The sequence below is a fragment of the Kitasatospora sp. MMS16-BH015 genome, from assembly GCF_002943525.1.
Lineage (GTDB): Bacteria > Actinomycetota > Actinomycetes > Streptomycetales > Streptomycetaceae > Kitasatospora.
Window position 1 is genome coordinate 1,088,969 of sequence record NZ_CP025394.1, and the last position, 115,343, is coordinate 1,204,311.

General features: G+C 72.7%; 96 protein-coding genes, 1 pseudogene and 1 riboswitch (2 of these 98 running past the window's edge). Of the genes and pseudogenes, 34 read left to right on the plus strand and 63 right to left on the minus strand.

What is annotated here, in order from left to right:
* The 3 genes from CFP65_RS04740 to CFP65_RS40125 form a co-directional block, all read right to left on the minus strand.
* On the minus strand, positions 1 to 110 hold the start of the coding sequence (locus CFP65_RS04740) for an alpha/beta fold hydrolase (protein ID WP_104814890.1). It extends 697 nt beyond the left edge of the window; only the first 110 of its 807 coding nucleotides appear in the window; the start codon lies at positions 108 to 110; the stop codon falls past the left edge of the window.
* A gap of 231 nt (positions 111 to 341) precedes the next feature.
* On the minus strand, positions 342 to 1,637 hold the full coding sequence (locus CFP65_RS04745; protein ID WP_104814891.1) for a hypothetical protein: 1,296 nt from the start codon (positions 1,635 to 1,637) through the stop codon (positions 342 to 344).
* A 190-nt stretch (positions 1,638 to 1,827) separates the two neighbouring features.
* Positions 1,828 to 2,868, minus strand: coding sequence for a hypothetical protein (locus tag CFP65_RS40125; protein WP_158702039.1), 1,041 nt, complete (start codon positions 2,866 to 2,868; stop codon positions 1,828 to 1,830).
* Between the two features lie 290 nt (positions 2,869 to 3,158).
* On the opposite strand from CFP65_RS40125, the gene CFP65_RS04755 reads away from it, so the two are divergent.
* Positions 3,159 to 4,004 (plus strand): geranyl diphosphate 2-C-methyltransferase, encoded by an 846-nt coding sequence (locus CFP65_RS04755; protein WP_104814892.1) that lies wholly within the window; start codon positions 3,159 to 3,161, stop codon positions 4,002 to 4,004.
* A gap of 101 nt (positions 4,005 to 4,105) precedes the next feature.
* Here the strand turns inward: CFP65_RS04755 and CFP65_RS04760 are convergent, their stop codons facing one another.
* Positions 4,106 to 16,510, minus strand: coding sequence for a DUF11 domain-containing protein (locus CFP65_RS04760; protein ID WP_254552232.1), 12,405 nt, complete (start codon positions 16,508 to 16,510; stop codon positions 4,106 to 4,108).
* A 28-nt stretch (positions 16,511 to 16,538) separates the two neighbouring features.
* Here CFP65_RS04760 and CFP65_RS40535 point away from each other — a divergent pair, with 28 nt between their 5' ends.
* Entirely contained in the window at positions 16,539 to 16,799 is a 261-nt protein-coding gene (locus CFP65_RS40535; protein ID WP_254552233.1) for a hypothetical protein, read from the plus strand.
* Here the strand turns inward: CFP65_RS40535 and CFP65_RS42405 are convergent.
* A pseudogene (locus CFP65_RS42405) lies at positions 16,694 to 17,068 on the minus strand (DUF11 domain-containing protein); the annotation flags it as partial. The gene CFP65_RS40535 and the pseudogene CFP65_RS42405 overlap by 106 nt on opposite strands.
* Before the next feature lie 250 nt (positions 17,069 to 17,318).
* On the opposite strand from CFP65_RS42405, the gene CFP65_RS40540 reads away from it, so the two are divergent.
* The 4 genes from CFP65_RS40540 to CFP65_RS04770 all read left to right on the plus strand — a co-directional run bounded on the left by CFP65_RS40540 (position 17,319) and on the right by CFP65_RS04770 (position 19,647).
* Complete coding sequence (locus tag CFP65_RS40540; RefSeq protein ID WP_254552234.1) at positions 17,319 to 17,717, plus strand: hypothetical protein; 399 nt, start codon at positions 17,319 to 17,321, stop codon at positions 17,715 to 17,717.
* Between the two features lie 9 nt (positions 17,718 to 17,726).
* Positions 17,727 to 17,975, plus strand: coding sequence for a hypothetical protein (locus tag CFP65_RS40545; protein WP_254552235.1), 249 nt, complete (start codon positions 17,727 to 17,729; stop codon positions 17,973 to 17,975).
* A 399-nt stretch (positions 17,976 to 18,374) separates the two neighbouring features.
* Positions 18,375 to 18,542, plus strand: coding sequence for a hypothetical protein (locus CFP65_RS40550; RefSeq protein ID WP_254552236.1), 168 nt, complete (start codon positions 18,375 to 18,377; stop codon positions 18,540 to 18,542).
* Between the two features lie 448 nt (positions 18,543 to 18,990).
* On the plus strand, positions 18,991 to 19,647 hold the full coding sequence (locus tag CFP65_RS04770; RefSeq protein ID WP_104814895.1) for a DUF11 domain-containing protein: 657 nt from the start codon (positions 18,991 to 18,993) through the stop codon (positions 19,645 to 19,647).
* Positions 19,648 to 19,934: 287 nt separating this feature from the next.
* On the opposite strand, the gene CFP65_RS04775 is transcribed toward CFP65_RS04770, so the two are convergent.
* Positions 19,935 to 22,247 (minus strand): M4 family metallopeptidase, encoded by a 2,313-nt coding sequence (locus CFP65_RS04775; RefSeq protein ID WP_104814896.1) that lies wholly within the window; start codon positions 22,245 to 22,247, stop codon positions 19,935 to 19,937.
* A 644-nt stretch (positions 22,248 to 22,891) separates the two neighbouring features.
* Here CFP65_RS04775 and CFP65_RS04780 point away from each other — a divergent pair.
* A complete protein-coding gene (locus tag CFP65_RS04780) occupies positions 22,892 to 24,112 on the plus strand; it encodes a S53 family peptidase (protein WP_104814897.1) in 1,221 nt (406 codons plus the stop codon).
* Between the two features lie 196 nt (positions 24,113 to 24,308).
* Here the strand turns inward: CFP65_RS04780 and CFP65_RS04785 are convergent, their stop codons facing one another.
* Complete coding sequence (locus tag CFP65_RS04785) at positions 24,309 to 25,781, minus strand: MFS transporter (protein WP_254552237.1); 1,473 nt, start codon at positions 25,779 to 25,781, stop codon at positions 24,309 to 24,311.
* Positions 25,782 to 25,957: 176 nt separating this feature from the next.
* Here CFP65_RS04785 and CFP65_RS04790 point away from each other — a divergent pair, with 176 nt between their 5' ends.
* Entirely contained in the window at positions 25,958 to 26,227 is a 270-nt protein-coding gene (locus CFP65_RS04790; protein WP_104814898.1) for a hypothetical protein, read from the plus strand.
* Positions 26,228 to 26,233: 6 nt separating this feature from the next.
* On the opposite strand, the gene CFP65_RS04795 is transcribed toward CFP65_RS04790, so the two are convergent.
* The 6 genes from CFP65_RS04795 to CFP65_RS04820 all read right to left on the minus strand — a co-directional run bounded on the left by CFP65_RS04795 (position 26,234) and on the right by CFP65_RS04820 (position 31,673).
* Complete coding sequence (locus CFP65_RS04795; RefSeq protein ID WP_104820658.1) at positions 26,234 to 27,502, minus strand: sugar ABC transporter permease; 1,269 nt, start codon at positions 27,500 to 27,502, stop codon at positions 26,234 to 26,236.
* Between the two features lie 68 nt (positions 27,503 to 27,570).
* Positions 27,571 to 28,356 (minus strand): ATP-binding cassette domain-containing protein, encoded by a 786-nt coding sequence (locus tag CFP65_RS04800; RefSeq protein ID WP_104814899.1) that lies wholly within the window; start codon positions 28,354 to 28,356, stop codon positions 27,571 to 27,573.
* Between the two features lie 15 nt (positions 28,357 to 28,371).
* Complete coding sequence (locus CFP65_RS04805) at positions 28,372 to 29,472, minus strand: sugar ABC transporter substrate-binding protein (RefSeq protein ID WP_104814900.1); 1,101 nt, start codon at positions 29,470 to 29,472, stop codon at positions 28,372 to 28,374.
* A gap of 286 nt (positions 29,473 to 29,758) precedes the next feature.
* Positions 29,759 to 30,784: a MerR family transcriptional regulator gene (locus CFP65_RS04810; protein WP_104814901.1), complete on the minus strand. Its 1,026-nt coding sequence runs from the start codon at positions 30,782 to 30,784 to the stop codon at positions 29,759 to 29,761.
* Positions 30,778 to 30,996, minus strand: a complete 219-nt coding sequence (locus tag CFP65_RS04815) for a hypothetical protein (protein ID WP_104814902.1) — start codon at positions 30,994 to 30,996, stop codon at positions 30,778 to 30,780. Before CFP65_RS04815 ends, CFP65_RS04810 begins: the two co-directional genes overlap by 7 nt.
* 92 nt (positions 30,997 to 31,088) lie before the next feature.
* On the minus strand, positions 31,089 to 31,673 hold the full coding sequence (locus CFP65_RS04820) for a sigma-70 family RNA polymerase sigma factor (protein ID WP_254552238.1): 585 nt from the start codon (positions 31,671 to 31,673) through the stop codon (positions 31,089 to 31,091).
* Between the two features lie 227 nt (positions 31,674 to 31,900).
* On the opposite strand from CFP65_RS04820, the gene CFP65_RS04825 reads away from it, so the two are divergent.
* Positions 31,901 to 32,434, plus strand: coding sequence for a DUF4383 domain-containing protein (locus CFP65_RS04825; protein ID WP_104814904.1), 534 nt, complete (start codon positions 31,901 to 31,903; stop codon positions 32,432 to 32,434).
* Positions 32,431 to 33,945: a cryptochrome/photolyase family protein gene (locus CFP65_RS04830; RefSeq protein ID WP_104814905.1), complete on the plus strand. Its 1,515-nt coding sequence runs from the start codon at positions 32,431 to 32,433 to the stop codon at positions 33,943 to 33,945. The genes CFP65_RS04825 and CFP65_RS04830 overlap by 4 nt, the downstream gene beginning before the upstream one ends.
* A gap of 7 nt (positions 33,946 to 33,952) precedes the next feature.
* On the opposite strand, the gene CFP65_RS04835 is transcribed toward CFP65_RS04830, so the two are convergent.
* A complete protein-coding gene (locus tag CFP65_RS04835; RefSeq protein ID WP_104814906.1) occupies positions 33,953 to 35,185 on the minus strand; it encodes an NAD(P)/FAD-dependent oxidoreductase in 1,233 nt (410 codons plus the stop codon).
* Positions 35,186 to 35,284: 99 nt separating this feature from the next.
* Positions 35,285 to 35,872, minus strand: coding sequence for a MarR family winged helix-turn-helix transcriptional regulator (locus CFP65_RS04840; RefSeq protein ID WP_104814907.1), 588 nt, complete (start codon positions 35,870 to 35,872; stop codon positions 35,285 to 35,287).
* 61 nt (positions 35,873 to 35,933) lie between these two features.
* Here CFP65_RS04840 and CFP65_RS04845 point away from each other — a divergent pair, with 61 nt between their 5' ends.
* On the plus strand, positions 35,934 to 38,039 hold the full coding sequence (locus tag CFP65_RS04845) for an MMPL family transporter (RefSeq protein ID WP_104814908.1): 2,106 nt from the start codon (positions 35,934 to 35,936) through the stop codon (positions 38,037 to 38,039).
* 89 nt (positions 38,040 to 38,128) lie between these two features.
* Here CFP65_RS04845 and CFP65_RS04850 read toward each other — a convergent pair whose 3' ends face one another.
* The gene (locus CFP65_RS04850; RefSeq protein WP_104814909.1) at positions 38,129 to 39,847 is read right to left on the minus strand and encodes a putative Ig domain-containing protein; all 1,719 of its coding nucleotides are present in this window, start codon (positions 39,845 to 39,847) and stop codon (positions 38,129 to 38,131) included.
* Between the two features lie 307 nt (positions 39,848 to 40,154).
* Here CFP65_RS04850 and CFP65_RS04855 point away from each other — a divergent pair, with 307 nt between their 5' ends.
* From CFP65_RS04855 to CFP65_RS04880, 6 genes are all read left to right on the plus strand, one after another.
* On the plus strand, positions 40,155 to 41,114 hold the full coding sequence (locus CFP65_RS04855; protein WP_104814910.1) for an ABC transporter substrate-binding protein: 960 nt from the start codon (positions 40,155 to 40,157) through the stop codon (positions 41,112 to 41,114).
* Positions 41,115 to 41,118: 4 nt separating this feature from the next.
* Positions 41,119 to 42,105: an amino acid ABC transporter permease gene (locus CFP65_RS04860; RefSeq protein WP_104814911.1), complete on the plus strand. Its 987-nt coding sequence runs from the start codon at positions 41,119 to 41,121 to the stop codon at positions 42,103 to 42,105.
* The gene (locus CFP65_RS04865) at positions 42,102 to 42,872 is read left to right on the plus strand and encodes an amino acid ABC transporter ATP-binding protein (protein ID WP_104814912.1); all 771 of its coding nucleotides are present in this window, start codon (positions 42,102 to 42,104) and stop codon (positions 42,870 to 42,872) included. The genes CFP65_RS04860 and CFP65_RS04865 overlap by 4 nt, the downstream gene beginning before the upstream one ends.
* A complete protein-coding gene (locus CFP65_RS04870) occupies positions 42,869 to 44,158 on the plus strand; it encodes a M20 family metallopeptidase (protein ID WP_254552239.1) in 1,290 nt (429 codons plus the stop codon). The genes CFP65_RS04865 and CFP65_RS04870 overlap by 4 nt, the downstream gene beginning before the upstream one ends.
* Positions 44,155 to 45,438 (plus strand): cyanophycinase, encoded by a 1,284-nt coding sequence (locus tag CFP65_RS04875; protein ID WP_168219557.1) that lies wholly within the window; start codon positions 44,155 to 44,157, stop codon positions 45,436 to 45,438. The genes CFP65_RS04870 and CFP65_RS04875 overlap by 4 nt, the downstream gene beginning before the upstream one ends.
* 91 nt (positions 45,439 to 45,529) lie before the next feature.
* Complete coding sequence (locus CFP65_RS04880) at positions 45,530 to 46,402, plus strand: MurR/RpiR family transcriptional regulator (protein WP_104814914.1); 873 nt, start codon at positions 45,530 to 45,532, stop codon at positions 46,400 to 46,402.
* Here CFP65_RS04880 and CFP65_RS04885 read toward each other — a convergent pair.
* From CFP65_RS04885 to CFP65_RS04910, 6 genes are all read right to left on the minus strand, one after another.
* On the minus strand, positions 46,396 to 46,608 hold the full coding sequence (locus CFP65_RS04885) for a hypothetical protein (protein WP_104814915.1): 213 nt from the start codon (positions 46,606 to 46,608) through the stop codon (positions 46,396 to 46,398). The genes CFP65_RS04880 and CFP65_RS04885 overlap by 7 nt on opposite strands.
* Entirely contained in the window at positions 46,605 to 47,333 is a 729-nt protein-coding gene (locus CFP65_RS04890; protein ID WP_104814916.1) for an SDR family NAD(P)-dependent oxidoreductase, read from the minus strand. Before CFP65_RS04890 ends, CFP65_RS04885 begins: the two co-directional genes overlap by 4 nt.
* Positions 47,334 to 47,392: 59 nt before the next feature.
* Positions 47,393 to 47,824: an SRPBCC family protein gene (locus CFP65_RS04895; RefSeq protein ID WP_104814917.1), complete on the minus strand. Its 432-nt coding sequence runs from the start codon at positions 47,822 to 47,824 to the stop codon at positions 47,393 to 47,395.
* A gap of 38 nt (positions 47,825 to 47,862) precedes the next feature.
* On the minus strand, positions 47,863 to 48,654 hold the full coding sequence (locus CFP65_RS04900) for a YqjF family protein (RefSeq protein ID WP_104814918.1): 792 nt from the start codon (positions 48,652 to 48,654) through the stop codon (positions 47,863 to 47,865).
* Positions 48,655 to 48,751: 97 nt separating this feature from the next.
* Positions 48,752 to 49,054: a DUF3040 domain-containing protein gene (locus CFP65_RS04905; protein WP_158702041.1), complete on the minus strand. Its 303-nt coding sequence runs from the start codon at positions 49,052 to 49,054 to the stop codon at positions 48,752 to 48,754.
* A 110-nt stretch (positions 49,055 to 49,164) separates the two neighbouring features.
* Positions 49,165 to 50,514, minus strand: coding sequence for a glycosyltransferase (locus CFP65_RS04910; RefSeq protein ID WP_104814920.1), 1,350 nt, complete (start codon positions 50,512 to 50,514; stop codon positions 49,165 to 49,167).
* A 239-nt stretch (positions 50,515 to 50,753) separates the two neighbouring features.
* Between CFP65_RS04910 and CFP65_RS04915 the strand changes: the two genes are divergently transcribed.
* A complete protein-coding gene (locus CFP65_RS04915; RefSeq protein WP_104814921.1) occupies positions 50,754 to 52,844 on the plus strand; it encodes a glycosyltransferase family 4 protein in 2,091 nt (696 codons plus the stop codon).
* Positions 52,845 to 52,902: 58 nt separating this feature from the next.
* Here CFP65_RS04915 and CFP65_RS04920 read toward each other — a convergent pair whose 3' ends face one another.
* The 4 genes from CFP65_RS04920 to CFP65_RS04935 form a co-directional block, all read right to left on the minus strand.
* Positions 52,903 to 55,344, minus strand: coding sequence for a SpoIIE family protein phosphatase (locus CFP65_RS04920; protein ID WP_104814922.1), 2,442 nt, complete (start codon positions 55,342 to 55,344; stop codon positions 52,903 to 52,905).
* Positions 55,345 to 55,464: 120 nt separating this feature from the next.
* A complete protein-coding gene (locus CFP65_RS04925) occupies positions 55,465 to 59,760 on the minus strand; it encodes a HAMP domain-containing protein (RefSeq protein ID WP_104814923.1) in 4,296 nt (1,431 codons plus the stop codon).
* A gap of 139 nt (positions 59,761 to 59,899) precedes the next feature.
* Complete coding sequence (locus CFP65_RS04930) at positions 59,900 to 60,235, minus strand: helix-turn-helix domain-containing protein (RefSeq protein ID WP_104814924.1); 336 nt, start codon at positions 60,233 to 60,235, stop codon at positions 59,900 to 59,902.
* 51 nt (positions 60,236 to 60,286) lie between these two features.
* Positions 60,287 to 60,643, minus strand: coding sequence for a hypothetical protein (locus tag CFP65_RS04935; RefSeq protein WP_158702042.1), 357 nt, complete (start codon positions 60,641 to 60,643; stop codon positions 60,287 to 60,289).
* Between the two features lie 446 nt (positions 60,644 to 61,089).
* Here CFP65_RS04935 and CFP65_RS04940 point away from each other — a divergent pair, with 446 nt between their 5' ends.
* The 7 genes from CFP65_RS04940 to CFP65_RS04970 all read left to right on the plus strand — a co-directional run bounded on the left by CFP65_RS04940 (position 61,090) and on the right by CFP65_RS04970 (position 69,807).
* Positions 61,090 to 61,794, plus strand: a complete 705-nt coding sequence (locus CFP65_RS04940; RefSeq protein WP_104814926.1) for a DUF6426 family protein — start codon at positions 61,090 to 61,092, stop codon at positions 61,792 to 61,794.
* Positions 61,795 to 62,029: 235 nt separating this feature from the next.
* On the plus strand, positions 62,030 to 64,297 hold the full coding sequence (locus CFP65_RS04945; protein ID WP_104814927.1) for a catalase: 2,268 nt from the start codon (positions 62,030 to 62,032) through the stop codon (positions 64,295 to 64,297).
* 151 nt (positions 64,298 to 64,448) lie between these two features.
* Positions 64,449 to 65,354: a DUF1206 domain-containing protein gene (locus tag CFP65_RS04950; protein WP_174805501.1), complete on the plus strand. Its 906-nt coding sequence runs from the start codon at positions 64,449 to 64,451 to the stop codon at positions 65,352 to 65,354.
* 135 nt (positions 65,355 to 65,489) lie between these two features.
* Positions 65,490 to 65,879: an STAS domain-containing protein gene (locus CFP65_RS04955; RefSeq protein WP_254552240.1), complete on the plus strand. Its 390-nt coding sequence runs from the start codon at positions 65,490 to 65,492 to the stop codon at positions 65,877 to 65,879.
* Positions 65,880 to 66,000: 121 nt separating this feature from the next.
* A complete protein-coding gene (locus CFP65_RS04960) occupies positions 66,001 to 66,627 on the plus strand; it encodes an ATP-binding cassette domain-containing protein (protein WP_104814928.1) in 627 nt (208 codons plus the stop codon).
* Positions 66,624 to 68,567, plus strand: coding sequence for a YhgE/Pip family protein (locus CFP65_RS04965; protein WP_104814929.1), 1,944 nt, complete (start codon positions 66,624 to 66,626; stop codon positions 68,565 to 68,567). The genes CFP65_RS04960 and CFP65_RS04965 overlap by 4 nt, the downstream gene beginning before the upstream one ends.
* A gap of 229 nt (positions 68,568 to 68,796) precedes the next feature.
* The gene (locus CFP65_RS04970) at positions 68,797 to 69,807 is read left to right on the plus strand and encodes a YdcF family protein (protein WP_371682362.1); all 1,011 of its coding nucleotides are present in this window, start codon (positions 68,797 to 68,799) and stop codon (positions 69,805 to 69,807) included.
* Positions 69,808 to 69,887: 80 nt separating this feature from the next.
* Here CFP65_RS04970 and CFP65_RS38710 read toward each other — a convergent pair whose 3' ends face one another.
* From CFP65_RS38710 to CFP65_RS04980, 3 genes are all read right to left on the minus strand, one after another.
* A complete protein-coding gene (locus CFP65_RS38710) occupies positions 69,888 to 70,043 on the minus strand; it encodes a hypothetical protein (protein ID WP_158702043.1) in 156 nt (51 codons plus the stop codon).
* A gap of 48 nt (positions 70,044 to 70,091) precedes the next feature.
* A complete protein-coding gene (locus CFP65_RS04975) occupies positions 70,092 to 71,585 on the minus strand; it encodes a phosphatase PAP2 family protein (RefSeq protein ID WP_104814930.1) in 1,494 nt (497 codons plus the stop codon).
* 107 nt (positions 71,586 to 71,692) lie between these two features.
* Positions 71,693 to 71,863 carry a hydrophobic protein gene (locus CFP65_RS04980; RefSeq protein WP_104814931.1) on the minus strand — a complete coding sequence of 57 codons (171 nt, stop codon included), beginning with the start codon at positions 71,861 to 71,863 and terminating at the stop codon, positions 71,693 to 71,695.
* A gap of 186 nt (positions 71,864 to 72,049) precedes the next feature.
* On the opposite strand from CFP65_RS04980, the gene CFP65_RS04985 reads away from it, so the two are divergent.
* Complete coding sequence (locus tag CFP65_RS04985; protein ID WP_104814932.1) at positions 72,050 to 73,258, plus strand: PP2C family protein-serine/threonine phosphatase; 1,209 nt, start codon at positions 72,050 to 72,052, stop codon at positions 73,256 to 73,258.
* A 156-nt stretch (positions 73,259 to 73,414) separates the two neighbouring features.
* Here CFP65_RS04985 and CFP65_RS04990 read toward each other — a convergent pair whose 3' ends face one another.
* The gene (locus tag CFP65_RS04990; RefSeq protein ID WP_104814933.1) at positions 73,415 to 74,374 is read right to left on the minus strand and encodes a pirin family protein; all 960 of its coding nucleotides are present in this window, start codon (positions 74,372 to 74,374) and stop codon (positions 73,415 to 73,417) included.
* A gap of 151 nt (positions 74,375 to 74,525) precedes the next feature.
* Positions 74,526 to 75,209 carry a ribulose-phosphate 3-epimerase gene (gene rpe / locus CFP65_RS04995; protein WP_104814934.1) on the minus strand — a complete coding sequence of 228 codons (684 nt, stop codon included), beginning with the start codon at positions 75,207 to 75,209 and terminating at the stop codon, positions 74,526 to 74,528.
* Between the two features lie 183 nt (positions 75,210 to 75,392).
* Between rpe and CFP65_RS05000 the strand changes: the two genes are divergently transcribed.
* Complete coding sequence (locus CFP65_RS05000; protein ID WP_104814935.1) at positions 75,393 to 76,247, plus strand: hypothetical protein; 855 nt, start codon at positions 75,393 to 75,395, stop codon at positions 76,245 to 76,247.
* Between the two features lie 43 nt (positions 76,248 to 76,290).
* Here CFP65_RS05000 and CFP65_RS05005 read toward each other — a convergent pair whose 3' ends face one another.
* The 6 genes from CFP65_RS05005 to CFP65_RS05030 form a co-directional block, all read right to left on the minus strand.
* The gene (locus CFP65_RS05005; RefSeq protein ID WP_104814936.1) at positions 76,291 to 77,487 is read right to left on the minus strand and encodes a serine hydrolase; all 1,197 of its coding nucleotides are present in this window, start codon (positions 77,485 to 77,487) and stop codon (positions 76,291 to 76,293) included.
* Positions 77,488 to 77,567: 80 nt separating this feature from the next.
* Positions 77,568 to 79,151 (minus strand): ATP-dependent DNA ligase, encoded by a 1,584-nt coding sequence (locus CFP65_RS05010; protein ID WP_104814937.1) that lies wholly within the window; start codon positions 79,149 to 79,151, stop codon positions 77,568 to 77,570.
* A 92-nt stretch (positions 79,152 to 79,243) separates the two neighbouring features.
* The gene (locus CFP65_RS05015) at positions 79,244 to 79,879 is read right to left on the minus strand and encodes a nucleotidyltransferase domain-containing protein (protein ID WP_104814938.1); all 636 of its coding nucleotides are present in this window, start codon (positions 79,877 to 79,879) and stop codon (positions 79,244 to 79,246) included.
* 67 nt (positions 79,880 to 79,946) lie between these two features.
* Positions 79,947 to 80,759 (minus strand): aminoglycoside 3'-phosphotransferase, encoded by an 813-nt coding sequence (locus tag CFP65_RS05020; protein WP_104820663.1) that lies wholly within the window; start codon positions 80,757 to 80,759, stop codon positions 79,947 to 79,949.
* Positions 80,760 to 80,804: 45 nt separating this feature from the next.
* Complete coding sequence (locus tag CFP65_RS05025; protein ID WP_104814939.1) at positions 80,805 to 81,446, minus strand: C39 family peptidase; 642 nt, start codon at positions 81,444 to 81,446, stop codon at positions 80,805 to 80,807.
* Positions 81,447 to 81,539: 93 nt separating this feature from the next.
* On the minus strand, positions 81,540 to 82,511 hold the full coding sequence (locus CFP65_RS05030; protein WP_104814940.1) for an aldo/keto reductase: 972 nt from the start codon (positions 82,509 to 82,511) through the stop codon (positions 81,540 to 81,542).
* Positions 82,512 to 82,759: 248 nt separating this feature from the next.
* On the opposite strand from CFP65_RS05030, the gene CFP65_RS05035 reads away from it, so the two are divergent.
* Positions 82,760 to 83,434: a DUF4232 domain-containing protein gene (locus CFP65_RS05035; RefSeq protein ID WP_104814941.1), complete on the plus strand. Its 675-nt coding sequence runs from the start codon at positions 82,760 to 82,762 to the stop codon at positions 83,432 to 83,434.
* 59 nt (positions 83,435 to 83,493) lie between these two features.
* On the opposite strand, the gene CFP65_RS05040 is transcribed toward CFP65_RS05035, so the two are convergent.
* From CFP65_RS05040 to def, 3 genes are all read right to left on the minus strand, one after another.
* Entirely contained in the window at positions 83,494 to 84,936 is a 1,443-nt protein-coding gene (locus CFP65_RS05040; protein WP_104814942.1) for an RsmB/NOP family class I SAM-dependent RNA methyltransferase, read from the minus strand.
* 55 nt (positions 84,937 to 84,991) lie between these two features.
* Positions 84,992 to 85,924, minus strand: coding sequence for a methionyl-tRNA formyltransferase (gene fmt / locus CFP65_RS05045; RefSeq protein WP_104814943.1), 933 nt, complete (start codon positions 85,922 to 85,924; stop codon positions 84,992 to 84,994).
* Positions 85,925 to 85,985: 61 nt separating this feature from the next.
* Entirely contained in the window at positions 85,986 to 86,531 is a 546-nt protein-coding gene (gene def / locus CFP65_RS05050) for a peptide deformylase (RefSeq protein WP_104814944.1), read from the minus strand.
* Between the two features lie 246 nt (positions 86,532 to 86,777).
* Between def and CFP65_RS05055 the strand changes: the two genes are divergently transcribed.
* Positions 86,778 to 87,284 carry a hypothetical protein gene (locus CFP65_RS05055; RefSeq protein WP_104814945.1) on the plus strand — a complete coding sequence of 169 codons (507 nt, stop codon included), beginning with the start codon at positions 86,778 to 86,780 and terminating at the stop codon, positions 87,282 to 87,284.
* A 157-nt stretch (positions 87,285 to 87,441) separates the two neighbouring features.
* Here the strand turns inward: CFP65_RS05055 and CFP65_RS05060 are convergent, their stop codons facing one another.
* The 15 genes from CFP65_RS05060 to pyrR form a co-directional block, all read right to left on the minus strand.
* The gene (locus CFP65_RS05060) at positions 87,442 to 89,508 is read right to left on the minus strand and encodes a primosomal protein N' (protein WP_371682363.1); all 2,067 of its coding nucleotides are present in this window, start codon (positions 89,506 to 89,508) and stop codon (positions 87,442 to 87,444) included.
* 173 nt (positions 89,509 to 89,681) lie between these two features.
* Positions 89,682 to 90,890: a methionine adenosyltransferase gene (gene metK / locus CFP65_RS05065; RefSeq protein ID WP_104814947.1), complete on the minus strand. Its 1,209-nt coding sequence runs from the start codon at positions 90,888 to 90,890 to the stop codon at positions 89,682 to 89,684.
* A gap of 187 nt (positions 90,891 to 91,077) precedes the next feature.
* Positions 91,078 to 92,295, minus strand: coding sequence for a bifunctional phosphopantothenoylcysteine decarboxylase/phosphopantothenate--cysteine ligase CoaBC (gene coaBC, locus CFP65_RS05070; protein WP_104814948.1), 1,218 nt, complete (start codon positions 92,293 to 92,295; stop codon positions 91,078 to 91,080).
* A 156-nt stretch (positions 92,296 to 92,451) separates the two neighbouring features.
* Entirely contained in the window at positions 92,452 to 92,718 is a 267-nt protein-coding gene (rpoZ, locus tag CFP65_RS05075) for a DNA-directed RNA polymerase subunit omega (RefSeq protein ID WP_030240625.1), read from the minus strand.
* 84 nt (positions 92,719 to 92,802) lie between these two features.
* Positions 92,803 to 93,360 carry a guanylate kinase gene (gmk, locus tag CFP65_RS05080; RefSeq protein WP_104814949.1) on the minus strand — a complete coding sequence of 186 codons (558 nt, stop codon included), beginning with the start codon at positions 93,358 to 93,360 and terminating at the stop codon, positions 92,803 to 92,805.
* A gap of 61 nt (positions 93,361 to 93,421) precedes the next feature.
* Positions 93,422 to 93,748, minus strand: coding sequence for an integration host factor, actinobacterial type (gene mihF / locus CFP65_RS05085; protein WP_104820664.1), 327 nt, complete (start codon positions 93,746 to 93,748; stop codon positions 93,422 to 93,424).
* A gap of 266 nt (positions 93,749 to 94,014) precedes the next feature.
* On the minus strand, positions 94,015 to 94,869 hold the full coding sequence (pyrF, locus tag CFP65_RS05090) for an orotidine-5'-phosphate decarboxylase (RefSeq protein ID WP_104814950.1): 855 nt from the start codon (positions 94,867 to 94,869) through the stop codon (positions 94,015 to 94,017).
* A gap of 9 nt (positions 94,870 to 94,878) precedes the next feature.
* Entirely contained in the window at positions 94,879 to 95,838 is a 960-nt protein-coding gene (locus CFP65_RS05095) for a dihydroorotate dehydrogenase (RefSeq protein ID WP_104814951.1), read from the minus strand.
* Complete coding sequence (locus CFP65_RS05100; RefSeq protein WP_104814952.1) at positions 95,838 to 96,689, minus strand: dihydroorotate dehydrogenase electron transfer subunit; 852 nt, start codon at positions 96,687 to 96,689, stop codon at positions 95,838 to 95,840. Before CFP65_RS05100 ends, CFP65_RS05095 begins: the two co-directional genes overlap by 1 nt.
* Positions 96,690 to 96,880: 191 nt before the next feature.
* Positions 96,881 to 97,978 (minus strand): quinone-dependent dihydroorotate dehydrogenase, encoded by a 1,098-nt coding sequence (locus CFP65_RS05105; RefSeq protein WP_104814953.1) that lies wholly within the window; start codon positions 97,976 to 97,978, stop codon positions 96,881 to 96,883.
* Between the two features lie 85 nt (positions 97,979 to 98,063).
* Complete coding sequence (gene carB, locus CFP65_RS05110) at positions 98,064 to 101,372, minus strand: carbamoyl-phosphate synthase large subunit (RefSeq protein WP_104814954.1); 3,309 nt, start codon at positions 101,370 to 101,372, stop codon at positions 98,064 to 98,066.
* Between the two features lie 3 nt (positions 101,373 to 101,375).
* Entirely contained in the window at positions 101,376 to 102,539 is a 1,164-nt protein-coding gene (gene carA, locus CFP65_RS05115) for a glutamine-hydrolyzing carbamoyl-phosphate synthase small subunit (RefSeq protein WP_104814955.1), read from the minus strand.
* On the minus strand, positions 102,536 to 103,108 hold the full coding sequence (locus CFP65_RS05120; protein ID WP_104814956.1) for a hypothetical protein: 573 nt from the start codon (positions 103,106 to 103,108) through the stop codon (positions 102,536 to 102,538). Before CFP65_RS05120 ends, carA begins: the two co-directional genes overlap by 4 nt.
* Positions 103,105 to 104,409, minus strand: a complete 1,305-nt coding sequence (locus CFP65_RS05125) for a dihydroorotase (RefSeq protein ID WP_104814957.1) — start codon at positions 104,407 to 104,409, stop codon at positions 103,105 to 103,107. Before CFP65_RS05125 ends, CFP65_RS05120 begins: the two co-directional genes overlap by 4 nt.
* Positions 104,410 to 104,458: 49 nt before the next feature.
* Positions 104,459 to 105,094, minus strand: coding sequence for a bifunctional pyr operon transcriptional regulator/uracil phosphoribosyltransferase PyrR (gene pyrR / locus CFP65_RS05130; protein ID WP_104814958.1), 636 nt, complete (start codon positions 105,092 to 105,094; stop codon positions 104,459 to 104,461).
* 305 nt (positions 105,095 to 105,399) lie between these two features.
* Between pyrR and CFP65_RS05135 the strand changes: the two genes are divergently transcribed.
* Complete coding sequence (locus CFP65_RS05135) at positions 105,400 to 105,903, plus strand: transcriptional regulator (RefSeq protein WP_104814959.1); 504 nt, start codon at positions 105,400 to 105,402, stop codon at positions 105,901 to 105,903.
* 114 nt (positions 105,904 to 106,017) lie between these two features.
* On the opposite strand, the gene CFP65_RS05140 is transcribed toward CFP65_RS05135, so the two are convergent.
* The 6 genes from CFP65_RS05140 to CFP65_RS05165 form a co-directional block, all read right to left on the minus strand.
* A complete protein-coding gene (locus CFP65_RS05140; RefSeq protein ID WP_104814960.1) occupies positions 106,018 to 106,875 on the minus strand; it encodes a hypothetical protein in 858 nt (285 codons plus the stop codon).
* 136 nt (positions 106,876 to 107,011) lie between these two features.
* Positions 107,012 to 107,836: an acyl-CoA thioesterase II gene (locus CFP65_RS05145; RefSeq protein ID WP_104814961.1), complete on the minus strand. Its 825-nt coding sequence runs from the start codon at positions 107,834 to 107,836 to the stop codon at positions 107,012 to 107,014.
* A gap of 127 nt (positions 107,837 to 107,963) precedes the next feature.
* A complete protein-coding gene (gene nusB / locus CFP65_RS05150) occupies positions 107,964 to 108,404 on the minus strand; it encodes a transcription antitermination factor NusB (RefSeq protein WP_104814962.1) in 441 nt (146 codons plus the stop codon).
* A 2-nt stretch (positions 108,405 to 108,406) separates the two neighbouring features.
* The gene (efp, locus tag CFP65_RS05155; protein WP_104814963.1) at positions 108,407 to 108,970 is read right to left on the minus strand and encodes an elongation factor P; all 564 of its coding nucleotides are present in this window, start codon (positions 108,968 to 108,970) and stop codon (positions 108,407 to 108,409) included.
* Between the two features lie 67 nt (positions 108,971 to 109,037).
* Entirely contained in the window at positions 109,038 to 110,144 is a 1,107-nt protein-coding gene (locus CFP65_RS05160; RefSeq protein ID WP_104814964.1) for an aminopeptidase P family protein, read from the minus strand.
* Positions 110,145 to 110,195: 51 nt separating this feature from the next.
* Entirely contained in the window at positions 110,196 to 111,317 is a 1,122-nt protein-coding gene (locus CFP65_RS05165; RefSeq protein ID WP_104814965.1) for a HoxN/HupN/NixA family nickel/cobalt transporter, read from the minus strand.
* Between the two features lie 29 nt (positions 111,318 to 111,346).
* A riboswitch (cobalamin riboswitch) is annotated at positions 111,347 to 111,563 on the minus strand.
* 100 nt (positions 111,564 to 111,663) lie between these two features.
* On the opposite strand from CFP65_RS05165, the gene CFP65_RS05170 reads away from it, so the two are divergent.
* Together CFP65_RS05170 and CFP65_RS05175 are read left to right on the plus strand one after the other, a co-directional pair.
* A complete protein-coding gene (locus CFP65_RS05170) occupies positions 111,664 to 112,026 on the plus strand; it encodes a metalloregulator ArsR/SmtB family transcription factor (RefSeq protein WP_104814966.1) in 363 nt (120 codons plus the stop codon).
* Between the two features lie 202 nt (positions 112,027 to 112,228).
* Positions 112,229 to 112,780: a 2'-5' RNA ligase family protein gene (locus CFP65_RS05175; RefSeq protein ID WP_104814967.1), complete on the plus strand. Its 552-nt coding sequence runs from the start codon at positions 112,229 to 112,231 to the stop codon at positions 112,778 to 112,780.
* Here the strand turns inward: CFP65_RS05175 and CFP65_RS40130 are convergent.
* Positions 112,728 to 113,558 (minus strand): hypothetical protein, encoded by an 831-nt coding sequence (locus tag CFP65_RS40130; protein ID WP_104814968.1) that lies wholly within the window; start codon positions 113,556 to 113,558, stop codon positions 112,728 to 112,730. The genes CFP65_RS05175 and CFP65_RS40130 overlap by 53 nt on opposite strands.
* A 9-nt stretch (positions 113,559 to 113,567) precedes the next feature.
* A complete protein-coding gene (locus CFP65_RS05185) occupies positions 113,568 to 114,377 on the minus strand; it encodes an Fpg/Nei family DNA glycosylase (RefSeq protein WP_104814969.1) in 810 nt (269 codons plus the stop codon).
* Positions 114,378 to 114,669: 292 nt separating this feature from the next.
* Between CFP65_RS05185 and CFP65_RS05190 the strand changes: the two genes are divergently transcribed.
* On the plus strand, positions 114,670 to 115,209 hold the full coding sequence (locus CFP65_RS05190; protein ID WP_104814970.1) for a winged helix-turn-helix domain-containing protein: 540 nt from the start codon (positions 114,670 to 114,672) through the stop codon (positions 115,207 to 115,209).
* Positions 115,206 to 115,343: the start of a transposase gene (locus CFP65_RS05195; RefSeq protein ID WP_371682364.1), read on the plus strand. 240 nt of this gene lie beyond the right edge of the window; the window shows 138 of its 378 coding nt (coding positions 1-138); its start codon is at positions 115,206 to 115,208; its stop codon lies beyond the right edge, outside the window. Before CFP65_RS05190 ends, CFP65_RS05195 begins: the two co-directional genes overlap by 4 nt.

The window sequence follows — 115,343 nt, forward strand, 5'->3', positions numbered from 1 at the left end:
CCGTGTGCGAAGACCGTGGTGGGCGCGTCGCCGCTGCCGGTGACCCTGTACTCGACCGGCCTGCCGTCCACCAAGAGGACTTCGGTGGACTGCCGGGCTGACTCGCTCATGGGCTCCTCCTGAGGACCGGATCGCGGGCTTGGCAGCCAGGTCTAGCCGACGGCGACCGAGCGCAATCAGCCGGCCGGGGACCGGGCGGCCCGCTCACCCACCCCTCACATCGTGGCCCGACGGCCGCCGGACCGGTGCTGAGCTGCGATGACCCACCGCCGATCCACCGCTCTTGACGGGGGCCCAGTCTTGACAGCTCCCGTGCTCCATCAGAGCGACAGCGACACCCTTCAAAGCGGCTCGGGCGAGCGTGGCCAGTCCTCGGACCGGAGCGCCGACAAGAGGGCGGTGCGGTCGCTGCCCCGGTGGCGGGCAAGGGCGGTCCGCATCCCCGCGTACGCGTGGTCCAGCCGGCGGGAGGCCAGGCCGGCGCCGAGCTCGACGAACTGCTGCCAGGCCGCGCAGGCCCCGTCCACCGCGCCGGCCGCGAGCAGCAGCTCGCCGGTGCGGGCCAGCACCAGCGCCCGGGAGCGCCGTTCGGCGGCCGGGCGCAGCCGGTCGGAGAGCGCGAGTTCGGTCACCGCCCCTGGCAAGTCGCCCAGCTGGTACCGGAGCTCGCCCCGCTGGTGGGCCAGCGCGGCGGGGTGGTAGGCGCCGACCACGGTGGCGGCGGGGCCGGCTGCGGCGGGCCCCGTGGCCCAGTCGAGGTGCCGCTCGGCCTGGCCCATCACCCGGAAGACTTCCCGGCGCCGGCCGTCCGCCGCCAGGGTGAGTGCGCGCTGGCCGTACAGGAAGGCGAGCATCGACGGGTCCTGCCCGGTGCCGAGCACCACCGCCCGCTCGGCCAGCCGGGCCGCCTGCGCACGGTGGCCGAGCTGGTGGGCCTGCACGCTCAGCGCCCGGTACGCGGCGCTGAGCGTGCGCGGGTCCCCCGCCTCCTCGGCCAGCTCGACCGCCAGGCGGTACCACTGCTGCGCCGGTCCGTGCCGCCGCTGGTCCACGTGCAGGAACCCACCCAGGTACGCGAGCCGCGCCCCGGCCGCGGCCAGCCCCCGCTGCACCGCCGGGCTGGCCGGCGCGGCCAACCACCCTCGGACGGTCACCGCGAAGAACCCGGTGAGGGCCCCGACCGAGTGGCCCGAGCCGACCAGGTGATCCGTCCGGGAGAAGTGCGCGGTCATCCGGTCCAGACACCGCACATGCCGCGCCCCGACCCGCTCTGCCTCCCGGACCGCCGCCCCGCCGCGCCTTCGACCCGACCCGAGCAACTCCTCCACGGCCGCCAACCGATACGACTCCGACCCATCGGCCCTTGGACCGGCGGGCCCCGGCGGGGTGAGCCCGGCCTCCTCCACAGTGACCCGGCGACCCAGGCGACGGGAGAGTGCCTCGGCGATCAGCTCCGGTACGGGCCGCCGGGGCCGGGTGCCCGCCAGCCACTGGCCGACCGAGGCACGCTGGTAGTGCAGCTCGAGGCCGTTCTCCAGCCCCAGCCGGTTGACGGCGCGGGCCAACTCGCTCCCGCTCAGCCCGGCTTGGCCGAGCAGCAGACGGAGCCGGCTGTTGCCCCGGGACAGTGCGGACACGCGGCCGCCTTTCCTGGTCGGTTCGGCCACCCGACCGGGGTCGCCGCCCTGGGTCGGATCGGCGCCGGATCCACGCGAGCCGCAGGGTTCACGGCGCCACCCGGTTACTTCGGCACAGACCCGCCCCCCGATGAGACCCCGCCCCCGATCAGCCGTACTCCGCCCCCGGCCCCGGCCCGCCCCCCGATCCTCAGCGCCGAACGCCCGGGCCGCGCCCGGCACTCACGTCCGTCCGCACCTCGCTCAGGCTCCGCTGCTCCAGCAGGCTGATCGGCCCGAGCCCGGAGAGCACCTCCACCATCTCCCCCACCGTCGGGCCACCGCCGGGCCGGGGCGGCAGCAGGCCCACGGTGGCCGCCGGCGCGAGGAGTTCGGGCAGCAGATCGGCCAGCCCGGCCACCGGCCGGGCGGCCCGGCCCGCCACTCGGGTGAGCCGTGCCGCGTCCTGCTCGCCGAGCGCCAGCACCAGGTCGCTCAGCTCACTCACCGCCTCCAGCGCGTGCCGCCGGTCCGAGGCGGCGTAGCACCACTGGTCGGGGTGCTGCCCGCGCAGCCGCGGGAACCGCTCCCGCAGCGCGGCCAGCAGCACTGCCACCTCCTCCACCACCGCCCCCGGGTGCACCACGTACGACACCCGTTCCTCGCCCACCCCCGCCGCCAGCCCGGCCACCTCGCCCGTCTCCCGTACGGCGACCACCTCCCCCGCCCGGAGCAGATCCTCCGCCCACTCCCCCTCCGCCGCGCCGTCCGGGCTGCCCACCAGCAGCACCAGATCGCCCCGCTCCCGGTACGCCGTCACCAGTCGCGCCGCCACCTCCCCGTGCCGGCAGTCCCCCAGGCCCCGGCAGCCACCCCCGTCCCCCGTCCCGGCCCCGCCCGGCACCAGCACCCGCCGGGTCCGCAGGACTCGTGACCAGTCCTCGACCGTCTCGCGGCCCAGCCAGGCCAGCCCGGGCGGGGTGGCGACGGCGATGCCGATCGCCTGGCCGGCCGGCTCCAGGTAGCTGACCAGCGAGACCGTCAGCGGGTCGTGCCCGACCGGGGTGCCCGGACGGGCGTACTCGCCGAGCCGGGCCGACACCCCGCGCCGGTGCAGCCAGGCCCGGACCAGCGGGGCCGCCGGGCAGCGCACGATGCCCCGGGTCGGGTGGCCGAAATCCCGCAGCACCGTGACCCCGTCCGCCACCAGCCCGTGCCCCTCGAACATCTCGATCTGCCGTGACCTGTTCATGCGTCCCCTTTCCCTGCCCACCCCCGCCCGGGAGCGGATCCACGAGTCCGCCGACAGTTCGTCACCGGCTCGGCATCGGATCAGTCTTGTCACCCGAAGGAGTGAGCCGAGCACCTGTCGAGCGGGAGCCGGCTGTTGAAGGGGGGCCGGCTGTTGAAAGGGATGGGGAGAGCCGCGTTCAACACGCCGGCGGATTCATCACCTCCGGTCGTCACAGAGCTTCCCGCCCGCCCGGCGAGGGCCCTCTACTGGGCTTCGGCAGCCCGGCCATCCCGAAGGAGACCCCGACCATGTCGACCCAGGACACCCGCACCACCCGGTACCAGGACTCCATCGCCGCGTACTGGAACGCCGAGAAGAACCCCGTGAACCTGCTGCTCGGCGACGTGGACGGCCTCTACCACCACCACTACGGCATCGGCGACCCCGACTGGTCCGTCCTGGACACCCCGGCCGAAGGACGGGACGAGGCCGTGATCAAGGAGCTGCACCGCCTGGAGCAGGCCCAGGCCGACCTGCTGGCCCACCACCTGGGCCCACTGCTGCCCGGTGACAAGGTGTTCGACGCCGGCTGCGGGCGCGGCGGCGGCTCGATCGTCGCCAACCTCCACTACGGCTGCTCCGCCGACGGCGTCACCCTCTCCTCCGAGCAGGCCGCCTTCGCCAACGAGCAGGCCCGCAAGCGCGGGGTGGACGACAAGGTCCGCTACCACGTCAAGAACATGCTCGACACCGGCCTCGAGACCGGCGCCTACGCCGCCTCCTGGAACAACGAATCCACCATGTACGTCGAACTCGGCCTGCTCTTCGCCGAACACGCCCGCCTGCTGCGCCGGGGCGGACGGTACGTCACCATCACCGGCTGCTACAACGACGCCTACGGCCTGCCCTCCCGCGCCGTCTCACTGATCAACGCCCACTACATCTGCGACATCCACCCCCGCAGCACCTACTTCCGCGAGCTCGCGGCCAACCGCCTGGTGCCCAACACCGTCATCGACCTGACCGCCGCGACCATCCCGTACTGGGAGATGCGCGCCAAGTCCTCCCTGGTCACCGGCATCGAGGACGCCTTCCTCGACGCCTACAAGGGCGGCAGCTTCCAGTACCTGCTCATCGCCGCCGACCGCGTCTGACCCTGCGGTGCTCCGCGGCCGCCCCCGGCAGCACCGGTGGCGGTGACCAGGCCCTCGGGTCACCGCCACCGGCGTGCTGCTCCTCTCCCGTTCCTCCGCCGCTACGGCCGGCGGCGCCTGACCAGAGCGGTCGCCGCGAGGAGCAGGCTGCCGAGGCCGGTCAGGGCCGCCGCCCAGCCGAGCAGCCAGAGCGACCGGTCCGCGCCGGTGTGGGGCAGCGGCTCCGGCAGGACGACGTACTCGCCGGTGTGCAGGATCCCGCCGTCGGGGCCGGTGGTGCCGGGCTTGTTGCTGTTGTTCGCCTGGTCCGGGTCGGCGGTGTCGGCGGAGACGGTGGCGATGTTGTCCACGCTCCGGCCAGTCGACTTCGGGTCCAGCTTCACGGTGATCCGGTAGACCGCCTTGGCGCCGACCGCCAGCCGGGCGAGCGGCCCGCAGCTGACCGTCTGGCCGTTCGCGGTGCAGCCGTCCGGGGAGGAGACGAAGGCGAGCGCGGCGGGCAGCGGGTCGCCCACCTTCACGTTCACCGCCGTGGACGGCCCGTTGTTGACCGCTGTGAGGGTGTAGGTGAAGGTGTCGCCCGGGTCGACCTGGCTCTTGCCGGCCGGGTAGGCGGCCTGCTTGGTGAGCGCCAGATCGGCGGCGGGTGCCTTGGCCCGGATCGTGAACGGCGCGCTGTTGTTCCGGCTCACCTGGTCGTCGGGCTCGTCGACCGAGGCATCGCCGAGAACGACCGCGCCGTGGCCCGCGTCCGCCGAGAGCCGGAGCGTGAACTCGTAGGCCACACTGTCGGTTTGGGCCCCGGCCTCGGCATTCCCACCGGGGACGAGCTGGGCGGGCACGGTGCAGACCGCCCGGGCCGGGGACTCGAAGGCGCAGCCCGCAGGCGCCTGCCCGGTGAAGGTGACCCCCTCGGGGAGCGTGACCGTGTGCGTGCCACGCCCGCTGGTGGCCGACGGCCCGAGGTTGCGGATCACCGTCCTCAGTTGGACCGTCCCACCCGGGGTCACGCTGTCCGCGCCGACCGTGGCCGTCACCGCCAGGTCGCGCTTCGGCGGCGCGGGTCGGCCGTTGTCGGGCAGCGGCGCGGTGGAGGTGTTGTCGGCCGTGTCCGGGTCGAGGTTGTCGCCGCTGACCGTCGCCGTGTTCAGCACGTCCGAGCCGTCACCGGTGTACCCCGGGTCCAGCCGCAAGAGCAGGGTGTAGCTGAACTTCTCCCCCACCCGCAGGCGGTTCTTCACCGGGCAGCGCACAGTGCGCGACGCACTGTCGAGCACGCACCCGGCCGGCTGCGAGGAGACGTAGGACAGCGGAGCGGGCAGCTTGTCCGCGAGGACGACCTGGTACGCGTCGTTGCTCGGGCCCTTGTTGGTGACGGTGATGGTGTACGGCACCGTCTCGCCCGGCGCGGCCTGCGGCCCCGTACTCTTCTTCTCCACCGCGAGGTTGGCCACCCCACGAGCGGGCTTGCCACCGGGCAGGCCGGCCTGGGAGCTGTTGTTCGCGGAGACCGGGTCGGCGGTGTCCGCCGCCACCCTGGCGGTGTTGCGGATCTCGGAGCCGTCGCCGTCGTAGTCCGCGTCCAGGCGCACCGTGATGGTGTACGTCCGGGAAGCACCGACAGCGAGTTCCACCAGCCTCGGGCAGACCACGTTCTGCCCCGCCGCCGTGCAACCGTCCGCCGAGGAGACGAACGCCAGCGGAGCGGGCAGCGGATCCGTCACCACGACCCCGAGGGCCCGGGACGGCCCGTTGTTGGTGACCGTGAAGGCGTAGTCGAAGGTCGCTCCCGGAGAAACCCTGGTGTCGTTCGCCGTCTTCTTCACGATCGCCAGATCAGCCGAGGCCGGGGCAGGCGGGTTCGGACCAGGGCCCGGGCCGGGCAGACCGCCCGTCCCCGCATCCGAGGTGTTGTTGGACATGTCGGGATCGGCGGTGTCCGACTTCACCGACGCCTGGTTACGGATGTCCGAACCGTCACCGGAGTACCCGGCATCCAACTTGACCGTGATCTTGTACGTCCGGGTCTTGCCCACATCCAGCGTCGCCGGCCCGGTGCAGATGACCATCCGGCCGGTACCGGTGCAGCCGCTGTCGGCCGAGACGAACGCCAGCACACCCGGCAGGTTGTCGGTGACCGAGACGTTCTTCGCCTGCGACGGACCGTTGTTCGTCACCGTCAACTCGTACGAGAAGTCCGTCCCCGGCACCACCGGAGCCGTACCCACCGCCTTCTTCGTGATCGCCAGATCGGCCTTGGTCACAGCCGGCGGGTTCGGGCCCGGACCGGGGCCGGGCAGGCCGCCCGTCGCCGCATCCGACGTGTTGTTGGACGTGTCAGGGTCGGCGGTGTCGGACTTCACCGACGCCTGGTTACGGATGTCCGAACCATTGCCGACGTACGCCTGGTCCAGCCGGACCGTCACCTTGTAGGTCTGGGTCTTACCGACATCCAGCGTCGCCGGACCCGCGCAGGTCACCGTCTGGCCGGAGGCAACGCAACCGGCGTCGGCCGACACGAAGTGCAGCTCCGCTTGGAGCGCATCCGTCACCACCACATTCCTCGCCTGCGACAGACCCTTGTTCGTCACCGTCAGCTCGTAATCGAAACTCTCACCGGGCGCGACCAAGGTGGTACCGACGGGCTTCTTCGTGATCGCCAGATCAGCCGAAGTCGGCGCCGGCGGATTCGGACCCGGACCAGGACCAGGCAGACCACCCGTCCCCGCATCCGACGTGTTGTTGGACATATCGGGGTCAGCGGTGTCCGACTTCACCGACGCGGTGTTCCGAATGTCCGAACCATTGCCGCCGTACGCCTGGTCCAGCCGGACCGTCACCTTGTAGACCTGCGTACCCTTCGGGTCGAGCGTCGCCGGCCCGGTGCAGGTGACCGTCCGGCCGGCAGCCCCGCAACCAGCGTCGGCCGACACGAAGTGCAGCTCCGCCTGGAGTACGTCCGTGACGACGACGTTCTTCGCCTGCGACGGACCGTTGTTGGTGACCGTGATCTCGTACTCGAACGTCCCACCTGCCACGACGGGCGTCGTCCCGACCGGCTTCTTCACGATCGCCAGATCGGCCGAGGCCGGCGCCGGCGGGTTCGGGCCCGGACCGGGGCCGGGCAGACCACCCGTCGCCGCATCCGAGGTGTTGTTCGCCGGCACCGGGTCGGCCGTGTCCGACTTCACCGACGCAGTGTTGCGGATGTCCGAGCCGTCACCGGAGTAGGCGGGGTCAAGTTTGACCGTGATCTTGTAGGTCTGCGTCTTGCCGACATCCAGCGTCGCCGGACCCGTGCAGGTCACCGTCTGACCGGAAGCAGCGCAACCCGCGTCAGCCGAGACGAACGCCAGCACGCTCGGCAGCGCGTCCGTCACCACCACGTTCTTCGCCTGCGACGGACCGTTGTTCGTCACCGTCAACTCGTACGAGAAGTCCGTCCCCGGCACCACCGGAGCCGTACCCACCGCCTTCTTCGTGATCGCCAGATCGGCCTTGGTCACAGCCGGCGGGTTCGGGCCCGGACCGGGGCCGGGCAGACCACCCGTCCCCGCATCCGAGGTGTTGTTCGACGTGTCCGGGTCGGCGGTGTCGGACTTCACCGACGCGGTGTTCCGGATGTCCGAACCGTCACCCGCATACGCCTGGTCCAGACGGACCGTCACCTTGTAAACCTGGCTCTTGCCCACATCCAGCGTCGCCGGCCCCGTGCACGTCACCGTCTGACCAGCAGCGGTGCAGCCGGTGTCGGCGGACACGAAGCGGAGCTGAGACGGCAGCGCGTCCGTCACCACCACGTTCTTCGCCTGCGACAAGCCCTTGTTCGTCACCGTCAACTCGTAATCGAAGCTCTCGCCAGGCGCGACCAAGGTGGTACCGACGGGCTTCTTCGTGATCGCCAGATCAGCCGAAGCCGGCGCCGGCGGATTCGGCACCGGACCAGGACCAGGCAGACCACCCGTCCCCGCATCCGACGTGTTGTTGGACATATCGGGGTCAGCGGTGTCGGACTTCACCGACGCGGTGTTCCGAATGTCCGAACCGTCACCCGCGTACGCCTGGTCCAGCCGGACCGTCACCTTGTAGACCTGCGTTCCCTTCGGGTCGAGCGTCGCCGGCCCGGTGCAGGTGACCGTCTGACCGGAAACCCCGCAGCCAGCGTCGGCCGACACGAACTGCAGCTGCGACGGCAGCGCATCCGTCACCACCACATTCCTCGCCTGCGACAGGCCCTTGTTCGTCACCGTGATCTCGTACTCGAACGTCCCACCCGCCACAACCGGAGTCGTCCCGACCGGCTTCTTCACGATCGCCAGATCAGCCGAGGCCGGGGCAGGCGGGTTCGGACCGGGGCCCGGGCCGGGCAGACCACCCGTCCCCGCATCCGACGTGTTGTTGGACATGTCGGGATCGGCGGTGTCGGACTTCACCGACGCCTGGTTACGGATGTCCGAACCGTCACCGGAGTAGGCGGCGTCGAGTTGGACTGTGATCTTGTAGGTACGGGTGCCCTTCGGGTCCATGGTCGCCAGAGGACCACAAGTGACCGTCTGGCCGGACACCACGCAGCCGGTGTCAGCGGACACGAAGTGCAACTGCGTCGGCAGATTGTCGGTGACCGTGACGTTCTTGGCCTGCGACGGACCGTTGTTCGTCACCGTGATCTCGTACTCGAACGTCCCACCCGCCACGACAGGCGTCGTCCCCACCGGCTTCTTGGTGATCGCCAGGTCAGCCGAGGCCGGCGCCGGCGGGTTCGGACCAGGGCCCGGGCCAGGCAGACCACCCGTCCCCGCATCCGAGGTGTTGTTCGCCGGCACCGGATCCGCCGTGTCCGACTTCACCGAGGCCTGGTTACGGATGTCGGAACCGTCGCCGGAGTACGCGGCATCCAGCTTGACCGTGATCTTGTACGTCCGGGTCTTTCCGACGTCCAAGGTCGCCGGACCAGTACAGGTCACCGTCTGACCGGAAGCAGCACAGCCGGCGTCGGCCGAGACGAATGCCAGCACACCCGGCAGGTTGTCCGTGACCGAGACATTCCTCGCCTGCGACGGACCGTTGTTGGTCACCGTCAACTCGTAGGAGAAGTCCGTCCCCGGCACGACGGGAGCCGTACCCACCGCCTTCTTCGCGATCGCCAGGTCAGCCGAAGCCGGCGCCGGCGGGTTCGGGTTCGGGCCGGGCTGCGGGTTCGGGCCAGGAAGGCCACCCATCGCCGCATCCGAGGTGTTGTTCGAGGTGTCGGGATCGGCGGTGTCCGACTTCACCGACGCCTGGTTACGGATGTCCGCACCGTCACCCGCGTACGCCTGGTCCAGCCGGACCGTCACCTTGTAAACCTTGACGGCCTTCGGGTCCATCGTCGCGAGCGGACCGCAGGTCACATCCCGCCCGGACGCGGTGCAGCCGTCCGCTGAGGAGACGAACGCCAACTGCGACGGCAGCGCATCCGTCACCACCACGTTCCTCGCCTGCGACGGACCGTTGTTCGTGACCGTGATCTCGTACTCGAACGTCCCACCCGCCACAACCGGGGTCGTCCCCACCGGCTTCTTCGTGATCGCCAGATCAGCCGAGGCCGGCGCCGGCGGGTTCGGACCCGGCCCAGGACCAGGCAGACCACCCGTCGCGGCATCCGAGGTGTTGTTCGAGGTGTCGGGGTCGGCGGTGTCGGACTTCACCGACGCCAGGTTACGGATATCGGACCCGTTGCCCGCATAGGCGGCATCCAGCTTGACCGTGATCCGGTACGTACGGGTCCCCTTCGGGTCCATCGTCGCCAGCGGACCGCAGGTCACGTCACGACCGGACGCCGTGCAGCCGTCCGCCGAGGAGACGAACGCCAACTGCGACGGCAGCGCATCCGTCACCACCACGTTCCTCGCCTGCGACGGACCGTTGTTCGTGACCGTGATCTCGTACTCGAACGTCCCACCCGCCACAACCGGGGTCGTCCCCACCGGCTTCTTCGTGATCGCCAGATCAGCCGAGGCCGGCGCCGGCGGGTTCGGACCCGGCCCAGGACCAGGCAGACCACCCGTCGCGGCATCCGAGGTGTTGTTCGAGGTGTCGGGGTCGGCGGTGTCGGACTTCACCGACGCCAGGTTACGGATATCGGACCCGTTGCCCGCATAGGCGGCATCCAGCTTGACCGTGATCCGGTACGTACGGGTCCCCTTCGGGTCCATCGTCGCCAGCGGACCGCAGGTCACGTCACGACCGGACGCCGTGCAGCCGTCCGCCGAGGAGACGAACGCCAACTGCGACGGCAGCGCATCCGTCACCACCACATTGCTCGCCTGCGAGGGACCGTTGTTCGTCACCGTGATCTCGTACGAGAAGTCCGTCCCAGGCACCACCGGAGCAGTCCCGACGGGCTTCTTGGTGACAGCCAGGTCCGCCTTGGCAGGACTCGGCGGGTTCGGGCCCGGGCCCGGGCCAGGCAGACCACCCGTCACCGCATCCGAGGTGTTGTTCGCCGGCACCGGATCCGCCGTGTCCGACTTCACCGACGCCTGGTTACGGATGTCCGAACCGTCACCGGAGTACGCGGCATCCAACTTGACCGTGATCTTGTACGCCAGGGTCTTGCCCACATCCAACGTTGCCGGCCCGATGCACGTCACCGTCTGACCGGAAACAGCACAACCCGCGTCAGCCGAGACGAACGCCAGCACGCTCGGCAGTGCGTCCGTCACCACCACGTTCCTCGCCTGCGACGGACCGTTGTTCGTCACCGTCAACTCGTAGTCGAAACTCTCGCCGGGCGCGACCGAGGTGGTACCGACGGGCTTCTTCGTGATCGCCAGATCAGCCGAAGCCGGAGCCGGCGGATTCGGGCCCGGCCCAGGACCAGGCAGACCACCCGTCGCCGCATCCGAGGTGTTGTTCGCCGGCACCGGGTCGGCCGTGTCCGACTTCACCGACGCAGTGTTGCGGATGTCCGAACCGTCACCCGCATACGCCTGGTCCAAACGGACTGTCACCTTGTAAACCTGCGTGGCCTTCGGATCCATCGTCGCCAACGGACCGCAGGTCACCTCCTGCCCTGACGCCGTGCAAGCGGAATCAGCAGAGACGAAATGCAGCTGCGAGGGCAGCGCATCCGTCACCACCACGTTCTTCGCCTGCGAGGGACCGTTGTTCGTCACCGTGATCTCGTACTCGAACGTCCCACCCGCCACAACCGGAGTCGTCCCGACCGGCTTCTTCGTGATCGCCAGATCAGCCGAGGCCGGAGCCGGCGGGTTCGGCACCGGACCAGGACCAGGCAGACCACCTGTCCCCGCATCCGAGGTGTTGTTGGACATGTCGGGATCGGCGGTGTCCGACTTCACCGACGCCTGGTTACGGATGTCCGAACCGTCACCCGCATAGGCGGCATCGAGCTTGACCGTGATCTTGTAGGTCTGAGTGCCCTTCGGGTCGAGCGTCGCCGGACCAGTGCAGGTGACCGTCTGGCCCGCGGCCGCGCAACCCGCGTCGACGGAGACGAAGTGCAGCTCCGCCTGGAGCACGTCCGTGACGACGACGCTTTTCGCCTGCGAGGGGCCCTTGTTGGTGACCGTCAGCTCGTAGGAGAAGTCCGTCCCCGGCACGACCGGAGTCGTCCCGACGGGCTTCTTCGCGATCGCCAGATCAGCCGAGGCCGGCGCCGGCGGGTTCGGACCCGGACCAGGACCAGGCAGACCGCCCGTCCCCGCATCCGAGGTGTTGTTGGACATGTCGGGATCGGCGGTGTCCGACTTCACCGAGGCCTGGTTCCGGATATCGGAGCCGTCACCGGCGTACGCCCGGTCCAGGCGGACCGTCACCTTGTAAACCTTGACGGCCTTCGGGTCCATGGTCACCAACGGACCACAGGTCACATCCTGCCCGGACGCGGTGCAGCCGTCGGCGGAGGAGACGAACGCCAGCTGTGCCGGCAGCGCGTCCGCCACCACCACGTTTCTCGCCTGCGAGGGACCGTTGTTCGTGACCGTGATCTCGTAGTCATAGGTAGTCCCCGGGACGACGAGGGTCGTGCCCACGGGCCTCTTGGTGATCGCCAGATCGGCCGAGGCCGGAGCCGGCGGGTTCGGGCCCGGACCGGGGCCGGGCAGACCGCCCGTCGCCGCATCCGAGGTGTTGTTCGCCGACACCGGGTCGGCCGTGTCCGACTTCACCGAAGCCTGGTTACGGATGTCCGAACCGTCACCGGAGTAGGCGGGGTCAAGTTTGACCGTGATCTTGTAGGTCTGCGTCTTGCCGACATCCAGCGTCGCAGGACCCGTGCAGGTCACCGTCTGACCGGAAGCAGCGCAACCCGCGTCAGCCGAGACGAACGCCAGCACGCTCGGCAGCGCGTCCGTCACCACCACGTTCTTCGCCTGCGACGGACCGTTGTTCGTCACCGTCAACTCGTACGAGAAGTTCGTCCCCGGCACCACCGGAGCCGTACCCACCGCCTTCTTCGTGATCGCCAGATCAGCCTTGGTCACAGCCGGCGGGTTCGGGCCCGGACCAGGACCGGGCAGACCACCCGTCCCCGCATCCGAGGTGTTGTTCGACGTGTCCGGGTCGGCGGTGTCCGACTTCACCGACGCAGTGTTCCGGATGTCCGAACCGTCACCCGCATACGCCTGGTCCAGACGGACCGTCACCTTGTAAACCTGGCTCTTGCCCACATCCAGCGTCGCCGGCCCCGTGCACGTCACCGTCTGACCAGCAGCGGTGCAGCCGGTGTCGGCGGACACGAAGCGGAGCTGAGACGGCAGCGCGTCCGTCACCACCACGTTCTTCGCCTGCGACAAGCCCTTGTTCGTCACCGTCAACTCGTAATCGAAGCTCTCGCCAGGCGCGACCAAGGTGGTACCGACGGGCTTCTTCGTGATCGCCAGGTCAGCCGAGGCCGGCGCTGGCGGATTCGGGCCCGGACCAGGACCAGGCAGACCACCCGTCCCCGCATCAGAGGTGTTGTTCGACGTATCAGGGTCGGCGGTGTCGGACTTCACCGAAGCCTGGTTACGGATGTCCGAACCGTCACCGGCATACGCCTGATCCAGACGGACCGTCACCTTGTAAACCTGCGTCCCGCCGACAACCAACGTCGCCGGACCCGTGCAAGTCACCGTCTGACCGGACGCAGCGCAACCAGCATCCGCGGACACGAAGTGCAGCTCCGCCTGGAGCGCATCCGTCACGACCACGTTCTTCGCCTGCGACAGACCCTTGTTGGTCACGGTCAGCTCGTAGTCGAAGGTCCCACCCGCCACGACCGGGGTCGTCCCGACCGGCTTCTTCGTGATCGCCAGATCAGCCGAGGCCGGCGCCGGCGGATTCGGCGTCGGACCGGGCTGCGGATTCGGACCCGGCAGACCGCCCGTCGCCGCATCCGACGTGTTGTTCGACGTGTCGGGATCGGCCGTGTCCGACTTCACCGACGCCTGGTTACGGATGTCAGAGCCGTCACCCGCATACGCCTGGTCCAGACGGACCGTCACCTTGTAAACCTGCGTGGCCTTCGGGTCCAGCGTCGCCGGCCCCGTGCAGGTGACCGTCTGGCCCGAAGCGGCGCAGCCGGTGTCGGCGGACACGAAGTGGAGCTGGGTCGGCAGGGTGTCGGTGACGACCACGTTCTTCGCCTGCGACAGGCCGTTGTTCGTCACCGTGATCGTGTAGTCGAACGTCCCGCCGGGCACGACGGGCGTCGTCCCGACTGGAGCCTTGGTGATAGCCAGGTCCGCGCTCGGCTTCGCCGGCGGGTTCGGCGTCGGACCGGGCTGCGGATTCGGACCGGGCAGGCCGCCCGTCCCCGCATCCGAGGTGTTGTTCGCCGGCACCGGATCCGCCGTGTCCGACTTCACCGACGCCTGGTTGCGGATATCGGAGCCGTCACCGGAGTACGCGGCATCCAACTTGACCGTGATCTTGTACGCCTGGGACTTTCCGACATCCAGCGTCGCAGGACCCGTGCAGGTGACTGTCTGACCGGCGGCGGTGCACCCCGCGTCGGCCGAGACGAACGCCAGCACGCTCGGCAGCGCGTCCGTCACCACCACGTTCTTCGCCTGCGACGGACCGGCGTTGGTCACCGTGACGGTGTAGTCGAAGGTTCCGCCGGGCACGACGGGCGTCGTCCCGACCGGCTTCTTGGTGATCGCCAGGTCCGCACTCGGCTTCGCCGGCGGGTTCGGCACCGGGCCAGGGCCGGGCAGGCCACCCGTCGCCGCATCCGAGGTGTTGTTCGCCGCCACCGGATCCGCCGTGTCCGACTTCACCGACGCCTGGTTACGGATGTCGGAGCCGTCACCGCCGTACGCCTGGTCCAGACGCACCGTCACCTTGTAGCTCTGGCTCTTGCCCGGGTCCAGCGTCGCCGGACCGGTGCAGGTGACCGTCTGGCCCGAAGCGGCACAGCCGGTGTCGGCGGAGACGAAGGAGAGCTGCGACGGCAGTGCGTCCGTCACCACCACGTTCTTCGCCTGTGACGGACCGGCGTTCGTCACCGTGATCGTGTAGTCGAAGGTCCCACCGGGCACGACGGCGGTCGTCCCGACCGGCTTCTTGGTGATCGCCAGGTCCGCGCTCGGCTTCGCCGGCGGGTTCGGCACCGGGCCAGGGCCGGGCAGGCCACCCGTCGCCGCATCCGAGGTGTTGTTCGTCGACACCGGGTCCGCCGTATCCGACTTCACCGACGCCTGGTTTCGGATGTCAGAGCCGTCACCCGCATACGCCGGGTCCAACTGCACGGTCACCTTGAAGACCCGCGTTGCGCCGACCTCCAGCACGGCCACCGGATCGCAGGTCACGGTCTGCCCCGAGGCGGTGCAGCCCGCCGACGGCTGGAAGCGCAGCGGCGACGGCAGCGTGTCCGTCACCACCACGTTCTTCGCCTGCGACGGGCCGGCGTTCGACACGGTGAGGTCATAGACGAACGACTGACCGGGGGCCACCGCCGTCGTGCCCACCGCCTTCTTGGTGATCGACAGGTCCGCGCTGGGCTTCGCCGGCGGGTTCGGCGTCGGGCCGGGCTGCGGGTTCGGGCCGGGCAGGCCGCCCGTGCCCGCGTCGGAGGTGTTGTTGGTGGTGTCAGGGTCCGTGGCGTCCGACTTGACGGTGGCCTGGTTCTTGATGTCCGAGCCGTCGCCGGAGTACGCCGGGTCCAGCTTCACGGTGAGCTTGACGGTCTTCGTTGCGCCCGCGCCCAGCGTGGCGATCGGACCGCAGGTCACCGTCTGCCCCGAGGCCGTGCAGCCCGCGTCCGAGGAGACGAAGGTCAGGACGACCGGGAGGGCGTCGGTCACGGTGACGTTCGTGGCCTGGGAGGGGCCGGCGTTCGACACCACCAGGTCGTAGGTGAAGGTGCTGCCGGGCACGACGGCGGTGGTACCCGAGGCCTTCTTCGTGATCGAGAGGTCGGCGGTCGCCGTCGCCGTGGTCGTCAGCTGGAAGTTCACGGAGTTGTTCGTCGCCAGCGGATCGTCGCTGTTCACCACTGCTGCGTTGCCGCCCGACAGCACGGTGCCCAGCGGCGCGGCCGGGTCGACCAGCACCGAGATGGCGAACGCGGACGTGGCGGCGTTCTTCAGTCCGGCCGCGATGGTGCAGCTCACCGACTTCTTGTCCACCGCCACCGTGCAGCCTGCGGGCTGGGTCGCGGCGGCCGTGGTGTTGGCCGGCAGGGTGAAGGTCACCGTCGAGGCCGAGGTGGTGTCCGAAGGTCCGTTGTTCGTCACCGTGCCGGTGACGGTGGTCGTGGTGCCCGGAGTCACCGGGGTGCTCGGCGCGCTCACCGACATCACCAGGTCGTTCGAGGCCTTGGCCGTCGTGGAGAGCGGCACGGCCGCCGTGTTGTTCGCCGTGTTCGTGTCGTCCGTGGAGGCCACCGTCACCGTGCCGCCGGTGAGCGCGGTCGAGACCGGTGCGTCGGAGTCGACGACCAGCGGGATCGCGAAGTCGGCCTTGGCGCTCTTGGCCAGGCCGGCCGGTACGGTGCAGGTGACCGACTTCTTGTCGGCCGCCGCCGTGCAACCGGCCGGCAGGGTGGCGCCGGGGGTGGTGCGCTGCGGCAGGGTGAAGGTCACGGTGGCCGGGGCGGCCGTGGTGGAGGGGCCGTTGTTGGTCACCGTCAGGGTGGCCGTGGAGGTGGCGCCGGGCGCCACCGGGTTCGGGGCGGTGGCCGCGGTCATCACCAGGTCGCTGGCGTGCACCGAGAGCTTGGCGTTCGGGCAGGTCGAGGGGTCGGCGGCGTCCGTGCAGACCGGCTTGGTGTTGGTCGTGTCCGAGGTCAGCGCCGTCACGGCGTTGACGTAGTCGCCCTCCGTCGTCCCCTTGACCGTGATCTTCAGGGTCGCCGTCGCGCCCTTGGCGAGCGCACCGACCGTCCAGAGGCCGGTGGTCGAGTTGTACTTGCCGCCGGAGTCGTCCGAGACGTAGGTGAGGCCGGTCGGCAGCTTGTCCGTCACGACCACGTTGGCGGCCGCGTTCGGCCCGTCGTTGCGCGCGGTGAGGGTGAACACCGCCTGGCCCCCCGTCAGCACCGAGGGCTTGTCCACGGTCTTGGTCACCGCCAGGTCGGCGAGCGGCGCGATCAGCACGGGGGCCACCTTCGACAGCGGCGCGATGCCGTCGCCGGCGAAGTCGTTGGTGGCGGTGCCCAGCGCCGCGTCACCCTTCACCTTCGCCTGGAAGGTGAAGGTGAACGTCGCGTTGGGCGCCACGGTGAACAGCCCGCCCCAGCCCACCTTGGAGCCGGTGACCGTGGGCTCGTTGAGGTTGGTGCCGCCGCTGGTCGAACCGGGCACGTAGTCCAGCCGCGGGTCCAGGGTGTCGGTGAAGCCGAAGGTGGTGACCGGGTAGGTGTTCGGGTTGGTGAAGCTCACCGTGTAGGTGACCGTCTCGCCCGGCTGCACCTTGCCCGGCGACACCGTCTTCGTCGCCGTCATCGCCTTCACGCCGTCCGGGCGGAAGCCGGTGTAGAAGCTGAAGGTCTTGGACTCACCCGCGCCCAGCGAGTACGGCCACGAGATGCCCATCGCACTGTCGATGTTCTCCGTGCAGCGGCAGGTGTTGGTCATCGGCTTGCCGCCCGAGGCCTGGCCCCGGACATCGCTGGGCGACCCCTCGGAGTAGGAACTGCCGGCGGTGAGCGGCACGAACATCATCGCCTGCCCGGTGCCGTCGGAGTTCTTCACGCACGCGATGCCGTTGCCCATCCCCGGCGCGGCCGGCAGCACCGCTCCGTAACTCTGGTCGACCCCCGCCAGCAGGCAGTCACCACCCCGGTAGTACGTACCGGCCTGCGTCTTGGTGTCGTTGTTCGTCACCGTGACGTCGACCCGGAAGCCGTTCTCGCCGTTGACGTACGAGTCCACCTGGGTCAGGCTCAGCACGCTGTTGGCCGCGAACACCGTCGTCATCGTCCACGGATCGGCCGTGGTGCCCGAGCCGGTGGTCGGCGTCTGGGTGCGACCGGCCGGCGAGCCGGTGGTCTGGCCGAACCAGCCCGGCGCGACGAGGCTGGTCCCCACGCTGAGCGCCGAACTGCAGGCCGTGCTGGACCAGAACTGGGAGGTGCCGTTGTACTCGACCAGGCACCGGCCGTCCATCTGGGTGCCGATCTTGGTGACCGGCTTGCCCTTGTCGATGAGGCCGGTGGTGACCACGTTGACCGTGACGCTGTCCGTGAGGGGCTGGGCGTTGGTCAGGGTCTGGGTCGCGGTGTAGGTCACGTTGGTGCCGGTCGACTGGCTGGAGGCCAGGATCTTCCAGGTGCCGTCGGCGGCGACGGTGACCGCTGAGCCGACCGTCGAGGTGCCCCGCCGGAGTGTCACCGTCGCACCCGGCAGGCCGGTCCCGCTGAACTCGGTGTTCGTCCCGATGGTGTCGCCGGTCGCCACCGAGGTGATCTCCACCGGAGTGATCGCCCACTCCACGACCACCGCACCGGCGTTCTTGGCGGCGCCGTACTTGTCGCTGTCGTAGAACGCGTCGTCCGTCCCGCCGGCGTTCTGCCCCGAGCCGGCAGCGGTGGTGCCGTCCGGCACCTTCGTGGTGTTCACGAAGCCGCTGCCGCCGCCACCGCCCGCACCGGCCAGCGTCACGATGCCGCCGTCACCGCCCGCACCACCGGCATAGCCGGCACCGCCGCCGCCACCGGCGCTGCTGGTACTCGTGCTCCCGTCCGTGCCGCCCGCACCGCCGGCGCCGAGCGGCGCGGCTCCGCCCGCCTTGCCCGCGCGCGTACCGGCGCTGCCCGCCGCACCGCCGACGGCACCGGCCGCACCGGCGCCGCCCTTGGCGCCGCCCGCGCCGTCGCTCCCGGCCACGCCGTTCGCGCCGCCGCCGGCCCCACCGTCACCGCCCGCGAACCCGGTGATCCCCTTGCCACCGCCACCACCGCCACCGGCGACCAGCAGCACCGCCCCGGACGAGTCCTTCACCCAGGCCGCACCGCCGCCGACCCCTGCGCTGTTGGCCGTACCGGCCGCGGCGGGCACGTTCATCGAGTACGAGGCCGACAGCGGTGCCGAGACGGCGCCCAGGGTGTAGCCAGCGCCACCACCGGCCCCGGAGGTGGCACCGGTCCCGGTCGCACCGCCGGCGCCCCACAGGTGGAACCGCACCGCGGTGGCCCCGGCCGGCGGCGTGAACGTCTGGGTGGAGGAGCTGCTCCGGAAGACCTGGCACTGGTTGTAACCCGGCGTCTTCGCCACGCAGGCGCCCGCCGCGGCACGCGGCTGGGCCCCCGGCGCCATGGCCACGGACGAGGACGGCGGCAGGACGGAGACGAGCGCGCCAGCCAGCACCGTCGCGATCAGACGCTTCAACCTGTCGAGCATCGAGTTCCCGTCCTGCCTGGTTCCGGACACACGGCGATGATCCGAATGAAAAACCTTGTGCAAACGGTATAAAGGCACTGACAGGGAACTAATCGCTCAAAACCCGCGAAAATAGGAACTTCCGTGCGGGATCCCCCGTATGGAGCACAACGGCACTGATGACGAATCAGGACGACACCATGCCCCTGCGATCCGCAGCCTTCGCGCTCGCCCTCGCCCTCCCGGCCCTCGCCACGGCCGCAGCGCACGCCGAGCCGCCCGCCCCCGGCGGCGCCCCGGTCACCGTGGCCGTGCAGCGTGACGCGGCGTCAGTCCATGAGGGCGACACCGTGGTCTACCGGGTCGACATCATCAACCACACCGCCACCGACTACCCCGCTGCCGTGGTCACCCAGTTGCTGCCCGGCGGCATGCGGGCGGTCTCGGTCGACGAGGGCGGCACCGCCAACGGCACGGCAGTCGAGTGGACCGCCCACCTGGAGCCCGGCGCCACGCTCCACCGCGCCCTCACCGCCACGGTCGGCAAGCGCGAGCAGATCGAGAGCGGCCGGATCGTCCAGGTCGCCCAGCCGAACCACGACGCGGTCAAGGACGGCTCGCAGTTCTCCACCACGGCCTGCTTCCGCCCCGATGCCACGGCCCGGCCACTGGCCTGCGGCTCCGACTTCGCCGCCCTGCCGGTCGAGCACGACGCCGGCCTGTGGGGCAGCCGGCCGGTCCTCGGCGGCGCAGCGCTGGCCGCTGTGGCCACCGCACTCGGAGTCCTGCTGTTCCGGCGCAGGCGCGCGATCCGGCGTACCCGGCACAGCGCCTGAGGAGATCCCGCCGCGAGCCGGGTCAGCCGCGAACGGTACGCCCCCGGTGAAGGCCGCCGGGGATCCCGGCGAGACACCGGTCGAGGCCGAGGCCCGCCCGCTCCGCATACGGGTGCAGGTGGGCCTCGGTGCTGTTGCCGGACTTGCCGACCTGCCGAGGAGACCGCCCGCCTCGACCGGCCGACCACGGTGTCCTGACCACCGTCCTCCCCGGTCGAATCTCCGGCCGGACACGACTGCGGCCCGGAGGCGTGACGCCCCCGGGCCGCTCACTCACTGACGGTGCGTCAGGAGACGTTCAGCGCCGCGTCGTCGATGACGAAGCTGGTCTGGAGGGAGGAGTCCTCCACACCGTTGAACTTGATGGTGACGCTCTGGCCGGCGTAGGCCGAGAGGTCGAAGGTGCGCTGGGTGTAGCCGGTGGCCGCGTCCACGTTGGAGTAGGTCTTCAGCGTGGTGCCGTTCACCGAGACGGTGAGCTTGTCGTACGCGGTGGTGCCGGTCTCGGCGGTGTCGATGTGCAGCCAGAAGCTGAAGCTGGCCTTGCAGCCGGCCGGGATGGTGACGGTCTGCGAGACGGTGTCGGTGTGGGCCGAGCCGTAACCGTTCATCCAGGCCTTCCAGGAGCCGCTGTGGGCGGCCTGGGAGGAGGAGTTGTCGACCACGCCGGAGGTGGTGGTCCACGGGGCGGCGGTGCCGGTCTCGAAGCCGCCGTTGCCGAGCAGCTGGGCCGGGGTGCAGCTGCCGCCACCGCCGCCGGAGACGGTCCAGGTGAAGGAGGTCGAGCCGGTCTTGCCGGCGCTGTCCTTGGCGGTGGCCGTCACGTTGTAGGTGCCGGCCGTGGTGGCGGTGCCGGTGATCTTGCCCGAGGAGGAGATCGACAGGCCGGTGGGCAGGCCGCTGGCCGTCCAGGTCACGGTGCCGGTGCCGCCGGTGGAGCTGAGCTGGAGGCTGGCGGTGCCGTTCAGGGCGGTGGTCTGGTTGCCCGGGTTGGTCACCGTGACGCCGCCGGCCGGCACCGAGCCGACGTTGACGCCCGCCCAGGCGGTGGCGACCGCGGTCGCCTCCGCGCCACCGGCGCCGTACAGGTCGTTGGCCGCGTTGATGGTCGCGGTCCGCGCGGCGGCGTAGTCGGTGCTGGAGGTGAAGTACGTGGTCAGCGCGCGGTACCAGATCGCCGCGGCCTTGTCCCGGCCGATCCCGGTGACGGAGACGTTGTTGACCGTCGGGGAGTTGTAGTTGACCCCGTTGATGGTCTTGGCGCCGCTGCCCTCGGAGAGCAGGTAGAAGAAGTGGTTGGCCACGCCCGAGGAGTAGTGCACGTCGAGGTTGCCGACGCCGGAGGACCACGAGTCGGCCGAGCCGCCGTCCTTGGAGGGCTGGTCCATGTACCGCAGCGGCGTGCCGTTGCCGTTCAGGTCGATCTTCTCGCCGATCAGGTAGTCCGGCGTGTCGACGGACAGGTTGGCGTACCACTCGACCATGGTGCCCAGGATGTCCGAGGTGGCCTCGTTGAGGCCGCCGGACTCGCCCGAGTAGGTCAGGTTGGCGGTGGCGGCGGTGACGCCGTGGGTCATCTCGTGGCCCGCGACGTCGATCTCGGTGAGCGGGTGGGTGTTGCTGGCACCGTCACCGTAGGACATGCAGAAGCAGGAGTCGTCCCAGAAGGCGTTGGTGTAGTTGGTGTCGTAGTGCACCCGGTTGAAGGCGCCGACGCCGTCGTTGCGGATGCCGTTGCGGCCGAAGGTGTTCTTGTAGAAGTCCCAGGTGGCGGCGGTGCCGTACTGGGCGTCCACGGCGGCCGACTGGCGGTTGCTCACCTGGCCGTTGCCCCAGGTGGTGCCCGAGTTGGTGAAGATGGTGCCGTTGCCGGAGGTCCCGTTGTTCATGTCGACCGTGTACTGGTTGCCACGGGTCGGGTCCTTGAGCTGACCACCGGTGGTGGTCAGCGGCACGGTGCCGACGAAGACGCCGTTGCCGGTGTCGGTCTCGATGCCCTCGATCTTGCTGAGCACCGCGCCTGAGTGCGCGTCGGTGATGACGTGCAGGCGGCTCGGGGTGCCGTCGTGCTGCTTGCCGGTGACCACGGTCTCCCAGGCCAGCGTCGGGGTGTTCTTGCCCATCCAGACCACCAGGCGCGGCGCCACGGCCACATTGGAGCCGGACTCCTGGGCCAGCGCGGAGGCCTGGGCCTTCGGGGCGGCCTGCGCCGGGGTGGTGGAGACGCCGTTCAGCGAGGCGGTGCTGGCCCGGTCCACGCCCTTGACGCTGCCGTTCGCGGCCTGGTGCACGATCAGGTCGCCACCGAGCACCGGCAGGCCACCGTAGGTGCGCTCGTAGCGCAGGTGGGTGGTGCCGTTCGCGTCCTTGACCACGTCCTTGGCGACCAGCTTCTCCTGGCCGCCGAGGCCGAGCTGCTGGGCGAGGGCGGCGCTCTGCTGGCCCGCCTGGGAGAGCAGCTCGGCGTGGCTCACCGCGGCCGGCGCGAAGGTCTGCGAGGGCGTCTGGGCGTGGGCGGCCATCGGGACGGCGGTGACCAGCAGCGCCGTGGACGTGGCCAGCGCGGCCAGCACTCCCCGGGCGTGGGTGTAGCGGGACATGGGTCTCCTTCACCGGCCGTTCGCGGGTTGGCGAACGGCCGGAGCTGCCTGGCCGCGGTGGCGGCGCAGTGGGGGCTTCCCGGACCGCGGTTGCGCGGCCCGGGTGCGGTGCGATGCGGAGCTGGACCGGACTTCGGTGCCTGCCGCGCTGCCACCAGGTGAGGGGCCGGGGCTGCTGCGGCATCGGAATGGTTGCAGGCAATGTCCAAGCCATGACAGATCAAAACTGTGGATTGGCTGAGAAAGACTGGGAGCTCTCTGTGCCCGCCGCGTCGCTTCCCGCAACCCTCCCGCCCCGCAGCGCTGTTCAGGCGCCCCCTCGCACCACCCCCGCAGCCCGCTGCGCCCGCCCGACCACCGGCCGTCGACCGATCGATTTCAGCCAGTCCGCCTCCGGGTTGCACCATTCGGGCACGATCGTCCTATTCCGACTCCCGTACGCGGTTTTCCGTCCCCTTTTCTGTTTATGAAGAGCCCTCACATGCAACCCGCGTCGGGTAAAGGACTGGTCCGGGCTTTCGAAGATCCATTGAACGGCCCGGCCCACCCGGCTAGCCTCCTCGCAAGCTCACACCGGGCACCGCGTACCGACCCCCACGCCGCGGCGCCGGTCCCCCACAGGAGGCACCCCCTTGCGCGCCCTCATGCCCGCAACTCGCAAGGCAGCCCTGGCTGTTACCGGCGCAGCCACCCTGGCCCTGGCCACCCTGGCCACCGCCGCCCCGGCCGACGCCCAAGCCACCCCGCACGTCTACTCCAAGGGCGGCACGTCCTGGGTCCGCGCCTGCGACACCCTCGCCAAGGGCGACACCGTGGCCTGCAACGCGCTCAAGGTCGTCAGCAACAAGGGCGGCACCGTGCCCGCCGCCGCTCCTTCCGGCCTGGGCCCGGCCGACCTGCTGAGCGCCTACAACCTGCCCGCGAACGGCGGCGCCGGCCAGACCATCGCGATCGTGGACGCCTACGACGACCCGAACGCCGAGGCCGACATGAACGCCTACCGCGCGGCGTACGGCCTGCCCTCCTGCACCACCGCGAGCGGCTGCTTCAAGAAGCTGGACCAGAACGGCGGCACCAAGTACCCGCGTGCCAACAGCAGTTGGGCCGGTGAGATATCCCTGGACCTGGACATGGTCTCGGCGATCGCCCCCAACGCCCACGTCATCCTGGTCGAGGCCTCCAGCGCCTCCCAGACCGCGCTCGGCACCGGCCTGAACACCGCCGTCGCCAAGGGTGCCAAGTTCGTGTCCAACAGCTACGGCGGCGCCGAATCCGCCGGCGACACCAGCTACGACTCCAGCTATTTCAACCACCCCGGCGTGGTCATCACCGTCTCGGCCGGTGACTCCGCCTACGGCGCCCAGTACCCCGCTGCCTCGAAGTACGTCACCGCCGTCGGCGGCACCGCCCTCAAGCGCGACTCGAGCGCCCGTGGCTGGAACGAGTCGGTCTGGTACACCAACTCCACGGAGGGCACCGGCTCCGGCTGCTCGGCCTACGACGCCAAGCCCACCTGGCAGAAGGACAGCGGCTGCGCCAAGCGCACCATCTCGGACGTCTCGGCCGTGGCCGACCCGGCCACCGGCGTCGCGGTCTACCAGACCTACGGCGGCTCCGGCTGGGCCGTGTACGGCGGCACCTCCGCCTCCTCCCCGATCATCGCCTCGGTCTACGCGCTGGCGGGCACCCCGTCCGCGGGCAGCTACCCGGCCTCGTTCCCGTACGCCCACACGGCCTCGCTGTACGACGTGACCACGGGCTCCAACGGCTCCTGCTCGCCGACCTACCTCTGCACCGCGGGCGCCGGCTACGACGGCCCGACCGGCCTCGGCACCCCGAACGGCACCGCCGCCTTCACCGGCTGACCCCACCCCCACGCCCCCACCCCGGCCCGCCCCTCCCCACCCGGAGGGGCGGGCCGCCGGCTTTCACCCCCCGTTCTCACCTCCCCGTTCTCACCCCTCGCCCAGCCCCACGTGCCCAAGCTGTGCCCACCGGTTCACCAGGTGAATGAGAACCCCGCAAACCGCCCCCACACGTTCCACCCACGTCCGGCGGGTGCTACGCCTCGGCGGCGGCGCTGAGCGGAGCCGCGAGCTCCTCCAGGCTGCGGGCTTCGGCCTTCACGCCGATCGCGGCCTCGACCAGACCGGCCGCGACCATCAGGGTCGCGCCGATGCAGAAGGCGAGCGTGGTGTCGGCCGGACGGCCGCTGCCGACCAGGCCGTTGAAGAGCAGTGGGCCGGTGATCCCGCCGAGGGCCGTGCCGACGGCGTAGAAGAAGGCGATGCACAGCGCGCGGATCTCCAGCGGGAAGACCTCGCTGACCGTCAGGTACGCGGAGCTGGCCCCGGCCGAGGCGAAGAACAGCACCGCCGTCCAGCAGGCGGTCATCGAGACGGCGCTCAGCGCGCCCGCTTGGAAGAGCGCGGCGGTGCCGAAGAGCAGCAGCCCGGAGAGCACGTAGGTGCCGGCGATCATGGGCCGGCGGCCGACGGTGTCGAAGAACCGCCCGAGCAGGACCGGGCCGCAGAAGTTGCCGAGGGCGATCACCACGAAGTAGTAGCCGGTGCTTCCGTTGGGCACCTGGAAGAAGGTGGTCAGGATCACCGCGTACCCGAAGGTGACCGCGTTGTAGAGGAAGGCCTGCCCAACGAAGAGCGACAGGCCCAGCACCGTGCGCCGGGGGTAGGTGCGCAGCACCGTCCGGGCCACCGTCCCGAAGCCGATCTCCGCCCTGGGCCGGATCGTCACGCTGCCCTCCGGCGCGGGCAGCTCGCGGCCGGTCTCCTCGGTGACGGCCCGTTCGATCCCGGCGACCAGGTCCTCGGCCTCCTGCGCCCGGCCGTGGGTGAAGAGCCAGCGCGGGCTCTCGGGCACGTGGCGGCGCACCAGCAGGATGGCCAGCCCCAGCACCACCCCGATCGCGAAGGCCAGCCGCCAGCCGAGGTCGGTGGCGAAGAGGGCGGTGTTCAGCAGCAGGATCGAGGCCAGCGACCCGACGGCCGCGCCGATCCAGAACGTGCCGTTGATGATCAGGTCGATCCGCCCGCGCAGCCGGGCCGGGATCAGCTCGTCGATCGCCGAATTGATGGCCGCGTACTCGCCGCCGATGCCGAGGCCCGTCGCGAACCGGCAGAGGAAGAAGAACCAGGCCGTCCAGGAGAGCGCCGTGACGGCGGTGGCCGCCAGGTAGACGCCCAGCGTCACCATGAACAGCCGCTTGCGGCCGTACCGGTCGGCGAGCCGGCCGCAGACCAGCGCACCGCAGCAGGCCCCGGCCACGTACAGGGCCGCGGCCCAAGTGGTCACCTGGGTGGCGGAGATGTCGATCCCGCTGCCGTGCTCGGCCAGCCGGCCGGCGATGTTGCCGATGACGGTGACCTCCAGGCCGTCCAGGATCCAGACGGTGCCCAGGCCGATCACGATCCGCCAGTGCCAGCGCGACCAGGGCAGCCGGTCGAGCCTGGCCGGCACCTGGGTGCGGATCACCCCACCCGCTCCGCTTCCGTCCTCGACCGTGCTCGGCATCATGCGACCCCTCCGTCCCTCGGCAGCCGGTCCGGATCCCCCGCACCCGAAGCGGGGCGGCCGACGGTCCCCCGTCTGCCCCGCTCCCGGCCATCGACACCCGCCCCGGCCGGACTGCCTCGGCCGGCCCGCGCCCGGAGGGCCGGTTTGCCCGCCCTCGGCGCGGACACACGCCTTCCATGAGACGGACAACTTCGGTCATCCTCCTGCTGGCCAACGCGGCCGCCCTCGTCCTGGGCATCTGGATCGTGCTGGACCTGGTCGGCGCCCACCAGGACAAGGCGGTGGTCAGCTGGTTCCACAGCGCGGCCGACTGGCTGGCCGCCTGGTCCCGGGGCCTGTTCTCGGTCTCCAGCCACGTGGGGCAGGTGCTGCTGGACTACGGCCTGCCGGCCCTCGTCTACCTCCTGATCGGCAACCTCCTCACTCGCAGCCGGGTGCTCCGCTAGGGCCGTCTAGGCCCGGCCCGAGGCCTTCTGGGTGCGGCGGGCCAGCGAGTCGATCACCACGGCCGCGAGCAGCACCGCACCGGTGATCATGAACTGGATGGCGTTGCTCAGCCCCTGGATGTTCATGCCCGACTGGATCGAGCCGATCACCAGGGCGCCGAGCAGGGCCGACCAGGTCGAGCCCCGGCCGCCGAAGAGACTGGTGCCGCCGATGACGGCGGCGGCGATCGCGTTCATCAGCAGGTTGCCGCCGCCCGAGGTCTGGCTGGCCGACTGGATCTGCGCGGCGAGGAAGAGGCCGCCGACGGCCGCCATGGTGGAGCAGATCGCGAAGACCGACATCCGCACCCAGGGCACGTTGATGCCGGCCCGGCGGGCGCCCTCGATGTTGCCGCCCAGCGCGAAGACCTTGCGCCCGTAAGCCGTGCGGCGCAGCACGAAGTCGAGCACCACCACGAAGACCAGGAAGACCAGCAGGGCCAGCGGCAGCCCCTTGTACTGGTTCAGGGTGTAGGCGGCCAGGAAGGCCACCACGGCCAGCACCGCCGTGCGCAGCACGATGTCGCTGACCGTCCGGTACGGCACTCCGGCGGCCTTGCGCCGCCGGGTGTCCACCAGGGCCGCGCCGGCGAACAGCACCACGGCCGCCGCGGCCAGCCCGTAGGCGGCGATCTGCTGCCCGTAGATGGTGGAGTAGAGCCGCGAGACGATGTCCTTGCCGCTCAGGTTGACGGTGCCGTTCGCGCCGAGCACCTGGAGCATCAGGCCGTTCCAGCCCAGGTTGCCGGCCAGGGTGACCACGAAGGCCGGCACCCCGATCCGGGCGAAGAAGAAGCCGTGCACCAGGCCGACCACGGTGCCGCCGAGGATCGCGCAGATCAGCGCCACCCACTGGTTGACCCCGTGCGTCACGTCCATCACCGCGAAGATCGCCGCGCAGAGGCCGCTGACCGAGCCGACCGAGAGGTCGATCTCGCCGAGCAGCAGCACGAAGACCACGCCGATCGCGATCAGGCCGGTGCCGACGATCTGCTGGGAGAGGTTGGAGAGGTTCTGGGCCGAGAGGAAGCTGCTGTTGAGGCTGCCGAAGACGGCCCAGATCACGATCAGGGCCAGCACCACCGGCAGCGAGCCGAGCTCACCGCTGGTGACCCGGCGGCGGAACTCCACCAGGTAGCCCTTGAGGCCCTCCTGGCGGACGATCAGCCGGGGGTCCACCGCCTGGGCGGCCCCGGCCGCCACCGGCACCGGGGCGTTGACCCCGCCGGTGGGCATCGAGTCCTCCGGCAGGTGCTTGCGGCCGCCCTCGTACCGGCCCTCCCCCTGCGGGGTCTGGTCGTCGGTCACCGCTCACCCTCCGCGCCACGGGCCTTCCGGCGGGTCACGGCGTTGTCCGTGGCGCCGGTGATGGCCGAGATGATCTCTTCCTGGCTGGTCGCCCGGCGCTCGAAGACGCCGTTGTTGCGACCGAGCCGCAGCACCGCGACGCGGTCGGCGACCGCCATCACGTCGGCCATGTTGTGGCTGATCAGGATCACCCCGAGGCCCTGGTCGCGGAGCCGCTCGACCAGGTCGAGCACCTGGGCGGTCTGCTCGACGCCGAGGGCGGCGGTCGGCTCGTCGAGGATGACCACCCTCGGCGAGCCGATCAGCGAGCGGGCGATCGCCACCACCTGGCGCTGGCCGCCGGAGAGCGAGGCGATCGGGATGCGCACGCTGGGGATCCGGATCGACAGCGTGTCGAGCAGGGTCCGGGAGCGCTTCTCCATCGCGACCTCGTCCAGGATGCCGAATCGCTTGAGCTCCCGGCCGAGGAAGAGGTTGCCCACCACGTCCAGGTTGTCGCAGAGCGCGAGGTCCTGGTAGACCGTGGCCACCCCGAGCTGCTGGGCGTCCTGCGGGCGGTGGATGGTGACCGGGCGACCCTCCCACTCGATCTCCCCGGCGTCCGGCTGGTTGACCCCGGCGATGGTCTTCACCAGGGTCGACTTGCCGGCGCCGTTGTCGCCCACCAGGGCGACCACCTCGCCGGCGTGCACCTCCAGCTCGATGTCGGTCAGCGCCTGGACGGCGCCGAACCGTTTGGAGACCCCGCGCAGGGCCAGGACCGGGGCGGCTGCGGTCGACACCTCGTCAGCCCCGGGTCACTTCACGCCGGCGGCGGTGCAGGCCGCGGCGAAGTCCGGGGTGCAGATCTGGGCGACGGTGTAGAGGCCGTCCTTGACCACGGTGGTCATGATGTTGGTCTTGTCCAGCACGATCGGGGTGATCAGGTTGGACTTGACCGTGGTGCCGCTGCCGCTGGTCGCGGTGGTCGGCGCCACCGAGGAGTCCAGCGCGGTGCCGTTGCCGAGGTTGACCGCCATGGTGGCCGCCGTCTCCGCCTCCGGCTTGTACGGCTTGTAGATCGACATGGTCTGGGTGCCCGCCACGATCCGCTGCACGGCGTCCAGTTGGGCGTCCTGACCGGTCAGCGGCACGCTCAGGTTGGCGGCCTTCAGCGCGGTCGCGATGCCGGCGGCCATCCCGTCGTTCGCCGAGTAGACGCCGACCACGCTCGGCCCGCTGATCGCGGTGATCGCGGCGGCGGCCTCCTGGTTGGCGTTGTTCGGGTCCCAGTTCGGGGTGTCGTACTCCTTGCCGATGGTCAGCTTGCCGTCGATCGCACTGTGCGCGCCCGCCTTGAACTGGCCGGCGTTCGGGTCGGTGGGCGAGCCGTTGATCATGATGATCTTGCCGCTGCCGGCCTTGCTGCCGACCGCCGTCACCAGGGCCTGGCCCTGCAGCTGGCCGACCTTGTTGTTGTCGAAGGACACGTACGCGTCCACCGGCCCCTGGGCCAGGCGGTCGTAGGCCACCACCTTGACGCCCGCGTCGTGCGCCTTCTGCACCGAGGACTGGATCGCCTTGGCGTCCACCGCGTCCAGGATCAGCACCTTGTCGCCCTTGGTCAGCGCGGTGTCCACCTGGGTCTGCTGCTGCGTCGCGTCCTGGTTGGCGTTGTAGTAGTCGATGGTCACGTTCGGGTTGAGCGCCTTGAGCTTCGCCTCGATCAGCGGCCGGTCGAACTGCTCGTACCGGGTCGTCTTCGACTCCGGCAGCAGCAGCCCGATCTTCAGCGCGGCACCGCCGCCGCTCGCACCCCCCGAACCGCTCGACTGCTTGGCACTGCCACAGGCGGCGGCACCCAGGGCGAGGGCGACGACGGTGATCGCCATGGTGGTACGACGCGTTGCCAGGTTCATCGGTCTTCCTCCGGTTCCGGGGATGGGCCCCGATCTCCGAGTCTGCGAACTCCGACCGCCCCTCACCTGGCGGGCTGCGCCGAATGGGAGGCCGCTGCGCCGTCCGGGGCACGCCGGGGTGCCCGCGGGCTGGAGCTACCGGGTGCTCTCCCCCACCGTGGCGACGGTGCTCGAGGCCGCCGCCGAGCCGCGGCCGGCCGGGGCCGGGACCCGAGCCGTCACCACCGCCGTCGCCCGGGACGAGCAGTCGGCCCGGCCGACCCGGCCAGGGGCGCACCGGCGGCCCTCAGCGGGTGACGGCCTGCTCGAGGAGGTCGACGGCGGCGGCGAGGGTGCGGGGGCTCTCGGTACCAGCCGGTGTGGCGCCCCGGGCCCAGCCCGGGCCGACGGCGAGCACCACCGGGGCGCCACGGGAGCCGCGCTGGCCCCAGGCGCAGCCGCAGACCCGCGCCACCAGCTCGTGGTCCGCCCCGCGCCGGTCCTGCGACCAGAGCATCACGGCCCCCGGCCCGATCCGCCGGACGGCGTCCAGCAGGGCGCGCGGCGGCACGGCCGCGCCCAACATCCGGAACGGCAGGCCCCGTTCGGCCAGCGCCGCGGCCGTCGCCTCCAGCGGGAGGGTGTGCTGTTCACCGGGCACCGCCGCCAGCAGCACCGGCGGCACCGGCCGGTCGGGCGGCACCGGCGGCCCGGACCGGCTCCGGGCCGGCCCCACCGCCACACCCCGCAGCGCGGTGGAGACGTGCCAGGAGAGCAGGTGCTCCACCTCGACGTACTGCTCGCCGTCCGCCGCCCACTTGCGCCCCACGGCCCGCAGCGCCGGCATCATGACCTCGGTCCACGCCTCGACCGCCCCGAGCGCCTCGACGGCCTGGCCCAGGATCCGCACCACCTCCGGCGCGTCCAGCCGCACCGCCGCCCGGGCCAGCCCCCGGCACTCCGGCCGCACCGCCCCGACCCGCAGCGCCCGGCTGCCACCGGGCCTGCCCCCGGGCTCGGCCTTCGGCCGTTCGGGAGCCTGACCGACGCCGCGCTCGGCCAGCGCCGCCCGGGCCGCCTCGCCCGGCGGCACCCCACGGGCCGTCAGCCGGCACATGGCCTCCAGCACCGCGATGTCCTGCGGGCTCCACCGCCGGTGGTGCCCGGCCTCCCGGTGCGCGGGTCCGATGCCGTACCGCCGCTCCCAGGACCGCACCGTGGTCGGCGACACCCCGAGCCGCTGCGCCACACCACCGGTCGGCAGCCCGACCTCCTCCGGAGGACCGAGCTCCACGCGCTCGGCCTCCAGCGGATCAGCCCCGGAGGTCACCATCCCGCGATCCTCCCTACGGCGAAGCCGACGCAGCTCACCACCATAACGGCGATCACCAGCAGCGGGATCCAGCCGGGCCAGGCGGTGTGCAGCTCCACCGACTCCGGGGTCGAGATGCCGTGGCCGGTCGAGGACTCGCACTCGGGCGTCTCGATCGGGGGGTGGTCGGGCACGGGGAACTCGTGGGTGTGGATCCGCTGGTCGAGGGTCATGACGTCCTCCCGGGGCCGGAATGCTGATCGAACCGGAACTCCACCCTCCACCCGAGCGCCCCACCGGCCGAAGTCGCACCGCTTGTGCAGCGTCAGGCGCAGGAGCGCAACCCGTCCACCGCGGCCCGCTCGGTCTCGGGGCCGACCACGGCGCGCAGGCGGATCAGACCGTCTCGGATCCGGGTCTTGACGGTGCCGAGCGGCACCCCGACCCGACACGCGATCTCCCGCTGGGTGTACCCGCCGTAGTACGCGAGCACCACGGCCTCGCGCTGCGCGGCGCTCAGCTGCGCCAGCGCCTGCCGCACCCGCTGCCGGTCGAGCGATCGCACCGCCTGCTCCTCCGGCGGCTCGCTCGGCGCCGCCGCCTCCCGCACCCAGACCCGCCGGTCGCGTTCGACCGAGGCCTGGGTGGCCCGCACGCGGTCCACGGCCCGCCGGTGCGCGATGGTCAGCGCCCAGGTCAGCACCGACCCGCGCTCGGGCCGGTACGCGGCGGCGGTGCGCCAGAGTTCGAGCAGCACCTCCTGCGCCACCTCCTCGGCGTGCACCTGGCTGCGCAGCGTCCGCAGCGCCACCCCGTACACCGGCCCGGCGACCGCGTGGTACAGCGCCTCGAAGGCCGCCTCGTCACCCCGCCCGGCCCGTTGCAGCAGGCGGGGCAGGTCTTCGGCCACCGGGCCGGGCCGATCGGTACTCCTCGATGCACTCACCCGGCCACCGTGCAGCGTTTCGCTCCCACGGGCCCACTCGTACCGTTTGTGCATCGTTTCACCCCGGGCCGCGTCGCCGCCCCAAACGCTGCGGCAGCGCTGCGACTGTGCCCGGCCGCGCCCGTGTCCGAGGCTTCGGGAGAGGCCGACCACCGCACGGGCGGCCCGAGTCACCCGGAACGGAGCCCGCCATGAAACTGCACGAGGAACTGCCGGTCGACCACCGTCTCTCCCAGGTCTACCGCGTCGGCGCCGGACTCTGCGGGGTGGCCCTGCTGGTCTTCGGCGCGCTCGGCCTCGCGGACGGACTGCCCTTCTTCAGCACCAGCGGCGAACGGATCGCCGGCCTCTCCAGCAACGGCCTGCTCAGCCTGGTGTCGGTGGTGACGGCCGTGGTGCTGATCGCCGGCGCGGTGATCGGCGGCAACGTGGCCTCCACGGTCAACATCACCGTCGGCACGCTGTTCGTCCTCAGCGGGTTCGTCAACCTCGCGCTGCTGGACTCCTCCGCCAACGTCCTGGCCTTCCGCATCCCGAACGTGCTCTTCAGCTTCGTCATGGGGCTGGTGATCGCCACCTTCGGCATGTACGGCCGGGTGAGCGGCAAGCTGCCGCTGGACAACCCGTACTGGCAGCACCGGCACCCGCGCCAGGCCGAGCGCAGCACCGCCCCGGCCCCCGCCCACCGGGCCGGGCCGGCCGGCCTCCCGGGGCGCCCGGCATGACCGGGCCGCGCCCGCACTGGCTCTTCGGCGACCAGCTCGGGCCGCACTTCCGCTCCCCCGGCGAGGGCGGGCCCGACCCGGAGGCGCCGATCGTGCTGATCGAGGCCCGCTCGGTGCTGCGCCGGCGCCGCTTCCACCGCGCCAAGGCCCACCTGGTGCTCTCGGCGATGCGCCATACGGCGGCCGAACTCGGCGACCGGGTGCGCTACGTGCAGGCGGAGACCTACCGGGAGGGCCTGGCCCGGGCGGTCGGCCGCCGCCGGGTCACCGTCTGCCACCCGACCTCCCGGGCGGCCCTCGGACTGGTCGAGGGCCTGCCCCAGGTCACGGTGCTGCCGCCGCGCGGCTTCCTGGTCCCGTTCGCCGACTTCCGCCGCTGGGCCGGCCCGCCCGGCGGACGGCGCCTGCTGCTGGAGGACTTCTACCACCGGGTGCGCCGCGCCGAGCACCTGCTGCTGGAGCCCGACGGCAGCCCGGTCGGCGGGCACTGGAACCTCGACCGGGAGAACCGCGAACCCCCGCCCAAGGGAGTCGCCACCCTGCCGGTGCCCCCGCCCTTCGCCCCCGAGGAGGACGCGATCGACCAGGGCGTCCGGGCCGACCTGGACCGCTGGGAGCGCGCGGGCGAGGTCAGCTTCCTCGGCCGCGACGGCCCCCGCCGCTTCGCCGCCACCCGCGCGGAGGCCGAGCGGGCGCTCGCCCACTTCCTCACCCACCGCCTCCCCGAGTTCGGCCGGTACGAGGACGCCATGCTGCACGCCGACCCGTGGCTGGCCCACAGCGCGCTCTCCGTCCCGCTCAACCTCGGTCTGCTCGACCCCGGCGAGTGCGTGCGCGGCGCCGAGGCGGCCCACCGGGCCGGGCGGGTGCCGCTCAACAGCGCCGAGGGCTTCGTCCGGCAGATCGCCGGCTGGCGCGAGTACGTCTGGCAGCTCTACTGGCACTTCGGCGAGGGCTACCGCGATGCCAACCACCTGGGCCACCACGAGCCGCTGCCCGCGTGGTTCCGCGAGCTGGAGGCCGAGGCCGTCACGGCCCGCTGCCTCTCCCGGGTGCTCGCCGAGGTCCGCGACCACGGCTGGGTGCACCACATCCCCCGCCTGATGGTGCTCGGCAACTGGGCTCTCCAGCACGGCTGGGACCCGCGCGAACTCACCGACTGGTTCCACCGCTGCTTCGTCGACGGCTACGACTGGGTGATGGCCGCCAACGTGATCGGCATGTCCCAGTACGCCGACGGCGGCCTGGTCACCACCAAGCCCTACGCGGCCGGCGGCGCGTACCTGCACCGGATGAGCGACCACTGCGGCCCCTGCGCCTACCGCCCCACCGAACGCCTCGGCGAGCGCGCCTGCCCGTTCACCACCGGCTACTGGGCCTTCGTCCACCGCCACCACGACCTGCTCGCCGCCAACCACCGCACGGCCCGGGCCGCTGCCGGCCTGCACCGCCTCACCGGCCTCCCCGAGGTCCTGGCCGCCGAGGCCGCCCGCGGCCAGGCCCCACCCTGACGACCCGTCAGCCGCCCAGGTCCGCCAGGACCTCATGGGCCGCCCGCGCACCGGAGGCTAGCGCGCCCTGGACCGAGCCCGTGGCCCGGTGGTCCCCGCACACGTAGCGCCCAGGCCCGAAGCGGGTGCCCCGGCTGAGCACGGCCGGGGCCGGCAGCGCCGGCAGCGCCTCGGCGATCCGGTACGCGGCCAGCGGCTCCCACGAGCCGGGGTCCACCCCGTACAGCTCGCCGGCCCGCCGCCGCACCTCCCCCTCCTGCGCCGCCGTGCCCAGCACCGAGGTGGAGACCAGTGCCCGGCCGTCCGGCGAGCAACCGGGCACCACCTCCGACAGCACCACGGTGTTCAGCACCCGCCGCTCCGCGTCCACCACCAGGGTCGGCTCGCGCAGCGGGCTGACCGGGGCCGCGTGGTAGAAGGTGGTGACCGCCCGGGCCGCCGGCACCACCAGCCCCGGCAGCAGCCGGGCCGCCCGAGCCGCGCCGGTGGCGACCACGACGGCCCGGGCCCGCAGGCGAGCACCCCCCGCCAGCTCCACGCCGTCGGCCGTCAGCCGCTCCACCGGGCTGTCGAGCAGCAGCCGGTCCGGCGCCAGCCCGGCAGCCAACTGCGCCGGGACGGCCCCGACTCCCCGTTCCGGCAGACCGAGCCGGCCCCGCACCATGCTGCGCCAGACCAGGTGGAACATCCGGCTCGAGGTCTCCAACCCGTCCTCCAGGAACACCCCGGACAGGAACGGCCGCAGCACCCCGTCCACCGTGCGCCGCGACAGCCCGGCCCGCCGCAGCGCCTCCTCGGTGCCCGTCTCCCGCCCGCGCTTGAGCACCCGGGCGGGCACCAGCCCGTCCCGGAGGGTCAGCGCGGCCAGCGCCGCCAGGTCGGCCACCGGGAGCGAGCGACCGGTGAGCAGCCCGAGCGCCTGCGCGGGCCGGTGGAGCGGATCCGCCACCCGCAGCCGCCCGCCACGGCCGTCGGCCACCAGGAACCCGGGTGTGAACGGGTGCAGCCGGAGCGCCGCCAGGTCGATCCGCCGCCGCACCTGCGGGTAGGCCGGGTTGAACACCTGGAACCCCCGGTCCAGCCGGAAGCCCCGCACCAGGTCGGTGCGCATCCGCCCGCCCACGGCCTCCGCGGCCTCGACCAGCAGCACCTCCCGCCCGGCGGCGGCCAGGTCCCGCGCACAGGCGAGCCCGGCCAGACCGGCCCCGACCACGATCACCTCGGCCATGTCCTGCGACATCCGACCCACCGTCCTCTCCGAGCCGCCGGGACGGTCACCGGCGCCTTCGGATCGTTCGGATCGGGACGGCCGTACGGATTGCCCCGGCTCGCGCTGCGGCTATCCCGCGCCCGGCGCCGCTCCGGTGTCGGCGTCGGTGTCGGTGTCGGCTGCGAGGTAGCGGCGGTAGGCGGCCGCCACGCGCTCCAGGTAGCGCTGCGCGGCGGCCCGCTCCTGGTCGTCGAGGTCGTCGGCGGCGTGGACCAGGAGACCGAGCAGGGGAGCGAGCTCTCCCATCACGTGCCGGAAGCCGCTGTCGGTCACGTCCAGGACCTGGCGGCGTCCGTCCTCGGGGTGGGGGGCGCGGGTCAGGTGGCCGTCGGTGACGAGCCGGTTGACCGACTGGGTCCCGGCGGCGCTGGTGACCCCGAGCCGGCGGGACAACTCGACGGGGCCGATCGGGGCACCGGCGCCCTGCGCCATGATCACGTGCTCGACGGCCTCGACGTGCGAGCGCGGCATGCGCAGCCGCTCGGCCAGCGCCGCCCGCGACAACTGGGTGAGCGTCAGCACCTGGCGCAGCGCACCCGACAGCGCGTCACCCTCCGGCACGTCCGGCACGTCCGGCACGTCCGGCGGGTCGGCGGGTCGGTGCGGCGCGGTGCCATCCAAAGGGCCGGTGGCTTCGAAAGGTGGTTGTTGCGCCATGGCGGCAATTCTGACACGGTAGAAATCGCTAAGTCACTTAACTACCTCAGAGGTGTGCCCCGTGCCCCCGACCTCGATGCGCCCGCTCCGGCACGGCGTCGACCGCTCCCCCGCACCCGATCGTCCACGCCGGCCGCGTCTGACGGCCTGGCTCGTGCTGCTGCTGACCGTCCTCGGCCTCGGTGCGGTGTTCGCCCTCGGCCCCGCCGGCGCGAGCACCACCGAGGCCACGGGCACCGGCCTGCCCGCTTCCTCCCAGTCCGCCAAGGTCGCCGAGATCGTCAAGACCTTCCCCTCCGGCGCCGCCGCCCCGGCGATCGTCGTCTTCAGCAACACCGACGACAGCCCGCTCACCAGCGCGCAGCAGCAGCTCATCGCGGGCCGGGCCGCGCAGCTCGCCGCGCTGGGGCCGGCCCCGGGCGCCTCGCATCCGCAGGTCACCGCCGGCAAGGTCGCCACCGTCGCGGTCCTGCTCCCCACCGGGGCGCCGGACTCCGAGAACAGCGCGGCCGTGGCGCGGGTGCGCCAGACCGCCTCCCAGGACCTGCCGGCTCCGCTGCGCGCCCAGGTGACCGGGGCACCCGCCGTACGCGCCGACATCGGCAAGGTCTTCCAGGGCGCCGACACCACCCTGCTGATCGCCACCGCCTCGGTCGTCGCCGTGCTGCTGCTGATCACGTACCGCAGCCCGATCCTGTGGCTCGTCCCCCTGCTGGTGGTCGGCGCCGCCGACCGGGCCGCCGACGTGCTGGTCGGCGCACTCGCCCCGCACGCCGGCGTGACGGTCGATGCCTCCGCCGCCGGGATCCTCTCGGTCCTGGTCTTCGGCGCGGGCACCGACTACGCCCTGCTGCTGGTCTCCCGCTACCGCGACGAACTCCACCTCACCGAGGACAGGTTCACCGCGATGGCCCGGGCCTGGCGCGGCACCGCCCCCGCCGTCCTGGCCAGCGGCACCACCGTCGTGCTCAGCCTGCTCACCCTGCTGGCCGCCGAACTGACCGGCAACCGCGGCCTCGGCTTCGCCGGCGCCGTCGGCATCCTCACTGCCATGGTGTTCGGCCTGCTCGTGCTGCCGGCCGCCCTCGTGCTGCCCGGCCGCTGGCTGTTCTGGCCCCTGGTCCCCAAGGTCGGTGATCCGGTCGCCGCCGACCGCCGCGGCCTCTGGACCCGGGTCGGGCAGACCGTCGCCAAGCGCCCCGCCCAGGTCGCCGTGGCCGGCTGCGCCGTCCTGCTCGTCCTCGCCTCCGGCACCCTCGGTCTCAAGACCGGGCTGGCCCAGGCCGACTCCTTCCGCACGACCCCCGAAGCCATCCTCGGGCAGCGGACCCTGGCCACCGTCCAGCCCGCCGGCTCCGTCGACCCCCTCACCCTCCTCGCCACCCCCGCCACCGGCGACCAGGTCCGCGAGGCCGCTCGCCGGGTACCGGGCGTCTCCTCCGTCACCCCGGGCTCGCAGACCGACCGCTGGGCCCGCGCCGACGTGGTCCTCGACGCCGCCCCCGGCACCCCCGCCTCCGACCGCACCATCGACCGGCTGCGCCGGGAGGTCGCCCAGGTCCCCGGCTCCCAGGCCCTGGTCGGCGGGGCCACCGCCCAGGCGCTGGACACCGCCCGCGCCAATACCCACGACACCCGCGTCGTCGTCCCCTTGGTGCTCGCGATCGTCCTGATCGTGCTCGTCGCCCTGCTGCGCGCCGTGGTGGCACCGCTGCTGCTGGTCGCCACGGTCATCGCCTCCTACTTCGCCGCCCTCGGCGCGAGCTGGATCGTCTTCCGCACCGTCTACGACTTCCCCGCCCTGGACACCAACGTCCCGCTGCTGTCGTTCCTGTTCCTGGTGGCGCTCGGCGTCGACTACAACATCTTCCTCATCGCCCGCACCCGCGAGGACACCCTCGCCGGCCACGACACCCGCCGCGCCGTCCTGCGCGCCCTCGCCTCGACCGGCGGGGTCATCACCAGCGCCGGCGTCCTCCTCGCCGCGGTGTTCGCCGTCCTCGGCGTCCTGCCGCTCATCACGCTCACCCAGATCGGCGTCATCGTCGGCCTCGGCGTCCTCCTGGACACCCTCCTGGTGCGCACCGTGGTCGTGCCCGCCCTCGTCCTGCTCGCCGGCCGCCGCTTCTGGTGGCCCTCCCACCCCGAGCGGAGGAACGACGCATGAGCTGTGCGCCTCCGCCGCCGGCCGGTCCCGGCGGCGGAGGCGTCGGGGCGGGGCCGGACCGGTCTGCGGTCCGGCCCCGCCCCCGCCGGTCAGGCCTTGGTCAGGGTGCAGCCGTACGTGGCGCTGCCGGAGCCGGCGTAGGCCTCCACGTCCAGGTAGTAGGTACCGGTCGAGCCGGCGGTGTACGTGACGGACTCGGCGGCGCCGTAGCCGTTGTTGACGGACCGTACGAGGTCGGCGCCGGAGCTGTCGAGGAGGTAGAGGTCGGCGTCGTAGGCGCTGGGGATCGCGCAGTTGACGGTGATCTTCTGCCCGCTGGTCAGGGCGAGCTTGAAGTAGTCGCGGTCGCTGCTGCTCTTCATGCTGCCGGAGACGGTGAGCGGGTAGCCGAGGCCCGTGATGTCGTCGGCGGCGCTGCGGCTGTCGTTGGGCTCGACTTCGGCGTACGTCGAGCCGGCGGAGGCGCCGACGGTCCAGCTGAAGGTGGTGCTGCCGGAGGCGCCGGTGGAGTCGGTGGCGGTGACGGCGACGCTGTAGCTGCCCGCCGCGCCGGGGGTGCCGGAGATCAGGCCGGTGGCGGCGTTGACCGTGAGCCCGGCGGGCAGGCCGCCGGCGTTCCAGGTCAGGCTCTGGCCGGCGGCGGAGTCGGTGGCCGACAGCTGCAGCGACACGGCGCTGCCGGGCGCGGTGGTCTGGGCGCCGGGGCTGGCCACGGTGACGGTGTTGCCGCCGCTCTGGCAGGTGGTCACCGGGGTGCCGCTGTACAGGCCGGCGTCGGCGACGCCGGCGGTGACGCTCTTGAGGTAGTAGCCGCAGGTGGGGCGGTTCTTGAAGTCGAAGGTCTGACCTGCGGTCAGGTGCCAGATCTTGTAGCCGGAGAAGGTGAGGGGCTTGCCGGAGACGGCCTGCTCGGGCTGGTGGTCTCCCAGCACGACGTAGGCGTCGGCGCCGCTCAGGGTGGCCAGGCCGTTCTTGTCCATGAACAGGGAGCCGCCGCCCTGCTCCACGCCCACTCCCCAGGCCTTGCCGCCGGTGGTCAGACCGTCCTTGAGGGCGCGGGCGACGAAGGCCATGGTGCGGCCCATCCGGTCGCGGGTGACGAAGTGCGAGTCGTTGATCGTGCCCGCGTAGTTGGGCCAGTTGAACATGCCGGTGGTGAAGCTGATGGAGGGGTCGTACGGGTTGGCCAGGGCGGTGGGAGAGTCGGTGCCGCTCCCGCCGTTGCCGCAGGCGTCGTAGACGACCGCGCTGTTGATGTGGGTGCCCGCGCTGCCCCCACCGGAGCCACCGCCCTTGGCGACCACGGACTGGACGGAGGCCTGCAGGGGGGTGCCCTTCCAGGAGGCGTAGACGCACTGGTTGCCACCGGCGAAGTAGACGAACTCCGCGTTGCGGACGTCCGTGTTCACCTGCGAGTCGGCGGCGCTCGCGGCGTCGGGGACGATGTCGGTGGTGCAGGAGTTGATGCCGGGCAGCGTCATGATGACGTCGCACTCGGGGGTCTGGCTGCCGCTGGTGGCGGCGGAGTCGGCCAGGACGGTGACGTCCATGGTGCCGGTGCCGCCGGTGATGGCGGTGACGGCCTTCGTCATGGTGTCGGTGACGACCGCGCCGTCTCCGTTGAAGGTGAACGCGGGCCCGCTCCAGGACGACCGGCTCACGTCCGCGGCGGAGCCGGCCCGGTAGCGGGTCACGGAAGCGTGGGCCGCGGTGGCCGGGGCGGCGAGCGCTCCGGCCAGGGCGGTCGCGGCGGCGACCGCGGTAAGGGCGAGTCTTCTCGGCAGGGGGATCCGAGGGGTGCGACGCATGCTGCATCTCCATCTGTGGTGTGGGGGAGGCCGCCACAGAAGCGGCCGGAACGGAACATACAGATACGGATGCCCATACGGAAGATGTAACGGAAGCGGAATGCATCCGACCTGACGCCGCAGAAGAGAAGTCCCAGCTGAAGGGCCATCAGGATCGAGGCCGACTGACCCGGGGATGGGCGGAGCGGGATCGCTGCGGTCGTTATCTGAACGTAACCCGTATTACATATGGCTCTTCTTCGACTTCGTCTGTAACTTCTCTGGCAGCGCATCCGCGTACCCCCCCGATCCCGGAGGTCCTTCCCCCATGCCCCTCAGACGCGCCCGTCTCCACGCCGCCGCCGTGGCCGCCTCGCTCTCCCTCGCCGCCGTCGCGGCCTGCTCCTCCAGCACCTCCAGCACCGGCGCGGCCGGCCAGGCGGCGGGCCCGGTCACCGTCCTCCCGGGCGTCCAGGTGAGCGCGGACGCGTCCCTGCACGCCAAGCTGCCCGGCCCGGTCAAGGCCGCCGGCCAGGTGCGGGTCGCCACCGACGTCCCCTACGCGCCGTTCGAGATGTACGCCGACGGGTCGACGACGCAGCTGACCGGCATCGACTACGACCTCGGCCAGGCGCTCGGAGCCAAGCTCGGCGTCCGATTCGTCTTCGGTGCGCAGAAGTTCGACGGCATCCTGCCCGCGCTGCAGGCCGGGAAGTTCGACGCCGCGATGGCCGGCATGACCGACAAGAAGGAGCGCCAGCAGGTCGTCGACTTCGTCGACTACTCCAACTCCGGCACCGGGCTGCTGGTCGCCAAGGGCAATCCGCACGGACTGCGCCAGGTCACCGACCTGTGCGGCCAGGCCGTGGCCGTGCAGGCCGGCACCAACCAGGAGAAGCTGATCAAGGCCCGGCAGAGCGTCTGCACCCAGGCCGGCAAGGCGCCGATCTCGATCCAGGTGTACCCCAAGGACTCCGACGCCCAGCTCGCCCTGCGCAGCGGCAAGGTCGCCGCCGACGTCATCGACCTGGTGGCCGCCGCGTGGACGGCCAAGACCGCCGACGGCGGGGCCGCGTTCGACGCGGTGACCGACACCAATGCCGTCGGCGGCTCCGGTGCCTCCCCCAACGGCATCGCGGTCGCCAAGAACCTGCCCGAGCTGTCCGACGCGATGACCCAGGCCTTGCAGGCGCTGATCGAGGACGGCACCTACACCAAGATCCTCGACCACTACGGCGTCACCGCGATCGCGCTGCCCAAGGCGACCAAGAACGCGGCGGTGGACTGATCCCATGAGCTCCCCCACCCGAGCCACCGAGGCACCGGCCGCGCCCCCCGCCCAGGACCTGCCCGAGGAGCGGATCGAGGCGGTGCCGGTGCGCCACCTCGGCCGGCTGGCCGCAGCGGTCCTGGCCCTGCTCGCGGTCGGCGGCACCGTCTGGTCGCTGGCCAAGAACCCCAACCTGCACTGGGACGTCGTCGCGGGTCACCTGTTCGACACCACCGTCCTGGACGGCCTGCTCACCACGGCCTGGCTCACCGCCGCCGCGATGGCCGTCGGTGTCGCCGGCGGCGTGGTCCTGGCCGTCATGCGGCTCTCCCCCAACCCCGTGCTGTACGGCCTGTCCTCCCTGTTCGTCTGGCTGTTCCGCGGCACCCCGCTGCTGGTGCAGATCATCTTCTGGGGCTTCTTCGGTGCCCTGTACAAGCACGTGATGATCGGCATCCCCTTCACCCACGTCACCTTCGCCTCCTGGCCGACCAACAGCGTGATCGGCGCCACCACCGCGGCCCTGCTGGCGCTCGGCCTGAACGAGGCGGCCTACGCCTCCGAGATCGTCCGCGCCGGAATCCAGTCCGTCGACCCGGGCCAGGCCGAGGCCGCCCACTCGCTGGGCATGTCGCCGGCTCTGACGATGCGCCGCATCGTGCTGCCGCAGGCCATGCGGGTCATCATCCCGCCGATGGGCAACGAGACCATCAACATGCTCAAGACCACCGCGCTGGTCTCCGTGATCTCCGCCCACGAGATGCTCTTCGCCGTCCAGGAGATCTACGCCCAGAACTACCAGGTCATCCCGCTCCTGGTCGTCGCCAGCTTCTGGTACCTGGCACTCACCACCGTCCTGGGCATCCCGCAGGCCTGGCTGGAACGCCGCTACGGACGCGGCACCTCCGCCCGACCCTCCGCCCTGCGCCGCCTGCTCGGCGCCGACCTCTCCCTCGCCGGCCTGCGCCGCACCCTCCCCGTCACCGACCGGCCGAAGGACAGCGCATGAGCAGCACCACTCCCATGGTCCACGCCCGAGGGGTGCGCAAGCGCTACGGGCGCACCGAGGTCCTCAAGGGCATCGACCTGACCGTCGCCACCGGGCAGGTGTGCTGTCTGCTTGGCCCCTCCGGTTCCGGCAAGTCCACGTTCCTGCGGTGCATCAACCACCTGGAGAAGGTCGACGGCGGCCGCCTTGCCGTCGACGGTGAACTGGTCGGCTACCGCGAACACTCCGGCCGCCTGCACGAGCTGAGGGAGCGTGAGATCGCCGCCCGTCGCCGCGACATCGGCATGGTCTTCCAGCGCTTCAACCTCTTCCCGCACCTGACCGCGCTGGAGAACGTCACCGAGGCGCCGGTCCGGGTCGCCGGGGTGCCCCGCGGCCAGGCCCGCGAGGAGGCGACGGCCCTGCTGGAACGCGTCGGTCTCGCGGACCGGGCCGGTCACTACCCGGCGCAGCTCTCCGGCGGCCAGCAGCAGCGCGTCGCCATTGCCCGCGCGCTGGCGATGCGGCCCAAGCTGATGCTCTTCGACGAGCCGACCTCGGCCCTCGACCCGGAACTCGTCGGCGAGGTCCTGGACGTCATGCGCGATCTGGCCGCCGACGGCATGACCATGGTCGTCGTCACCCACGAGATCGGCTTCGCCCGCGAAGTCGGCGACACCGCGGTGTTCATGGACGCCGGCGTCGTGGTCGAGCAGGGCGACCCGGCCCAGGTCCTCACCGATCCGGCCCAGGACCGCACCCGCGCGTTCCTGTCCAAGGTCCTGTGAGCGCCACCGCCGGCGACCCCGGCACGCTGGAGACGGGCCCCGCCACCGCGGAGGCGCTGCTCGCCCTGGCAGAGCAGCGCCTGCCCGGCTACCTGGCGGACCTGCGGCACCTCGTCTCCGTCGACTCCGGCTCCTACAGCCCCGGCGGCGTCAACCAGGTGGCCGACTGGTTCGCCGCCCGCCTCACCGGGATCGGCTTCACCTGCGCACGCGTCCCGGTGCCGCCCGCCGACGAGCGCCCGCTGGGCGACGCCCTGATCGCCCGCAAGAAGGGCAGCCTGTCTCCGGCCGAGGGCGGGCGCCGCATCCTGCTGATCGGCCACCTCGACACCGTCTTCGAGGACGGCACCGCCGCCCGCCGTCCCTTCGCCCAGCACGGGCCGCTGGCCCACGGACCCGGCGTCAGTGACGACAAGGGCGGCCTGCTGGCGGGGCTCACCGCCCTCGAACTCCTCCACACCCTCCGTCAGGACGCCTACGCGGAGCTGGTGTTCCTGGCCACCCCGGACGAGGAGATCGGCTCGCCCGGCAGCCGCGCCCTCACCGAACGGACCGCCCGGGAAGTCGACGCCGCACTGGCGCTGGAGTGCGCCCGGGAGAACGGCGACCTGGTCATCGCCCGCAAGGGCGTCGCGGACTTCCGCATCACGGTGACCGGACGGGCCGCCCACGCCGGCATCGAACCCGAACGCGGTGCCAACGCGGCCCTCGCCGCAGCCCACCTGGTCGTCGCCCTGCAACAGCTCAACGACCGCTGGGACGGCGTCACCGTCAACGTCGGCGTGGTGCGGGCCGGCACCCGCACCAACATCGTCTGCCCCGAAGCCGACATCCACGTCGAAGTCCGCGCCACCACCACGCGCGGCATGAACCACGCCGAGCAGGCCGTCCACGACCTCGCCCGCCACCCCACCGTCGCCGGCACCAGCAGCACCGTCGAGCGCCGCGACTGGTGCCCGCCGATGGAGGACACCCCGGCCGCCCGCGACCTCCTCACCGCCTACCAGGACTGCGCCGCCCGCCTCGGCCTCCGCGTCGAGGCCGCCGCCACGGGAGGCGTCGGCGACGCCAACTACCTCAGCGGCAAGGGAGTTCCCACCCTGGACGGCCTCGGCCCGGTCGGCGGCGCCGACCACTCCCCCGAGGAATGGCTCGACACCACCACCGTCCCCGCCCGCACCGCGCTCCTGGCCGCCACCCTCGCCCGCCTCGGCCGGCGAACCGCTGCCCGGCCGCTCCCCGACCCGGCCCGCCCCCTTCCCCCTCTGCCACGGAGGCACCCGTGAACCGCGCGAGAACACTCAGCACCGCCGCCACCGCCGCCGCCCTCGCCCTGGCCGCCCTCACCGCACCCCAGGCCACGGCCGCCCCCGCCGGGCACCGGCACTCCGGCACGCTCGTCATCGTCGGCGGCGGCCTCAAGGACACCAACGCCGAGATCTACCACGAGATCATCACCAAGGCCGGCGGCGCCGGACACGCCCGCATCGGCGTCCTGACCGCCGCCTCCGTCACCCCCGAGCACGACCCGAACGCCTCCGACCCCGCGACCTGCAGCAACTCCGTCTGCAACGGCACCTACTACGCGGACCTGTTCCGCCACTACGGCGCCGCCGACGCGCAGTGGATCCCCGTCGACCTCGACCACATCGCCGCCGCCGACGACGACACCGTCCTCGCCCAGGTCGAGTCCATGACCGGCTTCTTCTTCGGCGGCGGCGACCAGTACCGCTACATCACCACCCTCCTGCACGGCGAGGCCCACACCGACTCCAAGGTCCTGGCCGCCATCCGTGCCAAGCTCGCCGCGGGCGCCGTGGTCTCCGGCTCCAGCGCCGGCGCCGAGATCGCGTCGGGCCCCGACATGGTCACCGGCGGCGACAGCTACCCCGCCCTGCGCGAGGGCAGCTCCCCCGGCTACTTCCAGGACCCGACCCGACTCGGCTACCTGCCCGCCGGCGGCTTCGGCTTCTTCGACGCCGGTCTCATCGACACCCACACCGGCACCTACGGCCGCGAAGGCCGCGCCATCCGCCTGGCCGCCGACACCGGCCACCCCCGCGTCTTCGCCCTCGACGAGGACACCGCCCTCGAGGTCGAGGACAACGGCACCCCGCACGAGACGCTGCGCGTCCTGGGCACCCACGGGGTCTCCGTGTTCGACCTGCGCCACGCCCGCACCCGCACCACCCCGGCAGGCTGGGCCGTCGACGGCGTCGACTACAGCTACCTCACCGACCAGGACCGCTACGACCCGCGCAGCTGGCGCACCACCCCCGCCGCCGCCAAGCAGCCGCTCCACCCCGTCGGCACCACCCCGGTCCCGGCCGAGCCGGACGTCTTCTACTCCGCCGCCGATCCCGCCGGACACCCCTACGCCTTCTCCGGCACCGCCCGCGCCCTCGCCGCCACCACCGGGGCGAGCGCCACCGCCACCACCTACGAGAGCGCGCCCACCTACGCCGTCGACTTCACCAAGACACCGCACCTGCGCGCCTTCACCGCCGACGGCACCACCACGGCGTCCTTCACCCACCTCACCCTCGCCCTCCACCCCGAGCCGTAGTCCCTCCTCCGGCCCGCGACCACGATCCGGACCACCCGGTGACAGCGGGCTAAGCTGCCCCGAGCGCCGCCCACACGACAGGAGCCCGCACATGACCAGCGGCCCGCTGGCCGAAGAGATCCGCCGACGGCTCGGCGACTGCAGCCCAGCCGAGCGCAAGGTCGGACGCGTCCTTCTGGCCGGCTGGCCCGCCGCGGGTTTCGAGACGGTCGCCGTCCTCGCCGAACGGGCGGGCGTCAGCGCCCCCACCGTCCTGCGCTTCGTCAACCGCCTCGACTTCCGCGGCTTCCCCGACTTCCAGGCCGCGCTGCGCGTCGAACTCGAGCAGCGCGACGCCTCACCCGTCACCCTCTACCGGGCCTCCGAGCCGCTGACCGCGGACTCGGAGCCCGCGGACGCACCCGCTCTCGCCCAGCAGGCGGCCGCGATCTTCGCCCCCGCGGTCACCCGGACCCTCCTGGAGATCCCGCCCCACGACCTGCAGCGCGCCGTGCAGCTCCTCGCGGATCCCAAACGCCGCATCGTCCTCACCGGCGGCCGGTTCACCCAGCTCCTGGCCCGCTACCTGGCCCTGCACCTCTCCCAGATGCGCGCCAAGGTCTCCGTCCTGCCCGACCACCCCGTCGAACGCTCCGCCGCCCTGGCGGACACGACGGCCCGCGACGTCTACGTCATCTTCGACTACCGCCGCTACGAGCCCGACAAACCCGTCATCGCCCAGCACGTGCGCGAGCGAGGCGGCCGCGTCATCCTCTTCACCGACGTGTGGCTCAGCCCCGCCGCCCCCCACGCCGAAGTCGTCCTCCCCAGCCAGGTCGCCACTCCCTCCGCCTACGACAGCCTCGTCCCCACCCTCGCCGTCACCGAGACCCTCATCGCCGCGATCCTGCGCACCCTGGGCGACCAGGCCAGGACCCACATGCAGCACGTCGAGCACACCGCCCGGATCGCCGGCCTCTACTGACAGGACGGCCGAGCCGCCGCCGCGCCCGCCGCAGGCGTTCCCGGAGCCATCGCGGCGGTGAGCCGGTCGAGCATGTCGTCGTCGGCGACGCTCTCCAGGATCGTCAGCAGCACCTCGAGCACAGGCCCGTCGCCTGCCGCCACGGCCCGGCAGATCAGATCCACCAGATCCGGTGAGCCCCGCGGGCCGGAACGGACGGCGCTCATCGGTCCGCTCCCCCGCGGGTGGCACGCTCGCTCACCGGAGCGCCGTGGACGCCGCCGGGGCGGATGACGGCGGCGCCCTGGCGCAGGCCGTCGAGGACGGCCAGGACCCAGGTCTCCAGGTCCGCGCCGGGCGGCAGGGGTGGTGGCTCCCCGACGAGGGCACGTCGGGAGAAGCCGGTCTCCAGGTGCGGCAGCCGCGCGTCCAGCACGGTGAGACCGGTTCGGCGGTGCTCGGCGCGTACCGATTCGAGCCAGGCGGCCAGGGCGGCCTTGGCCGCCCGGTAGGCCGTGGTGCCGGCCACCGGCCGCTCCACGACGACACCCGTCAGTGCCCCGATCGCGCCGGGCGCCGCGACGACGCCCAACGCCCCTTCGAGGACGGCCATCGGAGCCGACGCGTTCACCGCCATCAGATGCTCCTGGACCGGCAGGGGCACCTGCCCGGCACGGCCGAAAGCGGCCACCCCGAAGGCCACCAGGACCGCGTCGAGGCCACCCATCGCCCGAGCGGCGCCGGCGGCGAGCTCACCGCACCGCTCCAGGTCGTAGGCGTCGAACGCCTCCTGGCCCGCAGCGCCCACCCGGCGTGCCACCGCGTCCAGGCGGACGGGGTCGCGCCCCGCCACCACCACCGCGGCCCCGCGCTCGGCTGCGGCGGCCGCCACCGCGCCGCCGATCACGCCGGTGGCCCCCGCCACCATAAGTCGCCAGCCGTCGTACTCCACAGCACCTCCCGTATGAAGAAGCGGACGCACCGCCGAGCCGCGGGCATCGCCAGGGCGGTTCACCCTTGTGCCAGCACCCGGGGCAGCCGCTCGGCGACCGCGTCCGCGAGACGCTCGAACTCGGCCCGCAGGAACGGCGCGGCAAGGCGCGCCAAGCCGTGGAACCGCAAGGAGGCGCGGTAGACCACCCTTGTGCCGCCCTCGAAGGCACGGACCCCGATGTCGTCGGTGGCCGTGACGGTGCGGTTCTGTCCGACGAACACCAGCCCGTCGGGCCGGTACTCCTCCAGCCGGTAGTCCAGATCGGTCAGCCGCCCCCGGAACCGCGAGGTGTTGCGCCATCGCGCTCCCGCCAGCACCGGACCGTGGTCCAGCCGTACACAGGACTCGGTGCCCGGATCCCATTCCACCGTGTTCCCGAAGTCCGCCAGGTACCTCAGCACCTCGTCGGCGGAGCGCCGGAGCACCATGCTTCGTTCCACACTGACCATCGGAGCCCCCTTTCCGTCGTGGCCCGCGGCGCGGGCCGTCACGTCTTGTTCGGAGCGCACGCGTCCATGGATGGCAGACCGGGCGGTCGGGGCCGGGGGCCGGTGGCGGGTGCCCAGGCGCCGAACCGCACGGGTACGCCGGGTGAGTAGAGCACGCTCACCGGAGGGCCCTCGATGTCCACTCCGGCCGCGGCGGTCAGGTTCTGCGAGAGGTCGGTGACCTGGGCCTCGTGCAGCGGCCATCGGGGATGGTAGGCCGGCAGGAAAACGGTGTGTCCCCGGATCCGGGTGTGCAGACCCCAGCGGGCGGTCAGGAAGTGCGCGAGCGGTCCGGGGCGTTCCAGCGGCGGGCCGGTGTGCGCGGTGAGCACACAGGTCGCATCGGCCGGGCCGGGACGGCGGGCTCGGGTGGCCAGGCAGTAGGACCCCTGGCCGGCCGTGAGGCGGGTCTCGGACCAGCGGTAGGGCAAGGCGAACACGGCCCGGGCGGTGAGGACGGCGGCCAGCCGGGGGCAGTCGAGGGACCGGAAGACGACACCGCGACGCCCCTGTCCGTCGACCGAGTACAGCCGCACGTTGACCTCGGGGAAGCTGCCCAGGTAGGGGATGCCGGCGCAGCTGCCGGGGCCGAGGCCTTCCATGCTGAAGGCCACGAGTCCGACCCAGCTGGTCGCGTTCCAGACGTCCGGTACGACTCCGGGCGGCATCAGCGGCGTGACGGCGCCGGGGCTGACGGGCCAGTGCAGGAAGAGCACGTCCCGCCAGTACTGTGACAGCAGCGGCTTGCCGACCGGTCGAGCCGGGTCCGCTGTCACCGGTTCGATGATCATCGGTCTTCCTTCTGCCTCGTGGCCTTCCACCTTCGGGCCCTCGCCGGGGCTGCGGCAGTCGCAGCGTTGGTGCATCATCCGGCCCGTCAGTGCGGCCTCAGGTCATCCGCATCCGGGCCAGGTGCCGGAAGACGAGCCCGCACAGCAGCGCCGAAGCGCCCGCGCCGGCGGCCGCGAGGGGCGCGGCGGCGGGGTACGCGCCCGCGCACAGGGCTCCGGCCGCGGTCAGGGTGGCCAGGGCGGCGACCAGGGCCGCGAGGACCCGGGGCCGGTGCCACAGCCGCGTCCACGGCGACGGGCGTGCTGCGAGGAGGCGCTCCAGTCCCGCGTCGTCCTGCCTCAGCTGGGCTTCGATGGCGTCGAGGGCCCGCTGTTCGCGGGCGGTCAGGGATGTCGTCACGGTGCTGCCGCCTCTCGCTCGCCGGATGCTCCACAGCCTCCTCCCGCCGCGGCGCGAGGCCAGTCGCATCGTTTGCGCACCCACTCGCCCGCCCCGCCGGGCGAGGGCTGTCAGGAGCGCGCCGGCATCGACTGCAGGAGCGCGGCGGCGGCCCAGGCCGGGCCGTGCGGGCGCTCCCGGGCGCTGAGGGCCGGGAGGCCGTGGGCCGCCCCGGCCAGGAGGGCGGCGACGGCGCGCCCGGCGGCGTCGGGGGTGAGGGTGTTGGGGTCCAGGCAGCGGCCGGCCCCGGCGCGTTCGGCGTCGTGAGCGATGGCGAACTGGTCGCTGGAGAACGGCAGGACCAGCGCGGGCACACCGGCGTGCAGGCATTCGGTGAAGGAGTTGTTGCCGCCGTGGTGGACCATCGCCCCGGCGTGCCGCAGGAGCTCCTGCTGCGGGATCACCGGGGCCACGTGCAGCCGCGCCGGGTCGGCGTCACGCAGCAGGGGGTTCGCCGTGACGGCGGCGACGCGCTCGCCGGCGGCCACCACCACCGAGGCCGGGGTGTGCCGGAGGATCCCGGCTGCGGCGGTGGCCAGCACGTCGTCGCGGGCGGAGAGGAACGTGCCCAGGGCGACCGGCACCAGCGGGCGGTTGCCGCTCGTCAGGCGGTCGAGGACGGCCTGCCAGTGCCCGTCCAGCGGTGCGGGGCCGGTGTCGGGCAGCAGGTGCCCGGCGTGGACGGCCCGTGGGCCGGCCGGAGCGGGCGGCAGCCAGGGCAGGCGGGGGTAGTTGAAGACGACGGTGTGCGGGGAGCACAGGGCGAAGGCCCGCTCGGGCAGCGGCCGGCCGGGGGCGTGGCGCCGGGTGAACGCCCGGAACTCGGCGGTGAACGCCGCGTCGTTGGCCGCCGCCGCGCCGCGCAGCCGCTCCAGGTCCTCCGCCGAGGGGCGCAGGGCGTCCGGCCAGGCGTAGGGGAAGCCGAAGTAGGCGTCTGCCGAGGCCGGGAGGTAGCTGGGATGGCCGGGGCAGAAGGTGGCGTAGGGCAGGGCGAGGCCGTGCAGGGCGAGGGTCGCGGAGTAGGAGAGCTGGTCGACGAGGTACCAGTCGGGGCGCAGCCGCCGGTCGAGGTCGGCGAGGTCGTGCAGGACGCGCTCGGGATCGGCCAGCATGTCGTCGGCGCGGTGGCGGGCCTGGGTGAGGAGGGTCTCGGTCGGGCCGTGGCGCGTGGCGTCGAGAAACTCGCGCAGCCGCTCGGTGCCGGCCCGGTCCTGCCGGGTCGCCTCGGCCGTGCCGTGGTTGGCGTTGCGCGTGACGGCCAGTTCGGTGAAGCCGAGACCGTGGTGGGCCGCGAGATCGGCGAAGGCGGCGGTGCAGGCGAAGTCGACGCGGGCGCCGTGGCGGCTCAGCGCGGAGCCGAGGGTGGCCAGCGGTCGGGCGTGGGAGTGGAAGGGCGGGCTGATCACGACCACACGGGCCATGCTGACCTCCGTCGGGGGCGAGGCTGTGCCTGGGGCCTTCGATCATGCCAGGCGCCCCGACCGGCGCCGGGGCGGATCCACGCCCTTGCAGGCGGCCTTGCGGACGGCCTTGCGATGCGCGGCGACGCCGGGCCGGACGGACACCGCGGCACGGCCGCCGGCCGCCGGCCGCTCCAATCCGTTCCGCACCTCCCCTCCGAAGATGCCGGCGACCGAACGGCTGCACGGGAGGACACGCGATGATCCAGCACCTGACACCGGCTGCGGCCGCGGCAGGGCCGCGACGCGACCGCGCGGACACCGTCGCTTTCGCGGCGTGGCGCAGGTTCCACTGGGCCCAGGACCTCAGTGCGGTGCCGGGCGGCGATCTGCTCGGTCGACTGGCGCGGGCGGAGTACGGCGGGTCGTGGGGCCGGCTGGACGCGGTGCTGTCCGTCACCGACCGGCGCACCGCGCGGCTTCGCCAACTCGCCCGACGCGAACGCGCCGTGCCGGCCTGGGTCCTGGCGGCCGCAGGCGCGGCCCCCGACCTGCAGCCGTGGGAGCGGACCGCTCTCGCTGAGTCCTGGGAGCACAGCGCACGCCTGGATGCGGGGGCGAGCGCCACCGCCGAGATCCGCCGGCGGCTGCTCGCGGACCCCGGCCCCGCGCAGACCGAGTTCCTGCTGGACGTGGCGGACGCGAACGGTCTGCGGCCGCTCTCGCCGGCGGAGGCGGTCGGACGGCCGGCGGCCAGCCGTCCGGCCGTCCACGCGCTGTGGCGCTACCTGTCGGGCCTACCCGGGGGACACCTCCTGCTGCCCGAGCCCGATCGGTGCGGCGACGCCTACGAGCGGCTGCTGCTCGCCGCCTGCGCCCATCGGGCCGACCCGGGCGCGCCCTCCGGCCGGCGGTTCAGGGCAGCGTTCGCCGCCTTGGCCGAGCCCCGGCCGCGGCCCATGGTCGTCGCACAGTCGATGCTGCTGGGCCGCCTCGAAGAGCCCGGCGCCGGCCTCAGCGGCGGTATGAGCGTGCTCCTGACCGGGCTGGGGGAGGCCCTGACCGCCGACGAGCGGATCACGCGGGTCCTGACGCTGACCACGGCGCGGCCCGGGGAAGTGGACCGCGCCGACCTGACCCAGGCGTCCGGTAGGTCCCACCTCCTGGTCAGGCTGCCCGTGGACACGCCGGCCCCGCTCGACCCGCACACCGCGACCGTCCACCAGGCCGCGCTGGCCTGGTGGACGGCACGGGTCTTCGAACTCCCGGGCGCCCGCCCCGACCTCGCCCACGTCCGGTTCGCCGACGACGCCTCACTCGCCGTCGCACGCGCCGCGGGCCGCCACGGCTCCGCACTCGCGTTCACCGTCACCCCCGACCCTCACCGCACGATCGAGGAGCGGCACGCCGGCCTGCCGGCGGACCACACCGGCGAGGCGGCGCAAGCACTGCGGCTGGACCTGCACCGGGTCTTCGTCGCCGACCGCCTGGTGGCCCGCGCCGATCTGCTGGTGGCCATGCCGGCGCAGTCGGGCACGCAGGAACTCTCGTCGTACTTCCCCCAGTTGGCGGACCGACCGGTCCATGTCCAGCCCGAGGGCATCGCCCCCTTCCGGCCCGCTGCGGGCGACGGCGCGACCACCCGCGGCCTGCTCGCCCGTCTCTACGGCGGCGACGGCGACGGCGGCGTGGTCGCGGGCGGTCTGGACGCCGGTGACCGCGGGCTGCCGCTGCTGCTGTGCGTGGGACGGCTGCACCCCGTCAAGCAGCAGGAGCAGCTCGTCCGCGCCTGGATGCTCGCGGGCCTGCACCACCGCACGACCCTGCTGCTGATCGGCGGGTCGCCCGACCAGCCGACCGCCGTCGAAGCGGACGTCCTCGACCGGATCGGTGCCCTCCTCGCGACCGACCCGGTCGCGAGGCGCCGCACCGCCCTGTGGCCCGCGCTGCCCAACCGCCAAGTCCGGCTGCTGGAGCGGGCGCTGGCACAGGGCCGGCCGGGGGCCGCGCTCTACGTGTGCCCCAGCGCCAAGGAGGAGTTCGGCCTGGCCGTGCTGGAGGCCATGGAAGCCGGCCTCGCGGTGGCCGCCCCGCAGCGCGGCGGCGCCTCCCACTACCTGCGCGACGGCGTCAACGGACGGCTGCTGGCCACCGAATCGGTCGACCGGCTCGCCGACGGCCTGCGCTCCCTGCTCGACACGCCCGTTCCTGACCTGGTGACGATGGCGCGGGCCGGAGCGGTGACGGTACGCGAACGGTTCGGCATCGACACCATGGCCGCGTCCCTGGCCCAGGCGTACCGCGTCAGCTGTGAACCCGTCCTGCGCGAACGGTGCCGCTCGGCCGAGTGACCGAGGGCCCCCGGAGCACCGCCGGCCACGGATGGGCGCCCCGGGCCGCTCCGGGGCCTCAGGGCTCGCGGACCGCCACGCCGACCAGGCAGGTGTCGTCGTCGGTGTCGGCGCCGCTGTAGCGCAGCAGGTGGTCCAGGTGCGCCTCCAGGGCGCGCGGGCCGCCCTGGTTGCGGGCGTGGGCCTGCTCGCTCAGGGCCACCAGGTCGGCCAGCGAGGACTGGACGGATTCGTCCCGGCGCTCGATCAGGCCGTCGGTGTACAGCACCAGGGTGTCCCCGGGGGCGAGTTCGAGCTGGTCCTCCTCATAGTCGGCGTGGTCGAGGGCGCCCAGCAGGATCCCGTCGGGCTGCGGCAGGGCCCGGGCCGTCCCGGCCCGCAGCAGCACCGGCGGCAGGTGCCCGGCCCGGGCCCAGCGCAGGCCGCGGGTGGCCGGGTCGTAGAGCGCGCAGACGGCGGTGGCCGTGACGTTCTCGGTCAGGTGGTGGGTGACGCTGTTGAGCCAGGTCAGCAGCTGCGCGGGCCCGGCGCCGGTGGCGGCCAGCCCACGCAGTGCGTTGCGCAGCGCCACCATCCCGGTCGCGGCCTCGATGCCGTGGCCGGCCACGTCGCCGACGCAGAGCAACACCTGACCGCTGGGCAGCGGCAGCGCGTCGTACCAGTCGCCGCCGACCAGGTGATCCTTCTCGGCCGGTCGGTAGCGCACCGCCACGCTCAGGTCGTGCAGCAGCAGCGGCCCGCGGGCGGGCGGCATGATGGCGTGCTGGAGCTGGCGGGCCAGCCGGCTGCGCTCGGCGGCCTGCTCCTCGGACTGGGCGAGCTGGTCCCGGGTCGCCGCGAGCGCCACCTCCGTCCAGTGCTGGGCGGAGACGTCCTGGTAGGCGCCGCGCACCAGGGTGACCCCGCTCTGCTGGTCGTGCACCGGCTCGGCCACCACCCGCAGGTGGCGGGCGACCCCGTCGGGGCGCTGCAGGCGGAAGGCGGTGGAGGCCGCCCGGCGGTGGTGCAGGACGGTGCGCAGGAAGCGGCCGACGGCGGGCCGGTCGTCGGGGTGCGCGTGCTCGCCGAGCTGCTCCAGGGCGGTGGGCTGGGCGGTGACGGGCAGGCCGTGCAGGTCGAAGAGCGCCTCGTTCCAGGCGATCTGACCGGACTGCAGGTTCTCCTCGAAGCCCCCGATCCGGCCCAGCCGCTGCGCGTGCTGGAGCAGCCGGGCCACCTGCGGGGTGCCGTCGTCCAGCCGCCAGATCACCAGCACGAGCCGCCCGTGCCGGCTGATGCTGATCCGGGCCCTGGCCTGCAGCAGGACGCTGTCGACGGTGGCGGTGAGGGTGACGTCCTTGGCGCGGTAGGGCTCGCCGGTGGCGAAGACGTGCTCGACCTTCTCCGCCAGCCCGCCGTTCTCCGCGGCCAGCGGGTACGCCTCCAGCAGGCGGGAGCCGGCCACCGCGACGGCGGGCCGGCCGGCGAAGTCGACGAAGGCGGGGTTGACGCTGCGGATCACGAACTCCAGCGGCGCCTCCCCGCTGCCGGGTGCCAGGGCGAGGATCAGGCAGGGGTCGAGGATCCCGTCCGTCAGCCGCCCCAGCTCGTCCAGCGCGGTGTCCTCGCCGTGGCCGGCGCCGCCGTCCCGCGACCAGGTCTCCAGGGTCGCGGCGCAGAGCTCGGCCAGCGCCTCGAACTGCCGGTGCAGCGCCGGGGTGAGCTCCGGCAGCGGCCCGGCCCAGCAGATCTCCAGTACGCCGATGAGGCGCCCGCCGCTCCCGGCCGGGACGGCCACCCGGCCGCCGGGGAGCTGATCCCGGCCGATCGAGGGCACCGAGGCGTCGGCCAGGCTCGGGTAGGAGACCAGCGCCCGGGCGTCCAGCGCCCTGCGCGCGGGCGTCGGCACGCCCGGCGGCACGTGCCGCCAGCGCTGGGACTCGGTCGGGGCGAGCCCGGCGCTGCCGGCCAGCACCATCGACTGGTCGGGGTGGGCCGCCCAGATGGCCACGGCGGCGGCCCCGAGCGGCCGCAGCGCGTGGTCGAGCATGGCCTGGGCCGCCGCCTGGCTGTCGGCGGCCACCAGGGTGCGGGCCTCGGTGCTGCGCAGCCGCACCACGGCGGGCATCTGCCCGGCCTCGCCCGGGGAGCTGACGAAGGCGCGGGCCAGGGCCGAGATCCGGTCGGCCGCCGCCTGGTTGACCAGGTCGGCGGCGAGTTCGAGCACCGGCAGATCGGCCTGCTCGGCGAGGCGGACCAGCTGCGCGGCGGCGTCGGTCGGGCTGCAGTGCAGCCGCTCGACCAGGATGCCGGCCGCCATCTCGACCAGCGAGCGGCCCGCGGCGTCGGCGTGCGCCTTGTCCAGCTCCGCCCGCAGCCTGCGGACGGTGGCGGCCAGTCGGGCCAGCGCCTCCGGCCCGGCCGGCTCACCGCCGCCGTCCGGAGCGCGCTGCGGCCCGACCCGCTCCCCGGCCACCGCCGGGGCGGCGCCGTCGGCCGCCGGGTCGAGGGGGTGTCGCACGAGTGGGCCTCCTGTGGCTCGGTCAGCGGTCCGCGGTCGGTGCTCAGCAGTCGAAGCCGAACAGTGGTGGCTCGGTGGTCAAGGCGCGGTGGTCAGCGGTGCACGCGCAGCGGCCGGCGCTCACCGGTCGGCGGGGGCCGCGGCCTCCGGCGCGAGGTGCCCGGTGATCCGGCTGATCAGCTCCCGCGCGTCCACCGGCTTGGTCACGTAGTCGCTGGCCCCGGCCGCGAGACTCTTCTCCCGGTCACCGAGCATGGCCTTGGCCGTGACGGCGATGATCGGCAGTCGGGCGTGCTCGGGCATCGCCCGGATCGCGGCCGTGGCGGCGTAGCCGTCCATCTCGGGCATCATGACGTCCATCAGGATCACGTCCACGCCTCGGTTGGCGGCCAGCGCGTCGAGGGCGGCCCGCCCGTTCTCCGCCTGGATCACCCGCATCCCGTGCAGTTCGAGGATGCCGGTGAGCGCGAAGAGGTTCCGGTCGTCGTCGTCCACCACCAGGGCCGTGCGCCCGGACAGTCCGCTGGCCTGCCCCGAATCCCAGGCGGCCTCCACGCGCCGCGCCCGGGACAGGATCGAGCCGGGCTGCTCCGCGCTCATGTGCAGGGCGATCCGCTCGCGCAGCTCGTCCAGGCTGGCCAGCACCTCCACTGGCCGCTCCAGGCCGGCCAGGGCGAGCGGGTCGTCCTCCCCGGCGACCTGGCGGGCGCGGTGGACGAGCACCGGCACCTGCTGCAGGGCGGGGTCACGCTCCATCGCCTCCAGCAGCTGCACGGCCGTGCCGTCGGGCAGGTCGAGCTCCAGCACCACGCAGTGGCAGGGGGTCTCGGCCAGGCTGGCCGCCGCCTCCTCGGCACCGACGGTGGTGACGATCTCCCGCCGCTGCTCCTGCGGGCCGGTGAGCCCGGCCAGGGCGTTCTCCGCCACCAGGCTCAGCAGCCCGTGCGGGCGGGATTCCACCACGAGCAGCCGGCGCGGCGCGGCCGGCTCGGGACGGGGCTCGGGCCGCCGCGCCCGCTCGGTGCCGTCCTCGGCACCGACCTCGGCACCGGCCTCGCCGGGCAGCGCGGGCTGCGCGGGGCCGTCCGGGACGGCCGTCCGGGTCACGGGCAGGTAGAGCGTGAAGGTGCTCCCGGCCCCCACCTCGCTCGCCACGGTGAGCGCGCCGCCCAGCAGGTAGGTGATCTCCCGGCTGATCGACAGGCCCAGACCCGTCCCGCCGTACTTGCGGCTGGTGGTGCCGTCGGCCTGCTGGAAGGCCCCGAACACGGTCTCCAGGTGCTGGGCGGCGATGCCGATCCCGGTGTCGACGACCCGGAAGGCGAGCACCGGGCCGCCCCGGCGCACCACCGCCGGCAGCTGCTCCTCGGCGGCGAGCTCGATGTGCAGCTCGATGCTGCCGGTCTCGGTGAACTTGACGGCGTTGGAGAGCAGGTTGCGCAGCACCTGGCGCAGCCGGTAGTCGTCGGTGACCAGTTCCTCGGGCACGTCGGGGTCGGTGCGGACGGTGAAGGTGAGGTTCTTCTGACCCGTCATCGGACGGAAGGTGGCCTCGACGTAGTCGAGCAGCGCGCGCAGCGGGATGGCCTCGATGTCGAGGTCCATCTTGCCGGCCTCGACCTTGGAGAGGTCGAGGATGTCGTTGATCAGCTGGAGCAGGTCGGAGCCGGCCGAGTGGATGATCCCGGCGTACTCGACCTGCTTGGCCGTCAGGTTCCGGTTCGGGTTCTGGGCGAGCAGCTGGGCGAGGATGAGCAGGCTGTTGAGCGGGGTGCGCAGCTCGTGGCTCATGTTGGCCAGGAACTCCGACTTGTACTTGGAGGCCAGCGAGAGCTGGTGGGCGCGGTCCTCCAACTCCTGGCGGGCCTGCTCGATCTCCCGGTTCTTGGTCTCGATGTCGCCCTTCTGGGCGGCCAGCAGCTCGGCCTTCTCCTCCAACTCGGCGTTGGATGCCTGGAGTTCCTCCTGTCGGGCCTGCAACTCCTGCGAGCGGGTCTGGAGTTCGGCGGTCAGGCGCTGGGATTCGCCGAGCAGCTCGTCGGTGCGGGCGTTGGCGATGATGGTGTTGAGATTGACGCCGATCGCCTCCCGCAGCTGCTCCAGGAAGTCGCGGTGCACCTGGGTGAAGGGCCGGACGGAGGCCAACTCGATCACGCCGAGCACCTGCTCCTCCACCGTGATCGGCAGCACGACCAGGGCGAGCTGCTCGGTACGGCCGAGGCCCGAGGCCGCGGAGAGGTAGCCCGCGGGCAGCTGGTCGGCGGTGATGGTGCGCCGGCTCCGGGCGGCCTGGCCGACCAGCGACTCGCCGAGCCGGAACCGGGTGGGCCGGGCGCCGTCCGGGTAGGCGTAGGAGCCGACGAGCTGCAGGGCGGTGCCGTCCTCGGTCTCCTCCGCCAGGTAGAACGCGCCGCACTGGGCGCCGACCAGCGGGGTGAGCTCGTCCATCACCGACTCGGCGACCAGGCTCAGGTCCCGGCGGTTCTGGAGCAGCGCGGCGATCCGCGCCAGGTTGGTCTTGAGCCAGTCCTGGTCCTCGTTGGCCCGGGTGGTCTCGCGCAGCGACTCCACCATGAAGTTGATGTTGTCCTTGAGGTCGGCCACCTCGCCGGAGGCGTCCACGGTGATCGACCGGGTGAGGTCGCCGGCCGTGACGGCATTGGTCACCTCGGCGATCGCGCGGACCTGGCGGGTCAGGTTGCCGGCCAGCTCGTTGACGTTCTCGGTGAGCCGCTTCCAGGTGCCGGAGACGCCCTCCACCTCGGCCTGGCCGCCGAGCCGCCCCTCGCTGCCGACCTCGCGCGCGACCCGGGTGACCTCGGCGGCGAAGGAGCCGAGCTGGTCGACCATGGTGTTGATGGTGGTCTTGAGCTCAAGGATCTCGCCGCGCGCGTCCACGTCGATCTTGCGGGTCAGGTCGCCGCGGGCCACGGCGGTGGTGACCTGGGCGATGTTGCGGACCTGGCTGGTCAGGTTGTGCGCCATGAAGTTGACGCTGTCGGTGAGGTCCTTCCAGGTGCCGGCCACGTTGGGCACCCGGGCCTGGCCGCCCAACTGGCCCTCGGTGCCCACCTCCCGGGCCACCCGGGTGACCTCGTCGGCGAAGGCCGACAGCGTGTCCACCATGGTGTTGATCACCCCGGCCAGGGCCGCGACCTCGCCCTTGGCCTCCACGGTGATCTTCTGCGACAGGTCGCCCTTGGCCACGGCGGTGGCCACCTGGGCGATCGAGCGGACCTGGCCGGTGAGGTTGGAGGCCATCACGTTGACGTTGTCGGTGAGGTCCTTCCAGGTGCCGGAGACACCGCGCACGGTGGCCTGCCCACCGAGGTTGCCCTCGGTGCCGACCTCGCGCGCCACCCGGGTGACCTCGTCGGCGAACGCGGAGAGCTGGTCGACCATCGTGTTGATGGTCTCCTTCAGCTCCAGGATCTCGCCCCGGGCGTCCACCCGGATCTTCCGGGTCAGGTCGCCCTCGGCGACGGCGGTGGTGACCGAGGCGATGGCCCGGACCTGGGTGGTGAGGTTGTCGGCCATCACGTTGACCGAGTCGGTGAGGTCGCGCCAGGTGCCGGAGACGTCCCGCACGTCGGCCTGGCCGCCGAGCCGCCCCTCGGTGCCCACCTCGCGGGCCACCCGGGTCACCTCGCCGGCGAAGGAGCCCAGTTGGTCGACCATCGTGTTGATGGTGTCCTTCAGCTCCAGGATCTCGCCCCGGGCCGTGACGTTGATCTTCTGCGACAGGTCGCCCTCGGCCACCGCCGTCGCGACCTGCGCGATCGCGCGGACCTGGCCGGTGAGGTTGCCGGCCATGAAGTTGACCGAGTCGGTGAGGTCACGCCAGGTGCCCGAGACGCCCTTGACGTCGGCCTGGCCGCCGAGGATGCCCTCGGTGCCCACCTCCCGCGCCACCCGGGTCACTTCACCGGCGAAGGAGGAGAGCTGGTCGACCATCGTGTTGACGGTGTTCTTCAGCTCCAGGATCTCGCCCCGGGCGTCGACGGTGATCTTCTGCGACAGGTCGCCCTTGGCCACGGCGGTGGCCACCTGGGCGATGTCACGCACCTGGGTGGTGAGGTTGCCGGCCATCGCGTTGACCGAGTCGGTCAGATCGGCCCAGGTGCCGGAGACCCCCGGCACCTTCGCCTGCCCGCCGAGCCTGCCCTCGGTGCCCACCTCCCGCGCCACCCGGGTCACTTCGGAGGTGAAGGAGCCGAGCTGGTCGACCATCCCGTTGAAGACGGTGGCGATCTCGCCCAGCAGCCCGCCCGCCTCGCTGGGCAGCCGGGTGCCGAAGTCGCCGTCCCGCACCGCCGTCAGGCCGGCCAGCAGCCGCCTCAGCTCCGGCTCTCCGTCGGCCTCGACGGCCGCCAAGCCGATGCCGTTGCCACTCCGAGGAGTTGTCGAGCCGGCCATCGTACGTCGCCTTCCTCTCACCCGCCCCGACGGCCTCTCGGGCACTGGCGGGAGCACATCGGTCACGTACCGCGAGGAGTCGTTCCCCGTCGGTACCGGATCAAGCACTGCGCGACCAGGCCCCGACGGGCCTTCGCGGCTACAGTTCTGACGAGGCGTCAGCCAGGCGGCCCACACCACTGCCGGCGAGCGCCTCCAGGAGCTCGGCGACGGTGGACCCGGCGTCGGCGGGGTGCCGCAGGTGGGTGCCGCCGATGAGGCTGTAGTGGTTGGCGCGGCCCACCCGCTCGTGGGTGAGGTACCCACTCTCCTCGAGGTCGGCGATGATGCGCTGGACTGCCCGCTCGGTGAGCAGGCACTTCAGCGCGATGTCCCGGACGCGGATGCCGGGGTCACGGGCGATCTGGACCAGCACCCGGGCATGGTTGGTCAGGAAGGTCCACTTCCCCTGCGCGGTGGCGATGCCGTTCTGCATGCCCCCACCATAGGACCAGCTTGTCACGACTTACAAGACACGACAATGGTTTCAGGTATCGGAGGTCAGGTCCGCTCCCGCGTACACCCCCATGCCCAGGGCCCGTTCGAGCTCGTCGATCCGCGCGGCGCACCCCGCCTCGGGCGCCGTGCCGGGGCGACCGCCCCCGGAGCGGGCGAGCGCCACCTTCGCCACCAGCGGCCCCAGCACGATCAGCGGCAGCGCGACGATCCACACCAGCCCGGAGCACAGCGCCATCGCCTCCACATGCGGCCGCTCCTGCCGCTCGAACGCCTCCACCCCACACGGGCCGGCCTGCCGGAACCGGGCCTTCCGCCGTTCGACCACGGCGCGCGCCGTCACCAGCGCACCCAGGGCGTAGCCGCCCATGACTCCGATCCACGTCAACAGCACGTCGCCCCCTGATCCTCCGACCCGTCCGGCACAGCAGCCGTCTGCCCCGGCGCCACGACGCCTAACGCGACCACGGCCGCCGAGCACCGGGCGCCCGGGCGCAGGCGCGGCAAATCCGGCCAGCCTGCCCGGGTGCCTCCGCCCGGGCCCACGCTCACCCACCGGATCAGCCGCGCCGCACCCCGCCCCGGCCGGGGCCCGCCGTCCGCCCACCGTGACGTGGCGGCCTGCAACTTGCTGCCACCCGCTCGCCGTTCAGCTCCGCGCACCGCCTGCCGTCGACTCCGGAACACTCCGTGACGGGAGCCCCGGAATCGGCTGAGAAAAATGAAGCTCATGTCTGAAATTCATTCTGGCGAATGCCGGGAGGCTCTGCGAGTGTTGCGCCGCGCCAGCCGGCGCTCCGTCCGACCGCCCCCTCCCCTGGAGACATCGAGTCCATGGTCCTCAAGAAGCTCTTGGCCGCCACAGCGCTCGGCGCCGCCCTGTTCACCGCCGTGCCCGCCCTGGCCGCACCGCAGCTGGCCTCCGCCACCACCCCCTGCCTCGACGACGGCTCCGACGACTCCTGCATCCCGCCGGACCCGGGCGGCTCCGGCGGCGGCACCGGGGGCACCGGGGGCAGCACCGGTACCGGCTCCCTGGACGTGAGCGACGGGAACGTCGGCGACCCGGTGCCCGACATGCCCCGGGTGGTCATCACGGGCGTCCGCGTGCCCGAGCCCTTCGCCCCCGCGAGCCCGAACATCCCCAGTTACTGGAACGGCGCGGCCCCGGGTGCCGGCACCTACAGCGCCGGCAAGACCTGGGACATCCCGCAGAACTGCTACATCAACCACTCGACCGCGGTCGCCAAGATGACCGAGACCATCACCTACGCGGTGACCTACCAGGTCAGCACCAACATCTCCGCCACCGCCGCCGAGGTCCTCACCGCCACCCTCGGCACCCAGCTGAACAGCAGCATCACCAAGACCTACACCATGGAGATCACCCTCAACCCGGGCCAGAGCTGGCGCCTGAACGTCCAGTACCAGACCGTGGTCTACGCCATCACCACCAAGAACGCGTTCGGCCAGCTCAACACCGAGTACGTCAACGTCACCAAGCCGACCGGCGTCCTGACCGGCTCCGCCTGCAGCTGACTCCTTCCCTGCCCCACCGCACCCGGCCCGGCTGGCGGAGCACTCGCTCCCCGGTCGGGCTCCGTCCTTCAGTGCCCCTCCGCAAGCGTGCGCTGCCCAGAGCTGGGCAGACGGGTCGACGGCAGCCCGGGGCGGTGCGCCGCCGCGTGGAGTCGGAGGGCCCTGCCGGTGTTCGTCCGCACACTCCGGGCCTTCCGTCCCAGCCCGGGCGGACACCTACGGACCAGGAGGACCGATGAGCAAGTCGAATCCGGTGCACAGGCTGGTCGACGCCGTGGCTGACGCCGTGTCCGACCGCAGCGCCCGCGACCGGCCGCCGGTGCCGGGAGCGCCCGGCGCAGAGCCCGCCCCGCTGGCGGAGCCCACCGAACCGCGCGCGCCGCTGCCGCCGAAGCCCGACCAGGGCGCTCCCGACACGGTGTCGGCGACGGGTCGTGGCGGCCGCGGCCCGGCGGAGGTGCGGTCGCAGAACGGCGGCTACCTCACCACCGCCCAGGGCACCCGCCTGCCCGACGGCGACCATTCGCTCAAGGCGGGCCCCCGGGGCCCGGTGCTGCTGCAGGACCACCACCTGCGCGAGAAGATCACCCACTTCGACCACGAGCGGATCCCCGAGCGGGTGGTGCACGCCCGGGGGGCCGCCGCACACGGTGTGTTCCGGGGCTACGGCACCGCCACCCCCGTCTGTGCGGCCGCCTTCCTCGCCGAGGGCGCCCAAACGCCGGTGTTCGTGCGGTTCTCCACCGTGCTGGGTTCGCGCGGCTCGGCGGACACCGTGCGCGACACGCGGGGCTTCGCGACGAAGTTCTACACCGGCGAGGGCGTCTTCGACCTGGTCGGCAACAACATGCCGGTGTTCTTCGTCCAGGACGCGATCAAGTTTCCCGACGTCGTGCACGCCGCCAAACCCCACCCGGACCGCGAGATCCCGCAGGCCCAGTCCGCCCACGACACGTTTTGGGACTTCGTGTCGCTGCACACCGAGGCCACCCACCACACGCTGTGGAACATGTCCGACCGGGGCATCCCGCGTTCGTACCGGATGATGGAGGGCTTCGGCGTCCACACCTTCCGGCTGGTCAACGCCGAGGGCGCGAGCACGCTGGTGAAGTTCCACTGGAAGCCGAAGCTGGGCGTGCACTCGCTGGTCTGGGAGGAGGCGCAGCTGATCGGCGGCCTGGACCCCGACTTCCACCGCCGCGACCTCGCGGACGCGATCGAGGCCGGGGCGTTCCCGCAGTGGGAGCTGGGCATCCAGACCTTCCCCGACACCCCGGAGCAGACCTTCGCGGGAATCGACCTGCTCGACCCCACCAAGCTCGTGCCCGAGGAGCTCGCCCCCGTGCAGCCGATCGGACTGATGACGCTCACCGCCAACCCGAGCAACTTCTTCGCCGAGACCGAGCAGGTGGCCTTCCACCCCGGCCACCTGGTGCCCGGCATCGACATCACCGACGATCCCCTGCTGAGCGGTCGTCTCTTCTCCTATCTGGACACCCAGATCACCCGGCTCGGCGGCCCGAACTTCGCGCAGATCCCGATCAACCGCACCCACGCGCCGGTCAACGACATGCAGCGCGACGGATTCCACCAGGACGCCGTGCACAGCGGCGTCGCCCCCTACAAGCCGAACTCCCTGGACGGCGGCTGCCCGTTCTTCGCCGGCGCCGGCGAGCACGCGTTCGTGGAGCACCCGACGCCGGTCGCCGCCGCGGCCAAGGTGCGCGCGGCGCCCGCATCGTTCGCCGACCACTTCAGCCAGCCCCGTCAGTTCTGGCTCAGCCTCACCCCCGTCGAGCAGCAGCACGTCATCGCCGCCTACACCTTCGAGCTGTCCAAGGTGCACGAGCCGGCGATCCGGGAGCGGATGGTCGGCGTCCTGGCCGCCGTCGACCCGGTCCTGTGCACCGAGGTCGCCGCGGGCCTCGGACTGCCCGCCCCCGAAGCCGGTGCGCCGTCGGCGCAGGTCGAGCCAAGCCCGGCCCTCTCCCAGCTCGGCGCCGCCTGGCCTACCGACGGCCGCGTGGTCGGCATCGTCGCCGACCCGGCGGGCGGCCCGGAGCTCGTACGGCAGGTGCGGGACGCCGTGCGCGAGGCCGGGATGACGGCGCTGATCATCGCCCCCACCACCGCGCCCCTGGCCGACGACCTCCCCGTCCAGCGGACCTTCGCCGCCGCCCGCTCCGTCGAGTTCGACGCGCTGGTCCTGCTCGGCTCCCCCGGCCCGGGCGCCGACGACCACGGCGCACGCGATGCCAAGTCCAACGGCCCCTCCCCCGTCGACTCCCGCATCGCGCTCCTGGTCAACGAGGCCTACCGCCACGCGAAGCCCATCGGCGGCCACCCCGCGGCCAGGGCCACCTGGGCCGCCGCCGGCATCGACCCGCACGCACCCGGCGTCCTGACCGACGAGGACCTCGACGAGCTCCTGGCCGGCCTGGTCAGCCTGCTCGCCACCCACCGCGTCTGGGACCGCTTCCCCGCCACCGGCCCCCGACCCTAGGGGCACTCGGCCGACCCGTCGATGCCGGCGTACTGGTCAGGTCGGCTGCGGGGCAGTCGAGTTGACGGTCCGTGCGTGCTTCGAACGGGGTCGGGCAGACGAGGGTGCAGCGGCGCGCGCGGCGCACCCACCTCGTGGAGGGGAGGGCACCATGGCGTCGTGGCTCACGCACCGGGTCGGGACGGGCAGACGAGAGGGCTCGGGGTCGTCGATCCCGGGCCCCGGTGAGAAGGGCGCGCTGCGCAGCGCCGGCCGGGCCGGGTTCGTGGCGCGCGGAGTGGTCTACGTCCTGATCGGCGTCCTGGCCTTGGAGATCGCCTTCGGCAAGGACGGCGGGCAGCAGGCCGACCGGCAGGGCGCCCTGCACCAGGTGGCCGCTCAGCCCTTCGGCCGGGTGATGCTCTGGCTGCTGGTGGCCGGATTCGCCTGCATGACCGTCTGGCGCACCTCGCTCGCGGTGTCCGGCGAATCCGGCCGGAGGGGCACCGGCAGCCGGGTGCTCAGTGCCGGACGCGCGGTGTTCTACGCCACGGTCTGCTGGGGCACCGCCGGTTACGCGGCGGGCGGCGCCGGCCAGGCGGGCGGCGCCGGCCAGGCGGGCGGCGCCGGCCAGGCGGGCGGCGCCGGCCAGGCGGGCGGCGATGCCCAGCCGCAGGACTGGACCTCGTCGGCGCTCCAACTCCCGGGTGGGCGGGTACTGGTGGGCATCGCCGGGGTGGTGCTGTGCGGCGTCGGCCTGGGTGTCGCGGTCGGCGCCGTCCGGCGCAAGTTCCTGGAGGAGCTCGACTGTACGAGGATGAGCGGGCACACCCGCAAGGTCGTGACCGTGCTCGGCCTCGGCGGCAACACCGCCCGTGGCACGGTCTTCGCCGGTGCCGGGGTCTTCCTCCTCGTCGCGGCCCTCCGGTTCGACCCGCACCAGGCCAAGGGCATGGACGCCACGCTGCGGAGCTTGGCTCGCACCCCCGCCGGTCCCTGGCTGCTCGTGCTGATCGCGCTCGGGCTGGTGCTCTTCGGGGTCTTCTCCTTCGCGTCCGCCCGCTGGCGCCGATTCTGACCGCGGGCGCGCCGGCGCCGAGCTCGGAGAAGACCCCGCAGGGCGTCCAGGTGTCCCTGCCGGGGGTGGCGTGAGCTCGCCGAGGCGGGGCAGAAGGAGAGCGCCCTGCCCGAACGAGCCCCGAGGAGACCCCCAGTGTCCGTGCCCGCTCCCGTCGAAGCCCTCCCGCTGAACGTCTCCTGCACCACCCGGGACGAGCTGGCCGTGCTCACGGTCACCGGCGAACTGGACGTCGCCACCGGCCCCCTGCTGTACGTGCACCTCGCCAACCAGCTGAAGCACGGCCGCCGGCACCTCGTCCTGGACCTGGGCGGCGTGCCGTTCATGGACTCCTCCGGACTGAACGTCATCATCCGGGCCGCACGCGCCACCAGGACCGAGCACGGCAGCCTGACCCTCGTGGCGCTGACCCCGCAGGTCGACCAGCTGCTGCACCTGACCGGGATCGGCCTGACCCAGCAGGTCCTCCCGGACGTCGAGTCGGCGGTGAGCGCCCTCGGCCTCGAGCTGCCCGCCGAAGAATGAGGGGAGATTTCGCGGCCGTACCAGGCATGCTCCGCCCCGATCGGGTTACTCGTGGGTAGTGGAGATACATGGCGTAGCGGTGACAGCCCGGGGTGCCGGCCTTCGCGGCCCCCGGGGACCTGTGTTCGAGGGCGTCGACCTGGACGTGCCAGCCGGGGGGATGCTGGTGGCCCACGGTCCGGCCGGCTCCGGCCGGACGGCGCTGCTCCTGGTGCTGGCCGGCCGGATGCGGCCCGGCTCGGGAGTCGTCCGGCTCGACGGCGGCCCGGCCGTGGGACGCCGTCGGGCCCGGCAGGCGGTGGCGGTGGCCCGCGCGGAACCGGCGGTCGGCCTGGAAGGCCGGCTACGCGTGCGCGAGCTCGTCGCCGAGCGTCGCTGGATCGAGCGGGCGGCCACCCCGCGCAGGATCGTCGAGGCGGCCCGGCTGGTCGGCCTGCGCGGCCTGCGAGGTGACGCCCTGGCCGAAGACCTCGCCCCGCTGGAGGCACTACAGCTCGCCGTGGCACTGGCCTTCGCCGCCGGGCCGGCGGCCCTGGTGGTGGACGGGGTGGACGACGGCCTGCCGGACGCCGACCGCCACCGGGCCTGGCAGGGCCTCGAAGCCGTCCGCGCATCCGGCTGCACCGTACTGGCCTCGGCCCTCCAGCCACCCCCGGCCGCCGGCCCGGACACCGTCCTGCTCGCCCTGCCGGCGCGCAGTGCCGACCGCCTCCCGGCCGCCCGCCCCGCTGCCGAGGAGGCCGCGTGAGCGCCCTGCGGCTGGCCCTCCTCGAACTGCTCCGCTTCCGCGGCCCGCTGCGCCGGTTCGTCCCCGTGCTCCTCTGCCTGGTGCCGCTGCTCTACGGCGCCATGTACCTGTGGGCCAACTGGGATCCGTACGGCAAGACCGGACGGATCCCGGTCGCCGTGGTGGACCTGGACCGGCCCGTCGTCAGCTCCCAGGGCCAACCCGTCCGTGCCGGCGAACAGTTGGTCCAGCAGCTGAAGGCCGCCGGCACCTTCGGCTGGCGGTTCGTCGACCAGGCCACGGCCGCCGCCGGGCTGCGCAGCGGCCGCTACGCCTTCACCATCGAGATCCCGCCCGACTTCAGCAGCCGGCTGGCCACCGGGGCCGACCCCCGGCCCGAACAGGCCGGGATCCGGATGGAGCTCAACGACGCCGGCAACTACATCGCCGGTGTGATGACGGAGGTCGTCCAGTCCAAGCTGGAGGCGCAGATCGATTCCGCGACCCACGCGGCCTACGTCCGTAGCCTCTACGGCCAACTCTCCACCGTCCACGACAAGTTGCGCACGGCCTCGGACGGTGCGCACCGGCTGGCCGACGCCACCGCCACCGCCCGGCAGGCCGCCGCCACCTTCGCCTCCGCCACCGACGCCGCCCACTCCGGCGCGGCCCGGCTGGCCACCGGGGCCGACCAGATCAGCCAGGCCGTGCAGCGGATCGACTCGGCCGCCGACCGGCTGAACGGCGCCGTCACCAGCCGGCTCCCACCGCTGGCCGACACCTTGGCCGACACCGTGAGCCTCGCCGCAGCGGGCGCGGACGCGGTGCACGACGGCACCTCCGAGGTCCACCACGGCACCGCCTCGGCCGTCACCGGTCTCCAGCGGTTCGCCGACGGCCACCCGGAGCTGGCTCAGGACGCGGCCTTCCAACTGGCCCTGCAGGACGCGCAGTCGGCGGACGCCCTCGCCGGACGGATCGACGGCCGGGCCGCCGCCGCGGCCACCGACGCACACCGGGCCCAGCAGGGTGCGCAGGACCTCCGGCGCGGCACCGGGGCGCTGCCGCAGCAGGTGGCCGCCCTGCAGGCACCGCTGCGGCTGGTCGACTCGGGGGCGCAGTCGGTCGCCTCCGGCGCGGCGACGCTCACCCAGGGGCTCGCGACCCTCCGGCAGGGGGCGGACACCCTGGACAGCGCGGGCGACCAGGCTCAGGGCGGCGCCGCCGAGCTCTCCCGCACGGTGGACGACCAGCTGAACCGGATCCCGGTGCTGGACGCCGGACAGGTGGACCACGCCGCCGAAGTGCTCGGCTCACCCGTGCGCATCGACCGGCACAACCTCCACCCCGCCGGCGTCTACGGCCGCGGCCTGGCGCCGTTCTTCATCGGCATCGCCCTGTGGGTGTTCGGCCTCTTCGCCTACCTCCTGCTGCGGCCGGTCAACCGCCGGGCGCTGGCCGGGCGCACGGGCGCGGTCAGCCTCGCGGTGGCCGGGTGGCTGCCCGCCGCGGCCCTGGGTGCGGTGGCGGCCCTGGTGCTCTACGGCGTGGTCGACCTGACGCTCGGCCTAGACCCGGTGCATCCGGTGGCCACCGCCGCCCTGGTGGTGCTGGCCGCAGGCTCCTTCGTGGCGGTCGACCACCTCCTGCGCACCGCTCTGGGGGTGGCGGGCGACGCCCTGTCGGTGGTCCTGCTCATCCTGCAGCTCACCGCCTCGGGAGGCCTCTATCCGATGGCCACCACACCCGCGTTCTTCCAGGCGCTGCACCCGTTGCTGCCCATGACCTACCTGATCGACGGCCTGCGGGTGACCGTCTCCGGCGGCCTGACGAGCCATCTGGCGCGGGATGCCGTGCTGCTGGCCGGCTTCGGCCTGCTGTGCCTCGCCCTGACGGCGGTGAGCCTCCGTCGGCAGCGCGTGTGGACGATGGCCCGGCTGCACCCGGACATCCGGTTGTGAACGGGCCGCCGGCTGGGCACCCGGCCGGTCCGGACCACGGATCCGCCCCCGTGTCGGGACGGACCGAGGCAGGTGGAGTCCTGGTTCCGGACCGGTTTCGCACGCGCTGAGTAGGATCCGGGAGACGGCGAAGAACGCCCTGACGGCCTCGGCGCCCGCGGCCGGCCGTACGCGGCGCAGCCGCACCGCCGAGGTGGCTGACGGGAGCAGAGCGAGGAGCACGACAGCCTTGTCCTACCTGCCCTACGGCCTCGCGGCAGCGGTGGCTCTGCTGGTCTTCCTGCGGCGCTTCCGCGGGGACCGGCGCCGCTTCGGCAACGGCGTCCTGCTGGGTCTGGTCACGCTCTTCCTGGCGGCCGGCTCGATCGTCGAACTCCACCGCCACCCTCATCCGGTGGCCCGGGTGATCACGGGCGCCCTTCTGGTCGCGGTCGTGCTGAGCGCCCTGGCCGTCGCCGGGTTCCTGCTGGTGAACGGGGTCCGGATGATCCACCGGGAGGGCCACCGGAACCCGATGAACGCGCTGTCGCTGCTCGCCGGTGCCGGGATCCTGTCGCTGCTCGGTCTGGCCGCTCTCGCGGCCTTCGCGGACAGCGGCCCGCTGCGGGCAGTCGCCGGTGGCGTCCTGCTGGTGGCCGGCTACCTCTCGTTCCTCTTCGTCTGCTTCCTCGGGTACGCGTTGCTCTACCAGCGGGTGGTCCCAGGCGGTCAGGTGGACTTCGTCGTCGTGCTCGGTGCCGGACTGACCGAGGGTTCCACCGTCCCGCCGCTGCTGGCCTCACGGCTGGACCGGGCGTTGACGCTCTACCGACGCCAGGCCGCACGCGGAGGGCACCCCGTCCTGCTGGTGTCCGGCGGCAAGGGTTCGGACGAGCAGCTGAGCGAGGCGGAGGCGATGAGCCGCTACCTGGTCGCGCACGGGGTGCCCGAGGAGCACGTCGTCCAGGAGGGCTCCTCGGCCAGTACCTCGGAGAACCTGGAGTTCAGCAGGGAGTTGATGGAGCGGCTGCGGCCCGGCTACCGGTGCGTCGTCGTCACCAACGACTTCCACGCGCTACGGGCCGCCATCACCGCGCGCCGGGCCGACGTCCGCGGTGACGCCACCGGGGCACCCACCGCGGCGTACTACTGGCCCAGCGCCACCCTGCGGGAGTTCGCGGCCGTCCTGGTCTCCTACCCCGTCACCAACACGGTGGCGTGCGCCGTGCTCGCCGCTGTCGGCGCCATGGCCGGCCGATGATCCGGGCCGGCACCCGGCGGCACCCGGAGAGTGGCCCGGCCAGGGCCGTGAGGGGGATCGTGCCAGGCGGCACCGCGCGATCACCTGCCCGCGATGTCGAACTCCGCCCACACCGACTTCCCCGGCGCGTCGGCGCGCGGGGCATGACCCCACCGGCTGGCGAGCAGCGCGATCGCGTGCAGCCCGTGCCCGCCCGGCCTGCTGGGGCTGTGCGGCAGCCGAGGCCTGGGCAGCACGCGGAACGGTCCAGGACCTCGATCAGCAGGACTGGCGGCGGTGGTGTTTCAGGGCACCGCCGGGTGAACGGGCCGGTAGACGGTCAGCGCGGCGGTGGCCTTGGCCAGGCGCAGCCGGGTGGGGGCGGGAACGGCCTCGCCGTCGACGGCGTAGTGCTCGACGCCGTGCAGCCCGGTGATGTCGAGGGCGCTCAGGCGTGCCTCGTGGTAGACGGGCGAGGTGGCGAGGGTGCCGGTGAGGAAGGCGAGCAGCAGGCGGGTACGGGCGAAGGGCCGGCTGCCGTCGACGGCGCGGATGTCGAGGAGCCCGCCGTCGAGCTCGCTGCGGTGGGTGGGGGCAAATCCGGGCGGGTCGTAGGCGCCGTTGCCGGCGAAGAGCATCCACACGCTCCTGGGCGTCCCGGAGACGGTCAGCTGCACCGGTCGGGCGCTCGCCAGGACACGGGCGAGGGCGACGGCCAGGGCGGGCCACTTGCCGAGACGCTCCTCCAGGCTTTCGCGGACGCGGACGAGCTCGGGGTAGACGCCGATGCTGAAGGTGTTGAGGAACGGGCGCGGGTCACCGTCGTCACCGATGGCCAGGCCGAGGTCGACGGCGCGGGCGCTGCCGGCCTTCACGGCTTCGGCGGTGGACTGCACCGTGTGGGTGCCCAGGTCGACGGCGAAGTGGTTGAGCGTGCCGCCGGGGAACACCGCCAGCGGCAGGCGTTCCCGCGCGGCGACGGTCGCGGCCAGGTTGACGCTGCCGTCGCCGCCGCAGATGCCGAGCGCCCCGTTCGCCTTGAGGGCCGCGGCGGCGGCCTGGTCCAGCCGTGCGGCGAGGTCGTCGCCGTCGCCGCACAGCTGGATCCGGGCGTCGGGCAGTTCGTGGCGTAGCTCCTCGACGAGTTGCTCGCGAGTACCGGCGAGGGTGCCGGAGCCCGCGGTGCCGTTGACCACGATGTGGAGGCCAGCGCCGGTGGGCAGGGCGGGCGCCTCCACGGCAGGGGCGGCGGTGCCCGCCGGGATCCGGTTGCGGCGGGGCCACCAGCGCAGGGTGAGGGCGGCCGTCCCGGCACCGAGGGCGGCGCCGGCCAGGACGTCGCCGGGGTAGTGGACACCGACGTAGACGCGCGAGGCCATGACGGCGGCGGCCACGGGCGCGGCCACCGCGCCCAGGACCGGGGACTCGATGGCCAGGGCGGTGGCGAAGGCCGCGGCCGAGGCGGAGTGCCCGGAGGGGAAGGAGCTGGTGATCGGCTGCTTGAGCAGTCGCCGCACCACCGGTACGGGGTCGAGGGCCGGGCGGGGGCGGCGGGCGAGCCCCTTGGCCGCGATGTTGGCCAGGGTGGAGGCGAGCAGCAGGGAGCCGGCCCCGCGCAGTGCGGCTCGCCGCGCCGTGCGGGTGCCGCTGGCTCCCAGGACCGCCGCACCGGCCATCCAGAGCTTCCCGTGGTCGGCGGCGCGGGTCAGGTGGGAGAGCCACGGGTCGGCCCCGCGCAGCCGACGCGAGGCGACCTTGACGAACAGACGGGCGTCGAGTTCGTTCAGGGCTTTCCTCATGCGAGTCTTCTCTCTCATCCGTGCGGGTGGTGAAGGACACCAGAACTGGGGGCGCTTCCACGAAGGATGCGCCCCCAGACCTGAGCTGTCGCGGTATGCGAAGACGGCTACCAGCGGTACCAGCGGCCGCGCGTGCCGGAGGCACCGGTGCCACGGGCGACGAAGCCGAGCAGCCAGACCACCAGCACCACGACCGCGACCCACCACAGGACCTTGAGCGCGAAACCCGCACCGAACAGGATCAGGGCGAGCAGCAGCACCAGCAGAAGGGGAACCATCGTCAGCAACCTCCACAGTCGGTCGAACGGCCGGACGCGCACTCGCCTGCCCCGCTCGGCGCCGCTCATGCACGGCTCAGCGGTGCGTTCCGGCGGCGTGGCTGCGGCGTGGCTGCGGCGTAGCAGGTTGGAATTCCTCGGACCATCGCGGGAAGGTGAGAGTTCCGGACCTTCGAGGAGGCTGACGTGACGCGGGAGCAGATGGTGCTGGGAGAGGTACTGGCGACGGCCGAGGCAGCGGCGCCGGTGGACTCCCTCGACGTGGTGGCGCGCAACCTGCGCGAGCGGTTCGGCGCCCGCTACGTCTCCTTCCTGTTCCTCGACCTGATCGGCCAGAGCGTGGTGCGGGTGGCCGAGGACGCCACCACCCTGCACGGACGCGGCACCGAGCGGATCCGGCTGACCGGCAGCCTCTACGACCAGGTCCTGCGTACCCAGAGGCTGGTCCGCGCCCCGGACGAGGCCGACGGGCAGGGGCACCGCCTGATCGCCCCGGTCACCAACCGCGGCGACGCCATCGGCTTCCTGGAGCTCTCCCTTCCCGGCGTCCCCGGCGCCGACACGCTGGAGCAGGTGGAGCAGGCGGCCCACGCCCTCGCCTACATCGTGGTCACCGACCGCCGCTTCACCGACCTCTACCACTGGGCCCAGCGCACCGCTCCGGTCAGCCTGGCCGCCGAGATCCAACGCCAGCTCCTGCCCACCGCCGCCTGCTGCGAGGCCGCACAGTTCACCCTGGCCTGCGCCCTCGTCCCGGCCGAGAGCGTCGCCGGCGACACCTACGACTACGCCCTGGACCGCGAGACCGTGCACCTGTCCCTGACCGATGCCATGGGCCACGACCTCAACGCCGCGCTCATCGCCACCCTCCTCGTCAACGCCTCCCGGGGCGCCCGCCGGGTCGCGGCTCCCCTGGCCGACCAGGCCGACCACGCCCACCGCGCGCTCCTCGAACACAGACCCGGGGTCCTGGCCACCGACCAGCTGCTGCGGATCGCCTTGGACGGGAACGGGGCGCAGCTCGTCAACGCCGACCACCCGCACCCGCTGAGGCTGCGCGAGGGCACCGTCGAGCACCTGCCCCTGCGCGCCGACCTGCCCTTCGGCGTCGAGGGGCAGCGCTGGTACCGGGTGCAGGACCTCGACCTGCGGCTCGGCGACCGGCTGCTGCTCTACACCGACGGCATGCAGGAACACCAGGCGGAATCCGTCGACCTGCCGGCCCTCCTGACCGCGACCGCCGCGGAGCGCCCGCGCGAAGTGGTGCGCACCCTGGTCGCGGCCGTCACCGAGGCCCGCGACGGCAAGCTCCAGGACGATGCCACCGTGATGTGCCTGGACTGGCACGGCCCCACCACCGAGGACCGCCGAGCCCACGCGGGAGCCAACACTTGAAGCCGCACCCCGGACGGGACGCCCTGGGGCAGGCGCGGCCCGTCCGGGGTGCGGCTCCCTACGGACCGACGGCCCGTACCCGGGTCCAGGTCACCTCCGCCTCGGAGCTGGCCACAACCTCGGCTCACTCCTCGCGCGGGTGCGAACACTCGCAGCTCAGCGCGCCCGCCCGCGCGCCTTGAGCGGCACCGGCGGCAGCTCCGGCGCCGCCAGCCGGTCGCCGTCGAAGCCGTGGACCTCGCCGAACGAGGACCCCTTCTCCCACTCCTCCCGCGCCTGCGCCATCTCCTCGCCAGTGCGGGTGATGAAGTTCCACCACATGACGATCCTCTCCTCGAAGGGGACGCCGCCGAGGAGCAGGATGCCCGCGTCGGTGCGGGCCCGGAGGGGGAGTTCGCGGCGGCCGTTGCCGAGGTAGAGGAGCGAGCCGGGCTCGACGGTGACGCCGTCCACCTCGACACTGCCGGTCATGGCGAGGACGGCGTACTCGAACTCCGGCTCCAGCGGGAGGCGGTGGGCCGCGCCCTCGCGGAGCTTGAAGTCGGCGCCGACCAGCGGGGTGTAGGCGGTGCCGGGGGAGGTGGCGCCGTCCAGGGTGCCCATGATGACGGTGGCGTCCAGGCCGGCGGCGGTGACGGTCGGGAGCGAGCCGTGGTGCTCGAAGGCCGGGGCGGTGTGCCGGTGTTCGTTCGGGAGGGCGACCCAGAGCTGGGCGCCGTGCAGGACGCGCGGGTGCGCCTTGGGCGACTGCTCGGCGTGGGTGATGCCCCGGCCGGAGGTCATCAGGCCGAGCTCGTAGGGGCGGACGGTCTGCAGGCTGCCGAGGCTGTCGCGGTGCAGGATCTCGCCGTCGTGCAGCCAGCTGACGGTCTGCAGGCCCAGGTGCGGGTGCGGCGGCACCATCATCCCGGCCTCGTGCTCCACGTCGTCCGGCCCGTAGTGGTCGACGAAGCACCAGGCCCCGACCATCCGCCGCCCGAGGTTCGGCAGCAGCCGCCGCACCTGGGTCGACTCACCCAGCGGCACCTGACGCCCGGTCAGCAGGTCCTTCACCGGCCCGGTGCCGGCCTCGCCGCCGCAGGGGGTCGGGGTGGGCTTGAGGTCGAGGTTGCTCACGCGTGCTCCATCCATCGGTACCGCCGGTACGACCGGGCCGTCACCCACGATCATCCGTCAGACACCCACCGGGCACGAAGCGAACACCCCCGACCCCGTCAGAGTCGCCCGGACAACGCCCGTCGGAGTCGCACCGCCCGACCGAGCGGCATCAGTGCGCGCAGGCCCACGGCGCCTTCGCCGTCGCCCCCGCCGCCTGCGCCCGCAGCGCCCGCACCGCCTCCGCCGGATCGTCCGCCCCGTACACCGCCGACCCCGCCACGAACACGTCCGCGCCGGCCTCGGCGCAGCGCTCGATGGTGGCGGCGGAGACGCCGCCGTCCACCTGGAGCCAGAGGTCGAGGCCGTGCTTGGAGATCAGCTCCCGGGTGCGGCGGATCTTGGGCAGCATGATGTCCAGGAAGGCCTGCCCACCGAAGCCGGGCTCCACCGTCATGATCAGCACCATGTCGAGCTCGGGCAGCAGGTCCTCGTACGGCTCGATCGGGGTGGCCGGCTTGAGGGCCATCGAGGCGCGGGCGCCCTTGGCGCGGATCTCCCGGGCCAGCCGGACAGGGGCGGCGGCGGCCTCGACGTGGAAGGTGACCGAGCCCGCGCCGGCCTCCACGTACTGCGGGGCCCAGCGGTCCGGCTGCTCGATCATCAGGTGGCAGTCGAGCGGGATGTCGGTGGCCCGGGCCAGCGACTCCACGATCGGCACGCCGAGGGTGAGGTTGGGGACGAAGTGGTTGTCCATCACGTCCACGTGCAGCCAGTCCGCCCCTCGGACGGCCTCCGCCTCCTCGCCCAGACGCGCGAAGTCGGCCGACAGCAGGCTCGGGTTGATCAAAGGCATATCCGGGTACCTCACAGCTCGGTGCGGGCGGCGGGAGCGGCCGCTTCGGTCCATCATCCTCCCTGAGCCCCGCACGCCACGAACGCCTGCCCGAAAACCACTCCACAGTCAGTCAGTACGACGACAGAATGAGCACGCCCGTACGGACGGGCGAGCAGCAGCCGCCGGACCGGAAGGTACCTGATGACCCAGCCCGTGCACCCCGCCCGCGCACTCTGGTGGCTCTTCGAGCCGGTGCACGCCCTCACCTACTTCTCCCCGGAAGGCAAGGCCGCCTTCGAGGCGGCGGGGCTGCGCGGCGGCTGGCGCGGCTACTTCGCGGGGCGTTCGGCGCCGCTGGGCGCCGTGGACGCGCCGCCGGTGATCGCCGCCTTCTTCAGCTTCGCGCCCGGCATGGTCGAGCGGGCGCTGCCGGACGTCTGGTCCCGGGCCACCCCCGAGGCCACCCTGGCGGCCCGGGTCTCCGGGGCGACGGCGGCGCTGGACCGGGTGCTGGAGGGCGTCAAGCCGGAGCTGGTCGAGCACTCGGTCGAACTGCTGGAGCGCGCGGTGGACGGGCTGGACTGTTGCGGGCGCGTGCTGGCCGCCGCGAACGCCGCGCTCCCCCGTCCCGAGAGCACCTTCGCCCGCCTCTGGCACGCCACCACGGTGCTGCGCGAGCACCGCGGCGACGGCCACATCTCGGCCCTGATCACCGAGGGCCTGGACGGCTGCGAGGCCCTGGTCGTCCGCTCCGCCCTGGACGTGCGCCGCGAGCTGCTCCAGCCCTTCCGGGGCTGGACGGACGAGGAGTGGCAGGCCGCCACCGACCGGCTGGTCACCCGCGGCTGGCTCAACCCGGACGGCACGATCAGCGCCGACGGCCGCCACCGCCACCAGGCCCTGGAGGCCGCCACCGACCTGGCCGCCTCCCGCGTCTGGTCCGGCTTCCACCGCGCCGAACTCGACCAGCTGGCCGCCGCGTTGACCCCCATCTCGACCGCCTGCCGGGCCGAACTGCCGACCGTCAACCCGATCGGCCTGCCCGCCAACGGCTGAGACCGCCAACGCTGGGACCGGCAACGGCTGAGCTCCCAACCGATCAGGCGTCGATCGCCTGGTACGCCGAGGTCCAGAAGTCCCGGAAGACCGGCGGGGGTTCGGGCGAGGTCATGCTCCGCTGCGTGAGCAGGACACCCACCAGATCCTCCGCCGGATCGGCGTACCCGGAAGTCCCGGCGCCGCCGTCCCAGCCGAACCGGCCCGGGGAGCCCCAGAGTTCGTCCCGGCGGACGGTCACCCCGCAGCCCATCCCCCAGCTGCGCGACTCGCCGAAGAACAGCCGGGCCGCCTCCCGCTGCCCGGCCGTGAGCTGGTCGGTGGTCATCAGCCGGACGGAGGCCCGGGAGAGCAGCCGGCCCGCCGAGCCGCGGCCGGCCGGGATACGGCCCTCGGCCAGCAGCATCCGGCAGAACGCCAGGTAGTCGTCGGCCGTGGAGACCAGCCCGCCGCCGCCGGAGGCGAAGACCGGCGCGGACCAGGCGCTGTCGGCCGGGGTGTCATAGGCGCTGAGGCCGGCCGGGCTGGGGCGGTACGCGGTGGCGAACCGGTCGAGCGATTCGGCGGGGATCCGGAAGCCGGTGTCCCGCATGCCGAGCGGGGCGAAGATCCGCTCCTCGAAGACCTCGCCGAGCGGCTTCCCCACGGCCCGCTCGACCAGGATGCCGAGCACGTCGGAGCCGGTGTGGTACTGCCAGACCTCCCCCGGCTGGTACATCAGCGGCAGCGCCCCGAGCGCGGCCAGCCACTCCTCGGGCCGGGCGGCGGGCGGCACCTCGCCCGGCATCAACCCGGCCTCGGCCATCGCCGTCTGGATCGGGTAGGTGCCCAGCGGGGCCATCACCACCCCCGTGCCCATCCGGAAGGTGAGCAGGTCCCGCAGGGTGATCGGCCGCCGGGCCGGCACGGTGTCCTCCAGCGCGGCGTCCAGGCTGCGCAGCACCCGGCGGCCGGCCAGCTCGGGCAGCCACCCGTCCACCGGGTCGTCCAGCCGCAGCAGGCACTCCTCGACCAAGGAGAGCGTGACCGCCGCCAGCACCGGCTTGGTCATCGAGGCGATCCGGAAGACGGTGTCCCGCCGCATCGGCGGACCCCCCACGGCGGCCGCACCGAGCACCTCGACGCAGGTCTCCCCGCCCCGGTCGACCAGCGCGACCAGACCGGGCACCTCCCCCACCTCGACGTGCCGGGCCAGCGCCGTCCGCAGCCGACCGATCCTCGCCTCGTCGAACCCTGCCATGCCGCTCACTCCGATCAGCCGACTCCGTTACGACACAACCACCGTAGGCACCAGCACCGACAACTCCCCTCCCGCGGGGCTCACTCCACCTGACGCTGGGCCAACTCCCTGACGGTGGCGATGGTGTCCGCCTCCTCCGGCCGCTTGTCCGGCCGGTACCGCACCACCCGGGCGAACCGGAGCGCGAGGCCCGCCGGGTAGCGCGGGCTGCGCTGGAGACCGTCGAAGGCGATCTCCACCACCAGCTCCGGCCGCACCCGGACGACCGCCGCGCCCCGGCTCTCCTCCCGGCCGGTCTCCAGGGCCAGTAGCTGCTCGGTCTGCCACCGGAGCGTCTCGTCGGTGAGGCCCTTGAAGGTCTTGCCGAGCATTACCCACGCCGGCAGCCCGGAGTCCGGCAGGCCAGAGTCCGGCGGTCCTGGCTCGCCGGGGTTGCGGGCGCCGAGGTGCAGGTTGCTGAGCAGGCCCCGGCGGCGGCCGCTGCCCCACTCGGCGGCCAGCACCACCAGGTCGAGGGTGTGCCGCGGCTTGACCTTGATCCACCCGGCGCCACGCCGCCCGGCCGCGTACGGAGCGGCCAACTCCTTGACCACCACGCCCTCGTGGCCCCGGGCCAGCGCTTCGGCGAAGAACGATGCGGCGGCGGCCGGGTCCTCGGTCACCGTGTGCGGCACCCGCAGCTCCTCGGGCGTGACGGCGGCCAGCGTGGCCCACCGCTCCTCCCCCGGGCGGTCGATCAGATCGGTGCCGTCCAGGTGCAGCAGGTCGAAGAAGTACACCGACAGCGGCGTCTCGGCGCGCAGCCGCTCCGGGTCCTGCCGGGAGGCCGTCCGCGCGGCCGTCTCCTGGAACGGCCGGGGCCGGCCGTCCGGCCCGACCGCGATCGCCTCGCCGTCCAGCACCGCCGCGTGCAGCTGCAACGACCTTGCGGCCTCGACCACTTCGGGCACCCGGTCGGTGATCTCGTCCAGGCTGCGGGTGAAGACCCGCACCCGATCCCCGTCCCGGTGCACCTGCACCCTGATGCCGTCCAGCTTCCACTCCACGGCGGCCCGGCCGGTCCGCTCCAGCGCCGCCGCCACCTCGGCGGCCGAGGCGGCGAGCATCGGCCGTACCGGACGGCCGAGTTCGAGGCCGAACTCCGCCAGCGCGGCGGCTCCGCCGGTCAGCGCGGCCACCGCCACCGCCTCGGCCGAGCCCCGGAACATCAGCGCCCGCCGTACGGCCGCCGCCGGCACCCCGGCCGCCTTCGCCACCGCCTCGGCCAGCACGGCGTCCAGTGCGCCCTGTCTCAACTCCCCTACCAGCGCGGCCCGGAGGAACTCCTGCTCGGCCACCGTGGCCCGGCCGAACAGCTCCCCGAGCAGCCGCTGCCGCTCCGCCTGGGCACCACTCCCGTGCACGGCGGCCAGCTCCGCCAGCGCCAGCTCGGTCTCCCCGACCCCCAGCCCGGGCCGTTCGGCAGCCGGTGGCAAATCCCGCAGCGCGGCGTACCCGACTCCGGTCCGCAGCCGCCGCGACTCCCCCGACAGCAGCGCCACCGCCGCCGGGATCTCCGCCGCCTCCACCTCGCCCAGCAACCCGGCCAGCAGCGCCACCTTCTCGCCGCGCTTGGCCGTCCGCCCCACCGCCAGCGACGTCTCCACCACCCGTGCCAGCAGCACACCGACCTCCCGGATCCCACCCCATCCTCACCGCGCCGGCGCACGGGAGCGACCCCGGCTGCGCCGACCGGGGCGGCCGGCTGCCCGAGTCGCTACGCCAGCGCCGCCAGCCAGCCGTGCCCGGGGTGCACCAGCTCCAGCCACCCGCGCAGCCGGGCCCGCCGCTCCGGGCCGAGCAGCGGCAGCGCACCGTCGAAGTCCAGCTGGTCCTTGGGCCGGACGGCCTTCGCCTTGAACAGCAGGGCCATCTCCGGCGCCAGGTACGGGATGCCTTCGGCCGTCCGCTCGATGACCTCCTCGTACGGCAGCTTCAGCCGCTCGTCCCGCCGGCAGACCCAGCGGGCGCCCTCGTGCGGCTCGCGGAAGACGTCGAACAGCCAGTCCTCGGTGGCCGGATCCCGCACCCAGGTCTGGTGCACGGCGTCCATCGCCTCGGGCCCGGCCGAGGGCCAGATCCGGCCCGAGCCCACGGCGTCGAAGGCCAGCTCCGGGAAGCGCTCCCGGACCGCCGCGAACGATCCGGCCGGCACCGCGATCTCCAGGTCCCCGTGCGGCCGCGACTCCTCACCGCGGAACAGGTCCAACGACCACCCGCCCGCCACGCACCAGGGCACCGCCAACCCGAGCAGCCGCTGCGCCACCTGCTCGGGCCGCCAGGCCCGCTCCCACCGGGCGTCGATCTCGGTCTCACTGAGCACGATGCCGCCGGGCGGCAGGGATTCGGTCATCGGCGCAGCGTACTGCTCGCCCCGGCCACCGTGCGGCCGATTTCCGACCGCCGCCGGCGTCTCGCCCTCAGGCCAGCAGATCGAGCTCCCGGTAGTACGCCAGCCGCTGCTCCGCCACCGCCCCGCCGTACCGGTCCAGGAACCGCGCCGCACCGGCCGCCCCGTACTGCGGGTTCAGCCGCCCGTCCGCGAGGCTGCGCGTCATCAGCCCGAGATCGGCCGCCCGGTCGGCCACCCCCAACCGCCCGAGGTCGATCACCCCGGTGACCCGCAGCGAGACCGGGTCGAGCAGCACGTTCGGCAGACAGAAGTCCCCGTGGCACACCGCCAGGTCCTCCTCCAAGACCCTCAGGCCCTCGTGCCGGGCCACCGGACCCCCCTCCGCCGGCCACCCGGCCTCCAGCCGGGCAAGCAGGCCCGCCGGGTCCTCGACCCCCTCCGCCTCGGCCGAGCCGTCGGCGACGGCCGCCCGGGCGAGCGGGAGGGTGACGGCCAGCGAGCGGTCGAAGGGGCACTCGCCCACCGGCAGCCCGTGCAGCGCCCGCGCGAGGTCGGCGAGCGCGTCCACCACCCCCGCCCGCTGCCCGGCCGGCCAGGGCTCGGCGGCCGAGCGGCCGGCCAGCGCGGCGCTCAGCACCCACTCGCCGTGTTCCTCGTCGATGCCGTGCTCCACCACCTCCGGCGCGGGCAGCCCGTACCCGGCCAGCCAGGCGCAGCGTTCGGCCTCGGCCGCCACCCCGGGCCCGACCTTGAGGTACAGCTCCGCCCCGAGCCGCCAGACCGCGGCCCCGGACATCCCCGCCGTCACCGGCTCCCACGCGTACCGGTCGTACCGCCCGCCCAGCACCGCCCGCACGCCCACCCGCACGCCCACCGGCATGCCCACCCGCATCCCGACCGCCTCCGATCCCACGAACAGTCAGCCTCAGGCCCGCTCGTGCGGGCCCAGCACGATGCCCCGCCCCGCGTAGAACCGCGGCAGCTCGTCCCAGGGCACCGGCACGAACCGCTGCGAGTCGTCGGGGAAGCCGGACGGGTTGTGGATCACCAACTCCTGCGGGGTGGCGCCGACCGCGAGCACCAGGTGGCCGCCCTGCCGGGGCGGGTGCGGGTCGAGGGTGCGGATCGACGGGTGGACCGAGATCATCACCAGCCGGCCGGCCGCCACCAGGGCCGGGAGCTCCTCGGCCGGCAGCGGCGACCGCACCTCGGCGGCCAGACCCCACCGCTCACGGGCGTACTCGGCGAACGGCGCGTAGACCAGGCCGTCCAGGCGACCGTCCGGGTGGCGGACGTAGGCGCCGGCGGCCCGGGCCTCCTCCGCCAGGGTGACGGCGGGCGGGGCGACGCCCCACCAGTGGTCGAGCGCCATCCGCAGGCAGGCCATGCCGCAGATCCGCCAGGACCAGTACGCGTACTCCTCCGGGCTCGGCGCCCCGGACTGCTCCCACCGGGGGTCGTCGGCCGCTTGGAGGGTGCCGGCCAGGATGTCGGGCACCAGCTCGGGTGACTCCCACTGGGCATAGTAGGGCACCTGATGGACGGTCGCTTCCGTGTTCTCCCGCATCCCGGCATTCTGACAGAACGCCAGCTCAGGAGCCGCTCAGCGCAACAGCGGCCCGGGCCCCACGCGTGCCCGCGGGGCCCGGGCCACCGGTGCTCACCAGGCGTAGTCCTCCGGGGCCGTCCGGTGGCCGGGGAAGATCTCGTCCAGCTGGTCCAGCGTCTTCTGGTCGAGCTTGAGGTCGACCGCCCGGACGGCGGCGTGCAGCTGGTCCAGGGTGCGCGGGCCGACGATCGGCGCGGTGACGGCCGGGCGGGAGAGCAACCAGGCCAGCGCGATGTCGCCGGGCTCCTGACCGAGCTCGGCGGCCAGGTCCTCGTAGGCCTGGAGCTTGTCGCGGTGGGCGGCCAGGGTCTCGGCGGAGCGGCCGGAGGCCCGCCGCACGCCCTCGCTCTCCTTCCGGAGCACGCCCCCGAGCAGCCCGCCGTGCAGCGGCGACCACGGGATCAGGCCGAGGCCGTAGTACTCGGCGGCCGGGATGACCTCCAGCTCGATGCTGCGCTCGAGCAGGTTGTAGAGCGACTGCTCGCTGGTGAGGCCGAGGAAGTTGCGCGAGCGGGCGGCCTCCTGGGCCTGGGCGATGTGCCAGCCGGCGAAGTTGCTGGAGCCGACGTAGACGATCTTGCCCTGGGCGACCAGCACCTCCATCGCCTGCCAGATCTCCTCCCACGGGGTCGACCGGTCCACGTGGTGCATCTGGTAGAGGTCGATGTAGTCGGTACCCAGGCGCCGCAGGCTGGCGTCCACCGCGCGGCGGATGTTGAGCGCGGAGAGCCGGCCCTCGTTCGGCCAGTCACCCATGTCGCCGTAGACCTTGGTGGCGAGCACGGTCTTCTCCCGGCGCCCGCCGCCGAGGGCGAACCAGCTGCCGATGATCTCCTCCGTCCGGCCCCGGTTCTCGCCCCAGCCGTAGACATTGGCGGTGTCGAAGAAGTTGATGCCCTGTTCGAGGGCGGTGTCCATGATCCGGTGGGCGTCGGCCTCCTCGGTGTGCGGGCCGAAGTTCATCGTGCCCAGGCAGAGGCGGGAGACTTTCAGGCCGGTACGGCCGAGGTGGGTGTACTCCATGACCGTCACCCTCTGCCGTACCGGCCGCCGCTGTCCAGTGAGTTGACCCCCGTACGGACCAACTGCCGTGCCCGCCAGTACCGTTTCCGCCAATCCCACCCACCCTCGAGGCATCTCCAGAAACCTCTCAGGTGTTTCCCAGCCGACGGCAACCGTCCGCGCTCGCACGGTGTCTCTCCTCCTGACACCGCACAGCCGCACCGGGCACCTCAGCCCCGTCGGCTGTCCTGACGATCCGGGGGGATCCCATGCGTTCACGCCTGTACCTGTCGCTCTCCGCCGCCGCACTGCTGCTCGCCGCACCGGCCCTGACGGCCTGTTCCTCCTCCGCCGACTCCACCCCGAAGGCCGCCGCACCCGCCGCGGCCGCACCCAGCTCCGGCGCCCCGGCAGCCGCCGCCCCCGGCGCCGCGGCCGCCCCCGTCTCCGCCGGCCCGGTCGCGGCGGCGGCCCCCTCCGCCGGAGCGGCCGGCACCGGCGCTCAGACCGCCAAGTGCACCTCCGCGCACCTGAAGTGGACCGTCACCCGGATCACCAACCCGGCCGCCGACACCCCGAACCCGCCCAACGGCCGGCTCACCGTCACCAACACCGGCTCCCAGAGCTGCACCTTCACCGGCTACCCGAAGCTGGCCTTCCACCTGGGCAAGGGCCCGGAGGCCGACGGCGTCGGCAAGGGCGACCCGGCGCCGCTGACCCTGGCCGCCGGCCGCCAGGCCGTGATCGACCTGTCCTACTCCGAGCTCAACGGCAAGGGCCCGGACAGCGCCAACTGCGTGCTCACCACGACCGGTTCGGCCCAGGTCACCGCCCCGGGCGAGACCACCGAGGTCCGCGTCCCGGTCACCGACCAGAGCGGCAAGCCCACCGACATCACCATCTGCGGCGACACCGTCCGGATGGGCACCCCCACGACCCACTGACCCCACCGAAAAAATGGGCCGCACCCTCCGGTGCGGCCCGTCGATGGATTGACGATCCGTCAGCCCACCCGGCGCAGCAGGGCGAGGTACATCGCGTCGGTGCCGTGCAGGTGCGGCCAGAGCTGCACGTCCGGGCCCTCGCCGAGGCCGGGCAGCTCGGGCAGCAGCGGGCGGGCGTCGATCCACTCCAGGGCGCCGCCACTGGCCCGCAGCACGTCGTCGACCACGGCCCGGGTCTCGGCCAGGTGCGGGGAGCAGGTGGCGTAGCCGACCACGCCGCCGATCCGGGTGGCGGCCACGGCGGCCCTGAGCAGGTCGCGCTGGAGCGGGCCGAAGCCGGCCACGTCCTCCGGACGGCGGCGCCAGCGGGCCTCCGGGCGGCGGCGCAGCGCGCCGAGGCCCGAGCAGGGGACGTCCACCAGGGTCCGGTCGAAGGCGCCCTCGCGCCAGGCGCGCTGGGTGCCGTCGGCGGCGATCACGGTGTACGGGCCGGGGTTGCCGTCCAGCGCACGGGCCACCAGCCGGGCCCGGTGCGGCTGCTTCTCGCTGGCCACCAGGGCGGCGCCGCGCTCGGCGGCCAGCGCCGCGAGCAGGGCGGCCTTGCCGCCGGGGCCCGCGCAGCCGTCCAGCCAGAGCCGGTCCGGGCCCTCCAGCGGGGCGGCGGCCAGTGCGGCGGCCACCAGCTGGCTGCCCTCGTCCTGCACGCCGACCCGGTTCTCCCGCACCGCGTCGAGGCTGCCCGGGTCGCCGCCCTCGGCGAGCCGCACGGCGTACGGCGACCAGCGCCCGGGCTGCGACTCGGGCAGCGCCTCGCGCAGCTCCGCCGCCGTGGCCCGGCCGGGCCGGGCCACCAGGGTCACCTCGGGCCGCTCGTTGTCGGCCCGCAGCAGCTCCTCGATCGCGGCGCGCCCGGCCGAGCCGGGCTGCCAGCGGCCGAGCGAATCCCAGAGCGCCGAGACCACCCAGCGCGGGTGCGAGTGGACCACCGCCAGGTGGTCCTCGGCGTCCTCCTCGTACGGCGGCGCCACCCGCTGCACCCAGGTGTCCAGGTCCTGCGCGCTGATCTTGCGCAGCACCGCGTTGACGAACTTGGCCCGCCCGTCCCCGAGCACCACCCGGGCCAGCTCCACGGTGGCCGAGACCGCCGCGTGCGGCGGCACCCGGGTGGCCAGCAGCTGGTGCGCGCCCAGCGAGAGCACGTCCAGCACCGGCGGGTCCACCTCGCGCAGCGGCCGGTCGATGCAGGCCGCGATGATCGCGTCGTAGGTGCCCTGGAGCCGCAGCGTGCCGTAGACCAGCTCGGTGGCGAGCGCCGCGTCCCGCCGGTCCATCCCCTTCTGCTCGGCCTCGCGCAGCAGCGAGGGCAGGATCAGGTTGGCGTACGCGTCCCGCTCGTCCACGGCCCGCAGCGCCTTGAACGCGACGATCCGGGCCGGGTCCTTCTTCGGGCGGCGGTGCGGACGGGGGGCGCGCTTGGCGCCGGACGTGCTGGGGGTGCTCACGGGTACCTCGAAAATGTGCTGACGGATGTACGGACGAACTCAGAAACCGAAGGGACTAGCCGAGCCGCTCCCCGGACTCGATCCGGACGCCTCGCGCCCAGTCTGCCGCGCGCATCGGCTTCTTGCCCTGCGGCTGCACCTCGCCCAGCTCGATCTCGTGGCTGCCGGTGCCCACCCGCACGCTGTTCTTGGCCACGGCCAGCTCGCCCGGCGCCAGCTCGCTCGCGCCGGTGAGCAGCTTGACCGGGCCGGAGAGCTTGAGCCGCTCCTCGCGGAAGACGGTCCAGGCGCCCGGTGCCGGCGCGCAGCCGCGGACCAGGCGGTCGACGGCCAGCGCCGGGTGCTCCCAGGTGATCCGGGCGTCCTCGACGGTGATCTTCGGCGCCAGGGTGATGCCCTCGGCGGGCTGCGGCACGGCGTGCAGGCTGCCGTCCTCGATCCCGTCCATGGTCGCGGTGAGCAGCCGCGCCCCGGCCACCGAGAGCCGGGTGAGCAGCTCGCCGCTGGTGTCGCTCGGGCGGATCTCCTCGGTGAGCACGCCGAAGACCGGGCCGGAGTCGAGGCCCTGCTCGATCAGGAAGGTGGAGGCCCCGGTGACCTCGTCACCGGCGAGCACCGCGTGCTGCACCGGGGCGGCGCCGCGCCAGGCCGGCAGCAGCGAGAAGTGCAGGTTGACCCAGCCGTGCTTGGGGATCTCCAGCGCGCCGGGGCGCAGCAGCGCGCCGTAGGCGACCACCGGGCAGCAGTCCGGCGCCAGCTCGGTGAGGCGGGCCAGGAACTCCGGGTCGCTCGGCTTGGCGGGCTTGAGGATCTCGATCCCGGCCTCCTCGGCCCGCTGGGCGACGGGGCTCGCGACCAGCCGCCGGCCACGCCCGGCGGGGGCGTCGGGGCGGGTGACCACGGCGACGACCTCGTGCCGCTCGGACGCGATCAGCGCGTCCAGGGCCGGGACGGCCACCTCGGGGGTACCGGCGAAGACGAGACGCATGCAGCTGCCTTTCCGAAGAACGGATTTCCTGAATTACCGAACGCGAAGTGCGGGGCCCGAATCAGCCGATCCCGCCGAAAGTGCTGTGCGGCGAGACCTTCACCGTCGGCGCCGGGCCCCCACCCCAGTCCGCCTCCCGGATCGCCTTCATCGCGGCCTTGCGCCGCTCCCGGTCCAGCCGGTCGATGAAGATGATGCCGTCGAGGTGGTCGGTCTCGTGCTGGATGCAGCGGGAGAGGATCTCGGTGCCCTCGATCTCCACCGGATCGCCGTACATGTTGAAGCCCTTGGCCACCACGCCGAAGGCCCGCTTGGTGTCGAAGCGCAGCCCGGGCAGCGAGAGGCAGCCCTCCGGGCCGTCCTGCTCCTCGTCCGTCAACTCCAGGTCGGGGTTGACCAGATGGCCCACCACCCCGCCCACGTTGTAGGTGAACACCCGCAGCGAGACGCCGAGTTGGGGCGCCGCCAGGCCGGCGCCGGGGGCGTCCAGCATGGTGTCGGTGAGGTCCTTGACCAGGCCGCGCAGCTCCTTGTCGAAGGTGGTCACCGGCTTGGCGGCGGTACGCAGCACCGGGTCGCCGAAGATCCGGATCGGCTGGATCGGCATGGCGGCTGACTCCTGTCGACGGCGGACGAGCGGCGGCACCGCTCACCGGGGAAGTCTATGCAATCCAGCAAGCGGGTTCGGACGGAGCGGTTCGTTCCGATTTCTGGCATATCCCGTATACGACCTCGCGCGTGACCCCGGCCCCCGGTCCGGCGTTGGTCAAGTGAGATTGACCGGGGCGTAGGACGCGCCCCGTCCGGCAGTACCCGACGGAGCAGTACTCGACAGAGAGGTGGCACCACGGCCATGGCCGAGCAGATCAACCACGACGCGCGGGCGAGGGCCAGCCTGCACCTGCTGGTGCGGGACATCGAACGGGTGCGGCGGCAGGTGGACGCGCTCCGCACACTCACCGCCCAGCTCGGCAACGTCTACCGCCCCCGGCGGCCCAGCACCTCGGCCGGGTTCGTCGTCTACGGGCGCGCCCCCGCCCCCACCGTCCGGCTCGCCCAGGAGCTCCGGGAGAGCGTGGAGACCCTGGTCGGCGCCGCGGTCGAGTTCGACCGCGCGCTCGGCTTCTCCTGGGATTCGGTCGGCTCCGCCCTCGGCGTCACCAAGCAGGCCGTGCACCGCCGCTACGGCATGCGCCGCCCCAACTCCGAGATCCTCGCCACCGCCGTCCCGGCCCCGGCCCCCCGCCCGGACCGCCCCGAGGAGCACACCCCCGCCCCGGCGGCCCCCGCCCTCGCCCGCACCATCCCCGCCGCCCGCCAGGGCGGCCTCGACCGCCCGAACGTCCCCCTGCGGGGCTGAGAGACAGCCGGTTGCACCATCCAGGGGCGCGGGGAACTGCGCGACCAGCCCCGCACCTCCCAGTGCCCTGGTCCGCCGTCTCCCCCGCCCCGGTGGGCTAGGCCAGAGCAACGGCACCCTCCCCCGGAGCCACGTCACCCTCCGCCGAAGCGCAACCTCACCCGATGTCCAGCGGATCCACCCGCACCTTCACCACCTCCGCCGACCGCAGGGCCACCCGCGCCACCTGCGCCGCCTTCAGCGCGGACGCCAACGCCGCCCCCTGCCCCGGCGCCACCCGCACCAGCGCCCGCTCGACCTCCTCCCCGCGCACCGCGGAGACCGGCACCGGCCCCAGCACGTCCGCCCCCTCCGGCAGCCGCACCAGCGCGAGCAGGTCCTCCACCGCCTTCGGCGACCCCGTCACCGAGGCCATCCGGGAGACCGGCGGGAAGTGCAGCTGCGCCCGCTCCTCCAGCTCCAGCGCCGCGTGCCCGGCCTGGTCCCAGCGCACCAGCGCCTGCACCGGGCGGGCCGTCGGCTCCGCCACCACGACCACCACCCCGCCCTCGCCCGCCGGCCGCACCAGCGCGGCCGCCGCCGTCCAGAGCCGCAGGGTCTCCTCCCCGGCCCGCAGATCGGGCCGGTTGAGCAGAGCCCAGCCGTCCAGCAGCAGCGCCGCCGCGTACCCGCCCTCGGCCACCGGCTCGGCCCCCGGCGTGGCGATCACCAGCGCGGGCTCACCCGAGACGGAGGAGAGCACCGCGTCCCGCCCGGAGGTCCGCACCGGCACCCGGGGGAAGGCCTTGCCCAGCTCCTCCGCCGTCCGCCGCGCCCCGACCACCTGGGCCCGCAGCCGGAACGACCCGCACTCCGCGCAGTGCCACTCCCCCTCCGCCTGCCCGCACCAGGCGCAGACCAGCGCCTCGCCGGCCCCGGCCGCCTCCAGCGGACCGACGCAGACCCGGCAGCGGGCGGGCGTCCGGCACCGCGCACAGGCCAGCCTCGGCACGTAACCCCGCCGGGGCACCTGCACCAGCACCGGCCCGCTCGCCAGCGCCTCCCGCGCGGCCTGCCAGGCCGGCCCGGGCAGCCGGGCCGACTGCGCGGCGGCGTCCCGCGCCTGGTCCAGATCGGTCACCGTCCGGACCCGGGGCGCCACCGCCCGCACCGTCTCCCGCTCGGCGGCCAGCGGCCGGGCCCACCCCGTCCGCAGCAGCTGCGCCGCCTCCACCGTCACCGAGAGCCCGCCCAGCAGCACCGCTGCCCTCTCCTCGGCGGCGCGCAGCAGCGCCACCTCCCGCACGTGCGGGTGGGGCGCGCGCGGATCGCTGTGGTTGGCGTCCCCGTCGGCCCAGACCACCACCAGGCCCAAGTCCCGGACCGGCGCGAACATCGCCGCCCGCGTCCCGATCGCGGCCCGCACCGACCCCCGGCTGACGGCCAGCCAGCGCCGGTAGCGCTCCTTCGGGCCCAGATCGGCCGCCAGCAGCGCGTGGTGGCCCGGCCCGACCAGCTCGGTCAGCGCGGCGTCCACCCGGGCGGCCGCCTTCCCGTCCGGCAGCACCACCAGCGCACCCCGGCCCCCCGCCAGCGTGGCGGCCACCGCCCGGGCGATCTCCTCCGGCCAGCTCGGCCCGGGCAGCGCGGACCACACCGCCCGGGGCGCGCCCCCGGCCGCGAGCGCCGCCAAGTACTCCGGCCCCTGCGGGTACCGCTCCCACGAACCCGGTCCCGGAAGGACCGGCACCGGCAACGGCGGCGGCGACATCTCCGCCTCCGCCTGGGCGTGCCTGGGCGGCACCGCCAGCTGGATCACATCGGCCAACGTCCCCGCGTACCGGTCCGCCACCGTCCGGCAGAGCCGCAGCAGCTGCGGCGAGAGCACCGGCTCCGGCGAGAGCACCTGCGCGAGCGGCGCCAGCGGCCCGGCGTAGTCACTGCTCGCCAGCCGCTCCACCACGAACCCATCGTGCAGCTCGCCGCCCTCGCGCCGCCCCGAAGCCACCACCCGCGCCCCGAACCGCACCCGCACCCGCACCCCGGGCTGCGCGTCCTCCGCCATCGGCTCCGGCACCGCGTAGTCGAAGTACTGGTCGAGGTGCAGCAGCCCCTTGTCCACCACCACCCGCGCCACCGGCAACTCCGCCGCCAACCGCGCCCCACGCCACGTCCGCGGCTTCGCCTTGCGCACCGTCTCCCGGATGAAGGCCAGCTGCTCACCGTCTCCGTTGCTGCTGCTCACGCGCCCTAGTCTCTCCCAGCCCAACGACAACCGAGTGGGGGCGCGGGGAACTGCGCGCGCAACCGCCCACCTCCGTTGCATCCTTCCCGCGCAGTTCCCCGCGCCCCCAGTGGCAGCCCATGCAAAACGGCGACCTCCCCTCCCAGGGGAAGCCGCCGTTCAGGTCAGCACACTCAGCCGTTGACGGCCTTCTTCAGAGCCTCGGCGCGGTCGGTCCGCTCCCAGGTGAAGTCCGCGTCCTCACGGCCGAAGTGGCCGTACGCCGCGGTCTTGGCGTAGATCGGCCGCAGCAGGTCGAGGTCGCGGATGATCGCGGCCGGACGGAGGTCGAAGACCTCGCTGACGGCCTTCTGGATGTCCAGGACCGGCGCGGTCTCGGTGCCGAAGGTCTCGACGAACAGACCCACCGGCTCGGCCTTGCCGATCGCGTAGGCGACCTGGACCTCGGCGCGGCGGGCCAGGCCCGCCGCGACGATGTTCTTGGCGACCCAGCGCATCGCGTAGGCGGCCGAGCGGTCGACCTTGGACGGGTCCTTGCCGGAGAAGGCGCCGCCACCGTGGCGGGCCATGCCGCCGTAGGTGTCGATGATGATCTTGCGGCCGGTGAGGCCGGCGTCGCCCATCGGGCCGCCGATCTCGAAGCGACCGGTCGGGTTGACCAGCAGGCGGTAGCCCTCGGTGACGAGCTTGATGCCGTCCTCGGCGAGGCGCTTGAGCTCCGGCTCCACGACGAACTCGCGGATGTCCGGGGTCAGCAGCGAGTCGAGGTCGATGTCGCTCGCGTGCTGCGAGGAGACGACCACGGTGTCGAGGCGGACGGCCTTGTCGCCGTCGTACTCGATGGTGACCTGGGTCTTGCCGTCGGGGCGCAGGTACGGGATGGTCCCGTTCTTGCGGACCTCGGAGAGGCGCTTGGAGAGGCGGTGCGCGAGGGTGATCGGCAGCGGCATCAGCTCGGGGGTCTCGTCCGAGGCGTAGCCGAACATCAGGCCCTGGTCGCCGGCGCCCTGCTTGTCCAGGTCGTCCTCATCGCCCTCGACGCGGGCCTCGTACGCGGTGTCGACACCCTGCGCGATGTCGGGCGACTGCGCGCCGATGGACACCGAGACGCCGCAGGAGGCGCCGTCGAAGCCCTTCTTCGACGAGTCGTAGCCGATCTCGAGGATCTTGTCGCGGACGAGCTGCGCGATCGGCGCGTACGCCTTGGTGGTCACCTCACCGGCGATGTGCACGAGGCCGGTGGTGATGAGCGTCTCCACGGCGACCCGGGAGGTCGGGTCGTCCTTGAGGAGGGCGTCGAGGATGGTGTCGCTGATCTGGTCAGCGATCTTGTCGGGGTGTCCCTCGGTGACGGACTCCGAGGTGAACAGGCGGCGAGACACAGCGCTCCCTGATGGTTGCAGCGGCTGCTGACTGAATACCCCGGTAGGCCCGGGGCATCCGGAAAGACTTGATGAGGTGGAGTGTAACCGTCAGGTACGCGCCTGCGGGACTCCTTCTCCAAGCTTGGTCATCTTCGTGAGACGGGACACCCCGCTCGGAGTCGGCTGAAAGAGCCCAGCTGGGGGATCATCCGAGCCGGGCGACCACCGCGTCCCAGACGGTTTCGGCCAGTGTTTCCTTGGGCCCTTCGGGGATTTCCGTCTCCGTGCCGTCGGCGCCGAGCAGCACCGCCGCATTCACGTCCTGCCCGAACGCCTTACCGCCGCCCACTTCGTTGACGACCAGGAGGTCGCAGCCCTTCCGGGCGAGCTTGGCCCGGCCGTTGGCGAGCACCTCGTCGGTCTCGGCGGCGAAGCCGACCACCAGCTGGCCGGGGCGCGCGCGGTGCGCGGAGAGCTCGGCCAGGATGTCGGGGTTGCGCACCAGGGCCACCGGCGCCGGGTCCACCCCGTCCTTCTTCTTGATCTTGCCGGTGGCGTACTCGGCGGGCCGGAAGTCGGCCACCGCGGCGGCCATCACCACGGCGTCGGCGTCCGCGCAGGCCTTCAGCGCGGCCTCGCGCAGCTCCAGCGCGGTGGAGACGTGCACCACGTCCACCCCGGCCGGGTCCGGCAGGGTCGCGTTGGCGGAGAGCAGGGTGACCCGGGCGCCGCGCGCGGCGGCGGTGGCGGCCAGCGCGTAGCCCTGCTTGCCCGAGGAGTGGTTGCCCAGGTAGCGGACCGGGTCCAGCGGCTCGCGGGTGCCGCCCGCCGAGATCACCACGTGCTTGCCGGTCAGGTCGGGCTCGCGCACGCCCCGGGCCAGCACCCGGCGGCAGGCCTCGAAGATCGCGCCAGGGTCGGGCAGCCGGCCCTTGCCGGTGTCCACCCCGGTCAGCCGGCCGACGGCCGGCTCCAGCACGACCGCGCCCCGGCGGCGCAGGGTGGCCACGTTCTCCTGGGTGGCGGGGTGCTCCCACATCTCTGTGTGCATCGCGGGAGCGAAGACCACCGGACAGCGCGCGGTGAGCAGCGTGTTGGTGAGCAGGTCGTCGGCCAGGCCGTGGGCGGCCTTGGCGAGCAGGTCGGCGGTGGCGGGGGCGACCACGACCAGGTCGGCCTGCTGGCCGATCCGCACGTGCGGCACCTCGTGCACGTTCTCCCAGGTCTCCACGGCGGCCGGCCGGCCGGAGAGCGCGGCCCAGGTGGCCTCGCCGACGAAGTGCAGCGCGGCGGCGGTGGGCACCACCGTCACCTGGTGCCCGGATTCGGTGAACCGGCGCAGCAGCTCGCAGGCCTTGTACGCGGCGATGCCGCCACTGACCCCGAGGGCCACCCGGGGTGCGTCAAGCCGGTCGGTCTTCATGCTGCGTCCTTCTCCTCCGGTCGGGCTCCCCGGCCACCCTACGGCCACTCAGATCCGCCCCGCACCATGGCCTGGGACACAGCGCACGGCGCCCCGGAGAACGGCGAAGGGCCCGCCGGACGTGGTGTCCGGCGGGCCCTTCGGGGAGCGTGCGGCTCAGGCGGCCTCGATGGCCTCGGCCGTGAGCATGCCCGCGTTGATCTCGCGCAGCGCGATCGACAGCGGCTTCTCGTGCACGTGGGTGTCGACCAGCGGGCCGACGTACTCGAGCAGGCCCTCACCGAGCTGCGAGTAGTACGCGTTGATCTGACGGGCGCGCTTGGCGGCGTAGATCACCAGGCTGTACTTCGAGTCGGTCGCCTCGAGCAGCTCGTCGATCGGCGGGTTGATGATGCCCTCGGGCGCGGTCATGGAAGAGGACACGTGAAACCTTCCGAAAACAATCAAGACAGACAAGGAACTGATCGGATCATCCAGAGGGTGAGACGGTCACCCGCAGTGATCTGGTCAGACTACACCGAGCAAGGCTAGCAGCTCGCCCGTTACCTGCTCGACCGAGTGGTTGACAAGGGTCGTGTCGAACTCGCTCTCGGCCGCCAGCTCGACCTTCGCGGCCTCCAGCCGCCGGTCGATGACGTCCTGCGGTTCGGTGCCCCGGCCGGTGAGCCGGCGGACCAGCTCGTCCCAGCTCGGCGGGGCCAGGAAGACGAGCTGCGCCTCGGGCATCGACTCGCGCACCTGGCGCGCGCCCTGGAGGTCGATCTCCAGGAGCACCGGCGAGCCGTTCTCCAGCTTCTCCAGGACGGCCTGCCGGGGGGTGCCGTAGCGGTTGCCGGCGAACACGGCCCACTCGAGCAGCTCGCCGTTGGCGATCAGCTTGTCGAACTCGTCGTTGTCGACGAAGTAGTAGTGGACCCCGTGCTGCTCGCCGGGCCTCGGGTGCCGGGTGGTCGCCGACACCGAGAGCCACGCCTCGGGATGCTGCTGCCTCATATGAGCGACGACCGTGCTCTTGCCGACCCCCGAAGGGCCGGAGAGCACGGTCAGCCGCGGACGTTCACTCATGCACCGATTATCCCGGATCGCGGACGATACCGGGACCACCGGGGCCCTGATCAGCACTCGATCAGGCTGCGGGGGTACCGAACTCCCGCTCCAGCGAAGCGATCTGGTTCGTTCCGAGACCCCGCACACGGCGGCTCTCGCTGATCCCCAGACGCTCCATGATCTGCTTGGCGCGGACCTTGCCCACGCCGGGAAGGCTCTCCAGGAGCGCGGAGACCTTCATCTTGCCGATGACCTCGTCGTCGGACTTGCCCGCCTTGATCACGTCCTGGAGCGAGGCTCCGGAGTGCTTCAGCTTGTTCTTGACGTCGGCGCGCTTCCGGCGAGCTTCGGCGGCCTTGGCGAGCGCAGCGGTGCGCTGTTCAGGGGTCAGGGGCGGAAGAGCCACGCCGTTCACCTCAGGGTGTGGAAGGAAGGGATGAGCTATGACTGGATGTGCCGGGGACACCGCTGGACAGGGGAGCCCAAGGGCTCTGACCTGCGAGAGCGACGCCATGTGCCGCTCTCCGGTGACCTCCCGCCGGACACTACCCAACTTAGGCCGCCGCGTCAGGAAAAGAACACGAAAAGTCCTGGTCAGCCAGGGCCGACCAGGACCTATCGGGACAAATCAACCGCCACGGAGGGGCCTTTCCCGTCCCGGTGTGACGGCCGTCACTTCGCCAGTACGGCGCCGATCTCCTCGACGAAGCGCGCCGCAGCCGCCCGCAGGGCCGGCACCGAGGGGCCGTGCTTGAGCACGTCGCGGCTCACGCTGGGCACCACGTTGTGCACCGAATCGCCGAACACCCGGGGCAGGTCAGCCGCCGTCGCGCCCTGGGCGCCGACCCCGGGAGCGAGCAGCGGGCCGTTGATCGCCAGGTCGACCCCGGCCTCCTTGAGGGTGGCGCCGACCACCGCGCCGAAGGAGCCGAGCGGCTCGGCGCCCTTGTTCTCGGCCGCGAGCTTGTGCAGGATCGACTGGGCAACGCTCTCGCCGTCCTCCCCCACCGCGCGCTGCACCTCGTGCCCCTGCGGGTTGGAGGTGAGCGCCAGGACGAACAGGCCGCAGCCGTTCTGCCGGGCCAGGTCCACGGCGGGCTGGAGCGAGCCGAAGCCCAGGTACGGGCTGACGGTGAGCGCGTCGGAGAAGAGCGGGCCGTCCAGCGCGAGGAAGGTCTCGGCGTAGGCGGCCATGGTGGAGTCGATGTCGCCGCGCTTGGCGTCCATCAGCACCAGCGCGCCGGCCGACCGGGCCTCGGCCACCGTGCGCTCAAGGACGGCGATGCCCCGGCTGCCGAACCGCTCGAAGAAGGCGGCCTGCGGCTTGAGTACCGCCACCTCCCCGGCCAGCGCCTCGACCACGGTCAGGCTGAACCGCTCCAGGCCGGCCAGGTCGTCACCCAGCCCCCAGGCGTCGAGCAGCGAGGCGTGCGGGTCGATCCCGACGCAGAGCTGGCCCCGGGCGTCGAGGGCCTTGCGCAGCCGGGTGCCGAAGGGAGCGAGGGTGCCGAAGGCGGCAGGAGACATGACGGCCTTTCAGTCGTGCTGAGGGCGGTGGGCGTACCCCACCGCATCGGTGTACTTCGCGAAACCCCGGGCCGCCAGTTCGCCGCGCAGCTCGTCGAGGATGCGCAGCGGGGCGGCCGGGTCGTGGAACAGCGTGGTGCCCACGGCGACGCCGCTCGCGCCCGCCATGGCGAACTCCAGCGCGTCCCGGCCGGTCCGGATGCCGCCCATGCCGAGGATCGGCACCGGCGGGATCCGCCCGGCGGCCATCGCCGCGTGCACCTGGTACACGCAGCGCACGGCCAGTGGCCGGATGGCGGGCCCGGAGAGCCCGCCGGTGCCGCCCGCGAGGCCCGGGCGGCCGGTGTCGAGGTCGATCACCATCCCGAGGGTGGTGTTGACCATGGAGAGGCCGTCCGCGCCCGCTTCCACGCAGGCGGCGGCGATCTCGGTGATCGAGGTGACGTCGGGCGAGAGCTTGGCGTAGACCGGCAGCCCGCTGTCGGTGGCCTCCCGGGTGGCCCGGACCACGTCGTAGGAGGTGGCGGGGTTGCAGGCGAAGACCAGGCCCCGGTCGGCCACGTTCGGGCAGGAGATGTTGAGCTCCAGGCCGATCACCCCGGGCTGTCCGTTCAGCCGCTCGGCGACCTCGACGAACTCCTCCAGCCGCTCTCCGGCGATCGAGACCAGCACCCGGGCGCCGCGCTCGGCCAGCCAGGGCAGCTCCTGCTCCACGAAGGCGGCCACCCCGGAGCCCTGCAGCCCGATCCCGTTGAGCATCCCGGAGGGCGTCTCGGCCATCCGGGGCGTGGCCCGGCCGGACCTCGGGTACGGCATGATCGTCTTGGTGGTGACCGAGCCCAGCTCGTCCAGCGGCACGAACTTGGCCAGCTCCCGCCCGTACCCGGCGCAGCCGGAGGCGGTGGTCAGCGGGTTCGGCAGGGTCAGCGCCCCGAAGGGCACGCTCAGGTCCACCTCGGTGGGCTCCATCAGGCACTCGCTCCCATCGCCCCGGCCCCCTCCAGATCGGGCGGCACGGTGCCGATGTCGGCCCACCGCACCCTCGCCCCGTCGAAGACCGGCCCGTCGGTGCAGGACCGCACGAACCGGCTCACGCCGTCCTCGCCGACCACCGGCAGGACGCACGTCATGCAGATGCCCACGCCGCAGGCCATCGCCTCCTCCACCGCCGTGTGGCAGCGGGCACCGAGCCCGGTGGCGATCTCGGTGACGGCGCGCAGCATGCCCATCGGCCCGCAGGCGTAGACCACGGTGGCCTCGATCGCGCCCAGCGCCTGGGCCATCGGGTCGGTCACCAGGCCCTTGAGCCCGGCCGAGCCGTCCTCGGTGACCACCAGCACGTCCTGGGTGAGCGCCTGGGCCGCCTCGACCCCGTACAGCCGCTCGGCGGTCGAGGCCCCCAGCAGGAACCCGACCTGCCCGCCGCGCCGGCGGATCTCCTCCGCCAGCGCGAACAGCGGCGCACTCCCGTACCCGCCGGCCACCAGCAGCGCGCTCACCGGCCCCTCGCCCACCGGGAACGGCGTCCCGAGCGGAGCGATCAGGCTCAGCCGGTCGCCCGGCCGCGCCTTCACCAACTCCCGCGTGCCGGCCCCGTGCACCGCGACCACCAGCTCGACCGTCCCGGCCTCGGCATCCGCCCGGTGGATCGAGAACGCCCGCCGCAGCAGCAGCCCCGACTCCCCACCCAGCGCCAGCGTCGCGAAGTGCCCGGCCCGCACCCTGGCCGCCGCCTCCGGCGCCGCCAGCACGATCCGGTGATACACCCCCGCCCGTTCGTTGGAGAGGACCTCCGCCTCCCCCACCACCGGATGAGCCATGCCAATCACCTCTCGCATAACTTGCACTATCGGGGGCGCGGGGAACGGCGCGGCCAACCATGCACCCTGCCGCTGTCTTACACCGATGCCCCATTGCACTATCCGTTGACAGTGCAACTGGCTCTCGACGCGAAATGACACGGAGTCGTCTTCCGACCTCGCGCAGTTCCCCGCGCCCCTGAGTAGTGCAACTACCTCTTGGCGGAGCCGACAGCCTCAGAAATCGACGAGAACCCGCTCGCCCGCAACCGGGCCGACAGGCCCTTGTGCACGCGCCGCATCCAGAACGGCCCCTCGTAGATGAAGGCGCTGTACCCCTGCACCAGGTCGGCCCCGTGGATGATCCGCTGCCAGGCGTCCTCGGCCGTCTCGATGCCGCCCACGGCGACCAGCACCAGCCGCCCCTCGGTGCGCTCGCGCAGCCGCTGCAGCACCTCCAGCGAACGGGCCTTGAGCGGGGCGCCGGAGAGCCCGCCCATCCCGATCTCCTCGATCCGCTCGGCGGAGGCGACCAGCCCCTCGCGCCCGATCGTCGTATTGGTGCAGATGATCCCGTCCAGGCCCAGGTGCAGGGCCATGTCCGCGATCTCGTCGATGTCCTCGTCCGCGAGGTCGGGGGCGATCTTCACCAGCAGCGGCACGTGGTGCGAGGTGGACCGGTCGGCGGCCTGACGGACGTCCCAGAGCAGCGGGCCGAGCGTCTTGACCGACTGGAGGTTGCGCAGGCCCGGGGTGTTCGGCGAGCTCACGTTCACGACCAGGTAGTCGGCGTACTGCGCCAGCCGCTCGGTCGACTTCACGTAGTCCGCCGTCGCGTCGACCTCCTCCACGACCTTGGTCTTGCCGATGTTGATCCCGATCACCGGGGTCGAGGAGGTGTGCGGGCGCGCCGCCAGCCGGGCGGCCACCCGCGCCGAGCCCTGGTTGTTGAAGCCCATCCGGTTGATCAGCGCGCGGTCCTCGACCAGGCGGAACAGCCGCGGGGCCGGGTTGCCCGGCTGCGCCTCACCCGTGATCGTGCCGATCTCGACGAAGTCGAAGCCGAGCATCGAGAGGCCGTCGATCCCGACGCCGTTCTTGTCGAAGCCGGCCCCGAGGCCGAACGGGCCCGGCAGGTCGAGGCCGAGCGCGGTGGTGCGCAGCGCCTTGTCCTGCGGCGCCAGCACCAGCTTGACCAGGTGGCGCAGGCCCGGCACCGAGGAGGCCAGCCGGATCCAGAAGAAGGCCAGGTGGTGGGCCTTCTCCGGGTCCATCTTCTTGAAGACGAGATCGAACAGCAGCTTGTACAAGGTCCCTGATCCTCCGTGACGCGCGTGCAGACGGGCATGGATGTGGGGGGCACCGTTGGCGCTGGTGCCCCCCACTGAGTCGGTGCTACTTGCGGCCCGCGTTGATGAGCGCCGCGTGCTCCTGCAGCGACCTCACCCCGACCTCGCCGCGCAGCAGGTTGTCGATGCCCTGGACGGCCGCGCCCATCGCCTGCACGGTGGTCAGGCAGGGCACGCCGCGCGAGACGGCCGCGGTGCGGATCTCGTAGCCGTCCATCCGGCCGCCGGTGCCGTACGGGGTGTTGATGATCAGGTCGACCTCGCCCGCGTGGATCAGCTGCACGATGGTCTGCTCGCCGTTCGGGCCCTCGCCCTCGCTGTGCTTGCGCACGACCGTCGAGGGGATGCCGGCCCGCTGCAGGACCTCCGCCGTCCCGGAGGTGGCCAGCACCTCGAAGCCCTGGTCGACCAGCGCCCGGGCCGGGAAGACCAGGTTGCGCTTGTCGCGGTTGGCCACCGAGACGAAGACCTTGCCCTTGGTCGGCAGCGCGCCGTACGCGCCGGACTGCGCCTTGGCGTAGGCGGTGCCGAAGACCGAGTCGATGCCCATGACCTCACCGGTCGAGCGCATCTCCGGGCCGAGCACGGTGTCCACGCCGCGGCCGTGGATGTCGCGGAAGCGGCTCCACGGCATCACGGCCTCCTTGACCGAGATCGGGCAGTCGGCCGGCAGCGTGCCGCCGTCGCCCTCGGCCGGGAGCATGCCCTCGGCGCGCAGCTCGGCGATGGTGGCGCCGAGCGAGATCCGGGCCGCGGCCTTGGCCAGCGGCACCGCAGTGGCCTTGGAGGTGAACGGCACGGTGCGCGAGGCGCGCGGGTTGGCCTCCAGCACGTAGAGGATGTCGCCGGACATCGCGAACTGGATGTTGATCAGACCGCGCACCCCGACCCCGCGCGCGATGGCCTCGGTGGAGGTCCGCAGCCGCTTGATGTCGTACCCGCCGAGGGTGATCGGCGGCAGGGCGCAGGCGGAGTCGCCGGAGTGGATGCCGGCCTCCTCGATGTGCTCCATCACGCCGCCGAGGTAGAGGTCCTCGCCGTCGAAGAGCGCGTCGACGTCGATCTCCACCGCGTCGTCGAGGAAGCGGTCGATCAGCACCGGGTGCTCGGAAATCAGACCCGCGTGCCGCTCCAGGTACGAGGCAAGCGAGGCCTCGTCGTAGACGATCTCCATGCCGCGCCCGCCGAGCACGTAGCTCGGACGCGCCAGCACCGGGTAGCCGATCTCGTCCGCGATCGCCTTGGCCTCCTCGAAGGAGAAGGCGGTGCCGTGCTTGGGGGCCGGCAGGCCCGCGTCGCGCAGCACGCGGCCGAAGGCGCCGCGCTCCTCGGCGAGGTCGATCGCCTCGGGCTGGGTGCCGACGATCGGCACGCCGTTGTCCTTGAGCGCCTGGGCCAGGCCCAGCGGGGTCTGGCCGCCGAGCTGCACGAGCACACCGGCGACGGGGCCGGCCAGCTGCTCGGCGTGCACGATCTCCAGCACGTCCTCCAGGGTGAGCGGCTCGAAGTAGAGCCGGTCGGAGGTGTCGTAGTCGGTGGAGACGGTCTCGGGGTTGCAGTTGACCATCACGGTCTCGTACCCGGCGTCGGCCAGCGCGAAGGAGGCGTGCACGCAGGAGTAGTCGAACTCGATGCCCTGGCCGATGCGGTTCGGACCCGAGCCGAGGATGATCACGGCGGGCTTGGTGCGCGGCGCGACCTCGCTCTCCTCGTCGTAGGAGGAGTAGAAGTACGGGGTCTTCGCCGCGAACTCCGCCGCACAGGTGTCGACGGTCTTGAACACCGGGCGGATGCCCAGCGCGTGCCGCACCTCGCGCACGACGTCCGTGCGCAGGCCGCGGATCTCACCGATCTGCAGGTCGGAGAAGCCGTGGCGCTTGGCGTGGGCCAGCAGCTCGGGGTCGAGCTTCTCGGCCTCGGCCAGCTCGACGGCGATCTCGTGGATCAGGAAGAGCTGGTCGACGAACCACGGGTCGATCTTGGTGTACTCGAAGACCTCCTCCGGCGTGGCCCCGGCCCGGATGGCGTCCATCACGGTGTTGATCCGGCCGTCGGTCGGCACGACCGCCTTCTCCAGCAGCGCGACCTTGTCACCGGTCTCGCCGACGAAGGAGAACTGCGAGCCCTTCTTCTCCAGCGAGCGCAGCGCCTTCTGCAGCGCCTCGGGGAAGTTGCGGCCCATCGCCATGGCCTCGCCGACCGACTTCATGGTGGTGGTCAGCGTGGCGTCGGCGCTCGGGAACTTCTCGAACGCGAAGCGGGGGACCTTCACCACGACGTAGTCGAGCGACGGCTCGAAGGAGGCCGGGGTCTGCTCGGTGATGTCGTTCGGGATCTCGTCCAGCGTGTAGCCCACCGCGAGCTTCGCGGCGATCTTCGCGATCGGGAAGCCGGTGGCCTTGGACGCCAGCGCGGAGGAGCGCGACACGCGCGGGTTCATCTCGATGACGATGACCCGGCCGTCCTCGGGGTTCACCGCGAACTGGATGTTGCAGCCGCCGGTGTCCACGCCGACCTCGCGGATCACGGCGATGCCGATGTCGCGCAGGATCTGGTACTCGCGGTCGGTCAGCGTCATCGAGGGGGCCACGGTGATCGAGTCACCGGTGTGCACGCCCATCGGGTCGAAGTTCTCGATGGAGCAGACGACCACGACGTTGTCGTGCTTGTCGCGCATCAGCTCCAGCTCGTACTCCTTCCAGCCGAGGATGGACTCCTCCAGGAGCACCTCGGTGGTCGGCGAGAGGGTCAGGCCCTGGCCGGCGATCCGGCGCAGGTCCTCCTCGTTGTGCGCGAAGCCGGAGCCGGCGCCGCCCATGGTGAAGGAGGGGCGGACCACCACGGGGTAGCCGCCGAGGGTGTCCACGCCCGCGAGGACGTCCTCCATCGAGTGGCAGATCACCGAGCGGGCGGACTCGCCGTGGCCGATCTTGGCGTTGACGGCCTCGACCACGCCCTTGAACAGCTCGCGGTCCTCGCCCTTGTTGATCGACTCGACGTTGGCGCCGATCAGCTCGACGTTGTACTTGTCGAGCACGCCGTTGGCGTCCAGCGAGATCGCCGTGTTGAGCGCGGTCTGGCCACCGAGGGTGGGCAGCAGCGCGTCGGGACGCTCCTTGGCGATGATCTTCTCGACGAACTCCGGGGTGATCGGCTCGACGTAGGTCGCGTCGGCGATCTCCGGGTCGGTCATGATCGTCGCGGGGTTCGAGTTGACCAGGATGACCCGCAGGCCCTCGGCCTTGAGCACCCGGCAGGCCTGGGTGCCGGAGTAGTCGAACTCCGCCGCCTGGCCGATGACGATCGGGCCGGAGCCGATGACCAGGACGGACTTGATGTCAGTGCGCTTCGGCACGGGTCAGCTCCCTGCGGTGGTACGGGTCATCAGCTCAACGAACCGATCAAAAAGGTAGGCCGCGTCGTGCGGGCCGGCGGCAGCCTCGGGGTGGTACTGCACGCTGAAGGCCGGCGTGTCCAGGCACTGCAGGCCCTCGACCACGTCGTCGTTGAGGCAGACGTGGGAGACCTCGGCGCGCCCGTACGGGGTGTCGCTCACCTTGTCCAGCGGGGCCTGGACGGCGAAGCCGTGGTTGTGCGCGGTGACCTCGACCTTGCCGGTGGTGCGGTCCTGCACCGGCTGGTTGATGCCGCGGTGGCCGTACTTGAGCTTGTAGGTGCCGAAGCCCAGCGCGCGGCCCAGGATCTGGTTGCCGAAGCAGATGCCGAAGAACGGCGTCTTCTTCGCCAGCACGCCCTGCGCGACGGCGACCTGGTGGTCGGCGGTGGCCGGGTCGCCCGGGCCGTTGGAGAAGAACACCCCGTCGGGCTGGACGGCGTAGAGCTCCTCCAGCGTCGAGTTGGCCGGGAAGACGTGCACCTCGATGCCGCGCTCGGCCATCCGGTGCGGGGTCATGCCCTTGATGCCGAGGTCCAGCGCGGCGACGGTGTACTTCTTCTCGCCGATCGCGGGGACGACGTAGGTCTCCTTGGTGGCGACCTCGGCGCACAGGTCGGCGCCCTTCATCTCGGGCGCGGCCTGCACCTTGGCCAGCAGCGCGGCCTGGTCGTCCACGGCCGGGCCGGAGAAGATGCCGACGCGCATCGCGCCGCGCTCGCGCAGGTGGCGGGTGAGCGCGCGGGTGTCGATGCCGGAGATGCCGACCACGCCCTGGCGCTCCAGCTCCTCGTCCAGCGAGCGCCGCGAACGCCAGTTGGAGGCGACCCGGGCGGGGTCGCGCACGACGTACCCGGCGACCCAGATCTGCGCGGACTCGTCGTCCTCGTCGTTCCAGCCGGTGTTGCCGATCTGTGGCGCCGTCATGACGACCACCTGGCGGTGGTACGACGGGTCGGTCAGCGTCTCCTGGTAGCCGGACATGCCGGTGTTGAACACGGCCTCGCCGAAGGTCTCGCCGACGGCGCCGTAGGCCTGGCCGCGGAAGGTCCGGCCGTCCTCCAGGACGAGCACGGCGGGCACGCGCTCCCGCCGCGGTCGCTGGGTGGTGGGGGCAGGTGCAGTCATGAGGCGGCCTCTTCTTCCGTCTTCGTCGTCTTCGTGGTGCTGGGGGTCACGAGTGCTTCTACCGCCGTGACCCAGGCGGTGTGCTCATCAGGGTGGTCGGCCCGGAAGCCGGAATCCAGCGCCGTCCCGTGGTGCGTCCAGGTGACGATCAGCAGACCGGACGGGACCACCTTGCCCGCGATCCCGCTGTCCCGCCGGGCGCCGGTGAGCGCCTCGGCCGGGATCCACAGGTCCTCGGCGCCCGGGCGGCGGGCCAGCAGGCCCCGCTCGGTCAGGGTCAGCTCGGCCAGGCTGCGCAGGCCGAGGCCGTGCGCGACCACCCGGTCCAGCCAGTTCCCCGCCGTGGTGGTGCCGTGGTAGCGGCCCGTGGCGGTCAGCAGCACCGGCCCGAGGTCCTCGGGCACCGGCGGCAGCTCGGGAATGTCCGACTGGAGGGTGCGGCGCCAGTTCCAGCCCTGCCGCATCAGCCAGTAGACCAGGCCGATCACGATCAGGATCCCGACCGCCCAGCCGATGTACCCCGGCCAGTTGGTGACCTTGGCCTGCTCCTGCGCGAGTTCGGTGATCACGCCAGCTCACCCGGCTCGACCAGCTCGCCGGCCAGCACGGTCGGCACCCCGCGCAGGAAGGTCGCGGCCACCCGGCCGGGCAGCTCCATCCCCCGGAAGGGGGTGTTGCGGCTCTTGGTGGCGAAGGCCTCGCGGTCGACCACGGCCCGGTGGCCCGGGTCGAAGAGCACCAGGTTGGCCGGCTCGCCGACCGCCAGCGGGCGGCCCTGGCCGGTCAGGCGGCCGATCCGGGCCGGGCGGTGCGACATCCGGTCCGCCACGCCCTCCCAGGTCAGCAGGCCGGTGTCGACCATGGTCTGCTGGACGACCGACAGCGCGGTCTCGAGGCCGACCATGCCCATCGCGGCCACGGCCCAGGCGCAGTCCTTGTCGGCGTCCGGGTGCGGCGCGTGGTCGGTGGCCACCGCGTCGATGGTGCCGTCGGCCAGCGCCTCGCGCAGCGCCAGCACGTCGGCCTCGGTGCGCAGCGGCGGGTTGACCTTGAAGACCGGGTCGCCGGTGCGGACCATCTCGTCGGTGAGCAGCAGGTGGTGCGGGGTCACCTCGGCGGTGATCTCCCAGCCCTGGGACTTGGCCCAGCGCACGATCCGCACCGAGCCGGCCGTGGAGAGGTGGCAGACGTGCAGGCGGGCGCCGAGGTGGCTGGCCAGCAGCACGTCCCGGGCGATGATCGCCTCCTCGGCCACGGCGGGCCAGCCGCCGAGGCCGAGCTCGGCCGAGACGGTGCCCTCGTTCATCTGGGCGCCCTCGGTCAGCCGGGGCTCCTGGGCGTGCTGGGCGACCACGCCGTCCACGCTCTTGGCGTACTCCAGCGCGGCGCGCATCAGCGCGGCGTCGTCCACGCACTTGCCGTCGTCCGAGAAGACCTTCACGGCCGCCTCGGAGCGGTGCATCGCGTCGAGCTCGGCCAGCTCCTTGCCCTCCAGGCCGACGGTGACGGCACCCACCGGGTGCACGTCGCAGTAGCCGGCCTGACGGCCGATCCGCCAGACCTGCTCGACCACGGCGGCGTTGTCCGCCACCGGGGTGGTGTTGGCCATCGCGTGCACGGCGGTGTAGCCGCCCTTGGCGGCGGCCTGGGTGCCGGTCAGGACGGTCTCGGCGTCCTCCTTGCCGGGCTCGCGCAGGTGGGTGTGCAGGTCGACCAGGCCGGGCAGCGCGATCAGACCGTGCGCGTCGATGTCGATGTCGGCCTCGACGGCCAGGCCGGGGCCGATCTGCTGGATGACGCCGCCGTCGATCAGGATGTCCTGCGGGGCGCCGCCGAGGAGCTGGGCGTTGCGGATCAGGTAGCTGCTCACTGCGAGGTCTCCGGGAGGTCGGTGCGGGTTGGTGCGGTGGCCGCCGGGCTCACAGGCCCTGCTCCTGAGTCTGGCCCGCTTCGGCGGCGAGGGCCTGCGAGGAGCGCGCGGCGTAGTCCCGGTCGCCGACCAGCACGGCGTCCCGGCCGTCGATGTCGGCGAGGCGGACCTGCACGGCCTCGCGGAGCGAGGTGGGGAGGTTCTTGCCCACGTAGTCGGCCCGGATCGGCAGCTCGCGGTGGCCCCGGTCGACCAGCACGGCCAGCTGCACGGCGCGCGGCCGGCCGATGTCGCTGAGCGCGTCCAGCGCGGCCCGGATGGTGCGGCCGGAGAACAGCACGTCGTCCACCAGCACGACCAGCTTGCCCTCGACCCCGCCGGGCGGGAGCTCGGTGTGCTCCATGGCCCGGGCGGGCTTGAGCTGCAGGTCGTCCCGGTACATGGTGATGTCGAGGGTGCCCAGCGGGATGTCGCGGCCGGTGATCTGCGCGAGCTTGTCGTGCAACCGGCGGGCGAGGTGGACACCGCGGGTGTGGATACCGAGCAGGACGACGTCCTCGGCGCCCTTGGCGCGCTCCACGATCTCGTGGGCGATCCGGGTGATCACCCGGGAGACGTCGGTCGCGTCGAGCACCTGGCGCGGGGGGCGCGGACTGTCGGTGCGTGCGGAAGTGCCTGTGGTCATGCCGAAGCCGACCTCCTTCCCCGCCTCACGGGACGGGCCTTAAAGGATGTCTGGTGGAACGCTCCCGGCGCACCGGAAGCTTCCGCACATCCTAACAGCGCGTTTCCCCTGCATTCGGGCGGGGCCGCTCCGCTATTCGCACGACTGCCCCATTCGGCTTGACGCGAATACCTCACTCTACGTAACCTCACAGTGAGTTACGAGACGGCCGTCCAACCCACCGGTAGCACGGCAGGCGGCGGTCCACCCGACCACCGGTGGCTCGTAGCCCACTCAACGCGAAGCAATCTCGTCCGGGGAGACCAATGTCCAGCGACTACGCGAAGCAACTCGGGGGCAAGCTCCGAGCGATCCGCACACAGCAGGGTCTCTCCCTGCACGGCGTCGAGGAGAAGTCCCAGGGTCGCTGGAAGGCCGTCGTGGTCGGCTCCTACGAGCGCGGCGACCGTGCCGTCACCGTGCAGCGCCTGGCCGAGCTCGCGGAGTTCTACGGCGTCCCGGTGCAGGAGCTCCTGCCCGGCGGCACCCCGGGCGGCGCGGCCGAGCCGCCGCCGCGCCTCGTGCTCGACCTGGAGAGACTGACTCAGGTGCCTTCCGAGAAGGCGGGCCCGCTCCAGCGCTATGCGGCCACCATCCAGAGCCAGCGCGGCGACTACAACGGCAAGGTGCTCTCGATCCGCCAGGACGACCTTCGCACCCTCGCCGTGATCTACGACCAGTCGCCCTCGATCCTCACCGAGCAGCTGATCAGCTGGGGCGTGCTCAACCCGGACGCCCGTCGCGCCGTCCGCGACGAAGACGCGAACTGAGTTTTTTAGCAGAAACGGTTAACCCAATGGGGGTGCGGGGAACTGCGCTGCCAGCCATGCACCTCGTGCACGGTTGCGCGCGCAGTTCCCCGCGCCCCCATGTGGTTGCCGTAATCAGCACACCGTCCCCAACGGGAACCCCGCCTCCGCAAAAGTGGTCGCCGCCGGCACGTACTCGTGCCCGCCGCTCTGCCAGGCCCAGGCCACCTGCCGGTACTCCCCGCAGGCGCCCCCGCCGCCCTGCGTCCCGGCCAGCACCGCCAACCCCGGCAGCTCCCGCGCGAGCCCGGCGCACAGCACGGCACAGACCAGGTCCAGGTCCTCGTCGTTGAGCCGCACCACCCCGTCCTCCCAGTGCAGCACCCGCGCCTGCGCCACCAGCCGCCCGCCGGGGGCCTCCACCGCGCAGCGGAAGGTGAAGGCGCCGTAGCCGGCGCCGACCAGCATCCGGCGGAAGGTCTCGGCCCCCTGCTGGTGGGCCCGCCGCACCTCGGCCGGCTGCCGCTCCCCCGCCCCGCCGAGCAGGCCGCCGGCCAGCAGCAGGTCGGCGTGGAGCAGGGTGAGGCCGTTCTCCCGGGCCCGGACCAGCCGGGGGATGAAGTCCCCGGCCAGCTCCTCGCCCTGGTAGGCGAGCAGTTGGGTCTGCAGGGCCGGGTTGACCAGGTACCGGTCCCGGGAGCCCTGCTCGGCCGGGTCCAGGCCGTGCAGCAGGCAGAACTCGGCGAAGTCCTGCGGGTGGAACATCCGCGCCCGCACCACGCCGAAGGACCGCTCGGCCTCGGCCAGCAGCACGGCGGTGTCCAGCAGGTAGGAGTCGAAGTCGGCGGCGTCGGTCAGCCGCCAGGGGCGGGCCCGCTCGAAGTCCGCGGCGCTGGTCAGGATGCCGGTGAGGAACGCCTGGTCCTCGCGGCGACGGCCGCCGCCTGGGGCGGCGCAGCGGGAGGTGCGGGGGTTGCGGCCGGTGCGGGACATCGGTGACTCCTGGTGCTGAGGTGCCGAAGGGGGCGGCAGTGCCGCTGCCCCCTTCCTCCCCCGCCCGCCGCTCCGCACACACACCTGATGTCACAGCCGTGTAACCGAGCGTGACGAAAGTCTGAGCGAAAGGCCCCTACCCGCGCGGGGCCCGGGCCAGCTGGCGGGACTGCGCGACCAGCCGGCCGGTGGAGTCCCAGACCTCGGCGTCCTCCTCGAAGTACCCGTCAGCCAGGTTGCGGGTGGCGTGGCTGACGAGCAGCCAGCCCGGCGCGGGCTTGGCCCGCAGATGGACCGTCAGCTCGATGGTCGGGGCCCAGCCGGGCAGGCCGAGGTCGAAGGTGACCGGCGGCAGCGCGTCGGCGACGAGCAGCAGGCTGAGCGGGTCGGGCTCGCGGCCGTCGGCCAGCTTGAACCAGCCCTGGATCCGGCCCTCGCCGGAGGGCGCGCCGAGCGCCCAGCCGACGGTGGCCGGGTCGAGCCGAAGGTCGAAGCGCTCAAGGAGGGCGGCCTGCTCGATCAGCTGCCTGGGGGCGTGCTCCACGCCGATGCACTGCTCGGGCGGCGGCAGCTGGGGCGCCTTGGCGCTGGTGCGGATCTCGCCGCCGCGCCCGGTCAGGTCGCCGTAGGTGGCGAGCACCCGCAGCCGCTCCTCGCCGCCCTGGCGCATGACCGCCGTGCCGGTGGAGAGGCTCTTGCCGGTGCGCACCACCTCGGTCTCCACGCTCACCGGCCCGGGCACCGAGGCCGAGAGGTAGTACCCGCTGATCGAGACCGGGTCCGGGTGCCCGTCCTCGCCGTGCCGCAGCGAGAGCGCGTGGCCGGCCACCGCCAGCAGCAGCCCGCCGTTGACGCCGCCGCCGATCTGCCAGCCGGCGTCCAGCTCGCCCTCGTACCGCCCGGGCTCCACCGGGGTGAGGGCGATGCCCTGGTCGAACTCGCTGCGGGTCGCGGTGGTCATGGGTGGTACGCCCTTCGTCCAGGGATGTTACCGGTCAGTAGCCAACATACGCCAGGGGCTCCTGAACCGGAACACGTGAAGGCCGCCGGACCTTGCGGTCAGGCGGCCTTCACGAGCGAACGGGGTGTCAGGCCCGGCGGATGGAGGGCTTGAGCTCCATGAACCGCGCCAGCAGGCCGTTGACGAACGCCGGGGAGTCGTCCGTGGAGAACTTCTTGGCGATCTCGACGGCCTCGTCCAGGACGACCGCGTCCGGGGTGCCGTCCTCCCAGATCAGCTCGTACGCGCCGAGGCGCAGCACGTTCCGGTCCGCGATCGGCATCCGGTCCAGCGTCCAGTCCACCGAGTACTGGGCGATCAGGTCGTCGATCCGGCGCGCGTGCGCCACGTAGCCCTCGATGAGCTGCATGGTGTACTCACCCACCTGCGGGGTGCCCTCGTCGGGCTGCGGGTCGCGGGCGCGGCCCACCCAGTCGGCGAGCACCTGCTGCGGGTCGACGCCGCGGTGATCGGCCTCGAAGAGGATCTGGAAGGCCCGGGTACGGGCCTTGCTCCGTGCGGATGACACGATTACTTGACCCGGCCCAGGTAGCTGCCGTCGCGGGTGTCGACCTTGATCTTCTCGCCGGTGACGATGAAGAGCGGGACGGCGATCTCGGCGCCGGTCTCCAGGGTGGCCGGCTTGGAGCCACCGGTGGAGCGGTCGCCCTGCACGCCGGGCTCGGTGTGCGAGATGACCAGCTCGACGGAGGCCGGGAGCTCGATGTAGATGGCGGAGCCCTCGTACATGGCGACCAGGGCCTCGAAGCCCTCGAGCAGGTACTTGGCGGCGTCGCCGACGACCGACGGCTCGATGGTGATCTGGTCGTAGGTGTCCGTGTCCATGAACACGAAGTTCTCGCCGTCCTTGTACGAGAACTGCATGCCGCGCTTGTCGACGTTGGCGGTCTCGACCTTGGTGCCCGCGTTGAAGGTCTTGTCGACGACCTTGCCGGTCAGGACCTCCTTGAGCTTCGTGCGCACGAAGGCCGGGCCCTTACCGGGCTTGACGTGCTGGAACTCGACGACGGACCACAGCTTGCCGCCCTCCAGCTTGAGGACCATGCCGTTCTTGAGATCGTTCGTGGAAGCCACGGGCGCACTTACTCCTGATATAGCTGTCAAGGAACCAAGGGGTGCGGCCTGCTCCCGCCGGGGCGGTTCACAGGGCGAGGAGCTCCTTGGTGGTGATGGTGAGCAGCTCGGGCCCGCCCTCTTCGAGGGGGCGCACCACGAGGGTGTCCTCGATCCGGACCCCGCCCTTGCCCGGGATGTGCACCCCTGGGCCGACGGTGACCGGCACGCGGTTGTCCAGTTTACCCATGTCCGCGGGGCCCAGACGCGGCGCCTCCCTGATCTCCAGGCCGATGCCGTGGCCGAGTGGGTGTACGGACGTGTCCTGGTGGCCCGCGGCTTGCAGGATCTCCCGGGCCGCCTGGTCCGGCGCGTGCTGCGCCACGCCGGGACCGAGCGCCTCCCGGGCGGCGCGCTGGGCGCGGAAGACCAGCCTGTGCAGCTCGACCTGCCAGGGCGCGGGGGCCGCGCCGATCACGAAGGTCCGGGCGGTGGAGACGCCGTAGCCCCGGTACTGGGCGCCGAGCACCACGGTCAGGAAGTCGCCCTCCTCCACCCGGCGGTCGGTGGGCTGGTGCGCCTCCTGGCCGGAGTGGCTGCCGGTGCCCACCGAGACCGGGAAGGCGGCCCGGTCGGCGCCGTGGTCGATCATCCGGCGCTCCAGCTCCATCGCCAGGTGCCGCTCGGTGCGGCCGACCAGGATGGATTCGAGCAGCTCGCCGAGCGCCTGGTCGGCGATCTCGGCGGCGATCCGCAGGTCGGCGATCTCGTGCTCGTCCTTGACCACCCGCAGCCGCTCCACCGCCTCGCCGAGGTCGGTCAGCCGGATGCCCTCGGCCAGCCCGGCCACTGCCCGGTGCCGGGTCACCGTGAGGTCGTGCTCCTCCACCGCGAGGTCGGCCACCCGCAGCCGGCCGGCGGCCTCGGCGGCCACCAGCGCCGAGTCCTCCCCGGCGGCCACCGGCAGCCGGGCCACCTCCGGGTCGAGCAGGTGCTCGCCGGTGTCGTCCGGCGGCAGGTCCTCGGGCAGCGCCAGCAGCGCGCGCTCCCGGGTCAGCAGCAGCGTCGCACCGCAGGGGGAGCAGCCGGTCAGGTACCGGACGTTGGCGGCCCGGGTGACCAGGGAGGCGTCCGCCCCGAGGGCACTACAGTGCTCGCGCAACCGCTCACGCCGGGCCAGGTACGCATCAGCCATGCTCACGAGCCTACGGAGCCCCGCCGCACCCCGCCTGTCAGGCGCACCCGGTCAGGAGGTCTTGCCGGCCCACCTGCGGTCCACCTTGGCCAGCTTCCAGTAGCCGATCGCCAGCGCCCAGACCACCACGAACAGGCCGACGATCGCGAAGCCCACGTTGTCCAGGCTCAGCTCGGAGATCCAGCCGGACACCGGGTCGGTCAGGTCGAACTTGTCGTGCGCCACCGAGACCAGCTCGATGGTGCCGATCACGAAGGCGACGGCGATGGAGAGCCCGGTGATGGTCAGGTTGTAGTAGACCTTGCGGACCGGGTTGGAGAAGGCCCACTGGTAGGCGAAGTTCATGAAGGTGCCGTCCAGGGTGTCGAACAGGCTCATCCCGGAGGCGAACAGCAGCGGCAGGCAGACGATCGCGTACCAGGGCAGCCCGGCCGCCGCGCCGGAGCCGGCCATCACCATCAGGGTCACCTCGGTCGCGGTGTCGAAGCCGAGGCCGAGCAGCATCCCGACCGGGTACATCTGGCCCGGGCGGGTGATCGAACGGGTGGCCCGGCCGAGGACGCGGTTCATGAAGCCGCGCGAGTTGAGGTGCTGCTCCAGCTCCTGCTCGTCGTACTGCCCGGCCCGCATCGCCCGGAAGACCCGCATGATGCCGGTGAGCGCGGCCAGGTTGAGCGCGGCGATCAGGTAGAGGAAGGCCCCCGAGGTGGTCGTCCCGATCATCCCGAGCACCTTGTGGGTGGTCGACTCGTCGTCCATCAGCGTGCCGGCCAGCGCGGCACCGCCGGCCACCAGGCCGGCCATCACCACGACCATGGTGGAGTGGCCCAGCGCGAACCAGAAGCCCACCGAGACCGGCCGCTTGCCGTCCGCCATCAGCTTGCGGGTGGTGTTGTCGATCACGGCTATGTGGTCGGCGTCGAAGGCGTGCCGCATGCCCAGGGTGTACGCGGTGATGCCGAGGCCCACCCCGAACACCTGGGTGCCGACCTTGTAGTTCTCCGGCACCACCAGGAAGAACAGGGTGCCGAAGGCCGCCACGTGCATGGCCAGGATGACCAGCATCAGGCCGACGGTCCGGGTGGTGTCCTCACGCTTCCACCGGAAGCCGGCGGGGGCGGTCGCCGCCACCGGGACGGCACCCGGGGCAGCACTGATTTCGGGCAGGGTCATCTGCGGTCACGCTCCAGCACCTCGTGGATCACTTCGTGAAGTGCCGTGGCCGGTCTCCTGGCTTACGGGTCAGCGCACCCGCACCCGGCCTTCCCGGACTGACGTCCAGTGACCCTCCGTTCGTACGGTGAGGTTCGTACGGAGATGGTGCGGGCACTACCCGATCACAGTGGCGAGGGCCGCTCCGGGCTGGGACCTTGATGGTCCGTCACCGGCTTCCCGAGCACCACGGCGTGGAACACCGTAGGGGTGACGGCCCATGACCTGCAAGCCTGCACACCTGTGCAGGTGTCGCACATCACGCCCCACCGGAGCCGCCCCGGCTCAGGATGAGACAATCAGGGGCATGCATCTCGTCCCCGCCGACCGCGCGACCCACCGGACCATCGACGGCCACCGGGTCTGCGAGGCCATCGCCGCCATCGGTGACACCGAGCACGTCCGGGCCTGGGCCGAACGCTTCTCCCTCCTCGCCGACCCCGGCCGGCTCGCCATCCTGCTGGCCCTGCACGAGACCGGCCCGCTGGCCGTCTCCGACCTCGCCGTGGCCACCGGGATGAAGGACACCGCCGTCTCCCAGGCCCTGCGCCTGCTCCGCTCCGCCGCCCTGGTGGCCGGCGACCGCGACGGCAGGATCGTCCGCTACCGCCTGGTCGACACCGCCATCGCCGAGGTCCTGGCCCACGGCGTCCTCGGCCACCGCGACTGAGCCCGCCCGGGCCCCCGACCCTCGCGGCGCAGCGCAGCCACCCGCCGCCCCTCCGGCCCCTCGGCCCCACGCGACGCTCACCCCCGCGCGCCCCACCTGTCCCCCGGCCTCGCTCGTCTCTCCCCTCCCTTCCCTCCCGTCTCTCCCCTCACCCGGCCGTAAATACTTCGTCAGTTCGGCCCGGGCTCCCTACGGTGATCACATGCAGACCGTGGAGCTCACCTGTGCCCCCGAGTTCGACGCCGCCGTCCGCGAGGTCTGGCAGCGGCTCTCCGACGGCGGCGTGCCAAGCCTGGCCCGCAACACCCACGCCGGCCACCGCCCGCACCTCACCCTGGCCTGCGGCACCCTCTCCCCCGAGGCGCTGGCCCGGGTCGACGAGCTGCTGGCCGCATCCCTCCCGCTGCCCGTCCGCCTCACCGGCCTGCTCTCCTTCAGCGCCCGCAGCCGCCGCCGGGTGCTCGCCTGGTCGGTGGTCCCCGGCTACGAGCTGGTCCGGCTGCACCACCGGATCTGGCAGCTGCTCGCCGACTCCCCCGAGCCCAACCCGTACTACCTCCCCGGCCGCTGGTCCCCCCACCTCGGACTCACCCGGCGGCTGGAGCCCGAGGAGCTGGTCCGCGCCCACGACCTGCTGGGCCGCCTCCCGGACCTCACCGGCGAGTTCGACGCCGCCCGCAGCTACGACACCGACACCGAGCTCACGGTGCCGCTGGGCGCGGGGCGGCCAGCAGCCCGTGCAGCGAGCGGGTGAACGCGGCCACGAACCGCTCCCGGGTCTCCTCGTCCAGCAGCTCCAGCGAGAGGTACGGGTTGAGGTCTTCCAGCTCCACCAGCAGCAGCTCCCCGGCCGCCGTCCGGCAGGCGTCCACCCGCTGGATCCCGTGCGGGAGCCCGTTCCACTCCACGAACCGCTGCGCAAACGCCAAGTCCGCCTCGCTCGGCTCGTACCGCTCCAGCAGCCACCGCGCCGCCGGGTCCGGGGCGTACAGCGCGTACTGGCACTCCTGGTCCACGAAGTAGAAGGACACCTCGTACGCGAAGTCCACCTTCGGCTGCACCAGCATCCCCGCCAGCTCGGCCCGCTCCAGCTCGGCCGCCGGGAGGACCGCCATCCCGATCGAATCCGCCCCCTGCACCGGCTTCACCACGTACTCGGGCACCTCCGGCAGGCCGTCCCAGCCCGCCTCTGCCGTGGGTATCACCGGATACCCGGCCGCCGTCAGCTCGACCAAGTAACCCTTGCCCGCCATGTCGGCCTTGCCACTCAGCGGGTTGTACACCCGGATCCGCTCCCGCCGGGCCCGGTCCGTGTACTCCTCGTACACCTCCCGGTGGTGCAGCACCGGCCCGCTGTTGCGCACCACCACGGCGTCGCACCCGCCCATCAGCCCGGTCACCTCGGCCGGCGGGCAGGTCACCACCTCGAACTCCGGCTCCAGCCGCGCCGTCAGCCAGCGGTCCTCGGCGCCGTAGTCCCGACCCTTGGCCGGGTAGTCGAAGTCGGTCACGTACACCACTCGCGGTCGCATCCGGCGACCCTAACGCTGCTGGCAGCGGGGACACCAGAACAGATTGCGGGCCGCGTGCGACTCCGTCCGCACCTCGGTGCCGCAGACCAGGCAGGGCATCGCGGCCCGCCGGTACACGTAGACCTCCCCGCCGTGGTCGTCCACCCGCGGGGGGCGGCCCATCGCCTCGGGGGTGTGCTCGGGCCGGACGGTGTCGATCCGGCCGGCCCCGACGCCGTCGTGCATCAGGTCGACCAGGTCCGCCCAGATTGCCTTCCACTCGGCCTCGGTGATCGCCTTGCCCGGCCGGTGCGGCGCGATCCCGAGCCGGAACAGCACCTCGGCCCGGTACACGTTGCCCACCCCGGCCAGGATCTTCTGGTCCATCAGCAGCGCGGCGATCGTCGTCCCGCTCCGCGAGATCCGCCGCCAGGCCGCCGACCCGTCCTCCCCGGCCCGCAGCGGATCGGGGCCGAGCCGCCCGTGCACCGCCGCCTTCTCCCCCGGCGTCAGCACCTCGCAGGTGGTCGGCCCCCGCAGCTCAGCCCAGGACTCCCCGTTCTCCACCTTCAGCCGCACCTGCCCCACCGGCTCCGGCGCCTCCCCCGCCCCGAAGGTGAACCCGCCGTACAGCCCCAGGTGCACATGCAGCCAGGCATCCCCCTCGAACCCGACGAACAGGTGCTTCCCGTGCGCCTCGGCGCCCTCCACCACCCGCCCGTCCAACACAGCCGCCCCCTCCGCGAACCGCCCCTGCGGACTCGAAACCCGGGCCAGCCGCCCCCCGAACAACCGCGCGTTCTCCCCCGCCAGCCGATGAATGACGTGACCCTCAGGCACCCCGACTCCTCCCAACCGCACCCACTCGAACAGCCTCCATTCTCCCGGACCTCACTGACACCCTCCGGACAGTGCCCACCAGGCCCCGAACCGACCAACACGCGGCCCGCCCCTGGCTGAAGGACGAGGCGCGATGGTGTTGCGCGAACTGCGACGCTCCCTCTGATCGCTGTCGGGCGCTACTGTCACGTCAAGCGACATGGCTTTCAGAGACAGCCGTTACTGAACTTGATTGGGTGATGTCGGAGCCGTTCGCGTGACGGTGGCCGGTCTGATCCGGTAGCCCTGGACCGTGAGGTACGCGCAGGGCGGCAGGTTGACCGACGCCGGGAGGGCCGTGAGGGAGCGGGTTCGGCTGCAGGCCGTGGAACGCTTCGAGGGCGGGCGGAAGAACAGGGCGATCGCTGCCGCGCTGCGGGTGAGCGAGCGGTCCGTCGAGCGGTGGCGCCGGGCCTGGCGGGAGTGTGGCGAGGCCGGAGTCCTGTCGAAGGGATCGCCGGGCCGACCGCGGCTCAGCGACGCGCAGGTCACTAGGCTGGAGCGGGAGTTGGAGCGCGGCCCGCTGGCCCACGGCTGGAGCGACCAGCGCTGGACCCTGGCGCGGATCAAGACGCTGATCGGCCGTCTGTTCCACGTGAGCTACACGGTGGAGGGCACGTGGCAGTTGCTGAAGCGGCATGGCTGGTCCTGGCAGCAGCCCGCCCGGCGGGCGATCGAACGCGACGACGCGGCGGTCGAGGTCTGGAAGAAGGAGACGTGGCCGTTGGTAAGAGCACCGCGGCGGAACGCGACGCCTGGGTGGTCTTCGAGGACGAAGCAGGGCAGTCGATGACGCCGCGGCGCGCGAGGAGTTGGGGCCGCAAGGGGTGCACTCCGGTGGTCCGGGTGCGAGGCCGAGGCTCGGGCCGGGTGTCCATGGCCGGGCTGACCTGCTACAAGCGGGGGAAGCGGTCTCGGATGTTCTAC

What these genes read in the sequence shown, in the direction of transcription:
- CFP65_RS05055 (WP_104814945.1), top strand. Translation starts at nt 86,778, where the DNA reads ATGGCCGAGCAGATCAACCACGACGCGCGGGCGAGGGCCAGCCTGCAC.
- carA (WP_104814955.1), bottom strand. Translation starts at nt 102,539, where the DNA reads ATGACTGCACCTGCCCCCACCACCCAGCGACCGCGGCGGGAGCGCGTG.
- CFP65_RS05030 (WP_104814940.1), bottom strand. Translation starts at nt 82,511, where the DNA reads ATGGAGTACACCCACCTCGGCCGTACCGGCCTGAAAGTCTCCCGCCTC.
- CFP65_RS04880 (WP_104814914.1), top strand. Translation starts at nt 45,530, where the DNA reads ATGACCAGCGGCCCGCTGGCCGAAGAGATCCGCCGACGGCTCGGCGAC.
- CFP65_RS04860 (WP_104814911.1), top strand. Translation starts at nt 41,119, where the DNA reads ATGAGCTCCCCCACCCGAGCCACCGAGGCACCGGCCGCGCCCCCCGCC.
- def (WP_104814944.1), bottom strand. Translation starts at nt 86,531, where the DNA reads ATGCCGATCCAGCCGATCCGGATCTTCGGCGACCCGGTGCTGCGTACC.
- CFP65_RS04780 (WP_104814897.1), top strand. Translation starts at nt 22,892, where the DNA reads ATGCCCGCAACTCGCAAGGCAGCCCTGGCTGTTACCGGCGCAGCCACC.
- CFP65_RS05175 (WP_104814967.1), top strand. Translation starts at nt 112,229, where the DNA reads ATGCAGACCGTGGAGCTCACCTGTGCCCCCGAGTTCGACGCCGCCGTC.
- CFP65_RS05165 (WP_104814965.1), bottom strand. Translation starts at nt 111,317, where the DNA reads ATGACCCTGCCCGAAATCAGTGCTGCCCCGGGTGCCGTCCCGGTGGCG.
- CFP65_RS04855 (WP_104814910.1), top strand. Translation starts at nt 40,155, where the DNA reads ATGCCCCTCAGACGCGCCCGTCTCCACGCCGCCGCCGTGGCCGCCTCG.
- CFP65_RS05100 (WP_104814952.1), bottom strand. Translation starts at nt 96,689, where the DNA reads ATGGCTCATCCGGTGGTGGGGGAGGCGGAGGTCCTCTCCAACGAACGG.
- coaBC (WP_104814948.1), bottom strand. Translation starts at nt 92,295, where the DNA reads ATGAAGACCGACCGGCTTGACGCACCCCGGGTGGCCCTCGGGGTCAGT.
- CFP65_RS04975 (WP_104814930.1), bottom strand. Translation starts at nt 71,585, where the DNA reads ATGAGGAAAGCCCTGAACGAACTCGACGCCCGTCTGTTCGTCAAGGTC.
- CFP65_RS04865 (WP_104814912.1), top strand. Translation starts at nt 42,102, where the DNA reads ATGAGCAGCACCACTCCCATGGTCCACGCCCGAGGGGTGCGCAAGCGC.
- CFP65_RS04850 (WP_104814909.1), bottom strand. Translation starts at nt 39,847, where the DNA reads ATGCGTCGCACCCCTCGGATCCCCCTGCCGAGAAGACTCGCCCTTACC.
- CFP65_RS04915 (WP_104814921.1), top strand. Translation starts at nt 50,754, where the DNA reads ATGATCCAGCACCTGACACCGGCTGCGGCCGCGGCAGGGCCGCGACGC.
- CFP65_RS04825 (WP_104814904.1), top strand. Translation starts at nt 31,901, where the DNA reads ATGAAACTGCACGAGGAACTGCCGGTCGACCACCGTCTCTCCCAGGTC.
- CFP65_RS04980 (WP_104814931.1), bottom strand. Translation starts at nt 71,863, where the DNA reads ATGGTTCCCCTTCTGCTGGTGCTGCTGCTCGCCCTGATCCTGTTCGGT.
- CFP65_RS04755 (WP_104814892.1), top strand. Translation starts at nt 3,159, where the DNA reads ATGTCGACCCAGGACACCCGCACCACCCGGTACCAGGACTCCATCGCC.
- CFP65_RS04910 (WP_104814920.1), bottom strand. Translation starts at nt 50,514, where the DNA reads ATGGCCCGTGTGGTCGTGATCAGCCCGCCCTTCCACTCCCACGCCCGA.
- CFP65_RS40130 (WP_104814968.1), bottom strand. Translation starts at nt 113,558, where the DNA reads ATGCGACCGCGAGTGGTGTACGTGACCGACTTCGACTACCCGGCCAAG.
- pyrF (WP_104814950.1), bottom strand. Translation starts at nt 94,869, where the DNA reads ATGTCTCCTGCCGCCTTCGGCACCCTCGCTCCCTTCGGCACCCGGCTG.
- CFP65_RS04785 (WP_254552237.1), bottom strand. Translation starts at nt 25,781, where the DNA reads ATGATGCCGAGCACGGTCGAGGACGGAAGCGGAGCGGGTGGGGTGATC.
- CFP65_RS04950 (WP_174805501.1), top strand. Translation starts at nt 64,449, where the DNA reads ATGGCGTCGTGGCTCACGCACCGGGTCGGGACGGGCAGACGAGAGGGC.
- CFP65_RS05140 (WP_104814960.1), bottom strand. Translation starts at nt 106,875, where the DNA reads ATGTCCCGCACCGGCCGCAACCCCCGCACCTCCCGCTGCGCCGCCCCA.
- CFP65_RS04835 (WP_104814906.1), bottom strand. Translation starts at nt 35,185, where the DNA reads ATGTCGCAGGACATGGCCGAGGTGATCGTGGTCGGGGCCGGTCTGGCC.
- fmt (WP_104814943.1), bottom strand. Translation starts at nt 85,924, where the DNA reads ATGCGTCTCGTCTTCGCCGGTACCCCCGAGGTGGCCGTCCCGGCCCTG.
- CFP65_RS04790 (WP_104814898.1), top strand. Translation starts at nt 25,958, where the DNA reads ATGAGACGGACAACTTCGGTCATCCTCCTGCTGGCCAACGCGGCCGCC.
- CFP65_RS05015 (WP_104814938.1), bottom strand. Translation starts at nt 79,879, where the DNA reads ATGACCGAATCCCTGCCGCCCGGCGGCATCGTGCTCAGTGAGACCGAG.
- CFP65_RS05000 (WP_104814935.1), top strand. Translation starts at nt 75,393, where the DNA reads ATGACCCAGCCCGTGCACCCCGCCCGCGCACTCTGGTGGCTCTTCGAG.
- CFP65_RS05095 (WP_104814951.1), bottom strand. Translation starts at nt 95,838, where the DNA reads ATGGAGCCCACCGAGGTGGACCTGAGCGTGCCCTTCGGGGCGCTGACC.
- CFP65_RS05170 (WP_104814966.1), top strand. Translation starts at nt 111,664, where the DNA reads ATGCATCTCGTCCCCGCCGACCGCGCGACCCACCGGACCATCGACGGC.
- CFP65_RS05005 (WP_104814936.1), bottom strand. Translation starts at nt 77,487, where the DNA reads ATGGCAGGGTTCGACGAGGCGAGGATCGGTCGGCTGCGGACGGCGCTG.
- CFP65_RS04770 (WP_104814895.1), top strand. Translation starts at nt 18,991, where the DNA reads ATGACGAATCAGGACGACACCATGCCCCTGCGATCCGCAGCCTTCGCG.
- CFP65_RS04900 (WP_104814918.1), bottom strand. Translation starts at nt 48,654, where the DNA reads ATGATCATCGAACCGGTGACAGCGGACCCGGCTCGACCGGTCGGCAAG.
- CFP65_RS05020 (WP_104820663.1), bottom strand. Translation starts at nt 80,759, where the DNA reads ATGCCGGTGGGCGTGCGGGTGGGCGTGCGGGCGGTGCTGGGCGGGCGG.
- CFP65_RS40125 (WP_158702039.1), bottom strand. Translation starts at nt 2,868, where the DNA reads ATGAACAGGTCACGGCAGATCGAGATGTTCGAGGGGCACGGGCTGGTG.
- CFP65_RS05035 (WP_104814941.1), top strand. Translation starts at nt 82,760, where the DNA reads ATGCGTTCACGCCTGTACCTGTCGCTCTCCGCCGCCGCACTGCTGCTC.
- CFP65_RS04945 (WP_104814927.1), top strand. Translation starts at nt 62,030, where the DNA reads ATGAGCAAGTCGAATCCGGTGCACAGGCTGGTCGACGCCGTGGCTGAC.
- CFP65_RS04885 (WP_104814915.1), bottom strand. Translation starts at nt 46,608, where the DNA reads ATGAGCGCCGTCCGTTCCGGCCCGCGGGGCTCACCGGATCTGGTGGAT.
- CFP65_RS05025 (WP_104814939.1), bottom strand. Translation starts at nt 81,446, where the DNA reads ATGCGGGAGAACACGGAAGCGACCGTCCATCAGGTGCCCTACTATGCC.
- CFP65_RS04815 (WP_104814902.1), bottom strand. Translation starts at nt 30,996, where the DNA reads ATGACCCTCGACCAGCGGATCCACACCCACGAGTTCCCCGTGCCCGAC.
- pyrR (WP_104814958.1), bottom strand. Translation starts at nt 105,094, where the DNA reads ATGACCACAGGCACTTCCGCACGCACCGACAGTCCGCGCCCCCCGCGC.
- CFP65_RS04940 (WP_104814926.1), top strand. Translation starts at nt 61,090, where the DNA reads ATGGTCCTCAAGAAGCTCTTGGCCGCCACAGCGCTCGGCGCCGCCCTG.
- CFP65_RS04895 (WP_104814917.1), bottom strand. Translation starts at nt 47,824, where the DNA reads ATGGTCAGTGTGGAACGAAGCATGGTGCTCCGGCGCTCCGCCGACGAG.
- CFP65_RS04930 (WP_104814924.1), bottom strand. Translation starts at nt 60,235, where the DNA reads ATGCAGAACGGCATCGCCACCGCGCAGGGGAAGTGGACCTTCCTGACC.
- CFP65_RS05145 (WP_104814961.1), bottom strand. Translation starts at nt 107,836, where the DNA reads ATGACCACCGCGACCCGCAGCGAGTTCGACCAGGGCATCGCCCTCACC.
- CFP65_RS04925 (WP_104814923.1), bottom strand. Translation starts at nt 59,760, where the DNA reads ATGGCCGGCTCGACAACTCCTCGGAGTGGCAACGGCATCGGCTTGGCG.
- CFP65_RS04805 (WP_104814900.1), bottom strand. Translation starts at nt 29,472, where the DNA reads ATGAACCTGGCAACGCGTCGTACCACCATGGCGATCACCGTCGTCGCC.
- rpe (WP_104814934.1), bottom strand. Translation starts at nt 75,209, where the DNA reads ATGCCTTTGATCAACCCGAGCCTGCTGTCGGCCGACTTCGCGCGTCTG.
- CFP65_RS05160 (WP_104814964.1), bottom strand. Translation starts at nt 110,144, where the DNA reads ATGGCTGATGCGTACCTGGCCCGGCGTGAGCGGTTGCGCGAGCACTGT.
- CFP65_RS04795 (WP_104820658.1), bottom strand. Translation starts at nt 27,502, where the DNA reads ATGCCCACCGGCGGGGTCAACGCCCCGGTGCCGGTGGCGGCCGGGGCC.
- CFP65_RS04810 (WP_104814901.1), bottom strand. Translation starts at nt 30,784, where the DNA reads ATGGTGACCTCCGGGGCTGATCCGCTGGAGGCCGAGCGCGTGGAGCTC.
- CFP65_RS04830 (WP_104814905.1), top strand. Translation starts at nt 32,431, where the DNA reads ATGACCGGGCCGCGCCCGCACTGGCTCTTCGGCGACCAGCTCGGGCCG.
- gmk (WP_104814949.1), bottom strand. Translation starts at nt 93,360, where the DNA reads ATGAGTGAACGTCCGCGGCTGACCGTGCTCTCCGGCCCTTCGGGGGTC.
- CFP65_RS04840 (WP_104814907.1), bottom strand. Translation starts at nt 35,872, where the DNA reads ATGGCGCAACAACCACCTTTCGAAGCCACCGGCCCTTTGGATGGCACC.
- CFP65_RS05135 (WP_104814959.1), top strand. Translation starts at nt 105,400, where the DNA reads ATGTCCAGCGACTACGCGAAGCAACTCGGGGGCAAGCTCCGAGCGATC.
- CFP65_RS04775 (WP_104814896.1), bottom strand. Translation starts at nt 22,247, where the DNA reads ATGTCCCGCTACACCCACGCCCGGGGAGTGCTGGCCGCGCTGGCCACG.